Origin of the sequence: Rathayibacter oskolensis, from assembly GCF_900177245.1 — a bacterium.
Classification (GTDB): Bacteria; Actinomycetota; Actinomycetes; order Actinomycetales; family Microbacteriaceae; genus Rathayibacter; species Rathayibacter oskolensis.
In genome coordinates this window covers 54,915-166,533 of the sequence record NZ_FXBM01000003.1, presented here as the reverse complement: position 1 = coordinate 166,533, position 111,619 = coordinate 54,915, and the positions used below count along the sequence as shown (strand labels likewise).

The following is a 111,619-nucleotide window of genomic DNA, read 5'->3' as shown; positions in this document are numbered from 1 at the left end:
CGGCAGCACGAACAGGGCGAACTCCTCCCTCACCTGGAACGTCACCGTCCCCGAGAACGGCACGTACCGGCTCGGCGTCACCGCCGGCGTCAACGGGACGAACATCGGACCCGGACGCCACGCCCTCTTCGTCGACGGCACCTCCGCCGGGCTGATCGAGTACGAGGCCGGCTTCGGCTGGACCTACCGCGGGCGCGCCGAGAAGCTCCTCGACCTCACTGCGGGAGCCCACCAGCTCTCCATACGGATGAGCTCCGACGGCACCACGCTGCTCCCCGGATCCGACATCTCCCTCGACAAGTTCGACCTCACCCGCGTGAGCGGATCCGAGACCGTCTCGTACCCCGCGAACCTCGCTCGCCTCGACGGCGCGACCGCTCAGTACGGCACCGCGGCACCCGCCGGCAGCGTGGCGCTCTCGAGCAGCTCGACCGCGACGTTCTACGTCTCGGCCAGGGACGCGGGCTACTACGACCTCAAGGCGGACTACACCACCCCCGGTGCCGCCGCTCTGAAGCTGGCCGTCAACGACCGGCCGGTCTTCGGGCTCTCCGCCGACAAGCAGGGCACCTGGACCTCGACCGCTCGCGTGCACCTCGCCAAGGGCATCAGCGAGATCACGGTCGGCTCCTCCGCAGCGCTGAACCTCGCCGGGCTCACGACCGTCCGCGCTGCGGACGGCGACAGCAGGACGGTGCGCATCGAGGCGGAGGACTCCTCGAAGGTGACCCTCCGCGGAGGCGCGAGCGTCTCCTCCGTCGCCCAGCCCACGAACGTGTCGGGCACGCAGGTCGGCTACCTCGGCGGGAACGCGTCGAGCACGATGGAGGTGAGCCGCCCGGCGAACACGGGAGCGGGCGCGTACGACCTCGATGTGCGCTACTCCAACGCCGAGAAGAACACGGGCCACGAGTACAACGCCGACATCATCACCCGCTTCCTCGACATCAGCGAGGCGGGCGGGGCGACGTCGCGCGGAGCGTTCCGGCACAACTACTCCTGGAAGGGCTACTGGACGCACACCATCCCGCTCGACCTCACGACGAGCACCGGGAACCTCACCCTGGGCAACGCCACGAAGGCCGCGCCCAACGTCGACTGGATCGCCCTCTCGCCGCTGGTCACCGCGACCAGCAACGTCCAGACCGCCCAGCCCTCGCTCAAGGTCACAGCGAAGGCGACCCCGCGCTGCATCGCCGGAAAGGTCACGCTGACCACCGTCGCGACCAACGGCGACTCCATTCCCGTCGACATCACCACGACGTCGGCCTGGGGCTCCAAGAGCGCCAAGTCGGTCACGCCGGGTCAGAGCACGACGACCGCTCAGACGACCCGCGCGACGAGCATCGCCGCCGGGACCGTCACGGTGACCTCGGGGGCCCCCAGCAACCGGACAGGCACGATCACCGCCGCCTACCCCGCCCTCACCTGCTGATCGCGAGGGGGTGCTGGGTCGATCTCCCCGACCCGGCACCCCCCTCCTCCTCGTTCCGCACGACTCCCGGCCGACCGCGGCCGGAGGAAGAAGCACACCATGCGATGCACATCCGCTCTCCTGGGCCGCACGGCGGCCGCAGTGATCGGAGGACTGCTCCTCACCACCGTCGCCGCCGCCACGGCCTCGGCCGACACCGAGCGCGGCAGCGACGACGTCGACGTCAGCGTCTCGATCCCCGCCATCGAGACACCCGGCGTACTCGCCATGTCCGTCGCGGGGAGCTCGGCCATCCTGACCGAGAACGGCTCCACCCCGACCGTCCGCCGGTTCACAGGATCCCTGCCGACCGTCACGATCACCGACACCCGCGCCCCGGACGAGATCCCTCAGGGTGCCGGCTGGTACGTGCTCGGCTCCACGACCGAGTTCACCGGCGACTCCGGACAGCCCTCGATCGGAGCGGACCACCTCGGCTGGACGCCCCACCTGATCGACGGCGGCGCCTCGGGCCTCGTCGCAGAAGGGGACCAGGTCGACACCGTCCTCGACTCCGGACCGAACGCGGTCGGCCTCGTCGACCAGGAGCTCCTGGCCCTCGCCGTGGACTCGCAGGCCGTGAACCCCGAGGGCTCGTGGACCGCTGACGCCGATCTCACGCTCAAGACGGAGCCCGACGTGGAGCCCGGCGACTACTCCTCCGTCGTGACGCTCTCCCTGTTCGAGTAGGTCACCGACACCGCGTCGCGCCGGCCGGGGCCTCCCGCCGGCGCGTCGTGGCGCGCTCGGTGGAAACCGCTCCACCGCCTGGGGCGATGTCAGGCGCTCACCTGGAGCTGGGTCATGAGGCCGAGGGTGCCGGGGGTGCGGATCCTCGGCTCAGGCATCGTGGGGGGCTGTCCTCTCGGAGTCGGCGGTGAGCACGGTCTCGAGGTGCCGCAGCACGACCGCGTACCGGGAGCGGACCGTCGACGCAGGCAGGCTCTCGAGTGCTGCGACTTCGGCGAGGGCGAATCCGTCCCAGTGGACCAACCGCACCAGCTCTGCGTCCTGCGGGCGCAGTGATGCCAGTGCGCGCTGCACGATCATCCGAGTCTCCGCCTGATCGACATCGTCGGCGCCGTGCGCTGCCTGGTCGACGATCAGCACTTCACGGAGCTTCTCGACGGCGGCGCGGTGCCGGCCGAGCCCGCGCCGATGATTCGCGAGAGTGTTCTTCGCGACGGTGAACAGCCACATCCTCGCCTGCTCCGGTTCTCGGGGCAGGGCTCGGACCTTCTTCCACGCGACCTCCACCGCGTCGCCGAGGACGTCCGCGGCTGCGGTGCGGGGTTCGATGCGCCGTTCGAGGTAGGCGAGCAGATCGATCGCGTTCGCTTCGAACGCGGCACGCATCCGCTCGGACGCATCGGACTCGGGCGTCACTGCTGAACCTCTTACACGCCCGAGCTGACCTCGATGACGATCAGCGACGGGCCGATCTCCTGGTCGGCGAGGTAGGCGGCGAGGTCTGCTTCGAGCTCGGGCAGACCCTCACCGATCGCGCTGGAGAGTCCGGAAGAGGTCGCCGCGATCGCCTGCTGTTCGAGCGCGACCCTCGGCGGCGACCCTGCCTCGTCGAGTTCCACGGCGCGGTCGTCGCTGAGCGTCTGCGCGTCCGAGGGAACCGGAAGGGTGAAGGCGTGCTCGGTGAGCCACTGCTGCGCGATCTGGAACGCCTCGGTGGCTCCTGGCGTCGCTGCGTCGACACCGGGAGCGTAGACGGCTGACGGGATGAACGTCACCGAGACGGCTCGGCCGGCCGCACCGGTCGCGTCGACCGCTTCGGCCACCACACTGTTCGGCGCCTGCCACCGCAGCGACTGCGTCACTGCGGCGCCTGCCACCGCAGCGACTGCGTCACTGCGGCCGCTGCGGCCGTGCCGCCGGCGGCGATGAGCATTGCTGCTCCCACCGTCACGCCGAGACGCCGGAGGCGGCGCGCACGACCTCTGCCGCTGCGAGAGGCTTCCTCGCTGACCGCGAGAGCGGCCAGGAACGCTTCCGGCTCCTGGGTGATGCGCGGGGCGACCTTGGAGATGAGGGTCTGGATGTCCTTGCTCAAGATTTCTCCAATCAAGGGGGGCTCACTGGGGACATGTCCGCAACACGAGCCGGCGACGAGATCCTCCGCCGCTGAGTTCGACTGAGAAGCCTGCTGGTCGAGTAGCCCGCACGGGCGTATCGAGACCCGCCAGCTTCCGTGGATCGGCCTTCTGACTCGGCCTTCCGATGCTGGTGGATCTCGGCACGCCCGCTGCGCGGGCTACTCGATCAACGGGCGGGCGGACTACGCGTCCGAGCGCGACTCCGCCGCCGTCTCGATCGGCTCGCCCTCGACCGTGGCGCGGTCGGACCTGCCGCGGTCGCCGCGGGTCTTCAGGAGGCTCGCGGTCGTCGCGACCGCGATCGTCGCCCCGATGAAGGTCAGCGAGAACCAGATCGGGATCTCGGGCACCCACAGCAGCGGCTCGCCGCCGTTGATGAAGGGGACCTCGTTGACGTGCAGGGCGTGGAGCACGAGCTTGACGGCGATGAAGCCGAGGATCACGGCCAGGCCCTGGCTGAGGTAGACGAGGCGCTCGAGGAGGCCGCCGATGAGGAAGAACAGCTGGCGCAGCCCCATGAGGGCGAAGGCGTTGGCGGTGAAGACGATGTAGGCCTCGTTGGTCAGTCCGTAGATGGCCGGGATCGAGTCGAGCGCGAAGACCAGGTCGATGAAGCCGATGGCGACGATGGTCAGCAGCATCGGAGTGACGAAGCGGCGGCCGTCCTTCTTCACGGTGAGCCTGTCGCCGTGGTACTCGTCGGTGACGGGGAGGACGCGGCGCACGAGGCGCATGAAGGCGTTGTTCGACGGATCGCCGTGGTCGCCCTTGATCTGCTGGTACGCGAGGACGAAGAGCAGCGCGCCGAACAGGTAGAAGACCCACGAGAAGTTCTCGATCAGCGCCGCGCCGACGGCAATGAAGGCGCCGCGCATGACCAGGGCGATGACGATGCCGATCATCAGCACCTTCTGCTGGTACTTCTTCGGCACCGCGAAGCCGCTCATGATGATGAGGAAGATGAACAGGTTGTCGAGCGACAGCGCCTTCTCGGTGAGGTAGCCGGCGAAGTACTCGCCGCCGTAGCGCCAGTCGGAGACGAGACCGATCCCGACGCCGAAGAGCAGCGCGAGACCGATGTAGAACGCCGACCAGCGAGCGGATTCACCGATGGTCGGTTCGTGGGGCTTGCGCACGTGAGCGAAGAACTCGTAGACGAAGAAGGCGATCGTCACGGCGATGGTGATCAGCCAGATGGCGGGGGTGACCTGCACGGGGGTACTCCAAGGGGTGGTCGAGACGGGACCAAGGTCTCCTCCACTCCGGCCGTCGACCTCTCGGAGGTTCGTGGCGGAGCCGATGGCCCGGGACGCTCTGTCGCGTCCGTAGTGACGGGCTCACCGCAGTCGGGAGTACTCCCCTTGCTGGCATCGAGTTTACTCAGGGAGGCGGACCCTTCGTCTGGGAGAAGGCCGAGATCGCGCTCTCGGCCGACCAGACTGCGCCGGTCGTCAGGCCCATGGATCCAAGCGCCTGTATATTGGATCCAGCGGCACGAGGTCGCGGGGAAGGTGAGGGATGGCGATCCAGACGGTCCTCGGTCCGGTCGAGTCCGCGAGCCTCGGCGCCGTGTCGATGCACGAGCACCTGCTCACCGACGCGAGTGCTCTGCAGCGCCCCGGAGCCGAGGCGCTCGACCCCGACCGGCTCGTCACCGCCGAGCTCGCGGCCGCCCTCCGCTGGAGTCAGCTCGCGCTCGCCGACAACCTCCGCCTCGACGACCCCGAGCTGCTCGCCGACGAGCTGCGCGCAGGCTCGGCCGCCGGCCTCCGCGCCGCCGTCGATCTCAGCTCGCTGGGCTTCGGCCCCGATCACCAGCGCCTCCCCGCCCTGGCGCGCGCAGGAGGAGTAACCGTCGTAGCCGGTTATGGCGCCTACCTCCCGAGACTCCTGCCCGAGTGGTACCTCGCCCTCGACGTCGACGGACGCACCGCCCTCTTCGAGCGCGCGCTCACCGACGCGATCCCCGGCACCGACTACCGCGCCGGGATCCTCGGACTGATGGGCACGACCGGCGCGTTCGCGACTCCGGCCGGCGAGCAGGAGCGGATCAGCCTCACCGCGGCCGCCCGCGCTGCCGCCGCCACCGGCTCGGCGATCACCGTGCGCCTCGCCGCCGATGCCCGCAACGGGCTCGCGGTGCTCGAGCACGTTCTCGCCGAGGGAGTCGACGCCTCCCGTGTCGTCTTCAGCACCGTCGACGAGTTCCTCGACCTGCCCTACCTCCGCGACCTCGGCCGGGCGGGCGCCGTGCTCGAGATGTGCTTCGGCAACGAGGGCGCGCACGTCGGCCGCATCCGGAACGCCAGCGACCCGCAGCGCCTCGACGCGCTGCTCGAGCTGCTCGGCACCGATCCCGGCATCCGCTGGGTGCTCGGCCACAGCACCTGGACCAAGGGCCAGCTGCGCCGCTTCGGCGGACACGGCCTCGACCACCTGACCGCGCGCGTCCTGCCGGCGCTCCGCCACTCCGGTATCGCCGACGACGTGCTGCACCGCATCAGCGTCGTCGAGCCGGCCCGCCTGCTCGAGCGCCCCTGACGCGGCGACGCGCAGCCCGACCCACCCCGCACCGGAGGAATCCCATGAGAGACACGCTCGCCCCCCTCGAGCCGATCGAGCCCTTCCTCGTCGACGGCGCGTGGATCGCGCCCGACGGCGCCGAGCTGCTCGACATCATCGACCCCGCCACGGAGGAGCTGCTCACGCGGGTCCCGCAGGCCGGCCCCGCCGAGATCGACGCGGCCGTCGCCTCCGCCCGCCGCGCTCACGAGGACGCGCGCTGGAGCGGGATGAACCCGCACGACCGCAGCCGGATCCTGAACCGCGTCGCCGATCTGATCGAGGATCGGCTCGAGGAGCTCGCGGTGCTCGAGACCCGCGACAACGGCAAGCCGATCGAGCGATCCCGCGCCGACACGGCGACCTCGGCGCGCGTGTTCCGCTACTACGCGGGCGCTCCGTCGCGCCTCACCGGCACCGTCGTCCCCGTCGACGGCGGGCAGCACCACGTCTACACGACGCTCGAGCCCGTCGGCGTCGCGGCGCTGATCCTCCCGTGGAACTTCCCGATCATGACGGCGAGCTTCAAGCTCGCGCCGGCGCTCGCCGCGGGCTGCACCGTCATCGTGAAGCCGGCCGAGCAGACTCCGCTGACGATGCTGCGCCTGGCGGCGCTGTGCGAGGAGGCGGGCGTCCCCTCCGGAGTCGTCAACGTGCTCACCGGCGACGGTCGCGTCGGCGCCGCGCTGACCGTGCACCCCGACGTCGACAAGGTCTCGTTCACCGGCAGCACCGAGGTCGGACGCCGGGTGATGACCGCCGCGTCGGCCGACTTCAAGCGCCTGACCCTCGAGCTCGGCGGCAAGAGCCCGAACATCGTGTTCGAGGACGCGGACCTCGACGCGGCGGTGCTCACCGCGATGCGCGCCTCCTTCGGGCACTTGGGCCAGATGTGCACGGCGGGCAGTCGACTGCTGGTGCAGCGCTCGATCCTGAAGGAGGCGACGGAGCGGCTGGCCTCGGCGGTGCGCCGGGTCTCGCTCGGCGACGGACTCGCCGGGGGAGTGACCGTCGGGCCGCTGGTGTCGGAGGAGCAGCGCCAGCAGGTTCTCGGCTACATCGCGAAGGGCGAGGCGGAGGGCGCGGTGGTCGCCGTCGGCGGCGGTGTGCCCGATCGCCCGGGCTACTACGTCGAGCCCACGCTGTTCACCGGGGTCACGAACTCGATGACCATCGCGCGCGAGGAGATCTTCGGCCCGGTCGTCGGCATCATCCCGTTCGACGACGAGGACGACGCGGTGCGGATCGCGAACGACCAGAGCTACGGCCTCGCCGCGGGGGTGTGGACGCGGGATCTGTCGCGGGCGCACCGCATGGGGCGGCGCCTCCGGGCGGGGACCGTCTGGGTCAACACGTACAACCTCTTCGACCCGGCGCTGTCGTTCGGCGGCGTGGGGGAGTCGGGGCTGGGCCGCGACCTGGGCGAGGAGGCGCTGCGCTCGTTCTGCGAGACGAAGAGCGTGGTCATCGCGCTCTGAGGCGCTGCCGCTGCCCGCCGAGGGAACCCGTTCTCGCCGAGGGAGCCCGTGCGCGACGGTGTCTCGGCGGGAACGGGTTCCCTCGGTGGGGTGGTCAGCGCGCGGAGTGCTCGACCGCCCAGTCGAGCGCGTACTCGGCGACCTCCTGCCAGCCGTCCTGGCTGACGATGCGGTGCGTGCGCCCGGGGAACTCGCGGTAGTCGACGGTCGCCGGGCTTCCCGTGCCCGTGTACTTCGCGACGATCGCACGGCCGATGCTCGGCGGGACGACGTGGTCGATCCCTCCCGTGATGATCAGCAGCGGGGCGCGGTCGGCACGGGCGTAGTCGACGTGGCTCGCCCCGTTCTTCTCGTCGAAGGCCGCGGCGACTCCCTCGAAGAAGACGGTGTTGTAGGAGTTGACCGCGTACTCGTCCCAGATGCGGTCGGACGCCTCGCGCGAGAGGTCGTTGCCGAAGGTGAAGTGGAAGTGCGCGCGCGAGATCGGCGAGGCGTCGCCCTTCGCGAAGGGGTTCCGGAGGATCGGGAACCCGGTGCGGAGTGTCGAGAGGGGCAGGGTGGTGATGCCGGCGGGCTGCCCGGGCGTGACGCCGACGTAGGCGGCGCCGAGGCCGCGATCGGCGAGCATCTGGGTGAAGAGGCCGCCGAAGGAGTGGCCCATGATGATCGGCTTCCGGGGCAGTGCGCGGATGATGCGGTCGTAGTGGTCGACGATGCGGGTGATGCCGATCCCCTTGAGGGCCTCCGGGTTCGAGCGGATGTCGGCGACCTCGCGGTCGTCGATGCCGGGCCAGCCGGGGACGATGACCTCGTGCCCGCGGCTGCGGAAGTACTCGGCCCAGGTGTCCCAGCTCTTCGGGGTCATCCAGAGGCCGTGGATGAGGACGATGGGGGTCGGTTCTTCGGTCATGGTCGCGTCTCCTGCAGGTCGTGCTGCCGATGAACAGAACGATCGTTCTGCTTGTTGGAGAAGCTAGACCCCGGAGCCTGACGGTGTCAAGAAAAACAGAATGATCGTTCTATACTGGCTCCGTGGTGAAGAGGACGACGGAGGCGGGCGAGTCGGTCGCGCGAGAGCGGCTGCTGGGAACAGCGGTCGAGCTGTTCTACCGCGAGGGCATCCATGCGGTCGGAGTCGATCGGGTGCTGACGGAGGCGGGGGTCACCAGAGCGACCTTCTATCGCTACTTCCCGGGCAAGGAGGACCTGGTCAGGGCCTATCTCGGAGTCGAGGACGCGACGATCCGCGGTGCCTTCGAGCGCGCGGGGGAGCAGTCGGAGGATCCGAAGGTGCTGCTCGGGCTGGTGATCGACGGACTCAGCGACGACATCGCCCGGCTGCACACGAGGGGCTGCCCGTTCATCAACGCGGCGGCCGAGTACCCCGATCCGGGCAGCGCCGTGCGGCGCGACGTGACGGTCCACCGGGAGTGGTTCCGCTCGACGCTCGAGAGCCTGCTGGCAGCCGCCGATGTCGACGAGCCGGCGGCCGCGGCGGCGCAGCTGGTGCTCCTCCGGGATGCGGCGATGGTCGGCGGCTATCTCGACGGGTGGGAGCGGGTGCGGCCGGTGTTCGTCGCGACGGCCCGCCGCGCGGCGCAGCTCGACTGACGGCCGCGGGCCGACCTCCCTGTGAACGGCCATCGCGTCAGCGTGCGGAGTCGGTGAAGCTGCCGCGGAAGCGGTCGGCGGACGCGTCGATGTGACGGCGCATCGCGAAGGACGCCTCGCCCGCGTCGCGGAGCCGGAGTGCGTCGAGGATCGCGGCGTGCTCGTCGAGGGCGAGGCTGGTGATCAGGCTGTCCTTCGAGAGTCTGAACAGGTGGGCGTGCGTGTGCAGCCGCGCGAGCGAGTCGTGGATGAAGCGGTTGCCGCACGACCTCGCGATCACGTCGTGGAACTCGGCGTCGAGACGCGAGAACTCGGCGTACCCGCGGCCCGCCTCCGTCAGGAGCGTGCTCATCCGGGTGGCGATGCCCGCGAGCTCGTCCAGCTCGTCGACGGTGAGGATGTGCGCCGCCCCCCGCGCGGCTGCCGGCTCGAGGAGCTGGCGGATGACGATCAGCTCCTCGAACTGCTCGCGACTGAGCTCGGGAGCGACGCGGTAGCCGGCATGGTGGTTCCGCACCACGATGCCATCGGCGGCCAGACGGTGCAGCGCCTCTCGGATGGGGGTCTGCGAGACCCCCATCTCGCGCACCAGAGCGTCGATCGTGATGCGGTCCCCGGCTCCGAGCTCGGCGGAGAGCACTCGGGCCAGCAGCTCCTGGTAGACGGAGTCCCCGACGGGGGCGCGGCCCGACGCCTCTCGGAGGGCGAGCCCCGGGTCGACTGGGATCGCGGTGTTCTCCACGGCCGCCTCCTCTTTTCGCAACTCCCGCGGATCCTATCGTATCGGGGCACTCTCGTCGAAGGAGATGACCGCAGAGCGTCGCTTTACGACGGCCGTCATGCACCTCCGAAGGGAGGAATGGCGAATTTGTGGTGCTTGACACCGAATCCCCGCCCTCGTAATGTCGTCCCTGTCGGATCCGATCCGATCGGATTCAATCTCTTCTTCCACCCGACCACCGACGTTTGGGGCCCTCGTTGTCGACGCACGCTGCTCGCCAGAACTCCGCACCGACCATCGACGCGAGTCCCCCTCTCTTCGCCGCCCTCCGTGCGCCGCGCGAGCTCGTCTTCGGAGCCGGCCAGCGCGCCGCTCTCGAGTGGATCGCTCCCCGGCTCGGCGGCCGCGCCTTCGTCTGCGTCGACCCCTTCTTCGAGACCGACCCCGAGTTCACCGCCCTGCTGGCGCTGCTGGACCGCGCCGGAGTCGCCCACACGACCTTCTCGGGCGTGGTCCCCGAGCTGCCGACGGCGTCGATCATGGCGGCGGTCGACGCGGCGCGGGCAGCGGGTTCGGACCTCTTCATCGCGGTCGGCGGCGGGTCGTGCATCGATCTCGCCAAGGTCGTGGCCTGCATCGCCGCCCACGGCGGCGAACCCCGCGACTACTACGGCGAGTTCAAGGTCCCGGGGCCGATCCTCCCCCTCATCGCGGTGCCCACGACCGCCGGAACCGGATCGGAAGTCACTCCGGTCGCCGTGCTCACCGATCCGGAGCGGGCGACCAAGGTCGGCATCTCGAGCCCGCACCTCATCCCGGTCGCCGCGATCTGCGATCCCGAGCTCACCGTGAGCTGCCCGCCGGGGGTGACGGCGAGCGCGGGAGCGGACGCCCTGGCCCACTGCATCGAGGCCTACACCTCCGTCCGGCGTGCGCCCGACGCCGATCTGGCCGGCTCGCGCGTCTTCGTGGGGCGCGGCGAGATCACGGACGCCTTCTGCCTCCAGGGGATCAGCGCCATCGCAGCCGGCCTCCTCCGCGCCTATACGACGCCGGACGACATCCACGCGCGTGCCCTCGTCATGTACGGATCGCTGATGGGCGGCCTCGCCTTCGGGACGGCCGGGACCGCTGCGGCCCACGCGCTGCAGTACCCGATCGGCGCGCTGACGGGGACTCCGCACGGAGTCGGCGTGGGGCTGCTCCTGCCCTACGTCATGGAGTTCAACCGGGCCCACCGGGTGGCGGAGTTCGCCGAGATCGCCCGCCGCTTCGGCGGGGAGGGGGACGACGAGGGCGAGCTCGCCGAGGCCGCTCCGCGCCTGGTGCAGGAGTTCCTCGCCCGCGTCGGCGTCCCGACCGAGCTGGGGCAGATCGGATTCGATCCCTCCCGTCTCGACTGGGCCCTCGAGCAGGGACGCGCGGCCGTCCGCCTGAGCGAGAACAACCCGCGAGCGATGGACGACTCCGCCGGATCGATCCTGCGTGGCGCGGAAGCCGGAACGCTGTCGACCGTCGGCGGCACGAGCGAAGGGAACCGCGCCTGATGAGCATCGGAGTCGAGGACTGGCTGTCCGGAGTGGAGCAGCAGGAGAGCGGCGGGCCGACCCTCGCGGTCGAGAACCCCGCCACCGGGCAGGTGCTCGCGCGTCTCGCCTCCGCCGGCGTCGCCGAGGCGCTCGAGGCGGCCGATCGCGCGGCCGCTGCCGGAGTCGAGTGGGCGTCGAGCTCCGCGAGGCGCCGGAGCGACGTGCTGATGAGCACCTTCCGGATCATGACCGAGAGACGGGAGGCGCTCGCCGCGCTCATCTCCCTCGAGAACGGCAAGTCGCGCGCCGACGCCCTCGCCGAGGTCGCCTACGCGGCGGAGTACTTCCGCTGGTACGCCGAGGAGGCCGTGCGACTGCGCGGGGAGCTGTTCGAGAACCCGGGCGGGACCAATCGGGTGCTCGTCAGTCACGAACCGATCGGCCTGTGCCTGCTCGTCACCCCCTGGAACTTCCCGGCGGCCATGGCCACGCGCAAGATCGGACCGGCTCTCGCGGCGGGGTGCTCGGCGATCCTCAAGCCCGCCGCCGAGACACCGCTGACGGCTCTCGCGATCGCCGACATCCTGACCGAGGCGGGTCTGCCCGCCGGGGTCCTCGAGGTCGTGGTGACCGACCGCGCGCCCGAGGTCGTCTCGGCGCTCCTCGAGGACGAGCGCGTCGCGCTCCTCTCGTTCACCGGCTCGACCGAGGTGGGCCGCATCCTGCTCGCGCAGGCCGCGCGCCGCGTCGTCAAGACCACCATGGAGCTCGGTGGGAACGCCCCGTTCCTGGTCTTCGACGACGCGGACGTCGACGCGGCCGTCGACGGCGCGATGATCGCCAAGATGCGCAACGGCGGGCAGGCCTGCACCGCGGCCAACCGGTTCTACGTCGACTCCCGTGTCCACGACCGCTTCGTCGAGGCGCTCAGCGCCCGCATGGCGGAGGTCGTGGTCGGAGACGCGGCCGATGCGGGAACCGAGTGCGGTCCGCTCATCACGGCCGAGGCCGTGGAGAAGGTGCGGTCGCTCGTCGACGACGCGGTCGCCCGGGGGGCACGCGTGGTGACGGGGGGCGCCGCCTCGGCCGGGCCCGGGCACTTCTACCCGCCGACGGTCCTCGTCGATGTGCCCGCGGACGCCCGCATCCTGCGCGAGGAGGTCTTCGGCCCGGTCGCCCCTGTCGTGCGCTTCGACAGCGAGCAGGAGGCGGTCGCCGCCGCCAACGACACCGAGCACGGGCTCGTGTCCTACCTCTACACCTCCGACCTGGGCCGAGGACTGCGACTGGCAGGACGACTCCAGGCCGGGATGATCGCGCTCAACCGCGGCCTGGTCTCGGATCCGGCCGCTCCCTTCGGCGGCGTGAAGCAGAGCGGCCTCGGCCGCGAGGGCTCGCACGAGGGGATCCACGAGTACGTCGAGACGAAGTACGTCGCCACGACGTGGTGACGCGACGAGAACCACCGATGAAAGGAAGCACCATGGAATACGCCGAGATCGAGAAGCTCTTCGACGGCCTGCGGGTCTCCGACGTCCGCGACGGGATGGACTGGATCGGTCTGTTCAGCAAGGGCTCGATGCACCGCGACATCCGGCCGCTCTTCGAGGGAGCACGTCTCGCCGGACCGGCGCTGACCGTCCGCCTGACCGCGAGCCAGCGCCAGGCGCCGTTCATGACGCCCGACGAGTACACCGCCTGGGCGCGCGACTACTGGTACAAGGAGGTCCACATCGAGCCCTACGCCGAGGAGATCACCAAGGGGGACGTGGTGGTCATCGAGGCTCCCGACCAGGGAGTCGGCCAGCTCGGCTCGTGGAACACGCTGAACTTCCACCTCAAGGGGGCGCAGGGCGTCGTCAGCTCCGGCGGCGTCCGCGACGTGGACGAGTGCCGCATCCAGAAGGTGCCGGTCTTCGCGCAGTACATCAACCAGACGATGACCCAGGGCCGCATCGAGTACCTCGAGCACAACGTCGCCATCACCGTCGGCAACCAGCTGGTCAAGCCCGGCGACATCGTCGTCGGCGACGGCGACGGCGTGATCGTCGTCCCGCTCGAGCACGTCGAGGACGTCGTGAAGTACGCGCGCCAGGAGTCGGACAACGACAAGCGCGGTCGCCGACGCATGTACGAGCAGCTCGGCTGGTCGCTCGACGACACCGTCCAGATCGACTGACCAGCCGCCCCTCGGGAGCCGGCGCCTTTCAAAGGAGAGAGAGCATGCAAGTGGCCTTCATCGGACTCGGCGACATCGGACTGCCGATGGCACTCAGTCTCAGAGACGCCGGCTTCCGGGTCTCGGGCGCAGACCTCGACGACCGGCCCGTGCAGCGCCTGCGCGAGGCCGGGGGCGAGGGGGTCGCCCAGCCCCGTGACCTCGCGTCGTGCGAGGTCGTGTGCGTCGCCGTTCCCGACGACGACGCCGTCGAGTCCGTCCTGTTCGGCTCGGGCCTGATCGACGAGCTGGAGTCGGGGACGCACGTGCTCCTGCACAGCACGCTCCTGCCCCCGACGGTGATCCGCCTCGCGGAGGAGGCCTCCGCTCGCGGGGTGTCCCTCCACGACGCGCCGGTGAGCGGGGGAGCAGCGCGGGCTCGGAAGGGCGAGCTGACGATCATGCTCGGCGGCGACGCCGGTCCCTCCGGCAGGACCGTGCTCGAGGCGCTCGGCTCGGTCGTCGCGGCCGGCCCGGTCGGCGCCGGCGCCGCCCTCAAGCTCGCGAACCAGCTCTCGATGCTCGCCGCCCTCCAGGCGCTCTACGAGGGACTCGCCCTCGCGGAGGAGTTCGGCGTCGACCGGTCGGTCGCGCTCTCGACACTGGAGGGTGCCACCGGAGACAGCTGGGTCGCTCGCAACTGGGGCTTCTTCGACAAGCTCGCCCTCGACTACGACCGCAGCGGGACCCCGGTCGAGTACCGGCCCTGGAGCAAGGACCTGTGGGACATCGTCGCGACAGGGCGTCAGTCGAAGCTGTCGCTGCCCCTCGCCGCCCTGCTGTCGCAGATCCTCGCGACGTCTGTGGAGGAGCGGGCCCACCGCGACTCCACGGAGGTGGCGGCATGAGCGGGCTGGTCGCCGACCTCGTCCCGGTCGACCCGGGCGAGGCCGACCACGGCCCGAAGCCTGTCCCGCCGCGCAACGCGATGCAGAAGCGGCAGCGCCGTCGCGAGGCGCTCTCGGCCTACGCGTTCCTCAGCCCCTGGCTGATCGGTCTCGTCGTGATCGTGCTCGGTCCGATGATCGCCTCCCTCTACCTCTCGTTCACCCGCTACGACCTGATCGGGACGCCGGAGTTCATCGGGCTCGACAACTACGAGCGGATGCTGACGGCCGACCCGAGGTTCCTGAAGACGGTCGGGGTCACCGCGCTCTACACCGCGATCTCGGTCCCGGGGATCCTGGTCTTCTCGCTGCTCCTCGCGATGTTCCTCAACCGGGGCATGCGCTTCCTCGGGATCTACCGGGCCCTCTTCTACCTGCCGTCCCTCCTCGGCGGCAGCGTCGCGATCGCCGTGCTCTGGATCCAGGTGTTCGGGTCGGAGGGCATCGTGAACGCCGTCCTCGGGCTCGTCGGCATCGACGGGCCGAGCTGGGTCGGCAATCCGTCGACGGCCCTGATCACGGTCATCGCCCTCAGCATCTGGACCTTCGGCAGCACGATGGTGATCTTCCTCGCCGGTCTGCGGCAGATCCCGGACGCCTACTACGAGGCCGCCCAGCTCGACGGCGCATCCAGGCTGCAGCGGTTCACGACGATCACGCTGCCGCACCTCACGCCGGTCATCTTCTTCAACGGCCTGCTCACCATCGTGAACGCTCTGCAGTCGTTCACGCCGGCCTACGTGATCAGCGGCGGCACCGGCCAACCGGCCGACTCGCTGCTGCTCTACACCGTCTACCTCTACCTGCGCGGCTTCGTCGACTTCCAGATGGGCTACGCCTCCGCACTCGCCTGGGCGCTCCTGCTCGGCCTCGCCGCCATCACGGCGGTCCTGTTCTGGAGCACCCGCTACTGGGTTTTCTACGGGGAGGACTCGTGACCGTCTCACCATCCCTCGATGCTCGTCCGGCGCAGCCGGACGGACCGGACGATGCCCCGCGCCGCCGGAGCCCGCTCCTCGCTCGACGCCCGACGGGCAACCGCCTGCTCGCCGGCTGGGCGCGGCACGCGGTGACCATCGCGGTGCTCGTCGTGATGCTCTACCCCGTCATCTGGATGGTCGACGCGTCCTTCAAGCCGAACGCCCAGATCGGGTCGAGCCTGCTGCCGTTCACCGGCGACTTCACGCTCGAGAACTACTCTGCCGGGCTGACGTCGACCGCGACGCTGAACTTCGGCGTCTTCTTCTTCAACTCGTTCGTCCTGGCGATCCTGTGCGTCGTCGGCAACGTCGTCGCCTGCACCCTGACCGGGTACGCCTTCGCGCGGCTCCGGTTCCCGTTCAAGCGCACCCTGTTCGCGGTGCTCATGGGGACGCTGCTCCTGCCCTACCAGGTCACGATCGTGCCGCAGTACATCCTCTTCAACGAGCTGGGATGGCTGAACAGCTACCTGCCGCTCGTCGTGCCGAAGTTCCTCGCGACCGACGCCTTCTTCGTCTTCCTCACCGTCCAGTTCATCCGCGGGCTCCCGAGGGAGCTCGACGAGGCGGCCCGTCTGGACGGCTGCGGCGACTGGGGCATCTTCCGCCGCGTGATCGTGCCGCTGCTCGGGCCGGCGATCGCCACGACCGCGATGTTCACCTTCATCGCGACCTGGAACGACTTCCTCGGCCCGCGGCTCTACATCAGCGACACGGCGCTCTACACGGTCCCCCAGGGGCTCGTGCAGTTCGTCGACTCGACGGGCCAGTCCTCGATCGGGGCGCTGTTCGCCATGGCGACCCTCTCGATCACTCCGCTCGTCGCCTTCTTCCTCGCGTCGCAGCGACTGCTCACCCAGGGCATCGCGACGACCGGACTCAAATGACGCACCACCACAGCACCCCCATTCACAAGGAGATCGACATGAAGAGATCACGCTCGCTGACGATGGCGTCGCTGGCACTCACCGCGATGCTCGGCCTCACGGCCTGCCAGGCCGGTGGCACCGAGCCCGCCGCCACCGACGGAGAGGTCGCCGGCGACATCCAGTACGCCTGGTGGGGCGGCCCGGCCCGCAACGACAGGACCCAGGCGGTCATCGACCTCTACCAGGAGGCGAACCCCGAGGTCACGGTGCAGGGAACGACCGCCGAGTTCGCCGCCTACTTCGAGCAGGCGACCGTCCAGGCCGCCGGCAAGAACATGCCGTGCGTCCCCCAGATGCAGAACCGCACCATGGCCGACTTCAGCGACCGCGGAGCCCTGATGCCCCTCGACGACCTCGTCGACTCCGGAGCCATCGACGTCTCGAACATCCCGGAGAGCGTCGTCGAGAGCGGTCGCGGGAGCGACGGCAAGCTCTACATGATCCCCTACGGCGCCGCCTTCGGCTCCATGCTCGTGAACACCACCCTCGTCCAGGCCCAGGGACTCGACCTGCCCGAGGAGGGCTACGACTGGGAGTGGGTCGCCGACTGGGCGAACGACCTCGCGGCGGGGACCGGCTCGCCCGCGATGGGCATCATCGGCAATCAGCAGGACGTCCTCGAGGCGTGGCTGCGCAGCCACGGCACCGACCTCTACGAGGACGGCGGTCTCGGCTTCGAGGCCGAGGACCTGGTCGAGTTCTGGGAGTACGCGAACGCGCTCCAGGAGTCGGGTGCCGCGGTCTCGCCCGAGATCGCCTCCGAGCAGACCGGGCTCCCGCTGGAGCAGCTCCCGTTCAGCTCCGGCGGTCAGGCGACCGTGTTCTGGCCGGCGAACGGTCTCGGGACCGCGCAGGCCACGATCGACGTCGCCGCACCCGGCAACGTGCTGCAGGCGTTCCCGCTCCCCGCGGGACCCGACGGCTACGGCAACGCCTTCTGGGTGTCGGGCCTCTCGATCTCGGCCAACTGCGAGAACGTCGCCACGGCCGCCTCCTTCATCGACTTCTTCGTCAACGACCCGGATGCGGCGGTCGCCTACGCCTCGGACAACGGCGCCACCGTCAACACCGAGAACCTGGAGCTGATCGTCGACGACCCGGCGACCTCCCCCGCGAAGAAGGCGGAGCTGGAGCTCTACGCCCAGGTCGCCGCTCAGGACGTGCCGCCCGCGGTCTACGGCAAGGGCTACGCGAGCATCTTCCAGCAGAACCTGACGCGCTACTACCAGCAGGTCTCCTTCGGCGAACTCTCGGCCGAGGAGGCCGCGGAGCAGTTCGTGCAGGAGGCCGAAGGCCTGCTCGGGTGACGACGTGGGGCGGGGCCCGCCGGCCCCGTCTCACCTCCGCCCGCCACTCCCACGAACGAAGGACACCGAGTCATGCAGCCACAGGCCCTCGAAGGGATGCGCGTCATCGACCTCACGCAGGTCATGGCGGGTCCCTTCACGACGATGCTCCTCGCCGACCTCGGCGCGGACGTGATCAAGGTCGAGCCACCCGGTGGCGGCGACCAGACGCGGCACTCCTGGGGCCGCTCGGGCAAGGGGGACGACGGCCCGGCGTTCTTCGCCCTCAACCGCAACAAGCGCAGCGTCGTGCTCGATCTGCGCTCCGAGCAGGGCCGGCAGGATCTGATCACGCTCGTCGAGTCGGCCGACCTGCTGATCGAGAACTACCGGCCCGGAGTGACCGAGCGGCTCGGCATCGACTACGAGACGCTGAAGCGCGTGAACCCGGGGCTCATCTACGCCAGCATCTCGGGGTTCGGCCACTCCGGCCCGTATGCGCAGCGGCCCGGCTACGACCTCATCGCCCAGGGCATGGCCGGAGTGATGAGCGTGACGGGGACCCCGGGGGGCGCGCCGGTCAAGGCGGGAGTGCCCGTCGCCGACCTCGGCTCGGGCCTCTTCTCGGTCTACGGCATCCTCGCCGCGTACGTCTACAAGCTGCGCACGGGGGAGGGTCAGCGCCTCGAGACCTCCCTCTTCGAGTCGGCGATCGCCCTCTCGGTCTGGGAGGCGACGGAGTACTGGGCCAGCGGCACCGTGCCGAAGGCGACCGGCTCCTCCCACCGCATGTCGGCTCCGTACCAGGCCTTCAAGACCCGGGACGGCTACATGACGGTCGGCGCCAACAACCAGCGCCTCTGGGGCTTCCTCTGCGCCGCGCTCGAGCGACCCGACCTCGAGCACGACGAGCGCTTCGCCACCAACCCGCTGCGGATGCGCAACCGGGCCGAGCTGGCCGAGATCCTCGAGGGCGAGTTCGCCGCCGACGACACCGACCGCTGGGTCGACCGGCTGCTCGCAGGAGGGGTCCCGGCGGGACCGATCCTCGACTACGCGCAGATGATCGACGACCCGCACACGCAGTACCGCGAGATGGTCCAGACCATCCCGCACCCCGTCGAAGGGGAGGTCAAGACGCTCGGCTTCCCGGTGAAGTTCAGCGTCACGCCTGCGCGCACCTACCGGCACCCGCCGCTGCTCGCGGAGCACCAGGACGAGGTCCTGCCGGCGCGAGCGGAGTCGGGAGCCGACCACGGGGCGCACCGGTGACCGGCCGCGTCATCGTCGACCGCGACCTGGACGTCGTCACGCTGACCCTGTCGCAGCCGGAGCGGCGCAACGCGATCGACTACCCGATGTACGACGCGCTGGAGGAGGAGCTGGGTCGCCTCGCCGTCGACGCCTCCGTGCGCGCGCTGGTCCTCCGCGGAGCGGGAGGCGCCTTCGCAGGAGGCACCGACATCCGTCACCTCGCCGACATCGACGGAGGCGAGGCGGGAGTGCTGTACGAGGCGCGGATGCGCCGGGTGCAGACCGCGCTGCTCGACCTGCGCATCCCCGTCGTGTCGGTGGTCGAGGGGGCGTGCGTGGGAGGGGGCCTCGTGCTGGCGGCGATCAGCGACCTCGTGCTCTGCACCCCCGACGCCCGCTTCGGCACCCCGATCGCGCGGACCGTCGGCAACACCCTCTCGGCGTCGTCGCTCGCTCGCCTGCAGGCCTGCTTCGGACGGCGCCGGACGGCGGAGATGCTGCTCACCGGGCGGCTCCTCGACGCGGACGAGGCCGCCGCGGCGGGCTTCACCACCGCGGTCCTCGACAGCGGACCCCTGGAGGAGCGGCTGACCGAGATCCTGACCGCCGTCCGATCCTGCTCGCCGGCGAGCCTCCGCTCGTTCAAGGAGATGGAGCGGCGCATCGACCAGCGGTTGCTGGAGCTCGACGTCGACGACGTGTACCGAGAGGTCTACGGCGGTGCGGACTTCCGGGAGGGCGTCGCCGCCTTCCTCGAGAAGCGCCCGCCGAGCTTCGGTCAGGAGGAGCGGCCGTGAGCGTGATCGACGCGCACCACCACCTGTGGCCGGCGTCCGCGATCGCGGATCAGGGCTGGCGGCCGGACGACGACGCGAACCTGCGCCGCGCCTTCGAGGGCGAGGAGTTCCGCGCCCTCCGTTCCGACGCGGGAGTCGACGGGAGCGTCCTGATGCAGTCGGTCGACGCCGCCGACGAGAACGAGAGACTGCTCGCCTACGCCGCAGCCGACTCCGGAATCGCCGGTGTCGTCGCCTGGCTGCCGCTGAACGAGCCGGTGGCGGCCCGGCGGCACCTCGAGGAGCTGAGCCTCCGAGCCGAGGACCGGGGGGTGGCCGAGCGGCTGGCGGGCGTCAGATGCCTGATCGGGCGCGGGGATCTCGACTGGCTGCTCTCGCCGGAGTCGCTCGCGCTCTTCCGCGAGATCGCCGCGAGGGGGCTCGCCTGGGACGTGGTCCCGATCACCCCCCAGCAGCGGGCGTCGGTCGCGAAGCTCCAGCGGGCGCTGCCCGAGCTCCGGATCGTCGTCGACCACCTCGCCGCTCCCCCGGTCGACGGCCGTTGGGAGGCCTGGGCGGCGGCGATCGGCGAGCTCGCGGCCGGTGAGCAGGTCGCGATCAAGCTCTCGGTCGGAGTGGCCGTGCTCGACGCCCTGCCGTCGTGGGACGTCGCCTTCGTGCGGCGCGCCTTCGAGCTGGCACTCGACGCGTTCGGACCCGACCGCGCCATGGTCGGCAGCAACTGGCCCGTGGTCGAGCTGCGTGCTCCGTATGCGACCGCCTGGCGCGATCAGGTCGGCGTCCTCGAGGCGCTCGTGAGCGGCTCCGACCTCGACCGGGTGCTGGGCGGCACCGCGACGCAGTGGTACCGACTGGAGAGGACGACGCCATGACCGCGCGACTGCGAGTGGGACTGATCGGGGCGGGGTGGGTGGCGCACCAGCACGTCGCGGGCTACCGGTCCGTCGCCTCCGACGTGATCGAGGTGGCGGCGGTGTGCGATCCGCGCGAGGAGGTCCTGGTCGACTTCGCCGATCGCTACGGGATCGCCGGTCGGTTCACCGATGCCGGCGCCCTGATCACCTCGGGCGAGGTGGACGCGCTGGTCCTCCTCACTCCTCCCGCCGTCCGCGACGAGATCATCGACCCGGCGCTCGCCGCGGCGCTCCCGCTGCTCATCGAGAAGCCCTTCGCCGCCACGGGCGCCGCTGCCGTCGGCTACGTCCGGGCGGCGGAGGAGGCCGGCGTCGTGCTCGCCGTGAGTCAGAACTTCAGGTGGTTCCCCGAGTACCAGTGGCTGGAGCGGAGGCTCCGCGAGCCCGGTGCGGGGCGCATCGAGTACCTCGAGGCCCGCAGCTTCCAGAACCGGCCGCAGACAGGAGGCGTCTGGCGCGCCACCGAGCGCAGGCTCGAGATGGCGATCTACAGCGTCCACCTCATCGACCGGCTGCAGTGGCTCGCCGGCGCGGCTCCGGTCTCGGTCGGCGCGGTGACCCGCCGCGGTCGCGACGAGGACATCGCGGGCGAGCAGTTCACCACCCTCTCGATCGAGTTCGACGACGGTTCCGTCGCGCGGATGACCTCCTCGTGGAAGAGCCTCGGCCTCCCGCGGCAGGACGCCCGGGTGGACACCGATCGCGGCTCGTTCACGGTGGCGCGCACGAACCCGATGGAGGGGGAGGCGCGAGGCGACGCCGAACTGGTCGACGGCTCCGACAGCGCGACGTTCGCCGACGACGTCCGCGACCCGTGGATGGCCAGGAGCTACGGGTACAGCGGCCGGGAGTTCGCCGAGGCGGTGCTCGAGGGCCGCGAGCCGCTGCACAGCGGTCGCGACAACCTCAAGACGATGGGGATCATGGAGGCCGCCTACCTGTCGGCCGCGCGAGAGGGGCGGCCGGTCGCGGTCGCCGAGGCGCTCGGCGGATGACGTCCGCTCGGATCGGTACGGCGCCGACGGCCGTGGCGCCGATCTCCACCGCGCCGATCACCACCGCCCTGATCGGTGCCGGCAACAGCGGCGGTCACTACCACCTCCCCGCGCTGCTGAGGAATCGAGGCCTCGCGCTGAGGCTCGTCGCGACGGCGAGCGGACGGGTCGGCCCGGCGCTGCCGGACCAGGTCGACGTCGTGCGCGGGTGGGAGGACGCGGTGACGGCCGCGGGGATCGAGCTGGTCGTCGTCGCGACTCCGCACCACCTCCATCACCGGATCGCCGCAGCGGCGCTCGCCTCTGGGAAGCACGTGCTCGTCGACAAGCCGTTCACGCTCACGAGCGCCGAGGCCGTCGACCTCACGAGGACAGCCGAGGAGCGCGGGCTCGTCCTCGCCGTGTTCCAGCAGCGCCGCTTCGAGGCCGACTACGCGGTGCTCCGCGGGCTCGTCCGCGGCGGCGCGATCGGCGAGGTGTGGCGGGTCGTGGCCGCGAGGAGCCACCAGGGCAGGTACCTGACGAGCACGCCGGGCGCTCCGCACGTCGGCGCGACGCCTCTCGAGTGGGCGCACCGCCGTGCCGCGGGAGGCGGTGTCGCACGCGTCATCGGCCCCCACCCGCTCGACCAGGTGCTCCGCCTGATCGAGGAGCCGGTCGAGAGCGTGACGGCCCGTGCTCGGGTGGAGCCGGGCGACGAGGTGGAGAGCTGGATCGCCGTCGACCTGGGCTTCGGGTCGGGGGTCACCGCCACGGTCGAGGTCTTCCGGCGGAGCTGGGCAGCGCCCCCGCGGTTCACCGTCTTCGGCAGCGCGGGCACGGCGGTCGCCGATGACGGCACCCGAGTGGTGGTCACGACCCGCGACGGGCGGAGGGTCGTCGACGGGCTGGAGCCGCCGGGTCGGCTCGGCGACGAGGTCTACGTCGACCTGGTCGACGCGATCCGAGGCGGCGGGGAGCCCCGGGTGGGTCTCGCCGAGGCGGTGGAGGTGGTGGAGATCGTCCAGCGGGCCGACGACGTCCTCGTCGCGGAGGGGATCCTCGCGCCGCTCGTCTCATCGGTATGACGGCGGGGGCGGCCGGGGGTCTCGGGGAGGGGGAGATCCGCCGGCGCCCCGGCCGGTGTCACTCCGGGCGGCGGGCCGCCAGAGAGAACATCAGGGGGAGGCGCTCACGGCCGCTCGGCAGCGCGAATCCGTCGGCCGTCGGGACGAGCGAGGGGAGGGCCTTCCACGGCAGGGTCGTGTGCTCGTCGAAGGCGACGATCGTGAGCCCCGCGCCGAGGACGGCCCCGAGGATCTCGGCGAGCGAGTGCGGCCACTGGTAGGTGGTCGCGTGCTCCTCGAGCACCGTGTCGCTCGCGTACGTGGCGCCGTCGTCGGAGCGCAGGGGGGCACCCGTCGGGAAGTAGGGCTCGTCGACCACGACCAGGTCGTCGTCGCGGTCGTAGGCCAGAGCGCTCATCATCGGGTGCCCCTCCCGGAGGAAGAACAGCCCGCCCGGCCGCAGCAGCGCGTGGACGGCGCGCGCCCACGCGTCGAGGTCGGCCAGCCAGGCCAGCACTCCGACGCTGGTGAACACCACGTCGAACCGCCGGGCGAGCACGGCCGGCGCGTCGTCGTTGAGCGTCTGCACGAAGTCGATGTCGACGCCCGCGCGCTCGGCGAGCCTGCGGGCCGCCGCGATCGCCTCCGCCGAGAAGTCGGTACCCGTGACGCGGGCGCCCAGGCGCGCCCAGCTGAGGGAGTCGGTGCCGATGTGGCACTGCAGATGGACGAGATCGAGACCCTCGACCGATCCGTTCGGGAGGTGCGGAGCCATCAGCGCGAGGTCGGTGAGCACGTGGTTCGCCGCGGGGTCGTCGGCGAACGCCTCCGCTGCATAGGCGATGACGTGGTCGGCCACTCGCGCATCCCAGTTGGCGCGGTTGGCCTCGACGAACTCGTCGGTCATGGTCTGCTCCTCGGGTCGAGTGGCGAAGCCCGCCAGCTTCGCAGTGCAGGAGGCGGTGGTCAACAGTCGCGGATCAGGACACCCACTCCGAGGTCGAGCGCAGCACGAGGACGCAGCCGGTGACGCACCCCGCGAACAGGAAGAGCATCAGCAGGTCGTAGCGCCGACCGCGGAGCCCGCGCGGCCATCGGACAGCGGCGAGGACCGCCAGGGCGACCGTCGCGCCGAGGACGACGAGCAGAGCCGGCCACGGCACGTGGAAGCCCGTGCACCAGGCCGGATCCGACTCGTTGCAGGCGTAGTGGACGCCGTCGAGACCGATCGCGAGGCCCAGGATCCCGATCGCCGCCGCGCACACGATCACGGCTGGGCCTCGAAGCGATCGGCTCGTCACGGCGCCATGCTCCCGCGCGCGGATGAACATCCGTCGTCGTCTCGTGACGGCGGGGCGGTCCCGGGGTTAGATTCGCAGCATGGAGCGAGTCGACGAGCGCACCTCTCCGGCGGGACCGGCCGCCTCCTTCGCCCTGGCCGCGTTCTCGGCCGCGTGCTTCGGGGTCGCCGGCGTGATCGGCCCCCTGAACGACGACGCCGAGACCCTCTACATGCTCAGCTCGCTCCTGGGCTGGGCGGTCCTGGTCTGGGCCGTGGTCATCGGCGGAGTGCACGCGGCCCTGCTGTTCGGGCGAGCGGTGTCGCGACGCCCCGTCTCGCTGGCGGAGGCGGCACTCGTCGCGGGCGCACTGGCGCTCGTCGTCGTCGTGGTGACGACGCACCCGCTCTGGGGCAGCGGCTCCTCGGTCGCCTGACCCCGGTCTCCGCGGCGATCGATCGGTCGGAGACGGCCCGTCCCGGGCGTTCTGACGGGCCGTTCGTGACGGATCGATGGCGCCGGGAGGGGGCGTGTTCTCCGTCCGGATGCTCGGTGTTCGCCGCGCAGACGGTGCGGAGGCTTACCGTTCCGGCGTGGAGCGATTCACGGATCCCGATCCGGAAGCGGTGACCGTGCCCGCGGCGGCCCTCGTGCTCGCCAGCGGTGCAGCGGTGGCCCTCGGAGTCGCTCCGCGGATGGCCTCCGCGACGCTCGGTGCGGAGGTGCTCCTGCCGCTCGTCGGCGTCCTCGGCTGGGGGCTGGTCGTCTGGTCGGCGCTCCTCGGAGGCGGCTCGGCCGTCCACCTGCTGCTGAGCGTCCGCTCGCGGCGCCCGGTGCTCCTCCGCGAGATCGCGCTCACCCTGGCCGCGCTGGCACTGGTCGCCGCGGTCGTCGCCGCGAACCCGGTCGGCGGCGGCTCCGGAGCGGCGGGCTGACCGCCGCGTCACTGACCGTGGGCGCCGCCCGCTCCCGCCAGGGCTATCGCCTCTTCTCGAGCACCTCGAGGTAGTGCGGGTTGTGCATGAGCCCGAGCACGTTGCCGAACGGATCGACCACCGCGGCGGTGACGAAGCCGTCCTCGCGGTCGGTCGGCGGCTGGTACTCGACGGCGCCCATCGCGATCACCGTGTCGTAGACGGCCGCGAGGTCGTCGACGTGCCAGTAGAGGACCGCGCCTCCGGGGCCGGACGCCGAGCCGGGGGGCGCGTACCGGCGATCGATGATGCCGAGCTCGTGCTGGTGGTCACCGATCCGGAACTCGATGTACCCCGCCGGCGCCGGTGCGGGCGGTCGGACGAAGTACGGCTCGACCCCGAGGAGCTCGGTGTACCAGGCCCTCGCCGCATCGAGGTCGTCGGCCCAGAAGCTGACCGTCGCCATTCCCCGCAGGCTCGTCGTCTCGACCATCGCCGTGCTCCTCCGCCTCGCCCGATCGGGATGTCGAGCCGTCTCCGACGCCGCGTCCTGCGAGTCGCGAGCCGGCCCTCCGGTTCCCGATTATCGGCGCGGAGGGCCCCTCGTTCAAGGGGAGTTCGTGTCAGGCGGCGACGCGGTCGTTCGCGTCCGCGAGCAGCGCGACCGAGCGCAGTCGCGCCTCCGTGCCGAGGGAGGCGTGGGCGACGATGACCTCGTCGGCCTCGGCGGTGCGCGCGAAGTCGGCGACGTAGTCGGCCACCTGCTCGCCCGTGCCGACTCCGGTGTAGGTGGTCATGCTCGCCACATGCGCGCCGACGGGGGCGCTGAGCAGGTGATCGAGCTCGTCGGCCTCGAAGACGCGGTCGAGCGGGATCTGGCCGCTCTGGCGGAGCAGCATCAGGAGGCGCGCGCGCTTCATCTCGGCGAACTGCTGCTGCGCGTCGTCGACGCTGTCGGCGGCGATGGCGTTCACGCCGGCGATCACGTACGGCTCGTCGAGCTGCTCGGAGGGGCGGAAGCCGCGGCGGTACTCGGCGACGGCCTGGTGCAGCGCGTCGGGGGCGAAGTGCGAGGCGAAGGCGTAGGGCAGGCCGAGGGCCGCGGCGAGCTGCGCTCCGAAGAGCGAGGAGCCGAGGATGTAGAGCGGGACGCGGGTGCCTGCTCCGGGGGTGGCGCTCACGCCGGGGACGCGGGACTCGCCGGCGAGGAAGGCCTGCAGCTCGAGGACGTCCTGCGGGAAGCGGTCGGACGACTCCGGGTCGCGGCGCATCGCGCGGAACGTGGCCTGGTCGCTGCCGGGCGCGCGGCCGAGGCCGAGATCGATGCGCCCCGGGTGGAGCGTCTCGAGGGTGCCGAACTGCTCGGCGATGGTCAGCGGGGAGTGGTTGGGCAGCATCACGCCGCCCGAGCCGAGCCGGATCGTGGAGGTCTGCGAGGCCACGTGCGCGATGAGCACGGCGGTGGCGCTCGAGGCGATCGAGGCCATGTTGTGGTGCTCGGCGTACCAGACGCGGCGGTAGCCGCTCCGCTCGGCCTGCTGCGCCAGCGCGACCGACGCCGCGAAGCTGTCGCGCGCGGTCTCTCCGGGGGCGATGGGGGCGAGGTCGAGGATCGAGAGGGGAACGGTCATGTCAGAGGGAACGCGCGGGAGGCCGTCCGTGTTCCCCCGTCCGGCGCGCTCCCGCCGCCGGGGTGCCCGAGAAGGCTCTCCTCGGGCACACCGGGACTCAGCCGAGCCGCGTGCTCGCGATGCCGCCGTCGATGTCGAGGACGGTGCCGTGCGCGAACGCCGCCTCGTCGGAGGCCAGGAAGCGCACGGCGACGGCAATGTCGACCGGTCGGACGGGCGACCCCGCCGGAGTCCCCGCCGTCATCGCCGCGAGGACGTCGGCGTCGGCCGCGTTGCCCGGCGTCGACGTCGCGCCCGGCGACACCGTGTTCACCCGCACGCCGCGGGGCCCGAACTCGGCGGCCCAGGTGCGGGTCATCTGCTCGATCGCCGCCTTCGAGGCGGTGTACGCCGCTCCGAACGGGATGCCCACGCGCGACATCCAGGAGCCGATGTTGACGATCGCTCCCGACCCGCGCTCGGCCATCCCCGGGGCCAGCTCGGCGACGAGGACGTGGGGCACGCGGATGTTCGTGGCCAGCACCGAGTCGAGATCGTCGTCGGAGAGGGCCGCGGTCGGACCCACCGGGTACACCCCGGCGTTGTTCACGAGGATGTCGACGCGTCCGCCGAGCGCCAGCGTCGCGGCTCGGGCGAAGGCGCGGATGTCGTCGTAGCCGGCGGAGAGGTCGGCCGTGACGACGTGGGCGGTGCCGCCCGCCGAGGTGATCGACTCGGCGACCGCCCGGGCGCGGTCGGCGTTCCGGCCGGTGACGACGACGGCGGCGCCCGAGGCGGCGAGCACGCGGGCGATCGCCTCGCCGATGCCGCTGCTCGAACCGGTGACGATCGCGGTGCGCCCGGCGAGGCGGGTATCGGTGGGGAGGGACTGGAGGATCTCAGTGTTGGACTGCATGGTCCATTCGTATCACATCGATGGACCGATCGGTCCACTCCAGTAGGCTGACGGGATGGAGCACGCGACGCTGACCGAACGGGGACGCCGGACGCGCCAGCGCATCATCGAGGCGACGGGCGAGCAGATCCTCGCGTCGGGGATCGGCGGGACGACCCTCGACGGGGTGCGCGCGGCGACGCTGACCAGCAAGAGCCAGCTCTTCCACTACTTCCCCGGAGGCAAGGCCGAGCTCGTCCGCGAGGTCGCGCAGTGGGAGGGCGCGCAGCTGCTCGAGGCCCAGGAGCCCGAGATCCACGACCTGGGCTCGTGGTCGTCGTGGGAGCGCTGGCGCACCGGCCTGGTCGACTACTACATCGGCCGCGGCCGGTGGGCCTGCCCGATCGGGTCGCTGGCGAGCCAGGCGGCGATGATCGACGCCGAGCTCGAGAGCGCGATCGCCGGCGCGATGCGCGACTGGAGGGGCCTGCTCGCCGCCGGAGTGCGCCGGATGCAGGCCGCCGGCGAGGTCGACCCAGCAGCGGACCCGGATCGCCTCGCCGCCGTGATCCTCGCGGCCATCCAGGGGGGCCTCGTGCTGAGCCAGCCGGAGCGGTCGGCCTGGCCCCTCGAAGCGGCACTCGACAGTGCTCTCGCGCCACTGCACGGAGTCGCTGCCCGCGCCCTCTGAGGCGGGGCGAGCCTCCGCTGCCCTCACAGCGGATCGGGGGCGCCCGTCACTCGCCGTCGGCGAAGTCGGTGCTCCGGCTGAGCTCCTCCCAGGCGTCGACGTCGGCGCGCAGGGCGTCGAGCGCGGCGCGGAACGCATCGGAGGAGTCGTTGCCGAGCAGGAGGATCGAGGGCGAGTCGTCGGCCTCGACGACCTGGATCAGCGCGGCCGCCGCCTTGGCCGGGTCGCCCTTCTGGGTGCCGTGCACGGTGTCGTTCTCCTTGCGGCGCTTGCCCGCCGTGTCGGCGTAGTCGGCGATCGGCACCGAGGACTGCGTCAGCGAGCGACCGGCGAAGTCGGTGCGGAATCCGCCCGGCTCGACCGAGAAGGCGCGGATGCCCAGCGGGGCGACCTCCTTGCGGAGCGACTCGGTGAGCGCCTCGATCGCGGCCTTCACGGCGGCGTAGTAGCCCGACCCCTCCGGAGAGATGCGCGCGCCGATCGAGGAGAGGTTCACGATCGTGCCGCTGCGGCGCGCCCGCATCGCCGGCAGCACCGCCTTGATCGTGCGGACGCTGCCGAAGAGGTGGGTGTCGAAGAGCCGCTGGACGTCGGCGTCCTCCCCCTCCTCGACGGCCGAGCGGTAGCCGTAGCCGGCGTTGTTCACCAGCACGTCGACGGCGCCGAAGCGCTCCTCGGCCGCCCGGACGACCGAGGAGACCTGCTCGTCGTCGGTGACGTCGAGGGCCAGCGCGAGGGTGGTGTCGGGGTAGCGGTCGGCGATGTCCTGCACCGAGGCGACGTCGCGCGCGGTGACCACCACGGAGTCGCCGTGATCGAGGACGGCGGTCGCGAGGGCACGGCCGAGGCCGGTCGAGCATCCGGTGATGAGCCAAGTGGTCACAAGGGTTCCTTCTCTTCTGCGGGATCCGGGCGTCACGCCCAGGAGTCGATTCCACCGCGTGGACGCCGCTCGCGACAGGGGGTACCGGTGCCGGGTGAGGCGGTGCACCACGGGCCCACCGCTCCGGGGGGCGCGCTGCGCGGGCTACGCGACCGGCAGGGTGAGCGGGCGGCACTCCAGGCTGAGCCAGAGCTCGAAGCAGGCGCTGCGCGAGAGCGCGGTCGCGCCGATCGAGGCGCGGCCCATCCGGCCGGCGTCGGGGCCGAAGACGTCGAGCAGCAGGTCGCTCGCCGCGTTCGAGACCTCGTTGAGCCGCTCGAAGCCGGGCGGGCAGAGCACGAAGCAGAGTCCGCGCGAGAGTGCGACGACCTCGTCGAGGGAGCCGAGGGCGAGGCGGATCATGCCGAGCGCGTTGACCGCGGCGAAGCGTGCCGCCTCCCGGGCCTGCTCCACGGTGATGTCGACGCCGACGGAGCCGGGGTGCAGCAGGGCGCCGTCGCGCGACTCCGGTGTGATGCCGCTCAGCTCGAGGAGGTCGCCGGTGCGGTGGAAGGCCCGCAGGGCGGAGCCGTAGCGGCCGCCGTAGGGCGGGTTCGCGTAGTCGGGGATCGCGAGGCCGAGCTCACTCGCGCGCTGTTCGGGGGAGTGGGTCATGGCGGCCTCTCGAGCGTCGGCGGCCGCGGGACCAGGCCGTCGGACAACAGCGTATCCGGCGGTAGCAAGAATGGATACAACCTGTCTAGGATGGGATCCATTACGTGCTCTGCGGGGCGACGACACACGCGGACCACAGCCGCCGGGAAGGATCTGCCTGATGACGATCGGCCTCGACGGCGGCGCCCCCGCCGCGCTCCCGGTGGCGTCTCTCGACGTCGCTGCCGAGCGCGCCCGCACCGCAGGCACGGCGGGGCGGCACTACTTCAACGCCGCGGGCTCGGGTCTGATGGACGACGCCGTCCTCGAGGCGGTCGTCGCGCACCTCCGGCTCGAGCAGCGGATGGGCGGCTACGAGGCCGCGAACCTCGCCTCCCCGGCCGTCGACGCGGCCTACGCCGAGGCGGCCGCGCTGCTCGGCGCCGACTCCGACGAGATCGCCTTCTTCGACAGCGCCACGTCGGGCCTCCGCGGGGTGTTCGACGCGCTCCGCCTCGGCCCGGGCGACACCGTGCTCGCCCCGCGCTCGAGCTACGTCAGCCAGGCGCTCCGGATGCTCGCCCTGCAGCGCCACGACGGCGTGAAGCTGGTGGTGCTCCCCAACGACGAGTCCGGCGGCATGGATCTGGAGGCGCTCGAGAGCGCGCTCGCCACCGCGAGCGGTCGCACCGTCGTCAGTGCCGTGCACATCCCCACCTCGTCCGGCCTCGTCGAGCCGGTGGCCGCGATCGGCGCGCTCGCGCGGCGCTACGGAGCGATCACCGTGCTCGACGCGACCCAGTCGGTCGGTCAGCTCGACATCGACGTGCGGGCGATCGGCTGCGACGCCCTCGTCACGACGGGCCGCAAGTTCCTCCGCGGGCCCCGCGGGACCGGCCTGGTCTACCTCCGCCGCGGGCTGCTCGACGGCCTCGGCGCCTGGGCGCCCGACGTGCGAGGCTCGCTGTGGACCGGCAGCGAGGAGTGGACGATGGACGGCACGGCGAGGGCCCTCGAGACCTGGGAGTCGTCGGTCGCCACCCGCCTCGGCCTCGGCGTCGCGCTGCGGCAGGCGCGCGAGCGCGGGATGGCGGCGACCGAGGCGCACCTGGTCGCCCTCGGCGCCCGGCTGCGCGAGCGCCTCGCGGCCATCGGCGGAGTCGCGGTGACGGACCCGCCCACCTCTCCCTCCTGCATCGTCACCTTCACCGTCGCGGGACTGACCGGCAAGCAGGTCTCGGCCGCCCTGCGCGAGGCGGCGGTCGACTCGCTCGCCATCCCCGCCACGCACGCGCAGTGGGATCTGGGCGCCCGCGGCCTCGCGAGCGTCGTCCGCGTCTCTCCGCACGTCTACACCGACGACTCCGACGTGGAGGCGCTGCTCGCGGGCGTCTCGGCGATCGCGGAGGGCGCGCGGTGACCGTGCACGACGCGAGCACCGTGCACGACGCGATCGTCCTCGGCCTCGGGATCCACGGCTCCGCGACGGCGTACGAGCTCGCTCTCCGCGGCCGGGACGTCGTCGGGCTGGAGCAGTTCGGCCCCGGGCACGTCCGCGGCTCGTCGCACGGGGCGACCCGGATGATCCGGCGCGCCTACCCGAGCCCGGTGTGGAACGACCTCGTCGACCGCGCCTTCCGCGGCTGGGAGCGCTGGGGCCTCGCCGACGGCGCGCCCTTCGTGCACCCGACCGGCGGGCTCTACGCGCACCGCGGAGCCGCCTCCCTGCAGGGCGGGCGCAGCCGGCCGGTCGCCCGCACCGGCGGCATCGCCGCGTCGCTCCGGACGCCGGAGGGCTACGGAGTCGTCCACGATCCCGACGCCGGAGTGGTCGAGGCCGCGCGAGCGCTCGCCTTCGCCCGGAGAGCCGCCGTCGCGGCCGGAGCCGACCTCCGCTTCGACGTGGCGGTGCTCGACTGGAGCGTCGCCGACGGCGTCGTCACCGTGCGCACCGGGTCGGGCGAGCTGCGCGCCCGCCGGCTGATCGTCTCCGGAGGCGCCTGGGTCGCCGCCCTGCTGCCCGAGACGGCGGGCTTCTTCGAGGTGCAGCGCATCCTCACCCTCACCGCGCCCGCCGGGCAGCCGGTCGCTCAGCCGCCGGCGCTCGGCTGCTTCTCGGTCGACCTGCCGGAGGGGCTGGTCTTCGGCCTCCCCGAGGCGGCCGGCTCCGGGGCCAAGATCGGGATCGACGCGGGCCCCGTCTGGGATCCGGCGGTCCCCGTCGCCCCGCCGACCGAGACCGAGGTCGCGCACCTCGCGGAGCTCCTCGGCCGCTTCGTCCCCGGCATCCGGACCGCGGGCGCCGAGGCCGTGGCCTGCCTCTACACGATGACCCCCGACAAGCGATTCGTGGTCGGCGAGCACCCCGAGCACCCCGAGGTGCTGATCGCCGCCGCCTGCTCGGGCCACGGCTTCAAGTTCGGCCCCGCGATCGGGGAGGCGCTCGCCGACCTCGTCGAGGGCGTCGACCGCCCCGATCTCGCATTCCTCAGCCCCACCCGGATGGTGACCACCGCATGACCGCCTGCCTCCCTCCCTCCCGCGTCGCCGTCGCCGCGCCCCACCCCGCCGCGCTCGCGGCCGCTGCCGAGGCGGTGGCCGACGGAGGCGACGCGATCGACGCCGCTCTCGCCGCGGCCACCGCGCTGACCGTCGTCTACCCGCACCAGTGCGGGCTCGGAGGCGACCTGATCGCCCTGGTCCGCTCGCCCGGCGACGGAGTGACGGCCGTGATCTCGGCGGGAGCCGCGCCGGCGGGCATCGACGTCGCCGCGCTCGCCCGCGAGGAGCGGATGCCGCGTCAGGGCGCGCAGACCGTCACGATCCCGGGCGTGGTCGCCGGCTGGCGGGCGCTCTCGGAGCTCGGCGGGCTCCTGGGACTCGAGGCTCCCCTCCGCCGCGCCGCTCGGCTCGCCGCCGACGGAGTCCCCGTCTCGGCCGGGCTGGACAGGGCGATCAGCGCCCGCAGCGACGAGCTCCAGGCCGACAGCGGCATGCGCGGAGTCTTCGGAGACGGCGCGGGCGGGCTGCTGGGCGAGGGCGATCCGCTCGTCCAGCCGGCGCTCGCCGCCTCGCTCGCCGAGCTCGCCGACGACCCGGGCGCGTTCTACCGCGGCCGCATCGCCCGCTCGCTCGCCGCGCGGCTGCGCGAGCTCGGCGGGGCGCACACCGCCGCCGACTTCGCCGCGCACCGGGCCGAGAAGGTCGAGCCGGTCGCCTCGGGAGTCGGAGGCGTGCGCTGGTGGGTCGCGCCGCCGCCGAGCCAGGGAGTGGTGCTGCTGGGCATCCTCCCCGAGGCGCTCGGCGGCGACACCGCGCAGCTCGTCGAGGCCGTGCGCGACGCCGCGCTGGTGCGCCAGGCCGCGCTCGGCGACCCGCGCGGAGGCGCCATCGACGTCGCCGCCATGCTCGACCCGCGCGGACCCTCCCGCGAGGGCGCGCTCCCCCGCGCGGGCCGCGCGCTGGGAGACACCGTCGCGGTGACGGCCGCCGACTCCGACGGCACCGTCGTCACCCTGATCCAGAGCGTCTACCAGCTCTTCGGCTCGGGGATCCTCGACCCCGCCACCGGGATCGTGCTGCACAACCGCGGCTCGGCCTTCAGCACCGACCCCGCGCACCCCGCGCACGTCGGGCCCGGCCTCCGCCCGCCGCACACCCTCCTGCCGGTGATCGCCGAGACCGGCGAGCTCACCCTCGGCCTCGGCTGCCAGGGCGGCAGCGCCCAGCCGTGGATCCTCGCGCAGCTGGCCCACGAACTGCTCGACCCGGCCGCCGACCCCGCCTCGGTGCTCGCCCGCCCGCGCTTCGTCGTCGGCGCGCGCGATCTCGGCCACGAGGAGCTGACGCTCGTCGCCGAACCCGGCGTCGGCGAGGCGATCGCCGCGGCCGGCGCGCTCGGCCTCCCGGTCGCCCTGGCCGACGGGCAGATCGACGAGGCGGGGCACGTGCAGCTCGTGCGGCTCCACGCCGACGGCCGGCTCGACGCGGCCAGCGACCCGCGCGCCGACGGCCGCGCCGTCGTGCTCCCCGCCTGACCCTCCGACACCTCCGAAGCTCCGACCCGAAGGAACGCCATGAGCTCCACCGCCCACGTCCTCGACCCGCTCGACTCGGCCGAGATCGCCTCCTTCGTCGCCGCGGTGCGCAGCAGCGACCGCATCGGCGAGCGCCCGCGCTTCTGGGGGATCTCGCTCGACGAGGAGAAGGCGCGCGGCGTCGAGCCCGGCGGCGCCCGCCCCGTGCGCCTGGTCGTGATGGATCCCGACGCCCGAGCGGCGTGGGAGGTGCGCGGCTGGACCGCCGGCCCGTCGAGCCCCGCGATCGTCGAGGTCTGGACCGACGTCGATCACCGCCGCCCCGGTGTCTCGAGCGACGAGGCGCGCATGATCGCGCGCGCCGCCCGCGAGTCGCCGCTGCTGAAGGAGGCGCTCGCGCTCCGCGGCATCACCGACACGTCGCTGGTCTGGGTCGATCCGGAGTCGATCACCGGCTTCGTGCCCGAGGATCTCGCCGACCGGCGCCTCAGCTGGGGCACCGTCTGGTACCGCGAGTTCCCCGAGGACAACGGCTACGCGCGCCCGGTCGCCGGGCTCGTGCCCATCCTCGACCTCGACACCCTCGAGGTGATCCGCATCGAGGATCACGGCGTGATCCCGATGGCGAGCGAGACCGGCACCTACACCGCCGGCACCTGGGGGCCGGACCGCGAGGTCTCGACGCTCGACATCGTGCAGGCCGACGGCCCGGGGTTCGCGATCGAGGGGCATCGCGTCACCTGGCAGAACTGGTCGTTCCGGGTCGGCTTCAGCCACCGCGAGGGGCTCGTGCTGCACGAGGTGACCTACCTCGACCACGGCGTCGAGCGGCCCGTGCTGGCGCGCGCCGCCGTCAACGAGATGTACGTGCCCTATCTCGACAGCGACCCGACCGCGTACCGCAAGAACTTCTTCGACTGGGGCGAGTACGGCGCGGGCCCGCTCACGGCGAGCCTCGAGCTCGGCTGCGACTGCCTCGGCGAGATCCGCTACTTCGACGTCGAGTACCTCGACGGCCACGGCGAGCCGCAGACGATCGCCAACGGCATCTGCCTGCACGAGGAGGACGACTCCATCCTCTGGAAGCACGTCAACACGCGCACGGGAAGCGCCGAGGTGCGCCGCAGCCGCCGCCTGGTGATCTCGAGCTTCGCGACGGTCGCGAACTACGACTACGGCTTCTACTGGTCGCTGTACCAGGACGGCTCGATCGAGCTCGAGGTGAAGCTCACGGGGCTGATGTCGGTCAGCGGCATCGCCGACGGCGAGACGCCCCGTTCGGGCCGGCTGGTCGCGCCGAACGTGCAGGCGCCCACCCACCAGCACTACTTCGCGGTGCGGCTCGACACCGCGATCGACGGGCCGCTCAACCGCCTCGTCGAGGTGCACGCCGAGGCCGACCCCGACGAGACGACGAACCCCTACGGCAACGCCTGCATCGCGGTCGAGACGCCGCTGTCGACGGAGGCGCTCGGCGCGCGTCGAGCCGACCCCGCGCGCGCCCTGCACTGGCGCGTCGAGAGCGAGTCGGCGCAGAACCGCTACGGCGAGAGCACCGCCTACCGGCTCGCGATCCAGAACACCGCGCAGCTCTACGCCCGCCCCGGCAGCGTCGTCGAGCGCAAGGCGCCCTTCGTCGCGCAGCACCTCTGGGCGAGCGCGTTCGATCCCGAGCAGCGCTTCATCGCCGGCGAGTACCCCAACCAGGGAGAGCTCGGCGACGACGGCGTGCACGTGTGGCAGCAGGAGGACCGCTCGCTCGAGAACGAGCGGCTCGTGCTCTGGCCGGTGCTCGGCGTGCACCACTTCCCGCGCCCGGAGCAGTGGCCGATCATGCCGGTCGACCGCATCAGCCTGCGCCTCGAGCCCGACGGCTTCTTCGACCGCAACCCCTCGCTCGACGTGCCGGCGTCGGCGGAGTCGGACCATTGCGCGATGCCGGCGGGGGATCACGCGGGGCACGGGGATCACGCGGGGCACGCGGCGCACGCCTCCGATGCGCACGCCGGCCACGAGCACGCACCGCAGCAGCACGACCACGACGGTGGCCGCTGATGGCGGAGCATCTCGCCGACCGCAGCGCCGTCTCGCTCGCCGCGGCCGTCGCCTCCCGCGAGGTGTCGGCGGTCGAGGTGATGCGCGCGCACCTCGAGCGGATCGAGGAGCGGAACCCCTCCCTCCGCGCCGTCGTCTCGCAGCAGCCCGACTCGGTCTCGCTCGCCGCTGCGGAGGCGGCCGACCGGCGCACCGCCGAGGCGCTCGCGGCGGGGGAGGCGCTCCCTCCGCTGCACGGCCTGCCCACTGCGGTGAAGGACCTGATGGACGTCGCCGGCTTCCCGACGATCAACGGCTCCGCGGCCTTCGCCGACGCCGCGCCGGCCGCGCACGACAGCGTGCTGGCGACCCTCCTCCGCGAGGCCGGCGCGATCATCATCGGCAAGACGAACACCCCCGAGATGGGTCAGGGGGTGCTGACCTTCAACCCGGTCTTCGGCACCACGGTGAACCCGTGGGACACCTCCCGGCATGCGGGCGGCTCGAGCGGAGGCGCGGCCGCCGCGCTCGCCGCCCGGATGCTGCCGATCGCCGACGGCTCCGACAGCGGCGGCAGCCTGCGCTACCCGGCCGCGTTCTGCAACGTCGTGGGCGTGCGGCCGAGCCCGGGGCGCGTCGCGAGCGGACGCACCGGCAATGCGTGGACCCCGCACGGCGTGACCGGCCCGATGGCGCGCGACTCCGCCGATGCGGCGCTGTTCCTCGGTGCGCTGTCGGTCGAGAAGAGCGTCTGGCCGCTGTCGTCGCTGCCGGTGCACGAGGCGCGGCCCGTGTCGGTCGCCGGCCTCCGCATCGCGTGGAGCGCCGACGCGGGAGGGCTGCCGATCGACCCGGAGGTGCGCCTCGCCCACGCCGCGTTCGCCTCGCAGCTCGAGGGTCTCGGCGCGCTGATCGAGCTCGACGAGCCGGACTTCGCGGGCGCCGACGAGGCCTGGGAGACGATCGAGACGTTCGAGTTCTTCCTCGGCGGCCGCCACGCCGTCGACGCGGGCGCGACCGGGTTCCGGCCCGACTACCTCCGCAACGTGACGCAGGGTCGCGCGACGACGGCGACGCAGCTGGCCGACGCCTACGAGCGCCGCACGCGCCTCTTCCGCGACACCGCGGCGCTGCTCGAGCGGCACGACGTGCTGATCCTGCCCGCGACCCCGGTGGTGGCGCCGCCCGCCGAGCTCGAGTGGGTGCCGGAGGTGGACGGCGCGCGCTTCGACCGCTACTTCACCTGGCAGATGCTCGCGAACCGCCTGACGCTCACCGCGCATCCGGTGGTCGTGACCTCGGCCGGCTTCACCGCCGGAGGCCTCCCCGTCGGCGTGCAGGTCGTCGGTCGCCACGGCCGCGAGGCGCAGCTGCTCGCCGTCACCCGTGCGATCGAGGAGGCGACGGGCTGGATCTCGCGGGCGCCCTCGTTCTGAGGCGGCGGTATCGCGATCGTTATCGCGCAGGGCGCCTTCTCGGGGCTCCACCGCCGGATGATGTGCGGAGGGGGCGAGTCGCGCTTCCGCTGTCCGCTCTCCGGGGGTCCACCGCCATGTCCGTCCGTTCCCGTGCGCTCGTCGCCGTCCTCCTGACCGGCGCGGTCGCCGCCTCCCTCGCCGGATGCGTTCCCGGCGCCGATCCGACCGCCGACCCGACGACCGCGGGCAGTGCGGCGCCGGCGGCGACCGCCTCCACGACGCCGACCGCCACCGATCCGGCGGCGGCGACGCCCACCGCCTCCGCGACGCCCGCGGTAGCGGACGCGGCGGCCCTGCTGATGGGGCCGACGTCGTTCACGCTGGTCGACGACTCCGGAGTCGAGCTGGGAACGTGGGAGTACCGCAACGGCACCGGCGCGGTGGCGGCCCTCACGGAGGCGTTCGGCAGTGCTCCGACCGAATCGGACGACATCCCGTACGAGGGCTACAGCAGCCGCAAGTCGAGCTGGCCGGGATTCGCCTACCGCGACTACGAGGTCTACGACGCCGGAGGGCCGGAGTCGACCTACCCCGAGCCCGACTTCCAGCTCGAGGCGACCGCGCCGGTCGTCGGCGACGTCGCGATCAGCACCCTGGGCGGCGTCTCGGTCGGCGACACCACGGCCGAGGTGCAGGCCGAGCATCCGGAGGGACTGGTCGACAGCGGGGCCGGCGTCTCCCTCGCGTACTTCCGATTCGACGAGACGGTGATCGGAACGCAGAACGGCGGTGACCTGACGAACTCCGTCGGCGTGCTCGCGGAGGACGAGATCGCGGTCTCGAGCATCCGCGCCCCGTTCGTGAACTGGGGCGTCTGAGCGCGCACCCATCGGGCGAGACGGAGCGGACGGCCACGGCGCGCCGATGGCTTCCGTCGCGCCGCGGCCGATCGACGGCCGACGGAGCTGATCGGCGAAGGCCCGTGCCCCACTTCGGGCGGCAGATCTGTTAGCGTGCCCTGAACCGGTTTACAAAACCGGTTCAGATCGACCCGGACGACACCACTCGATGACGAGCAGGGAGCACGCGATGGCCAGCAGACCGACCATCCTCGACGTCGCCCGTGAGGCCGGAGTCAGCAAGGCCCTCGTGTCGTTCGCCCTCAACGACCGGCCCGGCGTCTCGCCGGACTCCCGCGAGCGCATCCTCCGCATCGCCTCCGAGCTCGGCTACCGCCCGAGCCTCACCGCCCGCTCCCTCTCGACGAGCGTCTCGTTCGCCGTCGGCCTGGTCGTCGCCCGAGACCCCGAGGTCATCGCGGCCGACCCGTTCTTCCCCTCCTTCATCTCGGGTGTCGAGCGGGTGCTCGCCGAGCGCGGGCGGGTGCTCGTGCTGAGCGTGGTCGAGCCGGGCGCCTCCGAGGAGGCGGTCTACCGCACCCTCGCCGCCGACCGTCGCGTCGACGGCGTGTTCCTCTCGGACCTGCGCAGCGACGACGCCCGCCCCGGGCTCCTCGCCGAGCTCGGGATGCCCGCCGTCACGCTCGGCCGCTACGACGGCTCCGCCTCGCCCGCCGTCGTCATGGACGACACGGCCGGGATCACCGACGCCGTGCAGCACCTCGCGGGCCTCGGGCACCGGAGGATCGCCCACGTCGCGGGACCCGACCACCTGCTGCACTCCCTGCGCCGCCGCGAGGCGTTCGAGCGGGCCTGCACGGAGGCGGGCCTCACGCCCGGCCCCGTCGTCCGCACGGATTTCAGTGCCGGCCAGGGCGCCGCCGCGACCGAGACGCTCCTCGATCTCGCCGAGACGCCGACCGCGATCGTCTACGCGAACGACCCGATGGCGATCGCCGGCCTCGGAGTCGCGCACACCCGCGGTCTGCGCCTGCCCGACGACCTCTCGATCACCGGATTCGACGACTCCGAGATCGCCGCCCACGTCTACCCCACGCTCACCTCCGCCCGCACGCGCCCCGCGCGCTGGGGCGAGGCCGCCGCCCGCACCCTCCTCGAGCTCATCGAGAAGGGGAGCGCCCACGACACCGACCTCGAGCCCGCAGGGCTCGTGGTGCGCCACTCGACCGCCCCGCCGCGGTCGTGACCACCCGAGACGCGAGCGCACCGCCGCGCACGCGCACGACAGAACGAAGGAGAACACCATGGGCACCTCGCTGAAGAGACGCTTGCTCACCGGGATCGGCATCGCCTCCCTGGCCACCCTCGGACTCACCGCCTGCAGCGGCGGAGGGGGAGGCGCCTCCACCGACCTCACCGCGACCGGACCGATCACGATCTGGTACTCGAACAACGAGCAGGAGGTCGCCTGGGGCAAGGCGATGGTCGAGGCGTGGAACGCCGAGAACCCCGACCAGGAGATCACCGGCCAGGAGATCCCCGCCGGCAAGAGCAGCGAGGAGGTCATCGGAGCCGCGATCACCGCCGGCAACGCGCCGTGCCTCGTGTTCAACACCGCCCCGAGCGCCGTCGGACAGTTCGAGCGGCAGGGCGGCCTCGTCGACCTGTCGGAGTTCGAGGACGGCGAGGACTACATCGAGACCCGCAGCGGCGACCTCGCCGAGCAGTACCAGAACGCCGACGGCGACTACTTCCAGATGCCGTGGAAGAGCAACCCGGTCGTCATCTTCTACAACAAGGACATCTTCGCCCAGGCCGGTCTCGACCCCGAGAACCCCTCGCTCGCCACCTACGACGAGTTCCTCGCCACGTCGAAGACGCTGGTCGAGTCCGGAGCGGCGCCCGCCGCCATCCAGCCCGCGCCCACCAGCGAGTTCTTCCAGACCCAGTTCGACTTCATGCCGCTCTACGCCGCGGCGACCGGAGGCGAGGGGCTCGTCGAGGACGGCGAGGCCACCTTCGCCGACGAGGACGGCTACGAGGTCGCGGAGTTCTGGAAGAGCCTCTACGACCAGGGCCTCGCCGGACGCGAGCAGTACCAGGGCGACGCCTTCGCCGACGGCCAGGCCGCCATGTCGATCGTCGGCCCGTGGGCGGTCTCGGTGTACCCCGACCTGAACTGGGGCTCCGTCTCGGTGCCGACCCCCGAGGGCACGCCCGCCGAGGACACCTGGACCTTCAGCGACGCGAAGAACGTCGGCCTCTACAGCGCGTGCGAGAACAAGGGCACCGCCTGGGAGGTGCTGAAGTTCGCCACGAGCGAGGAGCAGGACCGCTCGCTGCTCGAGACCACCGGCCAGATGCCGCTGCGCACCGATCTGCAGACCACCTACGCCGACTACTTCGAGGCCAACCCCGCCTACCAGCGCTTCGGCGACCAGGCGAGCCGCACCATCGAGGTGCCCTCGGGACCCAACACGGTGCAGATGCTGCAGGCGATCCGCGACGCCTGGGGCGAGACCGTGATCTTCGGCGAGGGCGACGTGAAGACGGCCCTCGACGGAGCGGCCGAGACCGTCACCGGACTCGCCGGCCAGCAGTGACCCTGACATGACCGCCGTCACCGCCTCCGAGGCCCCGACGCCCACCGGCGCCGGGGCCCCGGGGCCCGGCGCGAAGCGGAGTCTGCTCCGCCGCGTCCTCGGGCCCCAGCCGCTCGGGCTGCTCTTCGGGAGCCCCTACCTGGTCTTCGTGCTCGCGGTCTTCGCGTTCCCGGTCGGGTACTCGATCTACATCGCCTTCCACGACTTCTTCTTCGCCGCTCCCGGAGTGCAGGTCGAGCGCCCCTTCGTGGGCTTCGAGAACTTCGTCACCGCGTTCTCGAACCCGCAGGTCATCCGCTCGTTCGGCAACATCGGGATCTTCCTGGTGATCAACGTGCCGCTGACCGTGATCCTCGCGCTGCTGCTCGCCTCGGCGCTCGACAAGGTCGTGCACCTGCGCACGTTCCTCCGGGTGAGCTTCTACGTGCCCTACGTCTCGGCGAGCGTCGCCGTCGTCGCGGTCTGGCTCTTCCTCTTCAACGGGAACGGGCTGGTCAACAGCCTGCTCGGGCCGCTCGCGCCGAACCCGTCGTGGCTGATCAACGACCAGCTCGCCATGCCGATCATCGCGATCTACGTGACGTGGAAGCAGCTCGGGTTCTACATCCTGCTGTACCTCGCCGCGCTGCAGAACGTGCCGAAGGAGCTGTACGAGTCGGCGTCGATGGACGGAGCCGGGAAGGTGCGGCAGTTCCTCTCGGTCACCGTGCCGACCGTGCGACCGGCGACGCTGCTGGTGCTGCTGATCTCGACGGTGACCGGCGCGAACCTGTTCACCGAGCCCTACCTCCTCACCGGAGGCGGCGGACCCAACGGGGCCTCGGCCTCGCCCGTGCTGCTGATGTACCAGCTGGGGATCCAGCAGGGGCAGCCCGACGTGGCCTCGGCGATCGGCGTCGTGCTGGTCATCGGCGTCCTGATCATCGCCTACCTGCAGAACCGCTTCGCCGGGGAGAGGAACTCATGACCGCGCAGCTGAGCGCCGGAGGGGCCGCCCCTCTGGTCGCCGAGACCGAGAAGCAGGCGGGTCGCCGCCGCCCCGTCGGCACGAGCCGATTCCAGGTGATCCTGCGGGGCACGGTGCTGGGGCTCGGAGCGATCGTCTTCCTGTTCCCCTTCTACTACATGGTCATCGGGTCACTCCAGACGGATCCCGATCCCACCCTCGCGGGCGCACTGCCCGAGCCGGGGAACCTGACGCTCGACAACTACGTCAACGTCAACGAGCGGATCAGCCTGCTCACGGGTCTCGTCAACTCCGGGATCTTCACCGGCGGGGTGCTGCTGTGCACCATCGTGTTCGGCGTCCTCGCCGGGTACGCGCTGGCGATGCTGCAGTGGCGCGGACGGAACGCGGTCTTCGCGCTCGCCCTGCTGGTGCAGGTCATCCCGTTCCAGCTGCTGCAGATCCCGCTCTACGTGCTGATCGCGCGCGACTACGGGCTCGCCGACAGCCACCTCGGCATGATCCTGCCGTTCGCGATCAACTCCACGGCGGTGATCATCTTCCGGCAGTACTTCCTGCAGCTGCCCAAGGAGCTGTTCGAGGCCGCTCGCATCGACGGCGCCGGCGAGATCAAGCTGCTGTGGACCATCGCTCTGCCGCTGGTGCGCCCCGCACTGGTCACGGCCGTGCTGCTGACCTTCATCGGCCCGTGGAACGAGTTCCTCTGGCCCTTCCTCATCACCAAGGACGCGTCGCTGCAGCCGCTCGCCGTGTCGTTGGCCAACTACATCTCGAACGTCGCGTCGTCGACCGACAACCCGTTCGGGGCGATCCTCGCGGGCGCCGTCGTGCTCGCAGCCCCCGTCGTGGTGCTGTTCATCGTGTTCCAGCGCTACTTCGTCTCGACCGATCTCGGATCCGGAGTGAAAGGATGACCATGGAAACGACCCTCACCACCGTCCCCTACCGTCTCGAGCGAGCGGGGATCGTGATGGAACCCCTCCTCGGCGACGCGCTCGAGGTCGAGGGGGTGCTCAACCCGGGCAGCGGCCGCGGTCCCGACGGCGAGCTGTACCTCCTGCCCCGGATGGTCGCCGCCGGCAACGTCTCGCGGGTCGGCCTCGCCCGGGTGCTGATCGAGGACGGCGTGCCCGTCGGCGTCGAGCGCGAGGGCGTCGTGCTGGCGCCCGACCGCGGTTTCGAGCGCGGCGCCGGGCACTCGGGAGTCGAGGACCCGCGCGTCACCTTCATCGAGGCGCTCGGGCTGCACGTGATGACCTACGTCGCCTACGGCCCGCTCGGCCCGCGCACCGCGATGGCGGTGTCGGAGGATCTGCGCGACTGGCGCAGGCTCGGACCGGTCACCTTCGCCTACGACGACGCACTCGACATCGATCTCGGACTGTTCCACAACAAGGACACGGTGTTCTTCCCCGAGATCGTCACCGCACCCGACGGGACGCGCTGCTTCGCGGTGCTGCACCGGCCGATGTGGGATCTCAGCGAGACGGCGCCCGGCCAGGGCATCCGCCTCCCGGCGGGGGTCGACGACCCGCGGCAGAGCATGTGGATCAGCTACGTGCCGGTCGCCGAGGTCGATCGCGACCTCGCGAACCTGACCCGGTGGACGAGGCACCGCTTCCTCGCCGGGCCCGAGTTCCCCTTCGAGGAGCTGAAGATCGGGGGAGGCCCGGCTCCGCTGAGGGTCCCGGAGGGATGGCTCGTCATCCATCACGGGGTCACCGGAGTCATCGACAACGCGTTCGCACAGCAGAAGAACGTGAACTACGCGGCCGGCGCGATGATCCTCGACGGCGACGACCCCTCGAAGGTCATCGCCCGCAGCACCGAGCCGCTGCTCGCGCCCGAGACCGAGGACGAGCGGGGCGGCATCGTCCCGAACGTCGTCTTCCCGACGGCCATCGAGGAGATCGACGGCGTGCACTTCGTCTTCTACGGCATGGCCGACTCGAAGATCGGCGTCGCCCGCCTGCTGCGCACGGCGGACTGACCGCTCGCTGACCTCGTGGCCGTACTGCAGGCGGCGAGAGTCCAAGAGTTGTCGCAGTCGACACCGAACGCGACAACTCTTGGACTCTCGCGGTCCCCCGGGTCGCTCTCGCCTCTCCCGACTGTCCAAGAGTTGTCGCAGTCGACACCGAACGCGACAACTCCTGGACTCTCGCGGTCCCCCGGGTCGCACCCCGACCACAGCCGCGACCGCTCGACCAGCCGCGGTCCCTCGACCACCCACCCCGACCACCACCCACGACCGGAGAGTTCAATGACGAACCTGAGAACACGATCGGCGGCCGCCCTGGCCGCGACCGCCCTGATCGCCGGGGGCCTCGCCCTCGGCGCGACTCCCGCGCAGGCCGCGACCCCGCTGGCCAACACCGCGCACCTCGACTTCCTCCTCGACACCGCGACTCCCGAGCCCCAGCCGGGTCACACCACCTACCGCCTCGCCGAGGAGCCCGAGCTGGTGATGCCGTGGACCTACGCGGACGCCCGCGACGGCGGCACGTTCGAGCGCGTCGGGGGCGGAGCGCTCGACCCTGCGACCGGAGACTGGGCGCAGGGCGCCTACAACACCGACGACATCTCGCGCGCCGCCGTCGTCTACCTCCGCCACTGGCAGCAGACCGGCTCGACGGCGAGCCGCGACCGCGCCTACGAGACCCTGCGCGCCCTCGCCTACTTCCAGACCACCGACGGCGAGGACGCCGGGAACGTGGTGCTGTGGATGCAGCCCGACGGCGACCTCAACCCGAGCGCCGAGCCGGTCGAGCTGCCCGATCCGAGCGACTCCGAGGACAGCTACTGGCTCGCCAGGAGCCTCTGGGCGTTCGGCGAGGGCTACGCGGCGTTCCGCGACGACGACCCCGAGTTCGCCGCCTTCCTGCAGGAGCGCCTCCAGCTCAGCGTCTCCGCCGTCGACCGCGAGGTCCTGACCCGTTACGGCGAGTACTCCGTCGCCGACGGTGTCGACGTCCCCGCCTGGCTCATCGTCGACGGCGCCGACGCCACCGCGGAGGCGCTCCTCGGCCTCTCGGCGTACGTCGGGGCCGCCCCCGACGACGCCGCCGTGCGCGACAGCACCGCCAAGCTCGCCGAGGGCGTCGCCGCGCTCGCGCGCACCACGACGGAGGCGGACACCACCTCGTGGCCGTACGGCGCGATCCTGCCGTGGGCGAAGTCGCGCTCGCTCTGGCACTCGTGGTCGTCGCAGATGGCCGCCGGTCTCGCCGAGTCCTCGCAGGCCCTCGGTGACGCCTCCCTGCTCGAGCCCGCCGTCGTCGACGCCTCGCGCTTCGCGCCCGAGCTGCTGACCGCCGGTGGTCCCGACAACGGCTGGAACCCGACTCCGACCGACCGCGTGCAGATCGCCTACGGTGCCGACTCGCGCCTGCAGAACTCGCTCGCCCTCGCCGACGCCACCGGGTCGAGCGCCTACACCGATCTCGCGGGGATCCAGGGCGCCTGGTTCTTCGGGCTGAACGGCAGTGGCGCTCCGGTCTACGACTCCGCGACCGGGGTCACCTTCGACGGCGTGCAGGCCGACGGCAGCGTCAATCGCAACAGCGGCGCCGAGAGCACCATCCACGGTCTGCTCGCGATGATCGCGCTCGACGAGCGGCCCGAGCTGGCCGAGCGCGCGCAGTCCGTCGCGACCCAGCAGAGCCGCGACGGTCTCCAGCTGGTCGAGGCCGAGACCGCTCGGGGAGGCACGGTCGTGACTCCGGAGTCGGCCTGGACCGGCGAGTCCGGCTGGAGCGGCTCGTACCTGTCGCTCTCGAACTGGCGCCGCTCGGCGACGATCGAGATCGGCTCCTCCGCGCAGGAGCGTGCCGTCGAGGCCGTGACCTGGCGGGTCGAGAAGGGGACGGAGACCACTCCGCTCAGCCTGTGGAACACGGGTCGCCGACCGCTCGACCTGCTGAAGAGCACGGTCGGCGAGCAGGGGATCACGGACGCCTCGGGCGCCCTGCTGCCGCAGAAGCTGCGCCGGACCGTGCCCGCCGGCGCGACCACCGTCGAGGTGCGGGCGCTGAGCGGCGAGACGAAGCTCGACGCCCTGCTAGTGCGTCCCGCCGTCTCGCGCCTCGTGATCGGAGGCGACGGCGGGCGCACGGAGCTGGTGCGCAACTCGACCGCGTCGCAGCAGACCACGACGCTGGGCGGCGCCGGGACGGTGCGCGTCTACTCGTCCGACGGCGTGCTGGTGAGCGAGTCGGCCGCGGTGTCGGGCGCCTCCGTCACGCTGCCCGCCGAGGGCTTCGCGGTGCTGATCGGCTGACGACCGGCGCGACACCCCGGAGGGTGCGGTACTCGGTCTCGAGTACCGCACCCTCTGCGTCGTGGGGCCGGCTGCCGGAGCAGCCTCGTCACATCGGGCCGGGGTTCACGTACGTCGTCTTGACCGACGAGAAGAACTCGCGGGCGTAGCTGCCCTGCTCCTTCGGGCCATAGCTCGATCCCTTCGACCCGCCGAACGGCACGTGGTAGTCGACACCGGCGGTGGGTGCGTTCACCATCACCATTCCCGCCTGGGCGCGGCGCGAGAAGTGCTTCGCCGCCGCGAGCGAGCGGGTGCAGATGCCCGCCGAGAGGCCGAACTCGGTCGCGTTCGCGACGGCGAGCGCCTCGTCGTAGTCGCGCACCCGGAGGACGGACGCGACCGGGCCGAAGACCTCCTCGCGGTTGACCGTCATCTCGTTCGTCGTGCCGACGACGAGTGCGGGAGCGAGGAAGTGGCCGCGGGTGGGGCGCTCGACCAGCTCGCCGCCGATCACGGTGCCGCCCTCCTCCGCGGCGATCGAGAGGTAGCGGAGGTCCTGCGCGAGCTGCGCCTCGTCGACGACCGGCCCGACCACCGTCTCGGTCTCGAGGGCGTGGCCGACCCGCATGCCGCGCATCCGCGCCGTCAGCCGCTCGACGAAGAGATCGTGGATCCCCTCCGTCACGATGAGCCGCGACGACGCGGTGCAGCGCTGACCGGTCGAGAAGTAGGCGCCGTTCGCGCACGCCTCGACCGCGAGCTCGAGGTCGGCGTCGTCGAGCACCACCATCGGGTTCTTGCCGCCCATCTCGGCCTGCACCCGCTTGCCGTTCGCCGCCGCGGAGGCGATGACGCCGCGCCCCACGGCGACGCTCCCCGTGAAGGTGATCGCGTCGACGTCGGGCGAGTCGACGAGCGCCCGGCCGACCACCGATCCGCGGCCGTAGACGAGGTTGAGGACGCCGGCGGGCAGCCCCGCCTCGTGCAGGATCTCGACGAGAGCGGAGGCGATGCCCGGGGTGTTCTCGGCGGGCTTCAGCACCACGGTGTTCCCCCAGGCGAGCGCGGGAGCGATCTTCCACGTCGGGATGGCGATCGGGAAGTTCCAGGGGGTGATCACCCCGACGACCCCGACCGGCTCGCGCGTCATCTCGACGGTCATCCCGGGGCGGACCGAGGGGACGACCTCGCCGCCGATGCGGAGGGACTCGCCGGCGAAGAAGCGCAGGAGGTGCGCGGCGCGGCCGACCTCGGCGGTCGCCTCGGCGATCGGCTTTCCCTCCTCGCGGGCGAGCAGCGTGCCGAGCTCGTCCTGCCGCGCCCGCACGGCCTGCGCGGCACCGTCGAGGACGTTCGCGCGCGCCTCCGGGGTGCTGTCGCCCCAGCCGGGAGCGGCGGCGGCCGCGGCCGCGATCGCCTCCTCGGTCGTGGCCGCGCCCGAGGAGGGGGCGACGCCGACGACGTCGTCGAGGTCGGACGGGTTCACGTCGGGGACGGCGTCGCCGGGGGCTCCCCATCGGCCGTCGATGAGGTTGCGGTAGCTGGCGGGCATGCTGGTGGTCCTTCTCGTCTCGGAGGTCGGGTGCGGTGGTGCTCAGGCGACGGGGCAGCGGAGCGGCTGGCCCGCGAGAGCGCGCGCTCCCTCCTCGGCCGCGAGGCGCTGCAGGGCGTCGAGCGAGCTGACGGAGTAGAACGCGGCGTGCGGCGTGAGGATCACGTTCTCGAGACCCCGCAGCGGCGAGTCCTCGCGCAGCGGCTCCGGGTCGAAGACGTCGAGTGCCGCTCCTGCGAGCCGCCCGCTGCCGAGAGCTCGGGCGAGCGCCTCCTCGTCGACGAGGCCGCCCCGTGAGGTGTTCACCAGGACGGCGTCGGAGCGGAGGGCCTCCAGGGTCGACTCCCCGATGAGGTGCCTGTTCTGCGCGGTGAGCGGCGCGTGCAGCGAGACGGCGTGGGCCCGCGCGAGCAGCTGCGACAGCTCGACCTGCTCGACTCCCTCGTCCGCGAGCTGGGAGGGGGAGACGAAGGGGTCGTAGGCGATCACCTCGAAGTGGAACGGCCGCAGACGCGCCGCGACCGCTCGGCCGATCCGCCCCGTGCCGATGAGGCCGACCGTGGTCTCGGCGAACCCGCGGATCGGGCCGAGCGCCGAGGCGGTCAGCCAGCCCCGCTCGCGCACCGCTGCCGTGAACGGGCCGGTGCGGCGCAGCAGGGCCAGGAGGCACGCCACGGTGTGGTCGGCGACCGTGTCGACGCCGTAGTCGGGCACGTTCGCGACGCGCACGCCGAGCGACCGCGCCGCTTCGATGTCGACGTTGTCGTAGCCGATGCCGTACCTGATGACGGTGGCGCCGGGGGCGAGCGCCTCGAGCACGGCACGCGAGACCGGGGCGAAGTTGACGAACACGAGATCGGCGCCGCCGACGGCCCGCACCGTCTCCTCCTCCTCGACGCACTGGAGCACCCGGAGCTCGCGCCCCGTCGCGCGGGCGAGCGCCTCCTCGTGGACGGTGCCGCCGAACGCGTGGTCGGTGACGACGATCGCCGGGCCGGTCACGCCGCGACCCCCTGGCGCGAGGGCAGCAGTCCCCGCTCGGCGAGGTCGGTGTAGAAGGCGCGGATGCCGAAGGTCCAGGGCGGGCACGCCTCCGAGCTGGTGACGCGGTTGACGAGGGTGCCCAGCTCGGGCGCCGAGATGCGCACGACGTCGCCGTCGTGATGGGTGAAGCCGAGACCGGGGCTGTCCCTGTCCTGCGTGGGCGCGAAGAGCGTGCCGGTGAACAGGACGAAGCCGTCGGGGTACTGGTGGTGGTCGCCGACCGTGTGGCGCACGAGCTCGTCGAGGGTCCGGCTCATCTCTCTCATCGAGCTGCCGTCGACGAGCTCGAAGCCGTCGGCTCCGGTGATGCGCAGGCCCACTTCGAGGCGGGCGGCGTCGCTCTGCGAGAACGTGTCGTCGAAGAGGCGGATCATCGGGCCCAGAGAGCACGAGCCGTTGTTGTCCTTCGCCTCGCCGAGCAGCAGCGCGCTGCGCCCCTCGAAGTCGCGCAGGTTCACGTCGTTGCCGAGCGTCGCGCCGACGGACCGACCGTCGCGGGTCACCAGCAGGGCGACCTCGGGCTCGGGGTTGTTCCAGGTGGAGCGCGACAGGACGCCGATCTCGGCTCCGGTGCCGACGGAGGAGAGGACGGGGGCCTTCGAGAAGATCTCGGGGTCGGGGCCGATGCCGACCTCGAGGTACTGCGACCAGAGTCCCTCCTCGATCAGGATCCGCTTCGCGTCCTCCGCCTCGGGGCTGCCGGGGCGGATCGCGCCGATGGTCCCGCCGATCGCCTCCTGCACCCGGGCGCGGATCTCGACCGCGCGGCTCGCGTCGCCTCCGGCCTTCTCCTCGATGACCCGCTCGATCATGCTGCGGGCGAAGGTGACCCCGGCCGCCTTGATGACCTGGAGGTCGACGGGGGAGACGAGACGGGGGCCGGTCCCTCCGGCGAGGGTGCTCTCGACGACGTCGTCGACGGACCACGAGAGCGGAGCCTCCGCGGTGCGCACGATCTCGAGCAGGTCCGGCCGCTCCAGGAGGTCGGCGACGGTCGGCGTCACGGTGGTGAGGTCGACGAGCCGGTCGTCGCGGCGCGCGACGACGTGCGCCCCGCGTTCGCCGGGCAGTTGCACCCGGCCCACGAGAGCGGCGCGCGGGTCGAGGGGGAGGAGGTGCTCGATCTCTGATCGGTGGTCCACGGTGCTGTGCTCCTTGAAGAGGGTGGGTGAGGCCGACCGCCCGCGCCCGGGCCGGGCGCGGGCGGTGCGGTGATCACACCTCGGCGTAGTAGGCGAGGATCGCGTCGATGTCGACGGAGCTGTCCGGCTGCATGCCGAGCCCCGCGTAGTGCTGCTTGCGGGCGTTCATGTCGGCCAGGAGGATCGCGCGGGCGTGCACGGCGACCTCCTCGGCGATGTGGCGGGGCACCACGACCACGCCGTCGTCGTCGGCTCCGACGATGTCGCCCGGGTTGACCTGCACACCGCCGCAGGCGATGGTCGTCTGCGTCTCGACGGTCATGATGCGGCCGGGGATGATCGTGCGTCCCCGGTACCGGGCGACGACGGGGCTCTTCTGAGCGGCCACCTCCGCGGTGTCACGGCAGTAGCCGTCGGTGATGATCCCGACCGCTCCGGCGCGGACGACCGCCATCGCGTTCTCGGAGCCCCAGAAGCCGACCTCGGGTCCGCCGCCGGCGTCCATCACGATGACGTGCCCCGGGGGCAGGTCGGCGGGGAGCTTGGGGTGCGCGATCTCGCTGAACCACCGGCCGTGCGCCGCGACGATGTCCTCGGTGGTGTCGAGCTTCCACATCGGCCGGTTCGACGGCACGCAGCGGATGGTGGCGGCCTCGCCCCAGAAGCGCATCCCGAGCCACAGCGGGCGCACCTCCTTGTCCATGAGGCCGATGTTGAAGTAGCCGATGCCGTCCATGGCGTCGACCACGTCGCAGACGCGCAGGTGCTTGTAGAGGCTCGCGAGGTCGGAGGGCTCGGCCTTCGCGTGCATCTCTGACGGGCTGGTCGTGATGGTCATGTTCCTTCTCTTCCTCAGTCCCGGCCGGTCGGCCGGTGTCGTGCCCGGCGGGCTCGTGCCCGACGGGTGGTGGGTCAGCGCGACGCGCCGGCGGCGGCCGGTGCGAAGCGCTCGAGTCGGTAGACGCGGCTCGCCGTGCCCCCGAGCACCGCTCGGCGGTCCTCCGGGTCGGCGAACTCCGCGGTGAGGGCGGCGCGGATGTCGTTCCACGCGGTCGCGTAGTCGGTGCGCAGCAGGACGACGGGCCAGTTGCTCGCCGCCATCAGGCGGTCGGGCCCGAACAGGCCCGCCACGTGCCGGATGAAGGGGGTCACCGCGTCGATGTCCCAGGCCGCCCAGGCGCTGAGCACGTCGATGCCGACCGAGACCTTCACGCTCACGTTGGCGTTGCCCGCCAGCCGGGCGATGTTGCCGGCCCACGGGAGCCAGCCGCCGGAGTCGACGGGCGGGCGGCCGAGGTGGTCGACGACGATCCGCAGATCGGGCACGGCCTCGGCGAGCGCGGTCACGTTCCGGATCTGCGCCTCGGTGATCGGGACGACGTCCCAGGCGAGCCCGCGCGCGGCGATGTCGCGGAACAGGGCCCGCACGTCGTCCTCGCCGAGCCAGTCCAGGGGGTCGTCGGCGACGAGGCAGCGGACGCCGACGTGCTTGGGGAGGTCGAGGCGCTCGAGCTCGGCGCGGGCCGCTGCCGGCTCGCGGACGGGGAGCCAGCTGACGATCCCGACCACGGTCGGGTGCTCGGCGTAGGCGGCGAGCCGGTCGTTCTCGCCCGGCTCGTCGACGGACTGCATCACGACGGTGCCGTCGATGCCCGCCGCCTCGAGCAGCGGGTCGAGATCCTCGGGCCCGAAGTCGCGGGCGATCGCGTCGTGGTGGGCCCGGCGCCAGGGCTGATCCTGGGCGGCCGTGCGCCAGTAGTGCTGATGGGCGTCGATGACCGGTGCGGTGTCCGCCGTCGGTGTCCCGTCGCTCTCCGTGTTCTGCATCACTGTCCTTTCCAGTCGGGGTGCTCCTTCGCCAGGAAGGCGCGGACGCCCTCGGCGAAGTCGTCGCTGCCGTAGCAGAGGTCGAGCAGGTCGTCGTTGGAGGGGGCGCCGGCGGCGTCCTCGATGCGGCGGATCGTCTCCTTGAGGGACCGCAGGGTGAGGGGCGCCGAGCGGCGGAGGCCGGTGAGCACCTTGCCGGTGAGCGCGTCGAGCTCCCCGGGCTCGGCCAGCGCCGACACGAAACCGCCGGCGACCAGCTCCTCGGCGGGCAGCAGGGAGGCGGTGAGCAGCATCGCGGTCGCGCGGCCCGAGCCCATCCGCGCCGCGACGCGGGCGACCACAGCCGACGGGAGGCAGTTGCCGACGGTCCGCGCGATCGGTGCCCCGAAGACGGCTCCGCGCTCGGCGAGGATCAGGTCGCAGCTCGCCGCGATCGCCAGTCCCGCTCCGACGGCCGGGCCGCGGACGACCGCGAGGGTCGGCACGGGCAGCGAGCGGATCGCCTCGAGCACCCGGCCGACGCGCCGCTCGTAGGCGACGCCGTCGGCTCCGGTGCGCAGGTCGGTCAGCGAGGCGATGTCGGTCCCCGCCGCGAAGCCGTCGTCTCCGCCTCCGGTCACGACCACGGCGACGAGCCCCGAGGCGTCGCCGGCGGCGGCGAGGTGCTCGTCGAGCTGCTCGTACATCGGCCAGGTCAGCGCGTTGCGCTTGCCGGGATGCTCGAGCGTCAGGGTCAGGACGCCGTCGCTCGTCTCGGCGCTCACGCGGGCGGCCGCCTCTGTGCCGGTCCCGCCGGTCATGCCGGCGATCCGAGCGCGGGCGCGATCTCGCGCAGCACCTCGTCGGTGTGCTGACCGAGCAGCGGCGGAGGCGTCCGCACCTGCACCGGGGTGCCGCGGAGCTTCAGCGGAGAGCCGAGCACCATGGTGTGGCCCTCCACCGGGTGCTCGAACGAGGTGACCATCCCGCGCGCCTTCACGTGCGGGTCGTCCGTGAGGACCTGGTGGTAGTCGCGGATCGGACCGGCCGGAACCCCGCGGGCGAGCAGCCGGGCCACCCACTCGTCGGTGGTGCCGCCGGCCAGGTGCCGCTCGAGCTCGGCGGCGAGCTCGGCCCGGTGGTCCATCCGCCGGTTGTTGTCGACGAACCGCGGGTCGTCGAGGAGCTCGACGGCGCCGAGCGTCTCGCACAGCAGCCGCCAGAGCTTCTCGTTGTTGGCGCCGATGGTGAGGTGCCCGTCCGAGGTGGCGAGCGCCTGGTACGGCGCCGACATGCGGTTCGCCGAGCCGAGCGGCCGGGGCGGTTCGCCCGTGGACCAGTACTCCGTCGACTCCCAGACCGACATCGCCAGGGCCGCCTCGAACAGCGACGTCTCGAGGTACTGGCCCTCGTCGCCGTCACCGCGAGCGATGATCGCGCCGAGGATGCCGATGGTGCAGAACATGCCCGCTCCCAGGTCGGCGATGGGGATCGCCGACTTCATCGGCGCTCCGCCCTCCTCGCCCATGACGCTCATCACGCCCGTCATCGCCTGGGCGATCAGGTCGTAGCCGGGGTACTGCGAGTAGGGGCCGGTCTGGCCGAAGCCCGAGATGCTCGCGTAGATGATCCGCGGGTTCTCGGCGCGGACCGAGTCGTAGTCGATCCCGAGCCGGGCGGCGACGCCCGGCCGGAAGTTCTCGATCACGACGTCGGCCGTCCTGACCAGGGCGAGGAACGAGGCGAGATCCTCGCTCTTCTTCAGGTCGAGGCTGACGCTGCGCTTGTTGCGGTTCAGGGAGAGGAAGGCCCTGCTGTCGTCGCCGATCACCGAGTAGCCCCAGGAGGCCCGGGTCTGATCCCCCTTGTCGGGGTTCTCGATCTTGATGACATCGGCCCCGAGATCGGCGAGGACCATCGTGCAGTACGGCCCGGACATCACCTGGGTGAGGTCGAGGATCCGCACACCCGCGAGGGCCGAGCGGGTCGGGGCGTCGTCGACGCCGGTTCCGGTGGTGGGTGGCATGGCAGAGCCTTCCTCTCAGCGTGCGGGCGTCACTGACCGAGCGAGGCGTTCGCCTCGTCGAAGAACGTCTGCACGGCCTCGTCGATGGTCTTGCGCTCGAAGGAGACGTCCTCGTAGGCCCGCTTGAACGAGGCCTCGAACGTGGCCTGGTAGCCGGGCGGGAAGACGATCGACGTCGGGTCCTGCGCGACGATCTCCTGGAACAGCTCGAGCTCGTGCTTCTTCGTCTCCGGCAGCGACTCGTCGGCCAGCAGCGCGTCGAGGACGACCGTGTTGCTCGGCGCCCCGTTGTCGGCGGCGAAGGTCGACCCCGCCTCCGGGTCGTTCGTGAAGAAGTCGATGAACGCGGCCGCGGTGGGCACGTTGTCGCAGGTCTTCGGGATCGCGAAGCCGGAGGGGTAGAGCGCGTTGCCCGATCCCGCCTCACCGCTGGGGTAGGGGAACGTCGTGATGACCGCGTCGCCGCGGCCCGCGAGGGTGGCGGAGGCGGGGGTCAGCGCGTTCCCGGGAAGGGTGTCCGAGAGCAGCTGGCCGTTCGCGAAGTAGCCCTGGTCGGTCGCCGTCGGCTCTTCGGCCGTGCGCTCGCGGGTCTCGGTGACGCCGCTGGTGCGCATCTCCTCCCACATCGTCCAGTACTCGGTGAGGTCCTCCTCGGTGAAGCCGAGCTTGCCGTCGTCGCCGAACATCGAGAGCCCGTTGGCGAGGGTCCAGCCGATGAAGTAGTTCGGCCGGCCTCCGCTGGAGTCCACGGCGCGGCTCCCCTCCGGCAGGGTCGCCGACGCCTCGGTCAGCCATTCGGTGTAGTCGTCCCAGGTGTACCCGTCGGGGAGCGGCTCCACTCCTGCCTGCTCGGCGAGGGTCAGGTTCACGCCGATCGCGTCGTAGGCGGCGCCGTAGGGCAGGAAGTAGAGGTTGCCGTCGGTGCCGCGCCCCGTGTCGAGGACCGCCTCGGGGATGTCGTCGACCGAGATGGCGCCCGACTCGATCATCGGATCGAGGGGGAGCAGCAGGTCGTTCTTCGTGTAGTCGTTGACCTGGCGGCCCTGGAGCTGGACGGCGCAGGGCATCGATCGGCTCGAGGCCTGCACGTTGAGCTTGTCGAAGTAGCCGGCGAACTCCCCGGCCTGCCGGTCGGTGGTCACTCCGTCGTTGGCCGCCTCGAAGAGGTCGATGACGGCGTTCGTCTTCTGGTTGCGGCTGTCGCCGCCCCACCAGGCGATCGCGATCTCTCCGGTGACGTCGCCCTGTCCGTCCTGGCCGGAGGCGCCGGCTGCTGCGCCGCCGCCTCCTCCGGAGCAGGCGGTGAGGGCGAGTGCCGCGGCACCCAGGAGGGCGCCAGCGACGATGCTGTTCTTCCGCGTCATGGGGTTGCGTTTCCTATTCTCTCGATGGTGCGTTGCAGGTGGTGCAGGGTCATTTGAGGCCGGTGGTCGCGATGCCCTCGATGAGGAGGCGCTGCGACACGATGAAGAAGCCGATGATGGGGACGAGTGAGAGCGTCGCCATCGCGAAGAGGGGGCCGTAGGTGCTCGCTCCGGTGGAGTCGAGGAAGGCGCTGAGGCCCAGCGGAACCGTCTTGAGGCTGTCGCGGTTGAGGTACAGCAGCGGCCCGAGGAAGTTGTTCCAGCTGGCGATGAAGGTGAACATCGCCGTGGTGCCGATGGCCGGGAGCGCGAGCGGCATGATGATCCGCCCGAAGATCCTGAAGTGGCCGCAGCCGTCCAGTCGCGCCGACTCGTCGAGCTCTCGGGGCAGGCCGCGGATGAACTGCACCATCAGGAAGATGTAGAAGGCCTCGACTCCGAGCCAGTGCGGCACGACCAGGGGGAGGTAGGTGTTCACCCAGCCCAGGTTGTTGAACAGGATGTACTGCGGCACGAGGGTGACGTGCGTCGGGAGCAGCATCGTGGCGAGCATGATCGCGAACAGGCTCCGCCGGAACGGGAACTCGAGCCGGGCGAACGCGTAGGCGGCCAGCGAGCAGGCGAAGAGGGTGCCGACGATCGTCAGGACCGTGATGATCGTGGAGTTCAGGAAGTACTGCGAGAAGTTCACCTGCCCCTCGCTCCAGCCCGAGACGTAGTTGTCGAGGGTGAAGCTGCTGCCGAAGAGGCCGATCGTCGTGAAGACCTCGTTGCTCGGCCGGAACGAGGCGGCGATCATCCAGAGCAGGGGGTAGAGGATCGCGAACAGCAGCGACGCGAGCACCGCGTGCTTGATGACGACCCGGAGCAGGCGGTTCTTCACCGGGCGGGTCGGGTAGATGCCGGCTCGGCGGGGCCGCTGCACGGCGGGGCGGGCGAGGGTGGATTCAGCAGTCATGTCGCGTCACTTGTCTCCGTAGTGGACCCAGTACTTCGAGCTCCAGAAGAACAGCGCGGTGAAGACGCCGAGGATGGCGACCAGAACCCAGGCCAGCGCTGACGCGTAGCCCATGTTCAGCTGTCCGAAGCCCTGCTGGTACAGGTAGAGGGTGTAGAAGAGCGTCGAGTCGGCGGGGCCGCCGGTCCCTCCGCTGATCACGTAGGCCGGGGTGAACGCCTGGAAGGCGTTGATGGTCACCATGAGGCTGTTGAAGAAGATGATCGGCGTCATCATCGGCAGCGTGATCGAGAAGAACCGTCGGACCTTGCCCGCTCCGTCGACCTGGGCCGCCTCCTGCATCTCGAGGGGCACCTGCCGCAGGCCCGCCAGGAAGATGATCATCGTCGAGCCGAAGGCCCAGATCGCGAGGACGATGATCGTCATCAGCGCGGTGTCGGGGCTGCCGACCCAGCTGAGGTGCTCGATCCCGAACGCGGCGAGGACCTGGTTGATGATGCCGTCGGCACCCCAGATGACCCGCCAGAGTGCGGCGACGGCGACCGAGGCGCCCAGCAGCGACGGCAGGTAGAACAGCGCCCGGTAGCCGGTGAGGAACCCGATCTTCGAGTTGAGCAGCAGCGCGACGAGCATCGAGACGACGAGGATCAGCGGCACCGCGACCACGACGTACGCGGCCGTGACGATCATCGAGGTGATCGCCCGCGAGTCCGAGGTGAAGATCGTGACGTAGTTGTCGAAGCCCACCCAGTTCGCGACCGGAGCGAGGAGGTTGTAGTCGGTGAAGCTGAGGTAGAGCGAGTAGAGCATTGGGCCGAGGGTCAGACCGAAGAGGCCGAGGAGCCACGGTGCCAGGAAGACGAAGGCGGCCAGGCCGCGGTCCTTCTTGCGGGCGCGGGTCCCGCTCGGTGCGGTGGGCGTGCCGACGTCGAGTCGCGTCGCCGTCGGTGTCGTCGTGGCGGTCACGGGGTGCGTCCTTCCAGGTGTGCTCGGGCGTCGGCTTCGATCCGATCCCCGACGGTGGCGTGCAGGTGCTCGCCGAGCGGCGCGGACAGAGACGCGGAGTGGGCCGCGTCGATGAACTCGCGGAGGTCCTTGCGCCAGGGGCGGCCGTCGGCCGAGCTGCCGCTGCTGTCGTAGTCGGCGACGATGTCGTCGAAGAAGCCCCAGTGGCGGCCGACCCAGGTGTCGCCGGTCGAGGCCGCGATCGCCTCGAGGGCGGCGGAGGGGTCGACGTCGAAGGCGCCGGTCAGCGCGAGGCCCTCGTGGAGGGCGTCCACGGCCGCGAACATCGTCAGCTGGTTGGCGAGCTTCACGGCCGAGCCCGCGCCCACCGGGCCGAGCCGGAAGCGGCGGTCGCCCAGAGCGGCGAGGACGGTGTCGGCGTGCGCGATCGTCTCGTCGTCGCCTCCGAGGAAGAGGGCGAGACGGCCGTCGCGGGCCGCCGCGGGCCCGCCGCTGACGGGCGCCTCGATCAGCGCGATGCCCGACTCGGCGAGGCGGGCCGCCAGCGAGCGGGCGGCGGTCGGGAGGACGGTGCTGTGCAGCAGGACGGTCCGAGCGCCGGAGCCGGCCGTCAGCGTGCCGTCGTCGAGCAGGGCCTCGAGGGCGCGTTCGTCGGGAGTGGCGACGCAGACCGTGGGGCAGTCGAGGACGTCGTGGGCCGATCCGGCCGTGGCGCCCGCTCGCTCGACGCGGTCGACGCGGTCGGCGGAGGGATCGTGAGCGACGACGGCGAATCCGGAGTCGATCAGGCGGAGGGCCATCGCGAGGCCGAGGTTGCCGAGCCCGAGGAAGCCGAGCTGGTGAGATGCGCTCACTGTTCTCCTTCTCGTCATTGAGGTGGTGCGGAGGGCGAGGAGCCGGATCGTGGCTGCTTCGTATACTGTCTACAACAGACAATCGCCGAACGCAACCGGCGGTTCTACACTGAGCGCACGGCACGGATCGAGGAGGCAGGCGCATGGTCGGTGATCGACGTGGTGGCCCGGAGTCGGCGATGGCGAGGCTCGAGGCGCCCAGCCTGGTGACGATGGCCGCCGACGCCGTGAGGGCGAAGATCCTGGCGGGCGACCTCGCGCCGGGCGACCGCCTGATCGAGGAGCGGCTCACCGAGGAGCTCGCCATCAGCAGGCCGCCGCTGCGCGAGGCGCTGCGGCTGCTCGAGAACGAGGGCATCATCGATCGCCTGCCGCGCCGCGGGACGTTCGTGAAGACTCTGACCGACCAGGACGCCCACGAGATCCTGACGATCCGCTCGGCCCTCGAGCGCCTCGCCTTCGAGACGGGCATCCCCGTGTCGGACGCGTCGCGGCTCGAGCCGGCCCGCCGCGCTCTCGACGAGATGCAGCGCTCCGCCTCCCTCGAGGACAGGGGGAACCTCGTCCTGGCGGGGTACGCGTTCCATTCGGCGCTGATCCGGATCGCGGGCAACTCGCGCCTCGAGGCGATCTACGCCTCGGTGCAGCAGCAGATCCTCCTCTGCATGTCGCGCAACCTGATCGCGCGCGAGCGGTTCTACGAGGATCTCGACGAGCACGTCGCCCGGCACCGGCACCTGCTCGACGTGGTGAGCGCCGGCGACGTCGCCGCCGCCCTGGCCGAGCTCGCGGTGCACGGGGCGGGCTCGTTCGAGGCCCAGGTCTCCCGGACGCTCTAGTCGATCCCGGGGAGGCGCACGGCGGCCGCGTGATCGCTGCGCCCGGCTGCGGATCGCTGCGGTTCCCGCAGGCGGCGAGGTGTGTCCCGCTCTGCGGCCCGCAGTCACCGCGTCGTGGATCGACGGACCGCGAGAGAGCGCTCTCACAAATGTCTTGACCTCTGCCACACCCCTCCGTATGCTCGCAGCACACCTCGTGAGAGCGCTCTCACAGACGCGACACAGCCGCGTGAGAGCGCTCTACGAGATGCCCTGACACCCATCACGAAGGAGTGACCGTGCCCACCTCACGACGCACCAGGATCGCCGCGGCGATCGCCAGCGCCTCCGCCCTCGCCCTGCTCGTCACCGGCTGCTCGTCGGGTTCCGACGCGGCCGAGGGCGGCGACATCGAGCTCACCGTCACCACGTTCGGCACCATGGGGTTCGACGACCTCTACGCCGAGTACGAGGCGGCCAACCCGGGGATCACCATCGTCCCCAACAACATCGACACCGGCGGCAACGCTCGGACCGACGCCTTCACCAAGCTCGCAGCGGGCTCCGGGCTCGCCGACGTCGTCGCCATCGAGGAGGGCTGGCTCGGCTCCGTCATGGAGGTGTCCGACCAGTTCGTCGACCTGCGCGACTACGGGATCGAGGACCGCAAGGCCGACTGGGTCGACTGGAAGTACGAGCAGGCGACCGACCCCGACGGCCGGGTCATCGGCTACGGCACCGACATCGGCCCCGAGGGCCTCTGCTACAGCACCGCCGCCTTCGAGGCCGCCGGCCTGCCGACCGATCGCGCGGCGGTCGCCGAGCTGCTCGGCGGCGCGGACGCGACCTGGGAGGACTACTTCGCCGCCGGGAAGCAGTACCACGACGCCACCGGCAAGGCCTGGTACGACCACTCCGGATTCGTGTGGAACGCCATGGTCAACCAGCTTCCCGAGGGCTACTACACCGCCGACGGCGAGCTGAACGTCGACGGCAACGCCGAGCTCGAGGAGCGCTGGGGCTGGCTCGCCGACGGCGCCGCCACGGGTCTCTCGGCCGCGCAGAAGGCGTGGGACTGGAACAAGGGCAAGTCGTTCACCGACGGCACCTTCGCGACCTTCGTCTGCCCGGGCTGGATGCTCGGCGTCGTCAAGAGCCAGGTCGAGGCCGGCGGCGGCGACCCGGAGGCGACCGGCTGGGACTTCGCCGACGTCTTCCCCGGAGGACCCGCCAACTGGGGCGGCTCGTTCCTCTCGGTCCCCACGCAGTCGGAGCACCCCGAAGAGGCGGCGGCGCTCGCCTCGTGGCTGAGTGAGCCGGAGCAGCAGCTCGCCGCGTTCGACGTCGCCGGCCCGTTCCCCAGCACGACCGTGGCCCAGGAGGATCTCGCCTCGGCGGCCGAGGCCGATCCCGCCTTCAGCGGCGCTCCCACCGGGGCGATCCTCGCCGAGCGCGCCGACGGAGTGGTCGCCCAGTACAAGGGCCCGGACGACTCGCTGATCCAGGAGAACGTCTTCGGTCCCGTCCTGCAGAAGGTCGACCGCGGTGAGCTCGACGGCGACAAGGGCTGGTCGGAGGCGCTCCAGCTCCTCGACGAGATCGTCGACTGACCCACTCCCTCCGCGTCGGGGGCCCCGGCCGCACCGCCGGGGCCCCCGACGGCACCCCGACTCGAAGAGAGCGATCGTCATGACGAGCACACTGACCCCGCCGGACACGGCGACGCCACCCACCGCGAGGCGCCCCGCGCCCCGGTTCCCCCTGACCTTCCGGCAGCGCGTGAGCCGCTTCGACGTCAAGGCCTCGCCCTACCTCTACATCTCGCCGTTCTTCCTGCTCTTCGCGATCACCGGCGCCTTCCCGCTCGTCTACACGCTCGTCGTGTCGCTCTACGACTGGCAACTGCTGCAGGGCCAGGGCGACTTCGTCGGCCTCGGCAACTTCGCGGCGGTGCTGGGCGACCGGATGTTCTGGAACTCGATCGGCAACACGCTCAGCATCTTCCTGATCTCGACCATCCCGCAGCTCGCGGTGGCCCTGCTGCTCGCGGCGGCGCTCGACCAGTCGCTGCGCGCCCGCACCTTCTGGCGGATGAGCGTCCTGCTGCCCTACGTGGTGTCGCCGGTCGCCGTCGCCCTGATCTTCTCGAGCATCTTCAGCGACCAGGAGGGCCTGGCGAACAATCTGCTCGGCCTCGTCGGGATCGCCCCGATCGACTGGACCAACGACCGCCTCGCGAGCCACATCGCGATCGCCTCGATGGTCAACTGGCGCTGGACCGGCTACAACGCCCTCATCCTCCTCGCCGCGATGCAGGCCGTGCCCCGCGATCTGCACGAGTCGGCCGCACTCGACGGGGCGGGCAGCTTCCGCCGCTTCGTCTCGATCACCATCCCGAACATCCGCCCGACCCTGATCTTCGTGATCATCACGGCCACCATCGGCGGACTGCAGATCTTCGCCGAACCGCGCCTGTTCGACGTGTCGAACGCGGGAGGCATCGGCGGCTCGGACCGGCAGTTCCAGACGACCGTGCTCTACCTCTGGGAGATGGCGTTCTTCCGCCAGAACTTCGGCGAGGCGGCTGCCGTCGCCTGGCTCCTCTTCCTCCTGATCGTGCTGATCGGACTGGTCAACTTCGCGATCTCGCGGCGCATCGCCTCCGTCGAGAACCGCGTCGCCTCGAAGCGGAGCCGGCGCCGCGCCGCGCGCACCGCCGACGAGATCGCCTCCACCGACCCGCTCCTGCGCACCACCGGCCTCGGCCAGAAAGCGAGCGACCGATGACCGCCCCCGCCACCACCGCCGTGTTCCCCGTGCGGCGGGCCGCCCGCCGCCGCGGGGCCGGCCGCGTCGACCGGCCCGGATTCCTCACCTACGGCCTGCTGAGCGCGTTCATCCTCGGCTCGACCTACCCGCTGTGGTGGTCGTTCGTCGTCGCGAGCGGCACGAACGCGACCCGCGGCGAGACCCTGCCGCTGATCCCCGGCGGCAACTTCCTCGCCAACGCCGCCGAGGTGTTCACCGCGATCCCGTTCTGGACGGCGCTGCTCAACAGCATCGTCGTCTCGGGAGTGATCACTCTCTCGGTCGTGTCGTTCTCGACACTGGCCGGCTACGCCTTCGCCAAGCTGAAGTTCCGCGGTCGCGACGGGCTGATGATCACGGTCGTCGCCACGATGGCGATCCCGACGCAGCTCGGCATCATCCCGCTCTTCATCCTGATGCGGCAGCTCGGCTGGACGGGGACGCTCGGCGCCGTGATCGTGCCGACGCTGGTGACCGCCTTCGGCGTCTTCTTCATGCGCCAGTACCTGGTCGACGTGATCCCGGACGAGCTGATCGAGGCGGCGCGGGTCGACGGGGCGAACCAGTTCCGCACGTTCCTCACCGTGGCCGTCCCGGCGGCGCGACCGGCGATGGCGATCCTGGCGCTGTTCACGTTCATGATGGCGTGGACGGACTTCCTCTGGCCGCTGATCGTGCTGAGCCCGACGAATCCGACGCTGCAGACGGCCCTCGCGCAGCTGCAGTCCGGCTACTACGTCGACTACTCCGTCGTGCTGACGGGCGCGGTGCTGTCGATCATCCCGCTCCTGGTGCTGTTCGTGCTGGCCGGGCGTCAGCTCATCGCGGGGATCATGGGCGGCGCCGTCAAGGGCTGAGCGGGGCTCCCGGGCCAGCGGCCGGGGGGTGCCGCCTCGGGGGCGTTCGGCTCGCAGGATCGGGTTCGGCTCGTCGGGATCGGCGGTCTCTGCGAGCCGGACTCGATTCCGCGAGCCGGAGGTGCTCTGCGGCCGGACCCGGGGAACGTCCGGGTCGCGGGGGTCGTCTCCGGCTCGTCGGAGCCGAAGGTGAGCCGGTCGTGTCCCGACGAGTCGCCGATCCGCGCCCGGCCGCTCGGAGGGGCCGCTCGGCGCCGCTCCACTAGCCTCGGATCCACCCGATCGAAAGGCCCCGATGAGCAACGACACCGCCGCGCCGACCCTCGAAGCCGTCGCCGCGCTCGCGGGAGTCTCGCGGGCCACGGTCAGTCGCGTCGTCAACAACTCCCCGCGGGTCAAGGACGAGGCCGTGCGCGCGGTGCGCAGCGCGATCGAGCAGCTCGGCTACGTGCCCAACCTCGCGGCCCGGTCGCTCGCGAGCAGGCGCACGCGCGCCATCGCGCTCGTCGTGCCCGAGTCGACCGCGAAGGTGTTCGCCGACCCGTTCTTCGCCTCCGTCGTGCAGGGCGCTGCGCTGCGTCTCTCCGACACCGAGTACACGCTCAACATCGTCATCGCCTCGGAGGCGACGCCCGAGAAGACGCGGCGCTACCTGCTCGGCGGCAACGTCGACGGCGCGCTCGTGGTCTCGCACCACAGCGGCGACCACTCCTACGCTCGCCTCGGCTCCTCCCTCCCGATCGTGTTCGGCGGCCGGCCGCTCGCGGAGGAGGCAGACGGCTACGTCGTCGACGTCGACAACGTCGCGTCGGCGCGGCTGATGACCGAGCACCTGCTCGGCCTCGGGAGGCGCCGCCCGGCGATGATCGCGAGCCGGCAGGACATGCCGGCGGCCGTCGACCGGCTCGCGGGCTGGCGCTCGGCGGTCGTCGCGGCCGGCCTCGACGACACCCTGGTCGAGTACGGCGACTACTCCCTCGACGACGGGGCCGACGCGATGGCGCGCCTCCTCGACTCCGGACGCCCGATCGACGCGGTCTTCGCCTCGAACGACCAGATGGCGGCCGGCGCTCTGACGGTGCTTCGGGCCCGCGGGCTGTCGGTGCCGACGGAGGTGGCGCTCGCCGGATTCGACGGCGACTCGTTCGCCCAGGCGGGCGATCCTCCGATCACCACGATGCGCCAGCCCGTCAACGGGTTCGGCGAGGCGATGGCCTCGGTGCTGGTGCGCGTGCTGGCGGGGGAGGACGTGCCGCGGACGACGATCCTGCCGACGGAGCTGCTGGTGCGCGGCTCGACGGTCGCGGGCGCCTGACGGGCCCTCGTCCCGTTCCGGGTGACCGCGGATCTAGGTGCAACTACCGGCTCGGCCACCCGCCTCGACGCCTCCGATCCGGCGCGCTGCGGAGGAGCCGGTGGGCGAGCCCCAAAGTGGGGACGCCGCGCGTTCGGCGACTGCGTCACACTGCATCCGCGCGAGTGAGCCGACTGCGAGAAGCGGACCGAACTGCTGCGTGATCGACGCCCCTCCTGCGCGTCGAACGGAGTACCGCACCGAGCTCGCCGGGTGCAGAGAGCCGGAAGGGCTGCAACGCGCCATGACCACCACGACTTCTGCGGCGCGCCGACGCGTGCTGCCCGCCTGGGCGGCCCTCCTCGCCCTCCTCTCGACGCTTCTGTCTGCCGCGCCCGCGAGTGCTGCTTCGGCGGCAGGCACGACGGTGACCCTGACCGGAGTGGTCAGAACGCTGGCCGTGGACGTCGTTCCCGAGGCGGAGGACGGAGCGCGGTCCTCGGCGGCGCAGGAGGACGTCCTCCAGAAGGTCCTCATCGTCGGCGATCGCACGTACGACCTCGCCGGACTCGCTGTGGACAGCGACATCGTCGCTCGGATCGTCGGACGCCTCGTGGACTCACGACTCGAGGTGCTCTCGGTCTCGGCGCTCGGAGACGCGATCGCCGCACCGCAGACTCGGGGCGTCGCCGGAGTCGCGTCGGTTCCGACGACGGGGACGACCAGAGTGCTGACGATGCTGGCGTACTGGACCGAGCCGGATTCGGTGACGCCGGCGAGAGCCGCGTCCGTGATGTACAGCGACGGGAACGCCTGGTTCCGCGATGCGTCCTACTCGACGCTGGGTCAGGTCGGCGACGTCACCCCCTGGCTGAAGATCGACGGGCCGGCCGGTGGCTGCTACGCCGATCGTCATCAGATCATGTCGCAGGCCCAGGCGGCCGCCGCGGCGGTCGGCTTCGATCCGGCGGCGTACGACAACGTCGTCGTCTACTTCCCGAACTGCGGCGGCGACGCCGCCGGTTACGCAGGGTGGGGATACGTGGGTGCGACCGGGACATGGTTGAACGGCTACATGAATCGGCGGGTCTCGGTCCACGAACAGGGCCACAACTACGGCCTGTGGCACAGCCACTCCTACATCTGCGACCAGGGCGGCCTCTCGGGCGACTGCTACCTGAGCGACTACGGCGACCCCTACGACGCGATGGGCAACTCGAACTACGTCGGTCACTTCAACGCCTCGCAGAAGAGCCTCCTCGGATGGCTGGACGGGCGAACGGTCGACCTCTCGTCCGGCGGCTCCGCGACTCTCGTCCCGATGGCCGATGACGGGATGGGCACGCACGCTGCGGTGATGCGCCGGGAGAACGGGACGTCGTACTGGGTCGAGTACCGCCAGCCTGTCGACTTCGACTCCGGGCTTCCGGTCGAGGCCACGGACGGCGTTCTGATCCACGTGTCCGGCCCCGATTCGGGGAGCCCCGACACCGGCGCCAGTCTCATCGATCCGCTGACCTCGGACGGGAACTCCGCGTACGAGTCCTCCCTGAGCGCCGGCGAGTCGTGGCGGAGCCCGGACGGCGTGCTTCTGCGTGTCGGAGCGGTGACCGCCGAGGGTGCCACCGTGACCGTGTCGACGGCGCCCTCGCCGGCGCTGCAGGTCACACCCTCTCAGCTCGACTTCCCGACGACGACGGTCGGGACCCGCTCCGCCGCGCAGGTCGTCACCCTCCGGAACACCGGCAACGCTCCGCTCCCGCTGACCTCGATCGCGACGACGGGCCCCGACGCCGCAGCCTTCGTCCGCGGCACGACATCGTGCGGCACGACGCTGGCCGTCGCCGCGAGCTGCACCGTGCCGATCCAGTACGCCCCCACGGTGGACGACTACGACTCGGCGCAGCTCACCATTGTCGACGGGGCAGCCGGAAGCCCGCACATCGTCGAGCTCTACGGCTACAGCGTCCCGGGTCTGCAGACCTCGATGCCGACGCCGGTCGTGTCGGGATCGGCGGTGGTCGGCCAGACCCTGACCGCGAACGCGGGGACCTGGGATCCGGGGGTCACCCTCGCCTACCAGTGGAAGCGGAAGGGCGGCGCCTACATCGCCGGGGCCACGGGACCGAGCTACACCCTCACGGCCTCCGACCTCGGAACGACGGTCTCGGTCTCGGTGACCGGCACCAAGCCGGGCTACTATCCCGCGACGAAGAGCAGCGCCTCGACGGCCACGGTGACGAACGCGACGGCGATCACCGGCCCGACTCCCACCGTCACCGGCTCGGCCGTGGTCGGAGGAACGCTCACGGCGGTTCCCGGCAGCTGGTCGCCGGCACCGGTGGCTCTCGCCTACCAGTGGCGGCGAGGAGGAGCGGCGATCACCGGCGCGACCGCGTCGACCTACTCGCCGGTCGCCGCCGACTCCGGCGCGGCGATCACCGTGACGGTCACCGGCACGAAGACCGGGTTCACGGCGGTGTCGAAGTCGAGCGCCGCCGTCACCGTCGCCGCGGGCCCCCTCACGCTGACGCCCACCCCCACGATCTCGGGTGCCACGAGCGTCGGCTCGACCCTGACCGCGAGAGCCGGCACCTGGGACTCCGGAGTGTCTCTGACCTACCAGTGGAAGAGGAGCAACGGCGTGTCCATCAGCGGCGCGACCTCCTCGACCTACGTGCTCACCTCGGCCGACGTCGGCGCGACCGTCACCGTCTCGGTGACGGGGACCAAGCCGGGCTACTCTCCGGCCACCAGGACGAGCGCCGCCACCGCGGTCGTCACGGCGGGATCGACCGCGATCACCGGGCCTGTTCCCACGATCACGGGCACGGCGACCGTCGGGCAGACTCTGACGGCGGTCGCGGGGACGTGGTCGCCCGCTCCCGTCGCGCTCGCCTACCAGTGGCGGCGCGGAGGGACCGCGATCAGCGGAGCGACGGGCTCCACCTACCGGCTCGTCGCCGCCGACGTGAACGCGCAGATCACCGTCTCCGTCACCGGATCGAAGACCGGGTCGACGAGTGTCACACGGGTCAGCACGGCGATGACGATCGCGCCCGCCCTCCAGACGCTGATGCCCACCCCGACGATCACCGGCACTCGGACGGTCGGCCAGACTCTGACCGCGGTGCCGGGCACCTGGGACACCGGGGTCACTCTGAGCTACCAGTGGAAGCGGAACGGCGGCGTCTACATCAACGGAGCCACCAAGGCGACCTACGTGCTGACTGATCGCGATCTCGGCGCCACCCTCACCGTCTCGGTGACGGGGACGAAGCCCGGCTACTCGCCCGCCACGAAGACGAGCGCGACGACGTCGACCGTGGCCGCCGGAACGCTGACGGTCGCGACGCCGACGATCACCGGCACGGCGAAGGTGGGGCAGACCCTGACCGCTGTCCCGGGGACCTGGGGTCCGGGCACCGTCAGCTACACCTACCAGTGGAAGCGCGGCGGAGTCGCCGTCTCGGGAGCGACGGCAGCGACGTACAAGCCGGTCTCGGCGGACGCCGGCAAGGTGCTCACGGTGACGGTCACCGGCACCAAGCCGGGATTCACGACCGCCTCGAAGACGTCCGGAGGGAGGACCGTCGCGAAGTAGGGGCTCGCGGACGCATCACGGTGGCCGGTCAGTCCGCGTCGGTCTGCGCGACCCGGCGGTGCGCGAGGCGCCGCAGCGCGAGGATCACCGGCTCGTAGAGAGCGGTGCCGAGCACCGCGTAGGTGACGGCCTCCTGCCCCGTCATGTCGCCGATCGGCGCGACCTCGGCCTCGGCGAGCGGGAGGAGCGCCTCCCAGTACCGGCGGGCGATGCCCTCGTTCCACTCGAGTCCTGCCCGCTCCAGCCCCTCGAGCGCCCACTCGAGCTGGGCGGTCGCGGGGTACTCCGGGTCGAAGACGAACCCGAGCAGGTCGGCGGCAGCCCGTGCGCGATCGTGCGCTGAGGCGTCCGCGAGGTAGGGAGGCAGCGCGGCGACCGCCTGCCCGAGAGCCACGACCGGATCCTCGAGCGGCCCGTCGACGATCGCGAGGATCTCGCGCACCCTCGCGATCGGCAGCTCGCGCACCGCGGTGAGGGCCTGGATCAGCCGCACCCGGTCGAGGTGCTCCTGGCCGTACTCGGCGCGCGTGGGCGAGGTGACGACTCCGCGCTCGAGCATCCCCTCGCGGAGGTAGAACTTGAGCGTCGCGATCGGCACGCCGCTCGCGGCCGAGAGCTCGGAGATCTTCACGGCGTCCCCTCCTGGTCTTGCATTGGATACTATCGCTACCCAATACTGGGAACCGACACTATCCACCAAGCCAGGAGTCGCCATGGACCCCGTTCTCACGATCGTCGCCGGCGCGACGGTCCTCACCGTCATCGGCATCCTGTCCGGAGGGACCTTCCTCCTCCGGGTCGCGACGCGCGGCTCGGCCTTCAGCCCGCTGCAGAAGGCGTTCTTCCGGGCCGGCCACGCTCACGCCGGTGTCCTCGTGATCCTCTGCCTGCTCCTGCTCGACGCCGCAGCGGCGGCGCCCGCTCTGCAGTGGACCGCCGTCGGGGTGCTCGCCAGCGCACTCCTCATCCCCGGCGGCTTCTTCCTCTCGGTCCTTGGGCGCGATGTGCAGAAGCCCGGGCGGGCGATCGCCCTGCTCTGGGCCGGCGCGGCCGTGCTCGTCGTCGCGCTCCTCGCCGTCGGCACCGTGCTGATCGCGACCGGCGCGGGACGCCTCTGACGCGTCGCCGGCCTCGGTGGGTGTCGGTCGAGATCCGGCCCCGGGTGGTGGCGTGCGAGCGGACGCTCGTGCGGTCTTGCCGGCTCGGGATCGAGCGCCGGATGACGTGGAGGGCGGATCAGTGCTCGTAGACGTCACGGCGATGCCCGAGAGTCACGACGACGATCACGAGAACGCCGTCATCGACCGTGTAGAGAATCCGGTAGTCGCCCACGCGGACGCGGAATCCGGCCCGACCTCGGAGCGCCTTCGCGCCGGGCGGTCGTGGCTCCTCCCCGAGGAGGGCGATCGCGCCCTGCACGCGCGTGCGGTCGCGGGCGTCGATCTGCCGCAGTGCCTTCACTGCCGCGGGACGGAGCTCGATCCTGTAGCGGCTCACTGCCAGCCGAGGTCGGCCTTCGCCTGTGCCCAGGGGATGTTCTCGCCCTCCTCGGCGACAGCGGCGTCGAAGGCGAGCAGGTCCTCCGCCTCCTCGAGGGCGTCCCTCATCCGCTCGTACTGCTCAGGGCTGACGACGACCGCCTCCGCCTTGCCGTGACGCTCGACGAACACCGCTTCGGAGTGGGACTGCTCGAGCAGCTCGGCGAAGTTGGCGCGGGCCTCGGACACGGTGACGGTCGACATGGCTGAATTGTACTCTTCTTCAAGAGATCTGTACGGACGTCGCCGGTGTCGACGGCGGTCGCGACGACCACGTCGTCCTGCCGCCGACGATGATCCCCCGGGCGACGAGCAGGCGACCCGCCTAGCAGGAGCGCCTCAGTCGGGTCGCGACGACGCGTCCGTCGGCCACTCCTCGTACCACTCGCGCTCCTGGGCGACCTGCTGGTCCTCCATCCGGATCGGGTGGGACACGAGCCTGCCGCGTCGCGCCTCCAGTTCGGCAACGACCGCGTCGTCGCCGGGGAGCGACTCCGGACCCTCCGCGCTCTCGGTGACCAGCTGGCTGGCCGGCCCGATCAGCATCTCGGCCTCGTCGTCCGCACCGTCCGCGGTCAGACCGTGGATCACCACGGTGTCCGAGGATCGCACCCGGGCGAGGTCACGGGCGTAGGCGAGGACCGAGTGAGCGACGGCGTCCCCGATCACGAGGCTGCCGCCGAGGTACCGGAGTGTTTTCATGCCTCCACCTTCCGCTGTGCTCTTCGGCGACACGAGGGGGTTATGCCCGGGCCCCGTCCCGGCTAGAGGAGGCGGCGCCGGCCGTCGTGGGATGCGAAGGTCGGGTGCGGCGTCGGGTCAGCCCGTGAAGACCGTCGAGGAGCGCCGCTCGTACCAGTGCGCGAGGTGCTCGCCCGCGCGGAGGACGTGCTCGCGCATGATGTCGGCGGCCCGGTCGTGATCGCCCGCGACGAAGGCCTCGACGATCTGCTCGTGCTCGCGGAAGTTCTCCTCGCGGTGGCGCGAGTTCTCGCGCAGCACGAGGCCCGAGACGTTGCGCGGGAAGGCGTCGTTGATCTCGCCGAGCATGCGGCCCAGGCGCGTGTTGGCCGACGCCTGGTAGATCAGTCCGTGGAACTGGTCGTTGGCGCTGCCGTCGCGCTCGCTGGCGGTGCCCGCCGCGACGGCGAGCGAGCGCTCGTACATCGCGGTGTTGACCTCGCGGAGCTCGGCGATCGTCGCGTCGTCGAGCCGGTCGACGGCCCGCCTCGCGGCCAGCGCCTCGAGCTCGGCGCGCACCTCGTAGGCCTCGCGCACCTCCCAGGGCACGGGCACCCGCACGACGGCGCCGCGGTTGGGGACGACCTCGATGAGGCCGCCGGTCTGCAGCTGGCGCAGCGCCTCGCGCACGGGGGTGCGGCTGATGCCGAACTGGGAGGCGAGCTCGGCCTGGCGCAGAGGCGCGCCGATGGGGATCTCGCCCGACATGATCTTCGCGCGGATGCGCGCGGCCAGATCGTCGACGAGTGCGTTGTCGCCCTGGATGGTCACGGCGTGATCCCCCCTGATCGAGCGGCCGACGTGCCCGGCCGGGATCCAATCATGCCAGGTGTTGGATCCCTTCCTGCCCTGCCGCAGCTCGGCGTAGCCCGGCCGGATCGATCCCACGAGGGGGGGGAGGGGGTCAGGTGGCGGCGCGGGGCGAGCGGGCGGCCGAGGTCAGGAGGGACGCCCCGGCGACGACCACGAGGACCACGATCATCGCCCCGCGCAGGCCGTAGTGCTCGCCGAGGAAGCCGAGCAGCGGCGGCCCGACCAGGAACGCGACGTAGCCCGCGGCGGCGACGGCGCCCACCGAGGTCGTGGGGTCCTCGCTCTCGCCGGCGGCCGAGAGGGTGACGGGGAATCCGAGCGCGGCGCCGAGACCCCAGAGCAGCACGGCGAGCCCTGCGACGACGACGCTGTCCGAGAAGACGACCAGGGCGATCCCCACCGCCGACACCAGGGCGCTCACGCACAGCACGGCGGGCTTGCCGAAGCGGGCGAGGAGCGGCTCGCCCGAGAAGCGCCCGATCGTCATCGCCAGGGCGAAGCCGGCGAAGACCAGTGAGCCGACCGTCGCGCTGGCGCCGTGGCCGTCGACCATGATGAGCGGCAGCCAGTCGCCCGCCGAGCCCTCGGCGAGAGCGAGCGCGAGCACGATGAGGCCGAGGAACACGATCCGCCGCTGCTTCCAGACGGCGAGCTGCGCGCGGAGCCCGGGGGAGCCCGCGCCGCCCGCCTCCTCGCGGCCTGTCGTCGCCGGGACCTTCGGGACCGCCCAGAGCATCGCGGTGAGCGCGAGCCCCGAGACCACCAGCAGGTGCACCCACACCGGGAACGCGATCGCGGTGAGGCCGATGCCGGCGAGCGCGCCGATCACCGAGCCGAGGCTGTAGCAGCCGTGCAGCACCGGCAGGATCGAGCGCCCAGAGGCCTGCTCGATCGCGGCGCCCTCGATGTTGATCGCGATCTCGGCCAGACCGAAGCCCAGGCCGATGCCGACGAGTCCGACGAAGACTCCGAAGCCCTGGCCCAGGCCCGCCATGCCGGCCAGGAGGGCCAGGCCGGCGACGAAGGAGGCGCCTCCGATGACGATCGGCCGTCGCGCCCCGAACCGGCGCACCAGGGCGGCCGAGCAGAGGATGCCCGTCATCGAGCCGACGGAGATGCCGAAGAGGATGAGACCCATCTCGGCGGTGCTGGCCTCGACGAGATCGCGGACCGCGGGGGTGCGCACGATGAACGACGAGAGGCCGACGCCGATCGTGAGCATGAAGACGTAGACGGCGGCGCGGCGGCGGCGCAGCGGAGCCGACAGCGCCGCTCGGGGGGACCGCGCCGCGCGGGAGCTGGCCTGGGCGGCGTCGGCGGTCATGGTCCGAGCCTACGGGCCGCCGGCGTCACGACCCCCGGGCCGCCCGCGCCCGCTCGAGGATCGCGAGGACGACCTCGGTCTTCGCGTCGGCGTAGTCGTTCATGTCGCTCCACCGTCGGCGCAGGAGCGACGCCTTGGTGCTCTCGTAGAGGGCGCGGTCGGCGGCGTCGGAGCGGAGGCGGTCGCGGAGCAGGAGGTAGGCGTCGACCGCCGGAGCGCCCCGCTCGTACACGTGCACGTGGACGTCGCGCGCGGGCGTCCTGACCAGGCGGTGCCCCGGCTCGCGGACTCTCAGCTCGTACCCGGCCGCGAGGAGCGCTCCGAGGTAGTCCTCCTCGGCCGTGATGTCGGCCACCGCGACCACGATGTCGATGATCGGCTTCGCCGCCAGCCCGGGGACCGACGTCGAGCCGATGTGCTCGACGTCGACGTCCGCTCCCTCGAGAGCGCGGAGGATCCGCCTCCGATGGTCGAGGTAGACCCCGGCCCAGCGGGGATCGTGGTCGTGCAGTGCGAGCTCGAGCGCCTCGGCGCCGCCCACCAGTTCGACCGTCGTGACGTCTGGTCGGCGCGGCGCGCGGCTCTCACTCACGCGAGCATCCTCGCAGGGGCGCGGAGGCGACGCCGCCTCCGCCAGTTGATTCGTGGATCCGTGCCACCTAGTATTGGATCCAATCCTGTCCACCCTGGTCGTCCGACCCCTGCCGCACCGGAGGCCTCGTGACTGCGCTGCTGGTCGTGATGGTGCTCGGGGCCACCGCCTCGCTCGCTCTCGGGCTCGCGGGATGGCGACGCGTGGGGCGCGGCTGGCTCGTCGCCGAGGCGGCGATGCTCGCGGCCATGCTCGACGTGCACCTCGCGGGACTGCACCTGGTCCCGGCTCCTGTGTGGTCCCTCCTGCTCGCGGGGTGCGCGCTCACGGCCGCGCTGCTCGACAGGGTCCGGCGCGGGCCGCGCCGTCACGGCGCCGACGCGCTGCACGGGGTCGGGATGCTCCTCGCCTCCGTGCTCGTACTCGTCGCCGACGCCCCGCAGGCGAGCGGAGCGACGCTCCACGCGCACGGAGCAGGGCTCGCGGTGCCGCTCACGGCCGCGGTCGCCGCCTACGCCGCCTGCGCCGTCGGCACCACGCTGCGCGGCCGCTCGGCCGGCATCGACACCACCAGGAGGCTCGCCTCGCTCGCGGGGCTCGTCGCGATGGGCGCGATGGCCGCCGTCGGCTGACCCGACTCCGCCGCTCGCCCCGGCCCCGACACTCCCGCACCCGAACCAGAAGAACGAAGGAGACGCCGCATGATCATCGACGCGTACAACACCACTCAGGACCGTCGCGGTCGCAGCGACTACCTCAGCGGGGTCCGCCCCGGCGAGCAGCCGCCCGCCTACACGCCCTTCGACCCGAAGCGGATCCTCGACCGGATGGACGCGGCCGGCGTCGACCGCGCGATGGTCTGCTCGCTCGCGCAGGGCATCGAGAACGACTTCCTGATGGAGCTCGTCGCGGCGCACCCCGACCGGCTCTTCGGCTTCGGCCAGGTGATGCCGCAGTGGGAGAACGCGACCGACGAGATCCGCCGCTTCGCCGACGGCGGACTGGTCGGCCTCAAGCTGCACCCGAGCCTGCACGGCTACCACGTGGCCGATCACGGACTGCTCGACCCGCTCTTCGCGGTGTGCGAGGAGCTCGGGCTGCCCGTGCTCATCAACGCGCTCGACGACGCGTTCTGCGCGCCGTTCGCCATCGAGGAGATCGCGAAGGGCTTCCCGGGAGTGCCGACGATCATCGCCCACATGGGCGCGGTCTGGAACGTCCCCGAGGCGATCATCGTCGCCGAGCGGAACCCGCACATCTACCTCGAGACCTCGGCGACGCTGATGAGCGACGTGAAGCGCGCCTACGCGCGGCTGGGTGCCGAGAAGATCCTCCTGGGCTCCGAGTGGCCCGGCAGCGACTTCGATCTCGAGCGGATGAAGATCGGCAAGGCGATCCCCGACGAGGCCGACCGGGCACTCGTCGAGGGCGGCAACATGGCGCGGATCCTGGGCTGGTCGTGACCTCCGACCGGCCGGTGCTCGCGGGGGCGCCCGAGGGGATGTCGGCGGGCGATCGGGAGCTGCTGGCGATCGCGACCGGGATCCTCGACGAGCGCTACCGCGAGCGCGTCCACGAGGTGGCGGCGGCGCTGCGGCTCGCGGACGGGCGGGTCGTGACCGGCCTGCACGTCGAGGCGAGCGCGGGGCGGGCGTCGGTCTGCGCCGAGTCGGCCGCGCTCAGTGCGGCGGTCGTCGCCGGGTCGCCGGTGGTCTCGGTCGTCGGGGTGCTCGAACGCCCGGGCGGCAGCCGGCACCTCATCGAGCCGTGCGGGGTGTGCGCCGAGCTGCTCGGCGACCACGCCCCGGAGGCGACCGTCTGGGTCGCCGTCGACGCCGCGTTCGCGCCGGTGCGGGTCGCCGACCTGCTGCCGTTCCGCCGTCGCCGGGCCGCCCGCCCGGTCTGACCGCCGGCCCGGCCCGCCCCGCCCGTCGAGGCTCCAAGAGTTGTCGTACTGGAGCCGCGACTACGACAACTCTTGCGGACTCGCGAGGGCGCGGCTCCTCCACATCCCGAGCATCCCGAGGTTTTACCTCGGCGAAACAGGCCCGACCCCGGGCGCGACCCTCGCCCTCCCACACTGGACGGGCGGGTGCACGCTCCCCGCCCGGTCGCGGCCGCACCTCGCCCGACTCGCACCACCCGGAAGGATCCACCCGCATGCTCGCCGTCTCCGGCAACCCCGTCCTCGTCGTCGTCGACATCCAGGGGGGAGCCGAGTCGGGTCTGCCGACTCCCGGGATCCCCGTGATGAGCGGGCGGGAGGAGCGAGCGCCGCGGGTCCGCGACCTCATCTCGCACTGCCGCGCGGTCGGCGTGCCCGTCGTCTTCATCCAGGAGGTGCACAAGCGCGACCTGGTCGACATCGGCCGCGAGCTCGACGGCGCAGAGGGCGTTCACTGCCTCGAGGGCGATCCGGGCACAGAGCTCGCCTCGTGGATCGTGCCGCGGCCCGAGGAGTTCGTGATCCGCAAACGCCGCTACTCGGCCTTCTTCGGCACCGAGCTCGAGATCTTGCTGAAGGCCTACCGCGCGGGCACGCTGCTGCTCGTCGGTGGACTGACCGACGTGTGCATTCACTACACGGCGGCCGATGCGCACCAGCACGACTACGCCGTCCGGGTGCTCAGCGACTGCGTCGCGGGCTCGAGCGAGCGCGCGCACTCGGCTGCGCTCGAGGCGATCGAGTACCTGCAGCGCGACGCCCTCGTCACGGCGGCCGAGGTGCACGACTGGCTCGAGCGGCGCGAGACCGTCGATGCCTGAGGGGCGCCTCCTCGTCGGCAGGGTCAGGACCCTCGACCCCGAGCGCCCCGAGGCCGAGGCGCTGCTGGTCGTCGGCGAGCGGATCGCGGCCGTCGGGACGCTCGACGAGGTGCGCCACGCGGCGCCCGACGCGAGGGAGGAGCCGTTCGAGGGCGTCCTCCTCCCCGGCTTCATCGACGCCCACTCGCACGCGCAGCGCGCGGGGCTCAAGGCCCTGCAGCTGCTCGAGCCCGGCGCCGGCGCCGCCGCCTTCTCGGCCGCCATGCTCGCCGACGCCGATGCCGACCCCGATGCTCCCGACTGGCTCGGCGGCACTCCGCCGACCCCTCCGGATCGCCGCGCCGCGCTCCTCAGGGTGCAGCCGCTCCTGCACGCGATGGGCTTCACCGGCGTCGTCGACCCCGCCGTGACGCTCGACGAGCTGGCCGCCTACCGCGCCGCGCACGGCCGCGGCGAGCTGACCCTCCGGGTCGTGGCGATGCCCTGGCCCGAGCTCGGCACGCCCGCCGTTCCCGGAGTCGACGAGGCGCTCGCGCTGCTCGACGGCATCCCGGGCGCGACGGGAAGCGGTGACGACCGCCTCCGTCTCGGGCCGGTCAAGGTGTACTACGACGGCGAGGGGATGAAGGGGCAGGCGCTCCTCGAGGAGCCGTGGCCCGGAGGCGACCACGGCGTCCAGCGGATCGCGACGGAGGAGTTCGCGCGGCTCGCCGCCGGCTGCGTCGCCAGGGGCTGGGGGCTCGGCGTGCACGCCGTCGGCAGTCGCGCGGTGGCCGAGGTCCTCGACGCGCTCGAGGCGGCGGGCCCGGCGGCCGTCATCGAGCCGTTGCGCTGCCAGCTCATCCACGCCTACCTCGAGCCCTCGGCCGAGAGCCGGGAGCGGGCCGCGCGCCTGGGCGTGCTCGCCTCGCTCCAGCCGTCGATCGCGTGGAGCAACGCGGCAGGGCTCGCGGAGCGGCTCGGCGAGCGCTCGGCCGACGTCAACCCGATGCGCTCCTGGCTCGACTCGGGCGCCGTCATCGCGATGGGGTCCGACGCCCCCTACTTCCCCTTCGATCCCCGAGCGCTCGTGGCGATGTCGGCGAGCAGGAGGATGCGCGGCGCCTCCGCGCCGACCGGACCGGAGCAGGCGCTCACCGTGCTCGAGGCCGTCGAGGCCTACACGCGCGGGGCGGCCCGCGCCTCGTTCGCCGAGGGCCGTCGCGGGATGCTGCGCCCCGGGTTCCTCGCCGACCTCGTCCTGCTCGACGTCGATCCGCTCCGCTGCACGGCGGAGGAGTTCGCCGCGGCTCGGGTCCTGCGCACGGAGGTGGGCGGCGTGGTCGTGTTCGCGGCTGACGACGGGACGCGGTCTCGCGAGATGTAATCCAGACGAAACACAATTGGATGCGCATCGGTCTAGATTGGATCCAAGTTAAGCGAGTGCTCGCGATCCCCGCGATGTCTCGACGACCGGCCGCCGCATCCCCCGAGGCGGCCCCCGACCCGCCCCGACGCACCACCTTTATCCCTGGAGGACAGCACCATGGTCAGGAAGAGAATGCTCGCCGGCGTCGCGCTGGCGGCGGTCGCCACCCTCGCGCTCAGCGCCTGCGGCACCGCGAGCACCCCGGAGGACACCGGAGCCGCGGAGTCCACCGACACCATCAACGCGGAGCTCTGGTACGCACCGACGACCTTCGACCCGGCGAAGTCCTCCGCCGACGCCGACGTCACCGTCGCCCGCCTCGGCTTCGACACACTGCTGCGCCAGGGCGAGACCGAGGGCTACATCGGCGGCCTCGCGACCGACTGGAACGCCGTCTCGGCCTCCGAGTACACCTTCACGATCCGCGACGACGCCACCTGCGCCGACGGCACCGCGATCACGCCGACCGTCGTCGCCGACTCCTTCTCGTACCTCACCGGCCTCGACGACGCGGGCGCGCAGACCTGGAAGAACCAGGCCTTCGGCTCGGGCGACGCGACCTTCACCCCCGACGACGCCGCCGGCACGCTCACCATCGCGCTGAGCGAGCCCTACTCGCAGCTGCTCGGAGGCGTCACCCGCCCAGGCACCGGCGTCATCTGCCCCGCAGGTCTCGCCGACCCCGAGGGTCTCGCCGCCGGCACCGTCGACGGAGCCTGGTCGGGGCCCTACATGCTCTCGGATCTGTCCGCCGGAGTGAGCGCCGCCTACACGCTGCGCGACGACTACGACGCCTGGCCCGCCTGGGAGAGCGTCGAGGGCGTGCCCGCGAAGACGATCAACCTCACCGTGCAGGCCGACTCGAACACGAGCGCCAACCTGCTCGAGTCGGGCGGAGTCGACCTCGCCCGCTTCTACGACTCCAACGCCCTGCGCTTCGAGGACGACCCCGCCTACTCCACCGTCACCTTCGCCAGCTCGGCCTACAACCTCGTGTTCAACGAGGCGCCCGGCTCCGGATCGATCTTCGAGGGCGACCAGGAGCTGCGCGCCGCCGTCGCCCAGGCCATCGACACCCAGGGCTTCAACGACGCCGGCCTCGACGGCCTCGGAGTCGCGCAGTACACCGTCAACGCCGCCAGCTACCAGTGCGCGCTCGACGACCCGTCGCTGGTGCAGGAGTACGACCCCGCCGCCGCCTCCGAGGTGCTCACCGGTCAGACCATCCGCCTGCTGATCATGTCGAACTGGGACCCGGCCGCCGACTACCTGGCCGAGTCGCTCCGCGCCGCCGGAGCCACCGTGACGGTCTCGGCTCCCGACCCCGCCGACTGGACCAAGCAGATGCGCACCGAGCCCGGCACGTGGGACGTGGCCGTCGCCGCCGAGAACGCGGGCCCCGGCCTCATCCACGCGACGATCGCCCGCTACCTCGGCCCCACCTACGCCGAGGGCGGCACCAACGTCTCCTCGAGCGACAACCCCGAGGGCGTGGCGTTCTACGACGCCGCGATGGCCGCCTCCGACACCGAGACGCAGTGCGAGAACCTGCTCGCCGCCCAGGAGACGATCCTCGAGCGGGTCGACATGACCCCGCTCATCACCGACACGCACCGCTACGTGGCCCGCTCCGGCTTCGCCACCTCGGTGTTCTCGGGCTACTGGGACATCTCGGCCATGCGGATCCTCTCCTGAGGGACCGCGTCGGCGCCCGCCGGGCACTGACACCGTGACGAACCGCCCCGGCCGGGCGACGAAGGAGACACCGCGATGAGCACCACGACCGCCGAACCCTCCTCGTCGACCGGCCAGGGCGTCGTCCGAGCCGGCTCCCTGGCCGGGGCGTGGCGGAGGTTCCTCCTGCGCCGCTCCCTCGGCCTGATAGTCAACCTCGCGCTGCTCGTGCTGGTCACGTTCCTGATCGTGCAGCTCATCCCGGGCGACCCGGCGGTCGCCATCGCGGGGGAGTCGGCCGGTCTCGCGCAGGTCGAGCTGGTCCGCACCCAGCTCGGCCTCGACCAGCCGCTGATCGTGCAGCTGGGCACCTACCTGCTCGGAGTCGTCCAGGGCGACTTCGGCGCCTCCTTCCGCTACAGGATCCCCGCGATGGAGCTCGTGATGACCGCGGTGCCCTACACGCTCGCGATCACGATCGCCGCGGTGCTCCTGCTGCTGATCCTCGGCATCGCGCTGGGCATGGCGGTCGGAGTCGCGACCCGCGGCGACCGCCGCCGCTGGCTCGACGCGGTCTTCAGCACGGTCACCGGACTCGTCTCGTCGATCCCCACCTACGTGCTGGCGACCGGCTTCGTCGTCGTCTTCGCCGTGATGCTGAAGGTGCTGCCGCCCGCCTACTCGCCGGCCTACGACTTCGGCACGGCCGCGATCCTCCCGATCGCCTCGCTCACCGTCGGAGGCACCTGCTCGGTCGCGCGGATCGTGCGCCGCGAGACGGCGGTGATCCTCGAGCAGGACTACATGCGCACGGCCCGCGGCTGGCGGCTGCCGGCCCTCACCCTCTACGCCAAGCACATGCTGCCCAACCTGCTCACGACCGCGCTGACGCTCTCGGGGATCATCCTCACCGCGCTGCTGGGCTCGGCGCTCATCACCGAGGCGGTCTTCGCCTGGCCGGGGCTGGGCGGAGTGATCGTCCAGGCCATCGCGATCGACAAGGACTACCCGGTGATCCGAGCGGCCGTCTTCGTGATCGGGCTCATCTCGCTCGTGATCACCCTCGTCATCGACGTCATCCTGGGTCTCATCGACCCGCGCACCCTCGGAGAGCAGCATGGCTGAGACCCTCCCCGCCGTGGCCCTGGCCGAGACGCCGTCGCGGCCCCGCTCGTTCCACTGGAACGCGGGGCTCGTGATCGGACTCGCGCTGCTCGGGATCATCGCGCTCGTCGCGGTCATCGCGCCGTTCGCCCTCGAGAACCAGGCCACCGGGCTCGGCGGCTCGCCCAGCCAGTCGTCGTCGGCCGAGCACCCGCTCGGCACCGACACGCTCGGGCGCGACATGCTCGCCCGCACCCTCGTCGCCACGCGATCGACCGTGCTGATGGCGCTCGCCGCCACGGCCCTCTCGGCCGTCGTGGGCATCGCCCTCGGGATCGGCGTCTGGCTCGCCCCGCGCCGCCTCCGCGAGCTGGGCCTGCGCGGCATCGAGCTCGCCGTGAGCTACCCGACGATGCTCGTCGCGATCATCGTCGCCGCGATCCTCGGCCAGGGCGTGGTGCAGGTGGTCGTCGCCATCGCGGTCGCCAACATCGCCGGGTTCGCGCGGCTGACGGCGAACCTCGCGGCGAAGATCGCCTCCTCCGAGTACGTCACCACCGCCCGCCTGATGGGCGTGCCGACCCACCGGATCGCGCTGCGGCACGTGCTGCCGAACATGGCCGAGCCGACCCTCATCCTCATCGCCAGCGCCTTCTCGGGGGCCCTCGTCGAGATCTCGGGGCTGTCGTTCATCGGCCTCGGCGCGCAGACGCCCGCCTTCGACTGGGGCACCCTGCTCAACGACGGGCTCAGCCGCATCTCGGTGAACCCCGTCGTGATCCTCGGTCCGGCGCTCGCGCTGACCGTCGCCTCCTTCGCCGCTCTGCTCGTCGGCGACGGGCTCGCCGCGGCGGCCAACCCCCGCTCGAACAGCACCCGGGCGCGCCTGGTCCGCTCCTCCGGCGAGTCGACGCTCGCGGTGCCGAGCGACGCGGTGCTCGTGGCCGACGGCATCACGGTGCTGCACGGCGCGACCGGCCGCCCCCTCGTGCAGGACCTCTCCTTCACCATCCGCCGCGGCGAGGTGCTCGGGATCGTCGGCGAGTCGGGCTCGGGCAAGTCGCTCACCGCCTCCGTCGTCGCGAAGCTGCTCGGCGAGGGCCTCGAGGCCTCGGCGCGCCGCCTCGAGCTCGGCGGCACCGACCTGCTCGGCCCGGTGCCGGACCGCGTGCTCGCGGCGAAGATCGGCCTGATCTACCAGGACCCGGGCACGGCCCTGAATCCCGCGATGGTGCTCGGGACGCAGCTGTCCGACGTGCTGCGGATCCGCCTCCGCTACTCCCGCCGGGGAGCGCTCGACCTCCTGCTGCGCGGCTTCCGCTCGGTGATGCTCACCGACCCGGAGGGGCGCCTGCGGCAGTACCCGCACCAGCTCTCCGGAGGCATGAAGCAGCGCGCGATGATCGCCTCCGCCATGAGCACGAAGCCGGATCTGCTGATCGCCGACGAGCCGACCACCGCACTCGACGTGACCGTGCAGCGCGAGGTGCTGAGCGTCCTCAAGCGGATGAACGAGGACTCGGGCACCGCGGTGCTCTTCATCTCGCACGACCTCGGCGTGGTCCGGGCGCTCTGCGACCGCGTGCTGGTGATGAAGGACGGCCGCGTGGTCGAGCGGATCGACGACATCGAGCACCTCTCGGAGGAGACCGTGACGCATCCGTACACCAGGCAGCTGCTCGCCGCGACGCCGGTCGTGACCGTCCCGGGAGCGCCCTCGTGAGCGACGCGATGATCGACGTCCGCGGCCTCGACGTCTCGTTCGGGCACGTGCAAGTGCTGCACGGCGTCGACGTGCGGGTCGAGCGCGGCCGCACGGTGGGCGTCGTGGGGGAGTCGGGATCGGGCAAGTCGACGCTCGCGAAGGTCCTCGTCGGCTCGGTGCGCGCCGAATCGGGCACCGCGAGCGTCGACGGGGTCGACGTCGTCGCGGCCGACCGCTCGGCGATGCGCGCCTACCGCCGCCGCACGCAGATGATCCCGCAGGACCCGTACTCGTCGCTGTCGCCGCGGCGCACCATCGCGCAGACGCTGGCGGAGGCGATCGACCCGGTCCGCTCGCGCGTCGCGACCCACGAGCCGCTGATCGTCGACTGGCTCGAGCGCGTCGGGCTCACCGCCGACATGCGCCACCGGTTCCCGCACGAGTTCTCGGGGGGCCAGCGCCAGCGCGTCGCGATCGCCCGCGGGCTGATCATCGACCCGACGTTCGTCATCGCCGACGAGATCACCTCGGCGCTGGACGTCTCGGTGCAGGGCCAGATCCTCGATCTGCTGGCCGGCATCAAGGAGTCGCTCGGGCTGACGATGATGTTCATCTCGCACAACCTCGCCGTCGTGCAGCGCGTCAGCGACGAGGTCGTCGTGCTCTACCAGGGCCGGGTCGTCGAGTCCGGACCGGTCGCGCGGATCTACGCCGATCCGCAGCACTGGTACACGAAGCGGCTCCTCGACGCCGACCCGGGATCGCCGGGATTCAGCCTCGCCGGCTGATCGCTCCACCTCCTCCTCCGAAGGACCGCCATGACCGCACGCCTGCCGCTCACCCCCCGCGCCGACGGGGTCCTCCGACTCGTCGGGGCGACCCTCATCGACGGCACGGGAGCCGATCCGGTGCCCGACGCCGAGGTCGAGATCAGCGACGGCGTGATCGTCTACGCCGGTCCGCGCCGGGGCGACGCCGCCGGTCCCGCTTTCGACCTGGGCGGCGCGGTCCTCCTCCCCGGGTTCGTCGACGTGCACGTGCACCTCGCGATGGTGCCGGTGGCCCCGGAGGCGGCCCGCGAGCGTTTCATGGAGGAGGACGTCCTCGAGATCGCGGGCCTCCTCCGCCGCACCCTCGACGCCGGAGTCACGACGGCGCGCGACCTCGACGGGCTCTCGCCGGGGTACCGCGAGGCGATCGAGCGCGGAGCCGTCGACGGGCCGCGCCTGCACCTCGCGATCGCGATGCTCTCGCCGACCGGCGGGCACGCCGACCCCCTGCACCGCAACGGCACCCTCCCGGCGTGGGCGGTCCGGCCGGGCATGCCTCCCGCCGGAGTCGTCGACACCGACGAGGACGTGGTGCGGATGGTGCGCACGCTCGTGCGCACGGGCGCCGACGTCATCAAGGTCGCGACCTCGGGCGGCCTCGGCTCGCCGAACGACGACGCGCACGACGTGGGGATCACCGAGGAGCAGGTGCGGCTCATCGGCAGGCTGGTCGCCGAGCGGGGCGGTCGCCCGATCACGGCGCACGCGCTGTCCGACGCCGCTGCCCGCGCCGCCGTCCTCGGAGGTGCGGCGAGCATCGAGCACGGCTACGACCTCAGCGACGAGACGATCGGGCTGATGATCGAGCGCGGAACGGTGCTCGTGCCGACGCTCAGCATCCTCGTGCGCGAGTTCGACCCGGTGACGACCACTCCCGAGCGCCTCCGGCAGCGGGCGATCCTGCGCGAGCGCGGTCTCGACTCGGTGCGGCGCGCGGTCGCGGCCGGGGTGCCCGTGGTGCTCGGGACGGACGCGGGCGTGCACCCGCACGGACACAACCTCGCCGAGCTGCAGCAGCTCGTGGCGGTCGGGCTCACGCCGCTCGAGGCGCTCTCCGCGGGCACGCTCGGCGGGGCGCGCCTGCTCGGTCTCGACTCCCGGCTCGGCTCGGTGGAGGCGGGCAAGCTCGCCGACCTCGTCGTCACCGCGGTGGACCCTCTGACCGACATCGGCGCGCTCGCCGACCCCGACGCGGTGCGGCTGGTGCTGCAGTCGGGCCGCGTCGTGAAGGACCTCGACGGCCGCGCGTAGCGGCCCACCCGCCTCGCGCGGCGGACCCGCCTCGCCGTCGAGTCCTGCGTCCTCGGATCCCGGTGCGCCCGCTGCGCGGGCTGCTCGATCTAGGATCACGTCGTGACCAGCTCCGACTCCCCGCCCCGTCGACGCGACGTGCCCGGCCTCCTCGGCTTCGTCCTCGCGATCGTCCTGACGCTCACCCAGATCGTGCAGATCGGCCTGTCGACCGCCGTCCCGGTGCTGGCCTTCCAGGCGGGTCTCGGCGTGAGCGACGTCGGCCTGCTGTTCACCGCTCTCGGAGTCGGGCAGCTGATCCTCGCTGCGGCGACCGCGGTCCTCGGGATCGTCGGCGTGGCCCGGCGGCAGGGTCGCGCGGTTCTCGCCGGGATCGCCCTCGGAGTCGGCGGAGCCGGCGTCGTCGTCGGGCTGACGGGGCTCCTCCTCCCGCCGCTGCTCGGCTTCGCCCTGCAGTAGCGCGGCCCGCACCTCCTCGTCGGCGTCGCTCGACCGGGTCGATCGGTCACGAACGGTCGCTCCCTGTCGAGGCGAGGCAGCCTTCCGCGACGGATCGAGTGAGCGGCTCCGGGAGGGAGCGCTGCGGTCAGCGGAGGCGAAGGGGCCGCGCGCGGGCCGCCGAGACCGTCCACACGACGAGGCCGATCAGCACCGAGAACAGCAGCACGTGCGGCACCGAGACCGGCGGCGCGGACGGCGAGTCGACGACGGCCCACTCGGCCACGAGGTCGCGTGCCACGTCGGCACCGCCGAGCGCCGCCCCGGTCAGCGGATCCTCGCGGTACGTCGAGAACGCCTCCAGGTCGCCCGACTCGACGTCCATCCACGCGAATCCGGAGTCGTTGCTGTCGTCGGCGCTCCCGAGGTGCAGCAGTGCGGTGCGGTCGTCGCGCCAGCCGAGCAGGCTGGTCCACCGGTCGGCGGGGAGCGGCAGCGACCGCTCCGAGACGCGCCCGCCCGCCAGATCCACGACCGTCAGCGCCGAATCAGCGGCGACCGCGAAGCGCTGCCCGTCGGGGGACCAGGCGTCTCCGTTCAGGTCGCCCCGCAGCGGATCGAGCTCGTGGAGGACCGCGCCGTCGCCCGAGTCGAGGATCAGAAGGGCGTCGTCGCTCTGGGCCGCGATGCGGGCGCCGTCGGGCGAGATCGCTCCGGAGTGGGCGTCGGAGTCGAGCGGGTGGCGGCGGGTCTCACCGGTCGTGAGGTCGAGCGTGGCGAGGGTGCCGTTCAGCTGGAACTCCTGATCGGTGTACCGGCTCATGTCGCCGTCGCTCGTGAGCAGCAGCACCGTCTCTCCCGCGGAGTCGATGCTGAGGGCGACGGCGCTCGCCGCGTCGCCGACGGGGACGGTGCGCCCCGAGAGTGTGCGCAGATCGAGCAGCTCGACGCTCGCCTCCTGCCCGGGGGCGCTGATCACGACGAAGGTGCCGTCGGCCGAGAGGACGCTGTCGGCAGGGTCGCCCTGGTCGGCCGCGACCGACCGCTCCTCCGCGGCTCCGAGCCGGCGGTAGGTGGCTCCGTCCGCTCCGAGGACCACTGCCTGCGGGATGTCGAGGAACTCGACACCGATCCCGTTCTGGTAGGTCATCGCCGCGGCATCGATCTGCTGCGCGCCGAGCATCGGGGTCCACCACGAGTAGCTCGCGAGCTGGCGCGGGAAGAACGGGGAGCCTCCGGGAGATGTGGCCGAGGTGAGCGGCCACAGCAGCACGGCCACCGCGAGGGCCGCGATCACGGCCGGGAGGCGGCTCGGCCGCTCGAGGGACGCCGTCGACTGGTTCACGTGCGCTCCTCTGCTGCTCCGACGCCTCCACCCTAGGTTCGCGGTCAGCCGCGGTCGGAGGGGCCCGGACGGATGTTCACCGGGCCGTCACCCCGCGGTCGGAGGCGCTTGCCGCAATCCGCGTCGCGGGGCGAAGGCGCCGGCCGCGTAGGCCAGGAGGATCAGCGCCATCACCACGCCCGAGCTCACCGCCGCGGTGGCGGCGCCGTCGCCGGTGCCGACCACCAGCCCCGCGCCGCCGATCACCACGAGGGCCCCGCCGAGGACGACGAACATGCGCTCCGAGAACGCCCACGCGAACGGCAGGAAGTGCAGCCCCACGACCGCGGCGATCAGCGCCGGCCGCAGCTCGGCCGCTCCTGCCGCCTCCAGCAGCCGGCTGCCCAGGGCGATCACCGCGAACTCGACCACGACGCAGACCGCGTAGACGGCGATCCGTATCCGGCTCGGCGGCACGAAGGGGCCGAGCGGCCGCGGCCGCACGAAGAGGAGCCAGAGGGCCGCCGCCACCGCGGCCACCGTGAGCAGGCGCGCCGCGAGAGAGACCGGCTCGGCGGAGCCCGGCGTGTACGAGAAGACGAAGACGCAGGCTCCCACGAGACCGATCACCGCGCCGATCCGTCGAGGATCGGCGAGCGGAGGAGGCGTCGAGCGCGCGTCGGCTGTCATCCGTGCAGCCTCGCAGACCGAGCGCGGCGGCGCCTGCCGCCGGGGCGGGTGCGAACGTTCATCCCGCACCCGTTGCGCGCTCGTGGCCCGGGGCCGATCCTGGAGGCATGGTGGAGTGGCTGAGGGACGTGACCGCCCGATCGAGTGCGGGCGAGATCGCGGGTGTCGTCGTCATCGTCGTGGCCTCCGTCGTGCTCCTCGTCTCCGCCGTGCGCATCGGCGCGGGCGACGTCCTCGCCGCCTACGGTGTGCTGCTCGGCTTCACCGCCGGCATCACCGGTCTCGGTGTGCACTCCGCGAGCCGCCAGGCCCGGTTCCGCCGCGAGGGCCGCTGACTCGCGCCGCGCGCCCGGTCCATCGGGCGCGGACGGCCCGTCCGACGGGCGGTCACGGGCCGTCTCCGACGGATCGATCGGCGAGGGCGCGGCGGACGCGTTCGACCGAGCGCTCCGGATGCGGGAGGAACTCGCCGACGACCACGCGCACGACGCGCACTCCGATCGCAGCGAAGTCGTCGTATCGGCCGAGGTCGCGGGCGAACCGGCGGTTGCTGGTGCGGTGACCGTCGCCCTCGTACTCCCACGCGACCCGCTCGCCCGGATACCAGCCGTCGGGTCCGCCGAGGAGTCGGCCCGCTGAGTCGAACAGCGGCACCTGGAGCTGCGGTTCCGGCAGTCCTGCACGGACCGACGCGAGCCTGAAGTGCGTCTCGGGCGGCGAATCGGCGCCGTCGCGGACGAGGGCGAGTGCCTCGCGGAGCCGCGCCCGTCCGCGTCCCTGGAACCGATCGACGCGCTCGTGCAGGTCGGCCAGCGGCACCCACCGGCCGCGGATCCCCGGCGTCGATGCGCCACGGGCTGCGCACGAGCGCATCGCCGACGGCGACGAGGTCGTCCAGCCCGAGCAGCACGCCGAGATGGCAGAACAGCGACGCCGGATCAGTGAGCGGCAGTCCGGCGCGGACGACGCGTCGGACGTCGGGGTCGGAGATGGTGTGGCCCGCGACTCCGGGGCGGCGGGGTGCGCGAGACGGCGCGCGCACGCTCACTGCAGGTCCTCCTCCGGGAGTGCGTGCGGCAGATCGAGCGGCCACAGGCGCGCTGCGGTCAGGTGGCTGAGCACGCTACCCGGGCCGAGGACGGTGAGGAGCGCCTCTGCGCGGGCTCGGAGGTCGAGCGGCCCCGCCTCCGCTCGCACGCCGTGGAAGGGCGCGCTGAGATCGCTGCGACGGAGTCGATTGCGCGCGAGACCCGAGTCCCGCGCCTCGGCCACCGTGAAGGCGTGGGCTGCGAGGCCCCCCGGGAGCGGGATCCGTCGTGTCATGCCGACACGGTGCCGCATCCCCGCCCCTCCGAACCCCTCTCCACAGCCCGACCCCGTCCTCCACAGCCGGCTGCGCGCGCCGAGAGGTCGCAGAAGGCCCGTCAGTCGCGGTGGCACGGGCCGTTCGTCACGACTCGGCGAGCGTCAGGGGGCAGCGCGTCAGTCGTTGGCGAGGTAGGTGCGCCAGCCGCCGAAGCGGGTGATGTCCTCCGCACCCTCGAGCGCGATCGGCTCGACGAGGAAGCCGCTCACCAGCGAGCCGTCGGCGAGCGACACGGAGCCGATCGCCATCGGATGGGGCAGCGCGGCGACGAAGGAGCCGAACGCCGCGTCGGTCAGCCGCCACACCTCGACCTCGAGCGCGGCGCCGCCCGACGCGACGCGCACGACTCCGGGCTTGGGCGGCACGGTGCCGAGCGCGAAGAGCCGGTAGTCGGCGCTCGTGGTCGTCGTCTCGACGAGCTCCGCGTCGCGGTCGGTCAGCTGGTGGTTGAGCGGCTGGCCGCTCAGGTGGGCGCCGGCGACGGCGAGGAGGACGGTGCTCACGGGGTGCTCCAGATCAGGTCGGCGAGGTGGCGGTCGGAGAAGGCGGGGCCGATCAGCTGGACGCCGAACGGCAGGCCGTCGGCGACTCCCGCGGGGTAGGCGATCGCCGCGAGATCGAGGAGGTTCGCGAAGTTGGTGAACCGGCCCAGTCGCGAGTTCACGCCGATCGGATCCGCGGCGACGGCCGCGAGCGTCGGGTGCTCGGTGGTCGTCGGCAGCAGCAGTGCGTCGATCCGGTCGAAGACGAGAGCGGAGGCGACCCGCGCGCGGTCGAGTCGCCCCTGGTCCTGGAACAGCTTCCACGCCGGCAGCTCGCGCGAGCGCGAGACGATGCCCCCGACCGTGGGGTCGACCTCGTCGGGGTGCGCATCGACGAACTCGCCGACCGCCGCGTAGCGCTCGGCGACGAACGCGCCGTCGTAGAGCATCCGCGCGGTCTCGAGGAACACCTCGATGTCGATCTCGACGAGAGCGGCGCCGGTCGCGGCCCAGCGCGCCGCCTCCGCGTCGAACGCCTCCTGCCAGCCGGGAGCGAGGGCGCCGAGCTGCCCGGGCAGTGGCACGCCGATGCTGGGGCTCGACGCGAACGGAGCCGCGGAGCCGACCCGGCTGAGCGGATCGCGGGAGTCGGGCCCGGCCATCACGTCGAGTGCGCGCCGCGCCACGGAGGCGTCGGCCGCCATCACCGTGACCACGTCGAGGCTGCGGCAGGCCGGCACGACGCCGGCCGCGCTCACCCAGCCCTTCGTCGGCTTGAGCCCGACGAGCCCGTGGAACGCGGCGGGGACCCGGCCGGAGCCCGCGGTGTCGGTGCCGAGCGCGAAGTCGGCGGCACCCAGCGCGACAGCGACCGCCGAACCGCTGGAGGAGCCTCCGGAGATGCGCGTCTCGTCGACCGCGTGCCGCACCGCGCCGTAGGGGGAGCGGGTGCCGACGAGCCCCGTCGCGAACTGGTCGAGGTTGGTCGAGCCGAGCACGACGGCGCCGGCGGCGCGGAGGCGCCCGACGACGGTCGCGTCGGCCGCCGGCCGGTAGGCGAAGGCGGGGCAGGCGGCCGTGGTGTCGATCCCCGCGACGTCGATGTTGCCTTTCACGGCGAACAGCAGGCCGGCGAGCGGCAGCGACGGATCGACGGAGCGCAGCTCCGCGACCACGTCGCCCTGCGGCCGCAGAGAGATGAACGCCTCCGGGCGCGAGGCGAGCCGCTCGTAGCGTGCGGCGACGTGCGCCGCCGGGTCGTCGAATGCGGTCACGCCGCCTCCTCCTCGATCGTCTCGAGCACGACGAGCACGCTGCCCGCGGCCACTTGCTCGCCGACCGTCGCGACCACGGCGACCACGCGGCCGGCCGTGGGGGCGGCGACCGGCGCCTCCATCTTCATCGCCTCGAGGGCGACCAGGGTCTGCCCGGCGGCGACCACGTCGCCCGGGGCGACGTCGAGCCGGAACACGGTCGCGACGAACGGCGCCTCGACACCCTCGCAGCCCGCGGGGATCTCGACGGCGCCCGACGCGGGCGGCGCGGGCACCACCTCCTCGCGGTCGAACTCGCCCGAGGCCACCCACGCGTCGCGTTCGGCGCCGAACGCGGTCGCCTGCGAGGCGCGGAACTCGGCGATGCCCTCCGCGTTCTCGGCGAGGAACTCCTGGTACTCGGCGAGGCCGAAGGTCCCCTCCTCGATGTGCAGCGGCAGTCGCCCCGCGGCCATCGATGCGCGCAACTCCAGCAGCTCCTCGGGCTCCACGGGGTACCAGCGGATGCGGTCGAAGAACCGCAGCAGCCACGGCACTCCGGCCTCGAAGGCTCCGGCCTGGTGGTGCGTCGACCAGATCGGCACGGTGCGTCCGACGAACTGGTAGCCGCCGGGCCCCTCCATCCCGTAGATGCAGAGGTAGGCGCCGCCGATGCCGACCGCGTTCTGCGGGGTCCAGGTGCGCGCCGGGTTGTACTTGGTGGTGACGAGCCGGTGCCGGGGGTCGAGCGGAGTCGCGACCGGCGCGCCGAGGTAGACGTCGCCCAGTCCGAGCACGAGGTACTCGGCCTCGAAGACGGTGCGGTAGACGTCGTCGACGCTCTCGAGGCCGTTGATGCGGCGGATGAACTCGATGTTCCACGGGCACCAGGGCGCGTCGTCGCGGACGCCCGCCATGTAGCGGCGGATCGCCTCGCGGGTCGACGGGTCGTCCCACGCGAGGGGGAGGTGCACGGTGCGGCTCGGGACCCGCAGGTCGGCGGTCGCGGGGAGCAGCGCCTCCGCCGCGAGCACGGCCTCGGCGACCACGGCGGTCGACGTGGTGCGCGGGTCGAAGTGCACCTGCAGCGAGCGGATGCCGGGGGTCAGCTCGATCACGCCCGGCAGGGCGGCGCGCTCGAGCGTCTCGGCGATCGCGTGCACCCGCATCCGGGAGGCGATGTCGAGGCTCATCTCGCCGATCTCGACGAGGAGGTTCGCGTCGCCGGTGCGGCGCAGCACCAGCGAGGGGTCGCCGTCGTGCGCGGGGCGGCGGTGCAGCACGCCCTCGTCGGCGACGGGTGCCCGGCCGGCGGCCGGCTCGTCGAGCGGAGCGTCGAGGAGGCGCGTCGCCTGCGTCGCGGTGACCGGCACGAAGCGCACGGTGTCGCCGGGGCGGAGCTGCCCGAGCCGCCACAGGTGGCCGGTCGCGACGCTCGCGGGGCAGGTGAAGCCTCCGAGGCTCGGGCCGTCGGGGCCGAGCAGGATCGGCAGGTCGCCCGTGTAGTCGACCGCGCCGACGGCGTAGGGGGTGTCGTGGATGTTGGAGGGGTGCAGCCCCGCCTCGCCGCCGTCGGGGCGCGCCCAGCGCGGCTTCGGGCCGACGAGGCGGACGCCGGTGCGGGCGGAGTTGAAGTGCACGTCCCAGGAGGTCTCGTAGAACACGTCCATGTCCTCGGGCGTGAAGAACTCCGGAGCGGCGTGCGGACCCTCGAGCGCGGCGAGCGTCCACGCGGTCGGGAACTCGGGGCGCTCGGCGACCGGCACGGCGGAGACCGCGTGAGGCGCCTCGGGCGTCGTGATGCCGAGCACGTCGCCCGGTGCGAGCGCGCGACCCGCGTGGCCGCCGATCGCGCCGAGGTCGAACGTGCTCGCCGAGCCGAGGACGAGCGGCAGATCGAGGCCGCCCTCGACCAGGAGGTACATCCGCATGCCGCGCTCGGCCGTCCCGACGGCGAGGACCCCGCCCGCGGGGACGGTGATCGGCTCCCACTGCGCGATCGGCGCGCCGTCGAGGGTGGCGGGCGCGGGGGCGCCGGTGAGCACGACGCGGGTGGTGGAGTGGAAGCGGAGGGTGGGCCCGCTCATCGTGATCTCGAGTCCGGGCGCGTTCTCGGGGTTGCCGAGCGCGGTGTTGCCGAGCCGGAACGACAGCGGATCCATCGGCCCCGACGGCGGGATGCCGACCGGCCAGTAGCCGAGGCGGCCGGGCAGGTCCTGCACGGTGGTGAGCATGCCGCCCTTGAGCACCTCGAGGCGCGCAGTCGCGTCGCGGATGCCGTCGAGCGTCGCGGTCGAGTGCTCGGCGGCGAGCACCGACGGCTCGGCGGCGATGGCGCGGAGGAGCCCCACGTTCGTCGCGATGCCGTCGACGCGGGTGCCCGCGAGCGCGTCGCCGAGGGCGGCCCACGCGGCGGTGCGGTCCTCGCCGGTCACGATCACCTTCGCGAGCAGCGGATCGTAGGCGGTCGACACCTCCGATCCGGCGCGGATCCAGCCGTCGACGCGGACGCCCTCGGGGAAGAGCGCCTGCGTGATCGTGCCCGAGCTCGGCGCGTTGCCCAGGTCGGGGTTCTCGGCGTAGACGCGGGCCTCGACGGCCGCGCCGCGCGGCTCCGGGATCTCGTGGAGGAAGGCGGACTCGCCCTGCGCGAGGCGCAGCATCCACTCGACCAGGTCGATGCCGTAGCGCGACTCCGTCACCGGGTGCTCGACCTGGAGGCGCGTGTTCACCTCGAGGAAGGCCGCCTCCTGCCGCACCGGGTCGTAGATGTACTCGACGGTGCCCGCGCTGCGGTAGCCCGCCTCCGCGCACAGCCGGCGCGACGCCTCCGCGATCGTGTCCCTGACGTGGTCGGGCAGATCGGGCGCCGGGCTCTCCTCGACCACCTTCTGGTTGCGGCGCTGGAGGGAGCAGTCGCGGTCGCCGAGCGACACGACGCGGCCCTCGCCGTCGCCGAACACCTGTACCTCGACGTGGCGGGCCCGCTCGACCAGGCGCTCGAGGAACACGCCCGCGGAGGAGAAGCCCGCCTCGGCGAGACGGCGCACCTCGCGCCACGCGGTGCGCAGCTCGGCCTCGTCGCGGCAGGCGCGCATGCCGATGCCGCCGCCTCCCGCCGTCGCCTTGAGCATCACGGGGTAGCCGATGCGCGCGGCCTCGCGGGCGGCGTGATCGGCGTCGTCGAGGAGGCCGGTACCGGCGAGCAGGGGGACGCCCGCCCGCTCGGCGGCGTCACGGGCGGTGTGCTTGGCGCCGAAGACCTCGAGCTGCTCGGGGGTCGGTCCGACGAAGACGATGCCCGCCGCCTCGCAGGCGCGCGCGAACTCGGCGTTCTCGCTGAGGAAGCCGTAGCCGGGGTGGATCGCGCCGGCGCCGGTCGCTCGAGCCGCCTCGAGGATCGCGTCGATGCGGAGGTAGCTCTCGGCCGCGGGGGCCGGGCCGATCCTGACCGCCTCGTCGGCGAGGGCGACGTGGGCGGCTCCGAGGTCGGCGTCGGAGTGGACCGCGACGGTGCGCAGGCCCATGGCCTTCGCGGTGCGGAGGATGCGGACGGCGATCTCGCCGCGGTTGGCGACGAGGAGGGTGTCGAAGGTCATGCGGTGGCGGCGGCCTTGGTCTCGGTGGCGGCGGTCCCTGCGGCGCTGTGGACGATCATCTCGGCGCGGCTCGGGTCGAAGCCGTTGCACGGGTTGTTGATCTGCGGGCAGTTCGAGACGACCACGAGGGTGTCGCGCTCGGCACGCAGGCTGACGCTGAGCCCGGGAGCGGAGATGCCGTCGACGATCCCGAGCGCGCCGTCGGGATCGACCGGCACGTTCATGAACCAGTTCACGTTCGAGACCTGGTCGCGCTTGCCCATCCCGTAGCGCGACAGCTCGGCGACGAAGTTCTCGGCGCAGGCGTGCTGGGCATAGGTGTGGAAGCCGTAGCGGAGGGTGTTGCTCTCTTTCGAGCAGGCGCCGCCGAGGGTGTCGTGGCGCTCGACATCGGTCGCGATCACGGTCAGCAGCGGCCGGTGCTCGGCGTCGCGCAGCACCGAGCCGGTGACGAGGTAGACGCTCGCCTGGGCCTGGAGGGTGGCGGCGGCCGAGTAGGCGGTGAGGTCCTCGGCGTCGTAGGCGAGGAAGTCGACGGCCTGGTTGCCGTCGACGTCGACGATGGTCAGGGTCTCGCCCCGCTTGAGGATCCGCGACCAGGGGGCGCGGGCGGCGACGGTCTCGCGGTGGATCTCGGTGCTCATGCTCATCAGTGGCCCCTCGCCTGCAGGTAGTCGTCGGTGTTGAGGTAGGCGCGGCGGCCCTCGGGAGTCGCGGTGCGCTCCTCCGGGGTCGCGGGCTCGCCGGCCCAGGCCAGCACGTCGACGGGACCGACGGTGAAGGCGGGTCGCGGGTCGAGCGGATGCGCGGTGTTCGCGAGCAGCACGACCGCCGGCATCTCGAGGCGCAGAGTCACCGACCGGCCGGGGCCGGCGCTGCCGAGCCACTCCGGACTGCCGTCCTCGCGGATCCGCACGCCCTGGAAGTACGAGACGCTCGGCGGCAGGTCGCGCCGGGTGAGCCTGTGCTTCGCGGCTCCGAGCAGCAGCAGCTCACGGCCGGCGGGCGAGGGGCCCTGGGGGGAGCCGTCGCCGTAGCGCTCGACGTTGCGGGCGAGCGCGGTGGTGCCGTAGATCGTGTCGTGGTGCCCTGACCCGTCGGCGACGACGCTGGCGAGCACGCGACCCTGGTCGCTGAGCAGCAGCTGACCGGTGCCGGCGTAGACCTGCCACTGCACCTTCACGGTGTCGGCGACGTTGAGGCGCTCATGCGGCTCGAGGGCGTTGTAGAGCAGGAGCGACACGCAGGCGTCGCCGGTCACATCGGTCAGGCGCAGGTGCGTGCCGCGGGCGAGGACCCTGTGGCCGTAGCCGCCGCCGGCGATCCGCTCGGACCAGCGGAGGCGATCGGGCTCGACCGGAGGGTCGGGGTGCAGGCTCGCGGGGACGAGCGGACCGGACTCGGCGGCGGTCCCCTCCTGAGCGCGGGCGTGCTCGCGGGCGCCCGCCGTGGTCGAGGTGGTCGATGCGGTCATGCGCTGCGCTCTCTGTTCCGGTGCCGCCGGGGTCCGGGGCTTTCTATCACTCGACAGGAAGTCAACCGCGCCGTCGTGACGCGGGCGTGACCCCGGTGTTGCGATCGTGTTTCGTCGCGCGGCCGGCACCCCGAGAGTCCAAGAGTTGTCGCACTCGGCGCCCACTGCGACAACTTCTGGACTCTCGACCGCCTGGCCGCGATGCGCAGGAGTCGCGCGGTGCCGTGCGCGCCAGTGTCCAAGAGTTGTCGCACTCGGCGCCCAGTGCGACAACTTTCGGACTCTCGTCCGCGTCGCCATGTGTCCGACGTCGGGGATCCGCGGCAGGCGAGCCCGAGTGTCCACGAGTTGTCGCACTCGGCGCTCGAGTACGACGACTTCTGCGTTCTCGGAGCTCGAGTGGCCTCGCGACGAGCGGGATCGCGCGCCGCTGCTACGGTCGAGCGCATGTCGAGCGCACCCACCGGACGGCCGCGCGCCTCCGGAGCGTCGCTCACCGGCCGCGGCACGCGGGCCGACATCCTCGCCGCGAGCGCCGAACTGTTCTGCACGGAGGGGTTCGGCAGCACGAGCACGCACGCGATCGCGGCCGCGGCGGGCATCCGCCAGGCCTCGCTCTACCACCACTTCGGAGGCAAGCACGCGGTGCTGCTCGAGCTGCTGCTCGGGACGGTGCAGCCGTCTCTCGATGCCGCGGCGGTCCTCCTCACCCGGGAGGAGCCTCCGGCCGCGCGCCTCTGGGCGCTCTGCATCTCGGACGTGCGCCTGCTCGCCGCGGGCGAGCACAACATCGGCGCGCTCTACCTGCTGCCCGAGCTCGGCGACGAGCGCTTCGCCGAGTTCCGCGAGCGCCGCTCCGAGCTCGAGACCGCCTACCGCACGCTCGTCGCGGCCTGCGGAGTCGCCGACGCCGGGACCGGAGCCTCGCTCGTGCTCGCGCTCGTCGAGAACGTGATCCTCCAGCGCCGTCGGCAGCCCGTCGTGCCCGACGCCTACGCCGAGGCGGTGGCGCTCGCCGCCCTGCGGGTGCTCGACCTCGACCGCGCCGCCGTCGCCGAGGCGCTCGCCGTCGGCCCGGGCCTGCTGCCGCACCTCCGCTGACGCGCGTCGCGCCGCCCTCGCCCCGCCACCCTCCAAGGGTTGTCGTACTCGAGTGCCCAGTACGACAACTTCTGGAGTCTCGGGCCGCACGCTCCTGTCGCTGCAGGCGCGCGGCATCGCATGGGCGCGGCGAGTGTCTAGAAGTTGTCGCACTCGCGTGCCGACTACGACAACTTCTGGAGTCTTGAGCCGCGGGCTCTCGTCGCTGCGGGCGCGCGGCACCGCACGGGCGCGGCGAGTGTCCAGAAGTTGTCGTACTCGACCACCCAGTACGACAACTTCTGGAGTCTCGGGCCGCGCGCACTCGCCGCTGCGGGCGCGCGGCACGGCGGGGGAGTCGCGAGTGTCCAGGAGTTGTCGTACTCGACCACCCAGTACGACAACTTCTGGAGGCTCGGGACGGGCACCCGCAGCGGGCGCGCGCGACGGAGTTAACACGTTCGTTGCACGCCCGAAAAACTCCACGCCCGAGCGCGCGGCAGGATCCGTGTCTATCAACCGATAGAAACACCCCGCCGCACCACTCAGCAGCTCGGAGCACGCATGATCATCCTCGGAGTGGGGATCACCGTCCTGGTGGTCCTCGCCGTCGGCATCGCGGTCGCCCGCAAGATCGACGGAGACAGCGCCAACTACCTCGTCGCCGGGCGCCGCCTCGGCATCCCGCTCGTGGCCGTCTCGCTCACCGCGGCGGCCGTCGACTCCAACGCGACCGTCGGCAACACCGACCTCACCTCGCAGTTCGGCTTCTGGGCGGGCGCGTCGCTCGCGATCGGCCTCGCCGTCTGCCTGCTGATCACGGGGCTCTTCCTCGCCAAGCCGATGAACGCCATGAAGCTCTTCACGCTCGCCGACTTCTTCCGGATGCGCTACAACCGCGCCACCGAGATCGTCGCGTCGGTGATCATGGTGCTGTCGTTCACGATCCTGCTGGCGGGCAACCTCGTCGCCTGCGGCTTCCTCCTCGAGCGCTTCGCCGGCATCCCCTACGCGTGGGGCGTGATCCTCTCGGTCGCCCTCGTGCTCAGCTACACGATCGCCGGCGGTCTCTTCTCCGACGCCTACACGGCCGCCATCCAGACGGTCATCACCGTGGTCGCCTCGATCTCGCTGCTCGTCTGGGTGGCGCTCGCCTACGGAATCGTGATCCCGGAGGGGATGGGCCCGTTCGACTTCGAGCAGCTCACCGACCCCGCGATGGGCGCCCCCGTCAACTGGGCGACCCTCGTCGCGCTCGGCATCGGCGACCTGGTCGCGATCGACTTCATGCAGCGCATCTTCGGTGCGAAGTCTCCGGAGGTGGCGCGTCGCGCCTGCTACGCGGCCGCCGTCGGCACCGCGGCGATCGGCTCGATCTTCGCGATCGTGGCTCTGACCGCGACCGCCGTCCTCGGCATCACGACCGCCGACGGGCCCGTGCTGTTCACGCTGCTCGATGACTACGCACCGCCGCTCATCGCCATCCTGGTGCTCTCGGGAGTCGTCGCCGCGTCGTTCTCGACGGCCTCCGGCGCCATCCTCGCCACCTCGGCGATCGTGGTGCGCAACGTGCTCTCGGTCCGCCGGCACACCGGCTCCGGGTCCGACCCGCTGCTGAAGTGGACCCGCGTCGCGATGGTCCCGATCGTGGTGCTCGGCTCGTTCCTCGCGATCCGCGTGAGCCAGACGGGCATCCTGCTGACGCTCGCGTTCGACCTCATGCTCGCCTGCCTCGCGGCGCCGTTCCTCTTCGGCATCTTCTGGAAGCGCCCGGGAGTCGCGGCGGCGCTCGTCTCGGCGGCCGTCGGCTTCGCGGTGCGCATGGTGTTCCTCGCGCTCACCCCGACCCTCTACGGCGTCCCCAACGACATCTTCTACATCCCTAACGACCTGATCGGAGCCGGTTTCGACGGCTACGCGACCCTCGTCGCCGCGGTGATCGGGTTCGCCACGTACGTCGTGGTCGGGCTGCTCGTCCCGCGCTCGTCGCGCGAGCTCGACGGCGAGCGGACGGTGCGCAGCGAGCTCGATCGCGAGCAGGAGGGCGTGCTCGCGGGCGTGTGACTCGCGCCGCCGCTGTCCTGAGGATTCGGGCGGCGGCGGCGCGGCCGGACCACCTCCGGCTCGTCGACTCGCGTTCGGCTCGCGGAATCCGTCGACTCCTGCGAGCCGATCACGGTCCTGCGAGCCGGAGGTGCCCCGGAGTCGGGCGCACCGGCCGGGCATCCCCGCACGGCTCACGCCGCCGGCAGCGGAAGCAGCACGGTCGGCGCCGGAGCCGCCTCGCGGCCCTCGAACGCGACCGGCTGGCAGACCATCAGGTAGTCGCCCGGCTCGACCTGCGAGAGGTCGGCGTTCTCGAGGATGACGACTCCCGCGCCGCAGAGGATCACGTGGGTGGGCCACTCCTCGGTGTGCGCCGGCGCCTCCATCGTCATGTAGTCGAGACCGGCGAAGAGCACGCCGCGGTCGACCAGCCACTGCGCGCCGCTCGGCGCGAGGCCCACCCACGTCTCGGACTTGACCGGGCGGGTGAGCGCGTCGGTCGAGTTGCGGGTGCGGAACAGCACACGCACGGCACCGAGAGCTCCTGCCGCTTCGAGATCATCGGCCGTGATCTCCTCGGCGACGTGCCGCAGATCGAGCACGCGGACCGGCCCGACCACGCTCTCGAGAGCGATCTCGTCGACTGTCGCGGCTCCGGGCACGAAGTGCGAGGGCGCGTCGACGTGGGTGCCGGTGTGCGCCCCGATCAGCCAGCGCGAGACGTCGGAGGGATAGCCGTCGACGATCTGCTCGACCATCTCGTAGGTCGGTCGTCGGCCCCAGTGGAGCATCTCCGTGGTGATCGGGATGTTGATCGGGATGGCGCCGGTCATGGAAGCCTCGCTCGCCTAGATTGGATTCTTATCGTCCTCGATTGTATCCAATGATGACCCACTCGCAAGGAGTCCCGTGACCTCCGCCACCACATGGACCGGCGTCCTCGACCTCGGCCGCCCCACGACGCTCGTCCCTCTCGTCCTCGGCTACGAACCGATCTCGGAGGCGATCTCGATGCGCGGAGGCGACCCGGCCCGGTTCCTCCTCGAGCCGGTCACAGGCGCGGCGATCGCCTTCGCCGACTCCTGGGTGCTCATCGACGGAGGATTCCACCTCGACCGGGTGCGCGACCCCGAGCAGCGCGCTGCCCACTACGACTACGAGAGCTACACCGCCGTGGTGCCGCCCGGCGACGCGCTCGCCGAGGCGATCGACGCGGCAGGACTGCGCTGGAGCGATCTGGCCCTGGTCGCCCTCTCGCATCTCCATCTCGACCACACGGGAGGCCTGCGGCTCGTTCCGCCCGGCACGCCCGTCGCTCTGCAGCGCCGCGAGTGGCAGTGGCTCGGCGAGGGCCTGGGGAGGCGCGAGACGGTGGTTCCGGGCGACCTGCTCGACGCCGACGTGCGGGTCCTGCTGCTCGACGGCGATACCGACCTCGCTCCCGGACTCACCGCCCTCGACACCCGCGGACACACTCCCGGGCACCAGTCGTTCCGCATCGACCTCGACGACCGCTCGATCGTCCTCGCCTGCGACGCCGCCGACCTGCGCCGCAACCTCGACGAGCGGGTGCCGTGCGGGTGGACCGCGAAGCCGGCGGACGCGGAGGCGGCGCAGCGCTCGATCGACCGCCTCGCCTCCCTCGCCGACGAGCCGGGGATCGAGGTCTGGCCGGGGCACGATCCCGACTGGGACCCCTGGCGCCGCTGAGTGGTCCGGACAGGGAGCTCGAGCCGGATCCGCGCGCCGTCACCGCGTCGATCGAACCGCGCTGTTCGGTGCGGCCGCGGCTCCGAGCGGTGACCCCGACCCCGCCTCGTCCGGGTGCTCCTCGGTCGCACGGAGGGCGGCCCTCATCGTGTCCGCATCCCTGAACCCGGCGAGGCGTGCGGCCTCGGTGGCCCAGAACGCCGGGCGGTCGGCATGGGCCTGCAGGTAGTCCCGGGCGAGAGCTGCGCGGTGCGCTCGGAGCTGAGCCCGCGCCGTCGTCTGGTGCGCGGCGAACACGGTGCGGAGGTAGGGCTGCGACACGTTCATCTCGTCGGCGAGACGCGCGACCGAGAAGGAGGGGTCGGCGGCTTCGCGGGCGATGACATCGAGTGCGCTGTCGTAGATGTCGCGCTGGCGCGGGGTTCGCTCCTGCGCCGGGCGGCCGACGACCGCAGCGAGGGCGCCGGCGACCAGATTGCCCAGCGCCATCCTCATCGCCGGGAAGCCGACGTCGTGCGGCTCGACCCCGACGTTCAGAGCGCTGTTGACGGCGGCGATGAGCACGGAGCCGAGCGGCGCACGGGAGGCGTCGAGGACCGGTCGTCGCTCGAGCGCGTCGAGAACGCCAGGAGGCAGGGCGACCGGTGATGCCTCGATCTCCATCCGGGCGACCGAGGAGTCGCTGGTGACGGCGAGCCGCGCGCCGGCGGGGACGTAGGCGATCCAGCCGACGCGGAGGAGGTGCGGCGTCGTGTCGATCTCGAGAGAGGACTCGCCCTCGAGTTGGAGCAGGAGGAGGGGCTGCACGAGCTCGCCGCGTGAGACCATCCGGCCGGCGGAATGCCAGACGCGCGCGATCCGGAAGCGCGGCGCGGTCATCGCGTCCGCCACGACGCGGACCTGCCCGCGCTCGACGTCGAAGCCGACGTCGCGGAACCACTCGTGCGCGGAGGAGCCCTCGCGAGCGATGTTGCGGTGCAGCGCGGAGGCGTCGTCGGGCTCGTCTCTCCGGGGTCGCGGGGCAGCTGTGAGTGCGTTGCGTCGTCCCGCCGACTGCGGCTCTCGTCGTCTCACGGGGACACTCTCGCAGCGGGAGCCTCCGTTCGGGGCGATTCCCGGTCGAACGATGCAGATGGCACCCCGTCACCGCTGCAATGGGCCCCGATCCCGACCGCGGCGGCTCTGTGACGGAGAGCCTCTCTCTCGTTCCGATCCCACGACCAGAAGGACGAGTCAGCATGACGAACCCGAACAGAGCCGCCGGCGACCAGTACTCCGACATCGACTGGGTCGCTCGCGACGCCGACGGCAGCATCAAGCGCCGCACCATCGTGCAGGGGGGCGCCTGGAGCATCCCGGTCGTCGCGGTCGCCGTCGCGGCGCCGCTCGCGGCCGCGTCCACTCAGCCGACCGACAACGTCCTCGTGTTCGACGAGAACCTCTACACCCCTGACAGCGACTGCGCGCTCAACGGCGTCACGACGACACTGACCGACGCCGACGGTGCCCCCATCGCGGGCGAGCTCGTCACCGTCACACTGCCCGCCGGCTACACCTTCGCGGACGGCAGCTCGACGAGGACCCTCCCGACCGACGCGGCCGGGCAGGTGGCCTGGCCCGAGATCACGGCGCAGCCCGGAGCGGGGACGTTCACGATGACCGCGACGACCGACACGGCTCCGGCGACGACGGCCGACATCGTCATCGTCGACGAGACGACCGCGTTCGAGTACAACGCCTCGACGAGGAAGACGGTCGTCCTCGGCTCGGTCCCAGCCGGGGCGACTCCTCTCGGTGCCGGGTACTTCCAGACCGCGAACGGGGACATCTACAAGGGGAACGACCCGACGCCGGTCATCACGGGCGCGGGCGCGGCGAAGGGGTACGCGGGCGCGTCCGCCTACTTCCTCGAGTACACGAAGGACGGTGTCGCGCACACGTACCGGACGAGCAACGGAGCCATCGCCGACTACGCGCACATCCCGGGCGATGCGGTGCCGGTCGGCGGCGGCTTCTTCCTCCGCCCGAACGGCGAGCTGTACCAGTGGAACCAGACCTCCGGTCCGATCGCCACGGGGGTCACCTCGGCATCGGGGTACGCCGGCACCGGCGGGACGTACTGGGTCGACTTCGTCGACGCCAGCGGCGGGCACAGTGCGAACGCCACGAACGGGACGATCACGGACTTCAACCAGGTGGGCGCGGGGGCGACGGCGGTCGGGGGCGGCTTCTTCCTCGGTGCGAACGGCGTTCTCCGCTACCGCAACACCCTGATCTCGAACAACGTGGAGTCGGCCGCCGGCTACCCGTCGAACAAGGAGGGCGGGGACTACTGGGTCGACTACGTCCTGACCAACGGGAACGCCTGGGAGAGCACGTCGGCGGGCACCGACTACCGGAAGGCGAACATCCCGGCGAACGCGACTCCCGTCGGCGGCGGCTACTGGCTCGCCGGCACCACGCTCTACTCGTGGGCGGGGAACGGCACTCGCGTGCCCGGCGGTTCGAACGTCGCCGCCGCGGTCGGCTACGAGTCGATCCTGGGGAGCGGCGGCTACTGGACCGACTTCGTCGTGAACCCCTCGGGCTGCCTCGTCTGATCCCAGAAGCCGGAGAAGGGGCGGGTGCCGATGACGCACCCGCCCCTTCTCCGGCTCCGGCACGGTTCACCCGAGTCCAGTGCCGCGCCGGCACCTCCCCGTCGCTCCGATCGATCGGTCACGAACGGTCGCTCCGAAGCGCTTCGCAAGGCCGTCCGTGACGGATCGACCGCTCCTGGTCCTCGTCAGGACTCCGCGCGCCCCGAGTCCTCGATGAGCCGCGCCGTCACGTGCACCGAGAAGGGGCCCGACAGCTCCGCCGTCAGCACGTCGCGCAGCAGCTCCCCGACCGTCCGGAGGGTGTCCGGAGCGGGGAGAGCGGCGAGCGCGGCGATGTGAGCGGTCACGGTCGTGAAACCGTCGGAGTGGTCGATGTCGACCAGCACGTCGGGCTGCCGCAACGCGAGCCTCACCGCCAGCGCGTCGGCGGCCGCCTCGAGGATCGGCTGCGCCGGGTAGACGCCCGCGACGCCCTCGGTGTCGCGGATCGCCGCGGTGAGGCGACGCGAGAGCTCGGTGTCGTCGGTCACGGCCGCGCCTCCTGCCGGGGGTAGACGTCGTCGACGGTCACGTCGATCGCGCCGACCACGAGCTCGGTGTGCCGCTCGAGGGCGTAGCGGATGCGGTCGCGGAGTCGATCGGAGACGTCGTCGACCGAGCGGCCGAACTCGACGGCGCAGGTCACGTCGACGCGGATCGTCGCTCCCGGAGTCGCGACGTCGCCGTCGAGCGTGCAGCGGCCCATGATCACCCCGCCCATGGTGTCGCCGGCGCGGCGGATCATGCCGCGGACAGCCGCCTCCGTGAGCGCGAGGCGGAGGCTCGGGTCGGGGTGGGCGACCGGCACGTCGCGGCCCGAGCGCACCTCCGAGCGGATGGCGTCGAGCAGTCCCGCGATCCACGCGTTGTCGCGGTCGGGCTCGCGGTCGGCCTCGCGGCGCAGCGCCTGGGCCGAGAGCTCGGTCAGGCGGGTGAGGTTGGCGAGGGCGAGGCGGCTCGCGGCCGAGTTCTCGATCGACGGATCGAACGGCTGCCGTCCGCGGTCGAGGTAGTCGCTCAGCTCGTCGAGCGTGTGGCCGTCGACGTCGTCGGGCGCGGGGTCGGTCGCGCTCTCGGACGCGGTCGCGCCCGCCGGCACGGCCGCGCCGTCGGGCAGGTCGTCGTCGTCGGGTGTCATCGCCATGCCTCCAGTTCGTGGAGCAGGAATCGTCGCGCCCGCGCGAGGAGTCCGCGGACGGTCGAGACGGGCAGGTCGAGAGCGTCGGCGATCTCGTCGTAGCTGTAGCCGGCGGTCACGCGGAGGAGCCAACAGCGTCGCTGATCGGCGGGCAATCGGTCCAGCGCTTCCCAGACGGCGTCGAGCTGGAGTCGCGCCTCGACGATGCGCTCGGGAGAGTTCTCGGCGGGAGCGGGCGGATCCCAGTCGTCGATGTCGTCGTGGCGGCGGCGCACGCGGATCCGGTCGATCGCCTTGTTCGACACGATGCGCATCAGCCAGCTGCGGATGTGGGCCGGGCTGTCGAGGTCGGCGAGGCGGCGCCAGCCGGTGAGGAACGCCTCCTGCACGACGTCGTCCGACTCGGCCGTCGAGCCGAGCAGCTTCGCCGCGTAGACCCGCATCAGCGAGCCGTGGCGGCGGGCGAGCTGCTCGAACGCCTCGACGTCACCGTCGACGGCGCGCGCGGCGAGGGTCGCATCGGAGGCGCTCAGGAGCGGGTCGTCGTCGATGGTCGCCTCCTGCCGCCTGCCGTCCGTCGATCCGCGCCGTCGGGGGGAGAGCGCGTGCGTCGCTCCGAATGCCTACCAGCCTCGACGACGCCCGCCGAATCGGATGGCCGGAATGCGAGCGCGTCGCCCCTTCGAGGCACACCACGTCACCCGACCGAGGGGCGCGGCGGAGGCGATTCCGTGACGAATCCGCCTCCGGACTCGTCTGATCTGTATCCGTCCTCTGCGCGACCCCGTCCGGGGTCCACCCGGAGGGCCACGACACGAGAGAAGACCGGCCATGCACTCCTTCCTCCTCCGACGGCTCGAGCAGTCGTCATGAGCGGGTCGACATTCACCACCGGGAGCCCGTTCGCACCGCACGGTCCCGCGGCCGAGGGCGCCGAGCGGCGCTTCGAGGCGTCCGGCGCGAGCCCCGACGAGGCCTCGGCCGTCTACTCCGACGCCTACGGCGGAGGCTCCTTCCGCGTGGCGCCCGCCGAGCGCGACTTCTCCTTCCGCTACGCCTACCGCGGGAGCGAGCGGGTGACGCTGCGCACCTCCGATTGCGCCGGCTCGCTGGCGGGCGAGGTGCCGCACCTGCGCGAGTACGTGGTGGGCTGGTTCCGCGCGGGCGGAGGCGTCCTCAACCTCCGGCCGTTCACCCGCACCGGCGCCTCCTCGGCCCCGTTCCTGTTCCCGGCCGAGCGGCAGTTCGCCCTCGACTTCCGGCCGCACCGGCAGAACCTGATCCACTTCGCGCCCGGATTCCTCGAGGACGTGGCGACGGAGTCGCACGCGGGCCCGCGCCGGCCCGTCTCGTTCGACCACGAGGCCGACCCCGACCCCGGCGTGCTCGCCCGGTGGCGGGCAGCGGTGTCGGAGGCGAGCGCCGCGCTCGCGACGGCCGCGATCGCGCCGCTCGTGCGCTTCACCGCCGAGCTCAACCTCGCCCGAGCCCTGCTGCTGCTGTTCCCGTGGCGGGCGTGGGACGTGCCGGCGGTGCTGCGCCGCCCCTCCGCCTCGCGCACCCGGGTCGCCCTCGACTTCCTCCAGCACCACGCGCACGAGCAGATCACGCCGGCCGACGCCGCTCGCGCCGCCGGGCTGCACACGCGCACTCTGCAGCAGGCCACTCAGCGCCACCTCGGAGTCTCGCCGTCGGTCTACCTCCGCGACGTGCGCCTCGACCGCGCGCACCGCGACCTCATCGCCGGCGATCCCTCCGCGACCACCGTCGCCGCCGTCGCGAGGGAGTGGGGCTTCGGCAATCTCGGCCGGTTCGCGAGCGTCTACCAGGCCCGGTTCGACGAGCTGCCCAGCCGCACTCTGCGGCGCTGATCGCGTCCGGCCGCTGCGCGAACGGCTCCGACGCGGTCCTGGCCGCCGAGCGCGTCGTTGTCCGGCGTTCTCTGCGGTTCCGCTGAGCCGGCAGGACGACCGGCTCGGTCGGCACGTCTTCATCGTGTGCCGCCGACGTGCGGCACCGCGGATCCCGCGCCCTCACCTCGAACCACGGAGAAGACCATGACGAACGTCACCCCCAGCACCCTCGCCACCGGCTCGGCCACCGAGCACGGCACCCCGGCCTCGACCGGCCGGAACACCATCGCCGACGGCGTCGTCGAGAAGGTCGCCGGCATCGCCGCCCGCGAGATCCCCGGCGTGCACGACCTGGGCGGAGGAGCGGCCCGCGCCATCGGCGCCATCCGCAACGCCATCAACGCGCAGGACCGCGGCCAGGGCATCTCGGTCGAGGTCGGCGAGAAGCAGGTCGCCGCTGACATCACGGTCGTCGCCGAGTACCCCGTCGCGCTGCAGCAGCTCGCCGACAGCATCCGCTCCTCCGTCTCCGAGGCCATCACCTCGGTCGTCGGCATGGAGGTCGCCGAGGTCAACGTGACCGTCTCCGACGTCTACATCCCCTCGGACGACAAGGACGAGGACACCGAGAGCCGCGTTCAGTGACCCCCTCCCGCACCGGACTGGTCCTCGGCGCCGTGTCGGTGTCGATCGGCCGCTGAGTGGCGAGAGTCATGGTCGCCCGCACCTCCGGACGCGTGCCGATGCCGCCGGCATCGCGGAGGCGGTCGACGCCGAGCTCGCGAGGTACGACCACAGCCCGCCCCGCGCGCCCGCGTGCGCCTGACCGAGATGCTGACGCGGCGGAGCGTCGACGCCGCCGTCCGCCGCTGGGACGCGCTCCTCGGCGAGGAGACCCCGGTCGTCGTCCAGATCGTCGCCGGACTGCGCACCAGGACGACCGGCGCCGCACGCGTCCAGTAGCGCCCGTCCCTCCCGTTCGGGAGGGGCGGAGAACACCCGCCCCGCGGGCCAGAACTTCGAGGAGTACCCCATGACCGATCCTGTCGCCGTCGACCGCACCCGCACGGTCGACCTGAGCGCCGTCGCCCGCTCGCACCCCGAGGGAGAGCCTCTCGAGCGCCTCCTGGCGACCGCCGCGGCCGAGACCGCCGCCGGAGTGACCGGCGTGCACCACCTCGGCGGCCCTGTCGCCCGCCGCCTCGACCGCGCCTCCCGCGCCGTGCTCGGCACGAGCACCAGCCCCGGAGTCACGGTCTCCCGCGTCGACGGGGTCACCACGGTCGACCTCGACCTCGTGGTGGAGTACCCGCACCGTGTGCTGGATGTGGCGGAGCGGGCCCGCGAGCAGGTGTCCCGCGCTGCCGCGCAGCTCGTCGACGGCGTCGTCGTGGTCGACGTGACCGTCGCAGACGTGCACGGGCCCTTCGATCCGATCGACGTGCCCGCGGAGGAGGGCGAGCCGCTCGTCGACCGGCCCCGCGGTGCGGACTCGACCGCCGCTCCCTCCTCGCACCGATCCGGGCAGGAGTAGTCCGATGAGGACCCGCTCCTCCGGCGGCTCGCGCCGCAAGCCCCGCGCGGCCTGGGCCGCCTTCGCCACCGGCGTGGTCGTCAGCGCCCTGATCGTCGTCGGCGTGCTGCTGCCCGTGCTCGGGCTGATCGGCGCCGCCGATGCGACGACCGTCGGCGCGCTCGACGTGCCCGTCGCCGCGATCACGGTCTCGATCGTGATCAGCTACCTGATCGGCCTCGCGGCCCTCGCCCTCGCCTTCGTGTCGCGGAACGCCGCGCTGGCCTGGGTGGCGGCCGTCGCCGCCGTCGTCGCGACCCTGATCGGCTCGATCTGGCCGCTGGTCGCGACGGCCTTCGCGAGCGTCGACCAGGCGCAGGACATCGTCCCCTTCCTCCAGGACCTGATCGGCCGCGTCACGGGCGGCTGACAGCCCCTCCGCGCGATCCACCCGTCGCGAACGGCCGTGTCGGCTCACGAGGACGGGCCGTCCGTGACGGATCGATCCCGGGTAGAGGTACTCGGTGGTCAGTCCCGCAGCGGCGACCCGACCACGTCGAAGCGGAAGCCGCCGAACTCGCCGCTCAGCAGCGGCCGGGCGGACGCGATCGCGGCCTGCACCTCTGCGAGCTCGAGCGAGGCGCGGTGCGCGTCGGCGCTCGTCCAGAGCTCGACGACGAACACGGTGTCGGGTGCGTCGTCGGCCACGCCCACCTCGTAGGCGAGGCAGCCGATCCGCTCGAGGGCGTCGTTCCGGGAGGTGAGCAGTGCGACGAGCTCGTCGCGTCGTCCGGGCAGGGCACCGAGCGTGCCGACGTTGGCGAAGGTCATGTGGTCAGGGTAGCGACGGCGCCCTCTGCCGTACCGTGACCGGGATGACGACGATCGCCGAGTACCTGGACGCCTACGACGAGCAGCTGCGCACCGATGCCGAGACCCCGAGCGCCGTCGAGGTCGCGCGGCTCGGCCCCCTGCGCCTGGTGACCTTCGCCGGCGGTCGCGGCTTCGTGACCTACCGCGATCTCGGCGGGGCCGATGCGGAGGCGATCCGCGAGCTGGTCGCGGGCGCCCGCGAGCACTACGCGGCCGACCCGGGCATCCGCAAGGTCGAGTGGAAGACGCGCGGACACGACCGGGCGCCGGGCCTGCACGAGGCGCTGCTCGCGCACGGCTTCGAGCCCGACGAGACGGAGTCGATCATGATCGGACCGCTCGAGGCGCTCACCCGCGACGCCCCCGTGCCCGACGGCGTGACCCTCCGCCGCGTGGTCGACGAGCCGGAGGTGCGCGCCTTCAGCGCGATGATCGACGAGGCGTTCGGCGAGGACGTCGACACCGCGATCGCCGACTCGCTCGTCGCCCGGCTCGCCCGAGGCGACGGCATGGAGCTGTGGGTCGCCGAGGTCGACGGGCGCATGGTCGGCGGCGGTCGTCTCGAGCCGGTGCCCGGCACCGGCTTCGCGGGCATCTGGGGCGGGGCGACGCTGGAGGGGTTCCGCGGCCGCGGCGTCTACCGCGCGCTGACGGCGGCGCGGGCCCGGTCGGCGCTCGCCCTCGGCCTCACGCTCGTGCACAGCGACTCGACCGAGTTCTCGCGGCCCATCCTCGAGCGATCAGGGCTCGTGAAGGTCTCGACGACGACCCCGTACCTCTGGCGGACCGACGGTTCGTAGGGGACCCGGTCCCCGCGCCGCTCGACCGGCGGAGCGGTCGCGCGACTCAGCTCGGCGACGAGATCTCGAGCGCGATGTTGTCGGGGTCGCGGAACTCGAGGATGCTCTGCCCGCCGGTCTCCTTGATCGGCTCGTGCGCGATGCCGAGCTCGTCGAGGGTCGCGGCGGCGGCCTCGAGCGCCTCGGGTCCGCTGACCGCGAAGCTGAGGTGGTCGAGGCCGACCCGGTCCTCGTCGAAGGTGTCCTGTGCGTCCGCGACGGGGCGCAGGCCCAGCAGTCCGCCCGGGAAGGAGTAGATGACTCCACCGAAGAGGAACGCGAGCTGCTCCTTCTGCTCCGCCGGTGCGTCGGCGGGCGGCGCCTCGAAGGCGACGTCGAACCCGAACACGGAGTCGTAGAACGCGCGCGACACGGCGATGTCGCGGACGGTCAGGCGGATGTGGGCGTAGTCGACTGCGGGGATCGGCACGGGGTTCCTCTCGGGAGGACGGGCCGAGGCGCCCGTCCGAGGAGCTTCGGAGCCGACGGCCCGGTCGGATGGCCGCGCACGCCTGCTGGTCGAGCAGCCGCGCAGCGGCGCATCGAGACCCCGGTGCCGTCCCGCGTCAGTCCAGCTCGGTCGGGCGCGTCGGCTCGGCGAGCAGCGCCCGCGCCGCCATGCCGATCACCGCGCTGTAGGTGGGGTACGCGAACCGGACGTTCGCGAGGGTCGCGACGTCGACTCCGGCCGCCATCGCCGTCGTCACCGACTGCACGACCTCGATCGCGTTCTCGCCGACGGCGTGAGCCCCGAGCAGGAGCTCGCGGCGGCGGTCGGCGATCAGCGTCAGGAACCCGCTCTCGCGGTCGTCGATCACCGCTCGATCCATGCTCGAGAACGGCACCGACGCGATCACGCACTGCGGATCCCGCTCCCGCGACTGCTCCTGGGTGAAGCCGACGCCCGCGTAGTCGGGGTCGGTGAACCCGCCGGCCGGCAGCAGGTGCTGGGGGCTGCGGCGGTTGGCACCGAGGACCGCGTTCTCGGCCGCCGCCTCCGCCTCGAACTGCGCGGCCTGCACCAGCATGTCGCGGCCGTTCGCGTCGCCGACGGCGAACACGTGCGGCACGACCGTGCGGAAGTACTGGTCGGCGGGGATCGCCGAGCGGACGACCTCGATGCCCGCGTTCTCGAGCCCGAGATCCTCGACGTCGGCGGGCCAGCCGGTCGCCATGATCACCGCGTCGACGCGCTCGGTGAACGACTCGCCACCGTCGCGCCAGCGGATGTCGATGGCGCCGTCGTCGGCCCGGTCGAGGCGCTCGACCGTCTCGATCCCGGTGCGCACCCGCACGCCCTGCCGCTCGAAGGCCGCGGCCACGTACTCCGAGATGCTCGCGTCGGAGGTGGTGAGGATGCGCGGAGCGAGATCGAGCAGGGTCACCTCCGACCCGAAGGCGTTGAAGACCGTGACGAGCTGCGCGCCCGTGTTGCCGCCTCCGATGACCGCGACGCGGCGGGGGAGCGACGGCAGCGACAGCACGTCCTCGGGCACGGTCGCCAGCTCGGCACCCGGGATCGGGAGGCGGCGCGAGTGGCCGCCGACGCAGATCAGGATCGAGCGGGCGCTGATCCGGCGTCCGCTGTCGAGCACGAGCGTGCTCTCGCTCTCGAAGCGCGCGCGGCCCTCGTGGATCAGCTCGACTCCGGCGTCGGCGAACCGCTCTGCCTCGCGCTTGATCGAGCGCACCTTGTCGACGCGCTCGTGCACGTGCTGCACGGTGGCCGCCCAGTCGATGGAGGGGGTGCCGACGTCGACGCCGTAGTCGGAGGCGGTCCGCGCCTCGCGGATGATCCGCGCGGTCTTCGCGAGCACGCGGGTGGGCACGCAGCCGGTGTTGACGCAGGTGCCGCCCACGCGGGCCGCCTCGAGCACGACGACGCGTGCTCCGAGCTCGGCGGCGCGGAGGGCCGCGGCGGTGCCGGCGGGCCCGGCTCCGATCACGGCGACGTCGTAGTCCCGGCTCCCTGCATCCTGCTTGCTGCTGGCGTCGTTCTGAGTGCTGGCGGGCACGGCGGCCTCCCGGTCGAGTTGATGTCCTCGCATCCTGGCGCCCGCGCCCTGACATCCCCTGAGCGTGCTCGAAGGAGGGGCCGGCGGCGCAGCCTCGAACGGCCCGGCCCGGGGGATTCGCATCCACGGCTGGGACACTGCACCGCGACGTCGGATCCTCCTGCGCGCGGAACGGCCGGCGGGCCGGAGACGAGGCTCTCATGGGAGTGCTGTACTACCCCGGAGGCGTCGAGGCCCCGTTCGAGGACCGCGTCCTCGCCCATCTCGAGATCGTCATCACCGCGAAGCTGCGGCGCGACGAGTCGTTCGCCTTCTCGTGGTCGCAGAACCAGGAGCTGGGCGGCGGCCGGATGAAGATCTGGCTGCACCCGTCGGTGCCGATCTCGTACCGGTTCCACGGAGGCAGGCAGCCCTCGATCAACCGCGACTGGGTCGAGGCGATGATGATCGCGGCCAGCTCGCCGGTCGGCCTGCAGCTCGTCCCCGAGCCCGGTGGCCCGCGAGCGGTCTGAGCGGCGTCAGTCCCCGGGTGCGGGCTCCGGCAGCACGCGGAGGCCGGTGGGGGACAGGGCCGCGCGCAGCAGGAGGTCGATCCACGCGCGGTTGAGCGGCTCGGTCGAGTCGGAGTCGTAGCTGAAGTACAGCGACGAGCTCTTCGAGACCCAGATGCAGCCGTGGCGGCCGGGGCGCTCGATCGCGGCGTCCTCGCCGACGTCGGGCTCGTCGTCCCAGTGGAACGAGAAGCTCTCATTGCGCCGGAGCTTCGAGATGATGACGGCCTCGGCGTGTCGGAGTGCTCGGTCGTCGATCTCGATCGCCGGCGCTATCCCGTAGATGAGCTGGCCCATGAGTGATCCCTCTCGCCGGTGTCCCCCGATCATGTCACGCGATCGCCCGCGGCGAGCCCGAACACCGGAGGCGGCCCCATCCGTCCCGGTCACGCGTGTTCGTTATGCTCCGCGGATGTCGTCGCCGCAGGAGCACCTGGCCGGGAGTCCGGCCGAGACCACCCTCGTCGCCCGGATCCGCGCCGGCTCGAGTCAGCTGGGCCCGAGCGAGCGGCGCGTCGCCTCCGTCGTGCTGAGCCGCCCGCAGGAGGTGGTCGACTGGTCCACCTCCGAGCTCGCGTCGGCCGCGCAGACCTCGGCGGCGACGGTGATCCGCGCGTGCCAGAAGCTGGGCTTCCGGGGCTTCCAGCACCTGCGGCTCGAGCTCGCCCGCTCGACTCCTGCCGCGCCGACCGAGGGGCGCGACGAGGTCGGCGCGCTGTTCGACGCGGCGGTGACGGCGCTGCGGGTCGCGCAGGAGACCATCGATCCGGAGGCGGTCGACCGCGCTGTCGCGCTCCTCGCCGACGCCCGCCGGCTCGTGCTCGTCGGCAACGGCTTCTCTGGCCCTCCCCTGCAGGACGCGGCGATGCGGTTGAGTACGCTCGGGCGCTCGGTGGAGGCACCGGCCGATGTCCTGGCGCAGCAGTTCGCCGCGCACGCCCTCGGGCCCGGCGACGTCTGCCTCGCGGTCAGCTACTCCGGAGCGAACGCGCACACCCTGGCCGCCTGCCGTGCCGCCGCCGATCGCGGAGCCGACGTCGTCGCGGTGACCAGCTTCTCGCGCTCGCCGATCGTGCGCCTGTGCACGGTCGCGCTCGTCGCGGCGCCCGCGGGGAGCAGCGAGGGCGTCGATCCGTTCCTCAGCCGCCTCAACCAGTCAGTGGTCCTGCACATCCTGCACGCGCTCCTCGCCCGGCGGGTCGGGTCGGCGGGCGCCGAGATGCAGCAGGTGGTCGCGGGCGCCCTCGCCGACGAGCTCTGAGCGTTCGCGCCGCGTCCGCATCCGCGTCACCCGGCGTTCATCCTCGACGCTCACGCTGAATCCGTAACAGTGTTCCGCGGCCTGCGGAACGGCAGGAACGGAGGACGTCGTGACGCACATCGAGATCGAGGGAGTCCTCAACGCCCGGGTCTTCGGCGACGAGACGCCCTGGCTCCTCCGGACGGCGGCCCTGGACGCCATCACCCCCGCGGGCATCGCGACCCTCCGAGGCCTCGGCGTGACCTCCGTCGTCGACCTGCGCGAGGACGTCGAGCGCCCGGACGGACTCGGGCCGATCGCCGTCCGCTCCATCCCTCTCTACGGCACCCCGGAGGGTCCGCCGCGGCACGGCTCGCTCGACGAGGTCTACGCCCGGCTCCTGCGCGAGCGGGGGGCGTCCGTCGCCGAGGCGGTCGCCGCCATCGCCGACGCCGACGGTGCGGTCCTCGTCCACTGCAGCGCGGGCAAGGACCGCACCGGCATCGTCGTCGCCCTCGCGCTGCTCGCGGCCGGAGCGACGGTCGACGACGTGATCGCCGACTACGCGCTCTCGGGCGCCCTGATCGAGCACGCGCGGCGCCCCCTCGTCGAGGCGCTGCTCGCCGAGCTCGCCCTCGATGCCGACGCGGCGGCGGCGACCCGCTCCCTCCACCTCGAGAGCCCCGCCTCGGCGCTGCGCTCGGCCCTCGCGATCCTCGACGAGTGGGGCGGACCGCACGCCTACCTCCTGCGCCACGGCGTCACAGTGGAGCAGCTCACTG

General features: G+C 72.1%; 114 protein-coding genes (2 of these 114 only partly in view). 65 read left to right on the top strand and 49 right to left on the bottom strand.

The genetic code is table 11. The features are described from left to right. Together B9Y99_RS15855 and B9Y99_RS15850 are read left to right on the top strand one after the other, a co-directional pair. Positions 1-1,435, top strand: partial view of a carbohydrate-binding protein gene (locus B9Y99_RS15855; protein WP_085477601.1) — the 3' portion only. It extends 1,496 nt beyond the left edge of the window; the window shows 1,435 of its 2,931 coding nt (coding positions 1,497-2,931); its start codon lies off the left edge, out of view; its stop codon occupies positions 1,433-1,435. A gap of 99 nt (positions 1,436-1,534) precedes the next feature. Continuing rightward, complete coding sequence (locus B9Y99_RS15850) at positions 1,535-2,164, top strand: hypothetical protein (RefSeq protein WP_085477600.1); 630 nt, start codon at positions 1,535-1,537, stop codon at positions 2,162-2,164. 150 nt (positions 2,165-2,314) lie between these two features. Here B9Y99_RS15850 and B9Y99_RS15845 read toward each other — a convergent pair whose 3' ends face one another. The 4 genes from B9Y99_RS15845 to B9Y99_RS15830 form a co-directional block, all read right to left on the bottom strand. Further along, the gene (locus B9Y99_RS15845) at positions 2,315-2,860 is read right to left on the bottom strand and encodes an RNA polymerase sigma factor (RefSeq protein WP_085477599.1); all 546 of its coding nucleotides are present in this window, start codon (positions 2,858-2,860) and stop codon (positions 2,315-2,317) included. 11 nt (positions 2,861-2,871) lie between these two features. Then, complete coding sequence (locus B9Y99_RS15840; protein WP_129588081.1) at positions 2,872-3,306, bottom strand: hypothetical protein; 435 nt, start codon at positions 3,304-3,306, stop codon at positions 2,872-2,874. Then, entirely contained in the window at positions 3,303-3,539 is a 237-nt protein-coding gene (locus tag B9Y99_RS15835; RefSeq protein ID WP_085477597.1) for a hypothetical protein, read from the bottom strand. Before B9Y99_RS15835 ends, B9Y99_RS15840 begins: the two co-directional genes overlap by 4 nt. Before the next feature lie 225 nt (positions 3,540-3,764). Continuing rightward, positions 3,765-4,796 carry a TerC family protein gene (locus tag B9Y99_RS15830; protein ID WP_085477596.1) on the bottom strand — a complete coding sequence of 344 codons (1,032 nt, stop codon included), beginning with the start codon at positions 4,794-4,796 and terminating at the stop codon, positions 3,765-3,767. Between the two features lie 304 nt (positions 4,797-5,100). Here B9Y99_RS15830 and B9Y99_RS15825 point away from each other — a divergent pair, with 304 nt between their 5' ends. Both B9Y99_RS15825 and B9Y99_RS15820 read left to right on the top strand, forming a co-directional pair. Continuing rightward, positions 5,101-6,123 carry a phosphotriesterase family protein gene (locus B9Y99_RS15825; protein WP_085477595.1) on the top strand — a complete coding sequence of 341 codons (1,023 nt, stop codon included), beginning with the start codon at positions 5,101-5,103 and terminating at the stop codon, positions 6,121-6,123. 44 nt (positions 6,124-6,167) lie between these two features. Further along, entirely contained in the window at positions 6,168-7,622 is a 1,455-nt protein-coding gene (locus B9Y99_RS15820) for an aldehyde dehydrogenase family protein (RefSeq protein ID WP_085477594.1), read from the top strand. A 94-nt stretch (positions 7,623-7,716) separates the two neighbouring features. On the opposite strand, the gene B9Y99_RS15815 is transcribed toward B9Y99_RS15820, so the two are convergent. Further along, positions 7,717-8,532, bottom strand: coding sequence for an alpha/beta hydrolase (locus B9Y99_RS15815; RefSeq protein WP_085477593.1), 816 nt, complete (start codon positions 8,530-8,532; stop codon positions 7,717-7,719). Between the two features lie 122 nt (positions 8,533-8,654). Between B9Y99_RS15815 and B9Y99_RS15810 the strand changes: the two genes are divergently transcribed. Further along, positions 8,655-9,233, top strand: coding sequence for a TetR/AcrR family transcriptional regulator (locus B9Y99_RS15810; protein ID WP_129588080.1), 579 nt, complete (start codon positions 8,655-8,657; stop codon positions 9,231-9,233). A gap of 37 nt (positions 9,234-9,270) precedes the next feature. Here B9Y99_RS15810 and B9Y99_RS15805 read toward each other — a convergent pair whose 3' ends face one another. Continuing rightward, a complete protein-coding gene (locus B9Y99_RS15805; RefSeq protein ID WP_085477592.1) occupies positions 9,271-9,975 on the bottom strand; it encodes a GntR family transcriptional regulator in 705 nt (234 codons plus the stop codon). Between the two features lie 236 nt (positions 9,976-10,211). On the opposite strand from B9Y99_RS15805, the gene B9Y99_RS15800 reads away from it, so the two are divergent. The 12 genes from B9Y99_RS15800 to B9Y99_RS15745 all read left to right on the top strand — a co-directional run bounded on the left by B9Y99_RS15800 (position 10,212) and on the right by B9Y99_RS15745 (position 22,810). Further along, the gene (locus tag B9Y99_RS15800; protein WP_244274998.1) at positions 10,212-11,501 is read left to right on the top strand and encodes an iron-containing alcohol dehydrogenase; all 1,290 of its coding nucleotides are present in this window, start codon (positions 10,212-10,214) and stop codon (positions 11,499-11,501) included. Then, positions 11,501-12,934, top strand: a complete 1,434-nt coding sequence (locus B9Y99_RS15795) for an NAD-dependent succinate-semialdehyde dehydrogenase (RefSeq protein ID WP_085477591.1) — start codon at positions 11,501-11,503, stop codon at positions 12,932-12,934. The genes B9Y99_RS15800 and B9Y99_RS15795 overlap by 1 nt, the downstream gene beginning before the upstream one ends. A gap of 32 nt (positions 12,935-12,966) precedes the next feature. Continuing rightward, positions 12,967-13,662 (top strand): RraA family protein, encoded by a 696-nt coding sequence (locus B9Y99_RS15790; RefSeq protein WP_085477590.1) that lies wholly within the window; start codon positions 12,967-12,969, stop codon positions 13,660-13,662. Positions 13,663-13,706: 44 nt separating this feature from the next. Continuing rightward, positions 13,707-14,549, top strand: a complete 843-nt coding sequence (locus tag B9Y99_RS15785; protein ID WP_085477589.1) for an NAD(P)-dependent oxidoreductase — start codon at positions 13,707-13,709, stop codon at positions 14,547-14,549. Positions 14,550-14,629: 80 nt separating this feature from the next. Continuing rightward, positions 14,630-15,526 (top strand): carbohydrate ABC transporter permease, encoded by an 897-nt coding sequence (locus tag B9Y99_RS15780; RefSeq protein ID WP_165759666.1) that lies wholly within the window; start codon positions 14,630-14,632, stop codon positions 15,524-15,526. Continuing rightward, positions 15,523-16,455 carry a carbohydrate ABC transporter permease gene (locus tag B9Y99_RS15775; protein WP_085477587.1) on the top strand — a complete coding sequence of 311 codons (933 nt, stop codon included), beginning with the start codon at positions 15,523-15,525 and terminating at the stop codon, positions 16,453-16,455. The genes B9Y99_RS15780 and B9Y99_RS15775 overlap by 4 nt, the downstream gene beginning before the upstream one ends. 38 nt (positions 16,456-16,493) lie before the next feature. Beyond that, a complete protein-coding gene (locus B9Y99_RS15770) occupies positions 16,494-17,804 on the top strand; it encodes an ABC transporter substrate-binding protein (protein WP_085477586.1) in 1,311 nt (436 codons plus the stop codon). Between the two features lie 72 nt (positions 17,805-17,876). Further along, on the top strand, positions 17,877-19,055 hold the full coding sequence (locus B9Y99_RS15765) for a CaiB/BaiF CoA transferase family protein (protein WP_085477585.1): 1,179 nt from the start codon (positions 17,877-17,879) through the stop codon (positions 19,053-19,055). Next, complete coding sequence (locus tag B9Y99_RS15760; protein WP_085477584.1) at positions 19,052-19,834, top strand: enoyl-CoA hydratase-related protein; 783 nt, start codon at positions 19,052-19,054, stop codon at positions 19,832-19,834. Before B9Y99_RS15765 ends, B9Y99_RS15760 begins: the two co-directional genes overlap by 4 nt. After that, positions 19,831-20,706 (top strand): amidohydrolase family protein, encoded by an 876-nt coding sequence (locus B9Y99_RS15755; RefSeq protein ID WP_085477583.1) that lies wholly within the window; start codon positions 19,831-19,833, stop codon positions 20,704-20,706. Before B9Y99_RS15760 ends, B9Y99_RS15755 begins: the two co-directional genes overlap by 4 nt. Continuing rightward, positions 20,703-21,743 carry a Gfo/Idh/MocA family protein gene (locus B9Y99_RS15750; RefSeq protein WP_085477582.1) on the top strand — a complete coding sequence of 347 codons (1,041 nt, stop codon included), beginning with the start codon at positions 20,703-20,705 and terminating at the stop codon, positions 21,741-21,743. The genes B9Y99_RS15755 and B9Y99_RS15750 overlap by 4 nt, the downstream gene beginning before the upstream one ends. Further along, positions 21,740-22,810 (top strand): Gfo/Idh/MocA family protein, encoded by a 1,071-nt coding sequence (locus tag B9Y99_RS15745; protein WP_085477581.1) that lies wholly within the window; start codon positions 21,740-21,742, stop codon positions 22,808-22,810. Before B9Y99_RS15750 ends, B9Y99_RS15745 begins: the two co-directional genes overlap by 4 nt. Positions 22,811-22,868: 58 nt before the next feature. Here B9Y99_RS15745 and B9Y99_RS15740 read toward each other — a convergent pair whose 3' ends face one another. Then, a complete protein-coding gene (locus tag B9Y99_RS15740) occupies positions 22,869-23,696 on the bottom strand; it encodes a class I SAM-dependent methyltransferase (protein WP_085477580.1) in 828 nt (275 codons plus the stop codon). A gap of 73 nt (positions 23,697-23,769) precedes the next feature. After that, positions 23,770-24,060: a hypothetical protein gene (locus B9Y99_RS15735; protein WP_085477579.1), complete on the bottom strand. Its 291-nt coding sequence runs from the start codon at positions 24,058-24,060 to the stop codon at positions 23,770-23,772. A gap of 109 nt (positions 24,061-24,169) precedes the next feature. Here B9Y99_RS15735 and B9Y99_RS15730 point away from each other — a divergent pair, with 109 nt between their 5' ends. Both B9Y99_RS15730 and B9Y99_RS15725 read left to right on the top strand, forming a co-directional pair. After that, positions 24,170-24,505 (top strand): hypothetical protein, encoded by a 336-nt coding sequence (locus tag B9Y99_RS15730; protein ID WP_085477578.1) that lies wholly within the window; start codon positions 24,170-24,172, stop codon positions 24,503-24,505. 157 nt (positions 24,506-24,662) lie between these two features. Further along, positions 24,663-25,004, top strand: coding sequence for a hypothetical protein (locus B9Y99_RS15725; protein ID WP_085477577.1), 342 nt, complete (start codon positions 24,663-24,665; stop codon positions 25,002-25,004). Positions 25,005-25,047: 43 nt separating this feature from the next. Here the strand turns inward: B9Y99_RS15725 and B9Y99_RS15720 are convergent, their stop codons facing one another. The 3 genes from B9Y99_RS15720 to B9Y99_RS15710 all read right to left on the bottom strand — a co-directional run bounded on the left by B9Y99_RS15720 (position 25,048) and on the right by B9Y99_RS15710 (position 27,509). After that, a complete protein-coding gene (locus B9Y99_RS15720) occupies positions 25,048-25,476 on the bottom strand; it encodes a VOC family protein (protein WP_085477576.1) in 429 nt (142 codons plus the stop codon). 130 nt (positions 25,477-25,606) lie between these two features. Next, the gene (locus B9Y99_RS15715) at positions 25,607-26,614 is read right to left on the bottom strand and encodes an LLM class flavin-dependent oxidoreductase (RefSeq protein ID WP_085477575.1); all 1,008 of its coding nucleotides are present in this window, start codon (positions 26,612-26,614) and stop codon (positions 25,607-25,609) included. A gap of 97 nt (positions 26,615-26,711) precedes the next feature. Then, a complete protein-coding gene (locus B9Y99_RS15710; protein ID WP_085477574.1) occupies positions 26,712-27,509 on the bottom strand; it encodes an SDR family NAD(P)-dependent oxidoreductase in 798 nt (265 codons plus the stop codon). Positions 27,510-27,564: 55 nt separating this feature from the next. On the opposite strand from B9Y99_RS15710, the gene B9Y99_RS15705 reads away from it, so the two are divergent. Continuing rightward, entirely contained in the window at positions 27,565-28,179 is a 615-nt protein-coding gene (locus tag B9Y99_RS15705) for a TetR/AcrR family transcriptional regulator (RefSeq protein WP_085477573.1), read from the top strand. A 46-nt stretch (positions 28,180-28,225) separates the two neighbouring features. Here B9Y99_RS15705 and B9Y99_RS15700 read toward each other — a convergent pair whose 3' ends face one another. Together B9Y99_RS15700 and B9Y99_RS15695 are read right to left on the bottom strand one after the other, a co-directional pair. Then, entirely contained in the window at positions 28,226-29,062 is an 837-nt protein-coding gene (locus B9Y99_RS15700) for an oxidoreductase (protein WP_085477572.1), read from the bottom strand. Between the two features lie 144 nt (positions 29,063-29,206). Beyond that, positions 29,207-29,716 carry a RidA family protein gene (locus B9Y99_RS15695; protein WP_085477571.1) on the bottom strand — a complete coding sequence of 170 codons (510 nt, stop codon included), beginning with the start codon at positions 29,714-29,716 and terminating at the stop codon, positions 29,207-29,209. A gap of 160 nt (positions 29,717-29,876) precedes the next feature. Here B9Y99_RS15695 and B9Y99_RS18590 point away from each other — a divergent pair, with 160 nt between their 5' ends. From B9Y99_RS18590 to B9Y99_RS15640, 12 genes are all read left to right on the top strand, one after another. Further along, the gene (locus B9Y99_RS18590; protein ID WP_165759650.1) at positions 29,877-31,115 is read left to right on the top strand and encodes an aminotransferase class V-fold PLP-dependent enzyme; all 1,239 of its coding nucleotides are present in this window, start codon (positions 29,877-29,879) and stop codon (positions 31,113-31,115) included. Continuing rightward, a complete protein-coding gene (locus B9Y99_RS18585; RefSeq protein WP_129588078.1) occupies positions 31,112-32,215 on the top strand; it encodes an FAD-dependent oxidoreductase in 1,104 nt (367 codons plus the stop codon). The genes B9Y99_RS18590 and B9Y99_RS18585 overlap by 4 nt, the downstream gene beginning before the upstream one ends. Beyond that, entirely contained in the window at positions 32,212-33,732 is a 1,521-nt protein-coding gene (locus B9Y99_RS15685; protein ID WP_085477570.1) for a gamma-glutamyltransferase, read from the top strand. Before B9Y99_RS18585 ends, B9Y99_RS15685 begins: the two co-directional genes overlap by 4 nt. Positions 33,733-33,771: 39 nt before the next feature. Continuing rightward, positions 33,772-35,787 (top strand): primary-amine oxidase, encoded by a 2,016-nt coding sequence (locus B9Y99_RS15680; protein ID WP_085477569.1) that lies wholly within the window; start codon positions 33,772-33,774, stop codon positions 35,785-35,787. Continuing rightward, complete coding sequence (locus B9Y99_RS15675; protein ID WP_085477568.1) at positions 35,787-37,202, top strand: amidase; 1,416 nt, start codon at positions 35,787-35,789, stop codon at positions 37,200-37,202. The genes B9Y99_RS15680 and B9Y99_RS15675 overlap by 1 nt, the downstream gene beginning before the upstream one ends. Positions 37,203-37,318: 116 nt before the next feature. After that, complete coding sequence (locus B9Y99_RS15670) at positions 37,319-38,062, top strand: hypothetical protein (protein WP_085477567.1); 744 nt, start codon at positions 37,319-37,321, stop codon at positions 38,060-38,062. A gap of 211 nt (positions 38,063-38,273) precedes the next feature. Continuing rightward, positions 38,274-39,290, top strand: coding sequence for a LacI family DNA-binding transcriptional regulator (locus B9Y99_RS15665; RefSeq protein WP_085477859.1), 1,017 nt, complete (start codon positions 38,274-38,276; stop codon positions 39,288-39,290). 58 nt (positions 39,291-39,348) lie between these two features. Continuing rightward, complete coding sequence (locus tag B9Y99_RS15660) at positions 39,349-40,647, top strand: extracellular solute-binding protein (protein WP_244274996.1); 1,299 nt, start codon at positions 39,349-39,351, stop codon at positions 40,645-40,647. Between the two features lie 7 nt (positions 40,648-40,654). Beyond that, complete coding sequence (locus tag B9Y99_RS15655) at positions 40,655-41,614, top strand: carbohydrate ABC transporter permease (RefSeq protein WP_085477566.1); 960 nt, start codon at positions 40,655-40,657, stop codon at positions 41,612-41,614. Then, a complete protein-coding gene (locus B9Y99_RS15650; protein ID WP_085477565.1) occupies positions 41,611-42,528 on the top strand; it encodes a carbohydrate ABC transporter permease in 918 nt (305 codons plus the stop codon). Before B9Y99_RS15655 ends, B9Y99_RS15650 begins: the two co-directional genes overlap by 4 nt. A 2-nt stretch (positions 42,529-42,530) precedes the next feature. Beyond that, positions 42,531-43,604, top strand: a complete 1,074-nt coding sequence (locus tag B9Y99_RS15645) for a glycoside hydrolase family 130 protein (protein WP_425298489.1) — start codon at positions 42,531-42,533, stop codon at positions 43,602-43,604. A gap of 273 nt (positions 43,605-43,877) precedes the next feature. Further along, positions 43,878-45,893 (top strand): hypothetical protein, encoded by a 2,016-nt coding sequence (locus B9Y99_RS15640; RefSeq protein ID WP_085477563.1) that lies wholly within the window; start codon positions 43,878-43,880, stop codon positions 45,891-45,893. Between the two features lie 88 nt (positions 45,894-45,981). On the opposite strand, the gene B9Y99_RS15635 is transcribed toward B9Y99_RS15640, so the two are convergent. From B9Y99_RS15635 to B9Y99_RS15585, 11 genes are all read right to left on the bottom strand, one after another. Continuing rightward, positions 45,982-47,427, bottom strand: a complete 1,446-nt coding sequence (locus tag B9Y99_RS15635; protein ID WP_085477562.1) for an aldehyde dehydrogenase family protein — start codon at positions 47,425-47,427, stop codon at positions 45,982-45,984. 42 nt (positions 47,428-47,469) lie between these two features. Beyond that, positions 47,470-48,429 (bottom strand): C-terminal binding protein, encoded by a 960-nt coding sequence (locus B9Y99_RS15630; protein ID WP_208856994.1) that lies wholly within the window; start codon positions 48,427-48,429, stop codon positions 47,470-47,472. Next, positions 48,426-49,613: a fumarylacetoacetate hydrolase family protein gene (locus B9Y99_RS15625; RefSeq protein WP_085477561.1), complete on the bottom strand. Its 1,188-nt coding sequence runs from the start codon at positions 49,611-49,613 to the stop codon at positions 48,426-48,428. Before B9Y99_RS15625 ends, B9Y99_RS15630 begins: the two co-directional genes overlap by 4 nt. Before the next feature lie 73 nt (positions 49,614-49,686). Continuing rightward, on the bottom strand, positions 49,687-50,451 hold the full coding sequence (locus tag B9Y99_RS15620; RefSeq protein ID WP_085477560.1) for an RraA family protein: 765 nt from the start codon (positions 50,449-50,451) through the stop codon (positions 49,687-49,689). A 74-nt stretch (positions 50,452-50,525) separates the two neighbouring features. After that, entirely contained in the window at positions 50,526-51,440 is a 915-nt protein-coding gene (locus B9Y99_RS15615; protein ID WP_129588077.1) for an amidohydrolase family protein, read from the bottom strand. After that, entirely contained in the window at positions 51,440-52,240 is an 801-nt protein-coding gene (locus B9Y99_RS15610) for an enoyl-CoA hydratase (protein ID WP_085477558.1), read from the bottom strand. Before B9Y99_RS15610 ends, B9Y99_RS15615 begins: the two co-directional genes overlap by 1 nt. After that, positions 52,237-53,445 (bottom strand): CaiB/BaiF CoA transferase family protein, encoded by a 1,209-nt coding sequence (locus B9Y99_RS15605; protein WP_085477557.1) that lies wholly within the window; start codon positions 53,443-53,445, stop codon positions 52,237-52,239. Before B9Y99_RS15605 ends, B9Y99_RS15610 begins: the two co-directional genes overlap by 4 nt. 29 nt (positions 53,446-53,474) lie before the next feature. Continuing rightward, positions 53,475-54,809: an ABC transporter substrate-binding protein gene (locus B9Y99_RS15600; RefSeq protein ID WP_085477556.1), complete on the bottom strand. Its 1,335-nt coding sequence runs from the start codon at positions 54,807-54,809 to the stop codon at positions 53,475-53,477. 49 nt (positions 54,810-54,858) lie between these two features. After that, positions 54,859-55,767, bottom strand: coding sequence for a carbohydrate ABC transporter permease (locus tag B9Y99_RS15595; protein ID WP_085477555.1), 909 nt, complete (start codon positions 55,765-55,767; stop codon positions 54,859-54,861). Between the two features lie 6 nt (positions 55,768-55,773). Then, the gene (locus B9Y99_RS15590) at positions 55,774-56,733 is read right to left on the bottom strand and encodes a carbohydrate ABC transporter permease (RefSeq protein ID WP_244274994.1); all 960 of its coding nucleotides are present in this window, start codon (positions 56,731-56,733) and stop codon (positions 55,774-55,776) included. Beyond that, positions 56,730-57,587, bottom strand: coding sequence for an NAD(P)-dependent oxidoreductase (locus B9Y99_RS15585; protein WP_165759649.1), 858 nt, complete (start codon positions 57,585-57,587; stop codon positions 56,730-56,732). Before B9Y99_RS15585 ends, B9Y99_RS15590 begins: the two co-directional genes overlap by 4 nt. Positions 57,588-57,730: 143 nt before the next feature. Between B9Y99_RS15585 and B9Y99_RS15580 the strand changes: the two genes are divergently transcribed. From B9Y99_RS15580 to B9Y99_RS15555, 6 genes are all read left to right on the top strand, one after another. Then, entirely contained in the window at positions 57,731-58,426 is a 696-nt protein-coding gene (locus B9Y99_RS15580; RefSeq protein WP_208856993.1) for a GntR family transcriptional regulator, read from the top strand. A 278-nt stretch (positions 58,427-58,704) separates the two neighbouring features. Beyond that, positions 58,705-60,015: an ABC transporter substrate-binding protein gene (locus B9Y99_RS15575; protein ID WP_085477855.1), complete on the top strand. Its 1,311-nt coding sequence runs from the start codon at positions 58,705-58,707 to the stop codon at positions 60,013-60,015. Between the two features lie 79 nt (positions 60,016-60,094). Continuing rightward, positions 60,095-61,192 carry a carbohydrate ABC transporter permease gene (locus B9Y99_RS15570; protein WP_085477552.1) on the top strand — a complete coding sequence of 366 codons (1,098 nt, stop codon included), beginning with the start codon at positions 60,095-60,097 and terminating at the stop codon, positions 61,190-61,192. After that, a complete protein-coding gene (locus B9Y99_RS15565; RefSeq protein ID WP_085477551.1) occupies positions 61,189-62,070 on the top strand; it encodes a carbohydrate ABC transporter permease in 882 nt (293 codons plus the stop codon). The genes B9Y99_RS15570 and B9Y99_RS15565 overlap by 4 nt, the downstream gene beginning before the upstream one ends. 295 nt (positions 62,071-62,365) lie before the next feature. After that, complete coding sequence (locus B9Y99_RS15560) at positions 62,366-63,385, top strand: LacI family DNA-binding transcriptional regulator (RefSeq protein WP_085477550.1); 1,020 nt, start codon at positions 62,366-62,368, stop codon at positions 63,383-63,385. 283 nt (positions 63,386-63,668) lie between these two features. Continuing rightward, entirely contained in the window at positions 63,669-66,968 is a 3,300-nt protein-coding gene (locus B9Y99_RS15555) for a choice-of-anchor D domain-containing protein (protein WP_085477549.1), read from the top strand. A gap of 28 nt (positions 66,969-66,996) precedes the next feature. On the opposite strand, the gene B9Y99_RS15550 is transcribed toward B9Y99_RS15555, so the two are convergent. Continuing rightward, positions 66,997-67,599 (bottom strand): MerR family transcriptional regulator, encoded by a 603-nt coding sequence (locus B9Y99_RS15550; RefSeq protein ID WP_085477548.1) that lies wholly within the window; start codon positions 67,597-67,599, stop codon positions 66,997-66,999. 82 nt (positions 67,600-67,681) lie between these two features. Here B9Y99_RS15550 and B9Y99_RS15545 point away from each other — a divergent pair, with 82 nt between their 5' ends. Next, positions 67,682-68,086, top strand: a complete 405-nt coding sequence (locus B9Y99_RS15545; RefSeq protein ID WP_085477547.1) for a hypothetical protein — start codon at positions 67,682-67,684, stop codon at positions 68,084-68,086. 118 nt (positions 68,087-68,204) lie between these two features. Here B9Y99_RS15545 and B9Y99_RS15540 read toward each other — a convergent pair whose 3' ends face one another. The 6 genes from B9Y99_RS15540 to B9Y99_RS15515 form a co-directional block, all read right to left on the bottom strand. Then, positions 68,205-68,465 (bottom strand): type II toxin-antitoxin system RelE family toxin, encoded by a 261-nt coding sequence (locus B9Y99_RS15540; RefSeq protein ID WP_085477546.1) that lies wholly within the window; start codon positions 68,463-68,465, stop codon positions 68,205-68,207. Continuing rightward, positions 68,462-68,710, bottom strand: a complete 249-nt coding sequence (locus B9Y99_RS15535) for a type II toxin-antitoxin system Phd/YefM family antitoxin (protein ID WP_085477545.1) — start codon at positions 68,708-68,710, stop codon at positions 68,462-68,464. The genes B9Y99_RS15540 and B9Y99_RS15535 overlap by 4 nt, the downstream gene beginning before the upstream one ends. Before the next feature lie 135 nt (positions 68,711-68,845). Continuing rightward, positions 68,846-69,208, bottom strand: coding sequence for a hypothetical protein (locus B9Y99_RS15530; protein ID WP_085477544.1), 363 nt, complete (start codon positions 69,206-69,208; stop codon positions 68,846-68,848). A gap of 117 nt (positions 69,209-69,325) precedes the next feature. Beyond that, positions 69,326-70,018, bottom strand: coding sequence for a GntR family transcriptional regulator (locus B9Y99_RS15525; protein WP_085477854.1), 693 nt, complete (start codon positions 70,016-70,018; stop codon positions 69,326-69,328). 133 nt (positions 70,019-70,151) lie between these two features. Then, complete coding sequence (locus B9Y99_RS15520) at positions 70,152-71,384, bottom strand: MFS transporter (RefSeq protein WP_208856992.1); 1,233 nt, start codon at positions 71,382-71,384, stop codon at positions 70,152-70,154. A 25-nt stretch (positions 71,385-71,409) separates the two neighbouring features. Further along, positions 71,410-71,976 carry a GrpB family protein gene (locus B9Y99_RS15515; RefSeq protein ID WP_085477543.1) on the bottom strand — a complete coding sequence of 189 codons (567 nt, stop codon included), beginning with the start codon at positions 71,974-71,976 and terminating at the stop codon, positions 71,410-71,412. A 128-nt stretch (positions 71,977-72,104) separates the two neighbouring features. Here B9Y99_RS15515 and B9Y99_RS15510 point away from each other — a divergent pair, with 128 nt between their 5' ends. From B9Y99_RS15510 to B9Y99_RS15460, 11 genes are all read left to right on the top strand, one after another. After that, positions 72,105-72,608: a hypothetical protein gene (locus B9Y99_RS15510; protein ID WP_085477542.1), complete on the top strand. Its 504-nt coding sequence runs from the start codon at positions 72,105-72,107 to the stop codon at positions 72,606-72,608. 69 nt (positions 72,609-72,677) lie between these two features. Beyond that, on the top strand, positions 72,678-73,439 hold the full coding sequence (locus B9Y99_RS15505) for an amidohydrolase family protein (RefSeq protein ID WP_085477541.1): 762 nt from the start codon (positions 72,678-72,680) through the stop codon (positions 73,437-73,439). Beyond that, positions 73,436-73,882, top strand: coding sequence for a cytidine/deoxycytidylate deaminase family protein (locus B9Y99_RS15500; protein WP_208856991.1), 447 nt, complete (start codon positions 73,436-73,438; stop codon positions 73,880-73,882). Before B9Y99_RS15505 ends, B9Y99_RS15500 begins: the two co-directional genes overlap by 4 nt. A 254-nt stretch (positions 73,883-74,136) precedes the next feature. Then, positions 74,137-74,742 carry a cysteine hydrolase family protein gene (locus B9Y99_RS15495; RefSeq protein ID WP_085477540.1) on the top strand — a complete coding sequence of 202 codons (606 nt, stop codon included), beginning with the start codon at positions 74,137-74,139 and terminating at the stop codon, positions 74,740-74,742. Then, a complete protein-coding gene (locus B9Y99_RS15490; RefSeq protein ID WP_085477539.1) occupies positions 74,735-76,108 on the top strand; it encodes an amidohydrolase in 1,374 nt (457 codons plus the stop codon). The genes B9Y99_RS15495 and B9Y99_RS15490 overlap by 8 nt, the downstream gene beginning before the upstream one ends. Positions 76,109-76,267: 159 nt before the next feature. Further along, the gene (locus B9Y99_RS15485) at positions 76,268-77,845 is read left to right on the top strand and encodes an ABC transporter substrate-binding protein (protein WP_085477538.1); all 1,578 of its coding nucleotides are present in this window, start codon (positions 76,268-76,270) and stop codon (positions 77,843-77,845) included. Between the two features lie 75 nt (positions 77,846-77,920). Beyond that, positions 77,921-78,949 carry an ABC transporter permease gene (locus tag B9Y99_RS15480; protein ID WP_085477537.1) on the top strand — a complete coding sequence of 343 codons (1,029 nt, stop codon included), beginning with the start codon at positions 77,921-77,923 and terminating at the stop codon, positions 78,947-78,949. Further along, on the top strand, positions 78,942-80,651 hold the full coding sequence (locus B9Y99_RS15475; RefSeq protein WP_085477536.1) for a dipeptide/oligopeptide/nickel ABC transporter permease/ATP-binding protein: 1,710 nt from the start codon (positions 78,942-78,944) through the stop codon (positions 80,649-80,651). The genes B9Y99_RS15480 and B9Y99_RS15475 overlap by 8 nt, the downstream gene beginning before the upstream one ends. Then, the gene (locus tag B9Y99_RS15470) at positions 80,648-81,421 is read left to right on the top strand and encodes an ABC transporter ATP-binding protein (protein WP_129588076.1); all 774 of its coding nucleotides are present in this window, start codon (positions 80,648-80,650) and stop codon (positions 81,419-81,421) included. Before B9Y99_RS15475 ends, B9Y99_RS15470 begins: the two co-directional genes overlap by 4 nt. A 30-nt stretch (positions 81,422-81,451) precedes the next feature. Continuing rightward, positions 81,452-82,714: a metal-dependent hydrolase family protein gene (locus B9Y99_RS15465; RefSeq protein ID WP_085477535.1), complete on the top strand. Its 1,263-nt coding sequence runs from the start codon at positions 81,452-81,454 to the stop codon at positions 82,712-82,714. Between the two features lie 102 nt (positions 82,715-82,816). Further along, positions 82,817-83,173: a hypothetical protein gene (locus B9Y99_RS15460; RefSeq protein ID WP_085477534.1), complete on the top strand. Its 357-nt coding sequence runs from the start codon at positions 82,817-82,819 to the stop codon at positions 83,171-83,173. A 127-nt stretch (positions 83,174-83,300) separates the two neighbouring features. Here the strand turns inward: B9Y99_RS15460 and B9Y99_RS15455 are convergent, their stop codons facing one another. Together B9Y99_RS15455 and B9Y99_RS15450 are read right to left on the bottom strand one after the other, a co-directional pair. After that, complete coding sequence (locus B9Y99_RS15455) at positions 83,301-84,497, bottom strand: PQQ-binding-like beta-propeller repeat protein (RefSeq protein WP_085477533.1); 1,197 nt, start codon at positions 84,495-84,497, stop codon at positions 83,301-83,303. 87 nt (positions 84,498-84,584) lie between these two features. Further along, positions 84,585-85,166 (bottom strand): DUF7010 family protein, encoded by a 582-nt coding sequence (locus tag B9Y99_RS15450; protein ID WP_085477532.1) that lies wholly within the window; start codon positions 85,164-85,166, stop codon positions 84,585-84,587. Between the two features lie 107 nt (positions 85,167-85,273). Here B9Y99_RS15450 and B9Y99_RS15445 point away from each other — a divergent pair, with 107 nt between their 5' ends. Next, positions 85,274-85,501, top strand: a complete 228-nt coding sequence (locus B9Y99_RS15445; protein WP_085477531.1) for a hypothetical protein — start codon at positions 85,274-85,276, stop codon at positions 85,499-85,501. A gap of 52 nt (positions 85,502-85,553) precedes the next feature. On the opposite strand, the gene B9Y99_RS15440 is transcribed toward B9Y99_RS15445, so the two are convergent. From B9Y99_RS15440 to B9Y99_RS15415, 7 genes are all read right to left on the bottom strand, one after another. Continuing rightward, entirely contained in the window at positions 85,554-85,985 is a 432-nt protein-coding gene (locus B9Y99_RS15440; RefSeq protein ID WP_085477530.1) for a hypothetical protein, read from the bottom strand. A 225-nt stretch (positions 85,986-86,210) separates the two neighbouring features. Then, entirely contained in the window at positions 86,211-86,489 is a 279-nt protein-coding gene (locus B9Y99_RS15435) for a hypothetical protein (RefSeq protein WP_129588075.1), read from the bottom strand. A gap of 159 nt (positions 86,490-86,648) precedes the next feature. After that, complete coding sequence (locus B9Y99_RS19290) at positions 86,649-87,035, bottom strand: allophanate hydrolase-related protein (protein ID WP_244274992.1); 387 nt, start codon at positions 87,033-87,035, stop codon at positions 86,649-86,651. Continuing rightward, positions 87,032-88,288 carry an allophanate hydrolase gene (atzF, locus tag B9Y99_RS15430; protein ID WP_244274990.1) on the bottom strand — a complete coding sequence of 419 codons (1,257 nt, stop codon included), beginning with the start codon at positions 88,286-88,288 and terminating at the stop codon, positions 87,032-87,034. The genes B9Y99_RS19290 and atzF overlap by 4 nt, the downstream gene beginning before the upstream one ends. Continuing rightward, positions 88,285-91,866, bottom strand: a complete 3,582-nt coding sequence (uca, locus tag B9Y99_RS15425) for an urea carboxylase (RefSeq protein WP_085477528.1) — start codon at positions 91,864-91,866, stop codon at positions 88,285-88,287. Before uca ends, atzF begins: the two co-directional genes overlap by 4 nt. Beyond that, entirely contained in the window at positions 91,863-92,516 is a 654-nt protein-coding gene (locus B9Y99_RS15420) for an urea amidolyase associated protein UAAP2 (protein WP_208856990.1), read from the bottom strand. The genes uca and B9Y99_RS15420 overlap by 4 nt, the downstream gene beginning before the upstream one ends. Next, positions 92,516-93,340 carry an urea amidolyase associated protein UAAP1 gene (locus B9Y99_RS15415; RefSeq protein ID WP_085477527.1) on the bottom strand — a complete coding sequence of 275 codons (825 nt, stop codon included), beginning with the start codon at positions 93,338-93,340 and terminating at the stop codon, positions 92,516-92,518. The genes B9Y99_RS15420 and B9Y99_RS15415 overlap by 1 nt, the downstream gene beginning before the upstream one ends. 447 nt (positions 93,341-93,787) lie before the next feature. On the opposite strand from B9Y99_RS15415, the gene B9Y99_RS15410 reads away from it, so the two are divergent. The 3 genes from B9Y99_RS15410 to B9Y99_RS15400 all read left to right on the top strand — a co-directional run bounded on the left by B9Y99_RS15410 (position 93,788) and on the right by B9Y99_RS15400 (position 96,484). Continuing rightward, positions 93,788-94,441 (top strand): TetR/AcrR family transcriptional regulator, encoded by a 654-nt coding sequence (locus B9Y99_RS15410; protein WP_085477526.1) that lies wholly within the window; start codon positions 93,788-93,790, stop codon positions 94,439-94,441. A gap of 144 nt (positions 94,442-94,585) precedes the next feature. Further along, complete coding sequence (locus tag B9Y99_RS15405) at positions 94,586-94,876, top strand: hypothetical protein (RefSeq protein ID WP_085477525.1); 291 nt, start codon at positions 94,586-94,588, stop codon at positions 94,874-94,876. A 108-nt stretch (positions 94,877-94,984) separates the two neighbouring features. Beyond that, on the top strand, positions 94,985-96,484 hold the full coding sequence (locus B9Y99_RS15400) for a high affinity choline transporter 1 (RefSeq protein ID WP_085477524.1): 1,500 nt from the start codon (positions 94,985-94,987) through the stop codon (positions 96,482-96,484). Between the two features lie 173 nt (positions 96,485-96,657). Here the strand turns inward: B9Y99_RS15400 and B9Y99_RS15395 are convergent, their stop codons facing one another. Next, on the bottom strand, positions 96,658-97,299 hold the full coding sequence (locus tag B9Y99_RS15395; RefSeq protein WP_085477523.1) for a cyclase family protein: 642 nt from the start codon (positions 97,297-97,299) through the stop codon (positions 96,658-96,660). Positions 97,300-97,375: 76 nt separating this feature from the next. Between B9Y99_RS15395 and B9Y99_RS15390 the strand changes: the two genes are divergently transcribed. After that, on the top strand, positions 97,376-98,176 hold the full coding sequence (locus B9Y99_RS15390) for an N-acyl homoserine lactonase family protein (RefSeq protein ID WP_085477522.1): 801 nt from the start codon (positions 97,376-97,378) through the stop codon (positions 98,174-98,176). Positions 98,177-98,215: 39 nt separating this feature from the next. Here the strand turns inward: B9Y99_RS15390 and B9Y99_RS15385 are convergent, their stop codons facing one another. Further along, on the bottom strand, positions 98,216-99,250 hold the full coding sequence (locus B9Y99_RS15385) for a helix-turn-helix domain-containing protein (RefSeq protein WP_085477521.1): 1,035 nt from the start codon (positions 99,248-99,250) through the stop codon (positions 98,216-98,218). A gap of 164 nt (positions 99,251-99,414) precedes the next feature. Here B9Y99_RS15385 and B9Y99_RS15380 point away from each other — a divergent pair, with 164 nt between their 5' ends. After that, positions 99,415-100,776 carry a hypothetical protein gene (locus tag B9Y99_RS15380; RefSeq protein ID WP_085477520.1) on the top strand — a complete coding sequence of 454 codons (1,362 nt, stop codon included), beginning with the start codon at positions 99,415-99,417 and terminating at the stop codon, positions 100,774-100,776. Positions 100,777-100,961: 185 nt separating this feature from the next. Here B9Y99_RS15380 and B9Y99_RS15375 read toward each other — a convergent pair whose 3' ends face one another. From B9Y99_RS15375 to B9Y99_RS15365, 3 genes are read right to left on the bottom strand one after another with little or no spacing between them, the layout of a single operon-like run. After that, positions 100,962-101,306, bottom strand: coding sequence for a hypothetical protein (locus B9Y99_RS15375; protein WP_085477519.1), 345 nt, complete (start codon positions 101,304-101,306; stop codon positions 100,962-100,964). After that, positions 101,303-101,953 (bottom strand): Asp23/Gls24 family envelope stress response protein, encoded by a 651-nt coding sequence (locus B9Y99_RS15370; RefSeq protein WP_085477849.1) that lies wholly within the window; start codon positions 101,951-101,953, stop codon positions 101,303-101,305. The genes B9Y99_RS15375 and B9Y99_RS15370 overlap by 4 nt, the downstream gene beginning before the upstream one ends. Further along, positions 101,950-102,486 (bottom strand): RNA polymerase sigma factor, encoded by a 537-nt coding sequence (locus tag B9Y99_RS15365; protein WP_425298492.1) that lies wholly within the window; start codon positions 102,484-102,486, stop codon positions 101,950-101,952. The genes B9Y99_RS15370 and B9Y99_RS15365 overlap by 4 nt, the downstream gene beginning before the upstream one ends. Before the next feature lie 336 nt (positions 102,487-102,822). On the opposite strand from B9Y99_RS15365, the gene B9Y99_RS15360 reads away from it, so the two are divergent. The 5 genes from B9Y99_RS15360 (at position 102,823) to B9Y99_RS15345 (ending at position 105,749) form a co-directional block, all read left to right on the top strand. After that, on the top strand, positions 102,823-103,824 hold the full coding sequence (locus tag B9Y99_RS15360; protein ID WP_085477517.1) for an AraC family transcriptional regulator: 1,002 nt from the start codon (positions 102,823-102,825) through the stop codon (positions 103,822-103,824). 186 nt (positions 103,825-104,010) lie between these two features. Next, positions 104,011-104,451: an Asp23/Gls24 family envelope stress response protein gene (locus B9Y99_RS15355; protein WP_085477516.1), complete on the top strand. Its 441-nt coding sequence runs from the start codon at positions 104,011-104,013 to the stop codon at positions 104,449-104,451. Positions 104,452-104,637: 186 nt separating this feature from the next. Continuing rightward, positions 104,638-104,769: a hypothetical protein gene (locus B9Y99_RS19385; RefSeq protein WP_280158621.1), complete on the top strand. Its 132-nt coding sequence runs from the start codon at positions 104,638-104,640 to the stop codon at positions 104,767-104,769. A gap of 70 nt (positions 104,770-104,839) precedes the next feature. After that, positions 104,840-105,340, top strand: a complete 501-nt coding sequence (locus B9Y99_RS15350) for an Asp23/Gls24 family envelope stress response protein (protein WP_085477515.1) — start codon at positions 104,840-104,842, stop codon at positions 105,338-105,340. A gap of 4 nt (positions 105,341-105,344) precedes the next feature. Further along, positions 105,345-105,749: a hypothetical protein gene (locus tag B9Y99_RS15345; RefSeq protein ID WP_085477514.1), complete on the top strand. Its 405-nt coding sequence runs from the start codon at positions 105,345-105,347 to the stop codon at positions 105,747-105,749. 98 nt (positions 105,750-105,847) lie between these two features. Here the strand turns inward: B9Y99_RS15345 and B9Y99_RS15340 are convergent, their stop codons facing one another. After that, positions 105,848-106,150 (bottom strand): putative quinol monooxygenase, encoded by a 303-nt coding sequence (locus tag B9Y99_RS15340; RefSeq protein WP_085477513.1) that lies wholly within the window; start codon positions 106,148-106,150, stop codon positions 105,848-105,850. Between the two features lie 44 nt (positions 106,151-106,194). Here B9Y99_RS15340 and B9Y99_RS15335 point away from each other — a divergent pair, with 44 nt between their 5' ends. Beyond that, entirely contained in the window at positions 106,195-106,992 is a 798-nt protein-coding gene (locus tag B9Y99_RS15335; protein WP_085477512.1) for a GNAT family N-acetyltransferase, read from the top strand. A 46-nt stretch (positions 106,993-107,038) separates the two neighbouring features. Here B9Y99_RS15335 and B9Y99_RS15330 read toward each other — a convergent pair whose 3' ends face one another. Continuing rightward, the gene (locus B9Y99_RS15330; RefSeq protein WP_085477511.1) at positions 107,039-107,461 is read right to left on the bottom strand and encodes a VOC family protein; all 423 of its coding nucleotides are present in this window, start codon (positions 107,459-107,461) and stop codon (positions 107,039-107,041) included. A gap of 136 nt (positions 107,462-107,597) precedes the next feature. After that, on the bottom strand, positions 107,598-109,046 hold the full coding sequence (locus B9Y99_RS15325; RefSeq protein ID WP_244274986.1) for a dihydrolipoyl dehydrogenase family protein: 1,449 nt from the start codon (positions 109,044-109,046) through the stop codon (positions 107,598-107,600). 200 nt (positions 109,047-109,246) lie between these two features. Between B9Y99_RS15325 and B9Y99_RS15320 the strand changes: the two genes are divergently transcribed. Next, a complete protein-coding gene (locus tag B9Y99_RS15320; RefSeq protein ID WP_085477509.1) occupies positions 109,247-109,558 on the top strand; it encodes a DUF7882 family protein in 312 nt (103 codons plus the stop codon). A 6-nt stretch (positions 109,559-109,564) separates the two neighbouring features. On the opposite strand, the gene B9Y99_RS15315 is transcribed toward B9Y99_RS15320, so the two are convergent. Then, positions 109,565-109,894, bottom strand: a complete 330-nt coding sequence (locus B9Y99_RS15315; RefSeq protein WP_085477508.1) for a DUF7882 family protein — start codon at positions 109,892-109,894, stop codon at positions 109,565-109,567. A gap of 115 nt (positions 109,895-110,009) precedes the next feature. Between B9Y99_RS15315 and B9Y99_RS15310 the strand changes: the two genes are divergently transcribed. Together B9Y99_RS15310 and B9Y99_RS15305 are read left to right on the top strand one after the other, a co-directional pair. Then, positions 110,010-110,858, top strand: a complete 849-nt coding sequence (locus tag B9Y99_RS15310) for a MurR/RpiR family transcriptional regulator (RefSeq protein WP_085477507.1) — start codon at positions 110,010-110,012, stop codon at positions 110,856-110,858. Between the two features lie 109 nt (positions 110,859-110,967). Further along, positions 110,968-111,619, top strand: the 5' portion of a protein-coding gene (locus B9Y99_RS15305) for a tyrosine-protein phosphatase (RefSeq protein WP_085477506.1). 29 nt of this gene lie beyond the right edge of the window; 652 of the gene's 681 nt are visible here — the first part of the coding sequence; its start codon is at positions 110,968-110,970; its stop codon lies off the right edge, out of view.

Excerpts from the sequence above, each read along its gene's own strand:
- B9Y99_RS15850 (WP_085477600.1), top strand. The coding sequence starts at position 1,535 with ATGCGATGCACATCCGCTCTCCTGGGCCGCACGGCGGCCGCAGTGATC.
- B9Y99_RS15825 (WP_085477595.1), top strand. The coding sequence starts at position 5,101 with ATGGCGATCCAGACGGTCCTCGGTCCGGTCGAGTCCGCGAGCCTCGGC.
- B9Y99_RS15820 (WP_085477594.1), top strand. The coding sequence starts at position 6,168 with ATGAGAGACACGCTCGCCCCCCTCGAGCCGATCGAGCCCTTCCTCGTC.
- B9Y99_RS15815 (WP_085477593.1), bottom strand. The coding sequence starts at position 8,532 with ATGACCGAAGAACCGACCCCCATCGTCCTCATCCACGGCCTCTGGATG.
- B9Y99_RS15795 (WP_085477591.1), top strand. The coding sequence starts at position 11,501 with ATGAGCATCGGAGTCGAGGACTGGCTGTCCGGAGTGGAGCAGCAGGAG.
- B9Y99_RS15790 (WP_085477590.1), top strand. The coding sequence starts at position 12,967 with ATGGAATACGCCGAGATCGAGAAGCTCTTCGACGGCCTGCGGGTCTCC.
- B9Y99_RS15785 (WP_085477589.1), top strand. The coding sequence starts at position 13,707 with ATGCAAGTGGCCTTCATCGGACTCGGCGACATCGGACTGCCGATGGCA.
- B9Y99_RS15780 (WP_165759666.1), top strand. The coding sequence starts at position 14,630 with ATGCAGAAGCGGCAGCGCCGTCGCGAGGCGCTCTCGGCCTACGCGTTC.
- B9Y99_RS15770 (WP_085477586.1), top strand. The coding sequence starts at position 16,494 with ATGAAGAGATCACGCTCGCTGACGATGGCGTCGCTGGCACTCACCGCG.
- B9Y99_RS15765 (WP_085477585.1), top strand. The coding sequence starts at position 17,877 with ATGCAGCCACAGGCCCTCGAAGGGATGCGCGTCATCGACCTCACGCAG.
- B9Y99_RS15750 (WP_085477582.1), top strand. The coding sequence starts at position 20,703 with ATGACCGCGCGACTGCGAGTGGGACTGATCGGGGCGGGGTGGGTGGCG.
- B9Y99_RS15745 (WP_085477581.1), top strand. The coding sequence starts at position 21,740 with ATGACGTCCGCTCGGATCGGTACGGCGCCGACGGCCGTGGCGCCGATC.
- B9Y99_RS15740 (WP_085477580.1), bottom strand. The coding sequence starts at position 23,696 with ATGACCGACGAGTTCGTCGAGGCCAACCGCGCCAACTGGGATGCGCGA.
- B9Y99_RS15730 (WP_085477578.1), top strand. The coding sequence starts at position 24,170 with ATGGAGCGAGTCGACGAGCGCACCTCTCCGGCGGGACCGGCCGCCTCC.
- B9Y99_RS15720 (WP_085477576.1), bottom strand. The coding sequence starts at position 25,476 with ATGGTCGAGACGACGAGCCTGCGGGGAATGGCGACGGTCAGCTTCTGG.
- B9Y99_RS15715 (WP_085477575.1), bottom strand. The coding sequence starts at position 26,614 with ATGACCGTTCCCCTCTCGATCCTCGACCTCGCCCCCATCGCCCCCGGA.
- B9Y99_RS15710 (WP_085477574.1), bottom strand. The coding sequence starts at position 27,509 with ATGCAGTCCAACACTGAGATCCTCCAGTCCCTCCCCACCGATACCCGC.
- B9Y99_RS15705 (WP_085477573.1), top strand. The coding sequence starts at position 27,565 with ATGGAGCACGCGACGCTGACCGAACGGGGACGCCGGACGCGCCAGCGC.
- B9Y99_RS15695 (WP_085477571.1), bottom strand. The coding sequence starts at position 29,716 with ATGACCCACTCCCCCGAACAGCGCGCGAGTGAGCTCGGCCTCGCGATC.
- B9Y99_RS18590 (WP_165759650.1), top strand. The coding sequence starts at position 29,877 with ATGACGATCGGCCTCGACGGCGGCGCCCCCGCCGCGCTCCCGGTGGCG.
- B9Y99_RS15685 (WP_085477570.1), top strand. The coding sequence starts at position 32,212 with ATGACCGCCTGCCTCCCTCCCTCCCGCGTCGCCGTCGCCGCGCCCCAC.
- B9Y99_RS15680 (WP_085477569.1), top strand. The coding sequence starts at position 33,772 with ATGAGCTCCACCGCCCACGTCCTCGACCCGCTCGACTCGGCCGAGATC.
- B9Y99_RS15675 (WP_085477568.1), top strand. The coding sequence starts at position 35,787 with ATGGCGGAGCATCTCGCCGACCGCAGCGCCGTCTCGCTCGCCGCGGCC.
- B9Y99_RS15670 (WP_085477567.1), top strand. The coding sequence starts at position 37,319 with ATGTCCGTCCGTTCCCGTGCGCTCGTCGCCGTCCTCCTGACCGGCGCG.
- B9Y99_RS15665 (WP_085477859.1), top strand. The coding sequence starts at position 38,274 with ATGGCCAGCAGACCGACCATCCTCGACGTCGCCCGTGAGGCCGGAGTC.
- B9Y99_RS15660 (WP_244274996.1), top strand. The coding sequence starts at position 39,349 with ATGGGCACCTCGCTGAAGAGACGCTTGCTCACCGGGATCGGCATCGCC.
- B9Y99_RS15655 (WP_085477566.1), top strand. The coding sequence starts at position 40,655 with ATGACCGCCGTCACCGCCTCCGAGGCCCCGACGCCCACCGGCGCCGGG.
- B9Y99_RS15650 (WP_085477565.1), top strand. The coding sequence starts at position 41,611 with ATGACCGCGCAGCTGAGCGCCGGAGGGGCCGCCCCTCTGGTCGCCGAG.
- B9Y99_RS15645 (WP_425298489.1), top strand. The coding sequence starts at position 42,531 with ATGGAAACGACCCTCACCACCGTCCCCTACCGTCTCGAGCGAGCGGGG.
- B9Y99_RS15640 (WP_085477563.1), top strand. The coding sequence starts at position 43,878 with ATGACGAACCTGAGAACACGATCGGCGGCCGCCCTGGCCGCGACCGCC.
- B9Y99_RS15635 (WP_085477562.1), bottom strand. The coding sequence starts at position 47,427 with ATGCCCGCCAGCTACCGCAACCTCATCGACGGCCGATGGGGAGCCCCC.
- B9Y99_RS15620 (WP_085477560.1), bottom strand. The coding sequence starts at position 50,451 with ATGACCATCACGACCAGCCCGTCAGAGATGCACGCGAAGGCCGAGCCC.
- B9Y99_RS15615 (WP_129588077.1), bottom strand. The coding sequence starts at position 51,440 with ATGCAGAACACGGAGAGCGACGGGACACCGACGGCGGACACCGCACCG.
- B9Y99_RS15610 (WP_085477558.1), bottom strand. The coding sequence starts at position 52,240 with ATGACCGGCGGGACCGGCACAGAGGCGGCCGCCCGCGTGAGCGCCGAG.
- B9Y99_RS15605 (WP_085477557.1), bottom strand. The coding sequence starts at position 53,445 with ATGCCACCCACCACCGGAACCGGCGTCGACGACGCCCCGACCCGCTCG.
- B9Y99_RS15600 (WP_085477556.1), bottom strand. The coding sequence starts at position 54,809 with ATGACGCGGAAGAACAGCATCGTCGCTGGCGCCCTCCTGGGTGCCGCG.
- B9Y99_RS15595 (WP_085477555.1), bottom strand. The coding sequence starts at position 55,767 with ATGACTGCTGAATCCACCCTCGCCCGCCCCGCCGTGCAGCGGCCCCGC.
- B9Y99_RS15580 (WP_208856993.1), top strand. The coding sequence starts at position 57,731 with ATGGTCGGTGATCGACGTGGTGGCCCGGAGTCGGCGATGGCGAGGCTC.
- B9Y99_RS15570 (WP_085477552.1), top strand. The coding sequence starts at position 60,095 with ATGACGAGCACACTGACCCCGCCGGACACGGCGACGCCACCCACCGCG.
- B9Y99_RS15565 (WP_085477551.1), top strand. The coding sequence starts at position 61,189 with ATGACCGCCCCCGCCACCACCGCCGTGTTCCCCGTGCGGCGGGCCGCC.
- B9Y99_RS15560 (WP_085477550.1), top strand. The coding sequence starts at position 62,366 with ATGAGCAACGACACCGCCGCGCCGACCCTCGAAGCCGTCGCCGCGCTC.
- B9Y99_RS15555 (WP_085477549.1), top strand. The coding sequence starts at position 63,669 with ATGACCACCACGACTTCTGCGGCGCGCCGACGCGTGCTGCCCGCCTGG.
- B9Y99_RS15545 (WP_085477547.1), top strand. The coding sequence starts at position 67,682 with ATGGACCCCGTTCTCACGATCGTCGCCGGCGCGACGGTCCTCACCGTC.
- B9Y99_RS15535 (WP_085477545.1), bottom strand. The coding sequence starts at position 68,710 with ATGTCGACCGTCACCGTGTCCGAGGCCCGCGCCAACTTCGCCGAGCTG.
- B9Y99_RS15530 (WP_085477544.1), bottom strand. The coding sequence starts at position 69,208 with ATGAAAACACTCCGGTACCTCGGCGGCAGCCTCGTGATCGGGGACGCC.
- B9Y99_RS15520 (WP_208856992.1), bottom strand. The coding sequence starts at position 71,384 with ATGACCGCCGACGCCGCCCAGGCCAGCTCCCGCGCGGCGCGGTCCCCC.
- B9Y99_RS15505 (WP_085477541.1), top strand. The coding sequence starts at position 72,678 with ATGATCATCGACGCGTACAACACCACTCAGGACCGTCGCGGTCGCAGC.
- B9Y99_RS15495 (WP_085477540.1), top strand. The coding sequence starts at position 74,137 with ATGCTCGCCGTCTCCGGCAACCCCGTCCTCGTCGTCGTCGACATCCAG.
- B9Y99_RS15490 (WP_085477539.1), top strand. The coding sequence starts at position 74,735 with ATGCCTGAGGGGCGCCTCCTCGTCGGCAGGGTCAGGACCCTCGACCCC.
- B9Y99_RS15485 (WP_085477538.1), top strand. The coding sequence starts at position 76,268 with ATGGTCAGGAAGAGAATGCTCGCCGGCGTCGCGCTGGCGGCGGTCGCC.
- B9Y99_RS15480 (WP_085477537.1), top strand. The coding sequence starts at position 77,921 with ATGAGCACCACGACCGCCGAACCCTCCTCGTCGACCGGCCAGGGCGTC.
- B9Y99_RS15475 (WP_085477536.1), top strand. The coding sequence starts at position 78,942 with ATGGCTGAGACCCTCCCCGCCGTGGCCCTGGCCGAGACGCCGTCGCGG.
- B9Y99_RS15465 (WP_085477535.1), top strand. The coding sequence starts at position 81,452 with ATGACCGCACGCCTGCCGCTCACCCCCCGCGCCGACGGGGTCCTCCGA.
- B9Y99_RS15450 (WP_085477532.1), bottom strand. The coding sequence starts at position 85,166 with ATGACAGCCGACGCGCGCTCGACGCCTCCTCCGCTCGCCGATCCTCGA.
- B9Y99_RS15445 (WP_085477531.1), top strand. The coding sequence starts at position 85,274 with ATGGTGGAGTGGCTGAGGGACGTGACCGCCCGATCGAGTGCGGGCGAG.
- B9Y99_RS15435 (WP_129588075.1), bottom strand. The coding sequence starts at position 86,489 with ATGACACGACGGATCCCGCTCCCGGGGGGCCTCGCAGCCCACGCCTTC.
- uca (WP_085477528.1), bottom strand. The coding sequence starts at position 91,866 with ATGACCTTCGACACCCTCCTCGTCGCCAACCGCGGCGAGATCGCCGTC.
- B9Y99_RS15420 (WP_208856990.1), bottom strand. The coding sequence starts at position 92,516 with ATGAGCATGAGCACCGAGATCCACCGCGAGACCGTCGCCGCCCGCGCC.
- B9Y99_RS15415 (WP_085477527.1), bottom strand. The coding sequence starts at position 93,340 with ATGACCGCATCGACCACCTCGACCACGGCGGGCGCCCGCGAGCACGCC.
- B9Y99_RS15410 (WP_085477526.1), top strand. The coding sequence starts at position 93,788 with ATGTCGAGCGCACCCACCGGACGGCCGCGCGCCTCCGGAGCGTCGCTC.
- B9Y99_RS15400 (WP_085477524.1), top strand. The coding sequence starts at position 94,985 with ATGATCATCCTCGGAGTGGGGATCACCGTCCTGGTGGTCCTCGCCGTC.
- B9Y99_RS15395 (WP_085477523.1), bottom strand. The coding sequence starts at position 97,299 with ATGACCGGCGCCATCCCGATCAACATCCCGATCACCACGGAGATGCTC.
- B9Y99_RS15380 (WP_085477520.1), top strand. The coding sequence starts at position 99,415 with ATGACGAACCCGAACAGAGCCGCCGGCGACCAGTACTCCGACATCGAC.
- B9Y99_RS15370 (WP_085477849.1), bottom strand. The coding sequence starts at position 101,953 with ATGACACCCGACGACGACGACCTGCCCGACGGCGCGGCCGTGCCGGCG.
- B9Y99_RS15360 (WP_085477517.1), top strand. The coding sequence starts at position 102,823 with ATGAGCGGGTCGACATTCACCACCGGGAGCCCGTTCGCACCGCACGGT.
- B9Y99_RS15355 (WP_085477516.1), top strand. The coding sequence starts at position 104,011 with ATGACGAACGTCACCCCCAGCACCCTCGCCACCGGCTCGGCCACCGAG.
- B9Y99_RS19385 (WP_280158621.1), top strand. The coding sequence starts at position 104,638 with ATGCTGACGCGGCGGAGCGTCGACGCCGCCGTCCGCCGCTGGGACGCG.
- B9Y99_RS15350 (WP_085477515.1), top strand. The coding sequence starts at position 104,840 with ATGACCGATCCTGTCGCCGTCGACCGCACCCGCACGGTCGACCTGAGC.
- B9Y99_RS15345 (WP_085477514.1), top strand. The coding sequence starts at position 105,345 with ATGAGGACCCGCTCCTCCGGCGGCTCGCGCCGCAAGCCCCGCGCGGCC.
- B9Y99_RS15340 (WP_085477513.1), bottom strand. The coding sequence starts at position 106,150 with ATGACCTTCGCCAACGTCGGCACGCTCGGTGCCCTGCCCGGACGACGC.
- B9Y99_RS15335 (WP_085477512.1), top strand. The coding sequence starts at position 106,195 with ATGACGACGATCGCCGAGTACCTGGACGCCTACGACGAGCAGCTGCGC.
- B9Y99_RS15320 (WP_085477509.1), top strand. The coding sequence starts at position 109,247 with ATGGGAGTGCTGTACTACCCCGGAGGCGTCGAGGCCCCGTTCGAGGAC.
- B9Y99_RS15315 (WP_085477508.1), bottom strand. The coding sequence starts at position 109,894 with ATGGGCCAGCTCATCTACGGGATAGCGCCGGCGATCGAGATCGACGAC.
- B9Y99_RS15310 (WP_085477507.1), top strand. The coding sequence starts at position 110,010 with ATGTCGTCGCCGCAGGAGCACCTGGCCGGGAGTCCGGCCGAGACCACC.